Genomic DNA, 115,343 nt, shown 5'->3' on the forward strand with positions numbered 1-115,343 from the left:
TGTGACCCACATCCTGTGGGCCTCAACTAACCATCAGTGGGGGATGAAGAAAACCCCCACTGATGGAGGTTTCACTTTATGTTATGATAAAAGTACGGCTGAATAAGAGTTAAAGCGGTCTACTGCTTTTTGTAACGGAGGGTTCATATGGTACATATAAATTGGTTTGATGAAGTCATAAAAAGGAAAGATGATCTTATTCAAGATACTCAATCAATACTGCGAATAAAAAGTGTATTGGATGAGGAAAATGCAACAAAAGATGCCCCGCTTGGCAGCGGTATAAAAGAAGCATTACAGTTCATGCTTGAAATGGGTGAAAAGGATGGATTCAAGGCAAAAAATGTTGGAAACTTGGCAGGATATATTGAATTTGGACAGGGTCAGGAAAGTGTAGGTATTCTTTGTCATGTAGATGTAGTCCCAGAGGGCGATGGCTGGTCAAGTGATCCATACGGAGCGGAAATTCGTGATGGGAAAATTTTTGCCAGGGGTGCAATTGACGATAAGGGACCGACAATTGCTGCTTATTATGCAATGAAGATTGTTAAAGAATTGAAATTACCACTCAGTAAACGGGTTCGAATGATTGTTGGAACAGATGAGGAAAGTGACTGGAGATGCGTGGATCATTACTTCGAGCACGAGGAAATGCCTACGGTCGGTTTTGCACCTGATGCAGACTTCCCAATTATTCATGCGGAAAAAGGAATTTGTGATTTTGACTTTGTGCAAATGATGTCTGGAGAAAAAGAACACAGCCAAGATGTGAAGTTGGAAGTAGTCAGCTTTGAATCTGGAAGAAGATATAATATGGTCCCAGATTTCGCGAAAGCGGTTCTGCATGTTCAAAAGGAAAAAACAGATGTCATTCAGAGATATAAGGACTTTTTACATTTGCAAGGGCTAAAGGGAAACTGTTATGTCGAAAACGGCAGTCTGATTCTGGAACTTGAAGGGGTTTCCGCACACGGTATGGAGCCGGAACTGGGGAAGAATGCTGGTCTTTTCTTAGCTCAATTTATTAAAGAAAATAAACCTGATCAACAGGCATCACCCTATTTCGAATTTGCTTCTCGGTACTTGTTTAGAGATTCGAGAGGAAAACAATTGGGAATATCATACTCGGATGAGATATCAGGAGAACTTACCATTAATGTTGGAAAAATGTCTTACACACGTTCAAAAGGAGGCATGTTCGGACTTAACCTGCGCTATCCGGTGACAACTGAAATAGAGAAAACAAAGGAACTGCTTGAATTAATAGGTGGTCAAAAAGGCTTTAAGATTGAGAATCTCTCTGATTCAAAGCCGCATCATGTAGATGAAAATCATGAATTGATTCAAATCTTAAAAAAAGTATATGAAGAACAAACCGGTGAGAAAGCAGAGCTGCTGGCAATTGGCGGGGGGACATATGCACGTTCTTTATCTTCTGGTGTGGCTTTTGGCCCTCTCTTCCCTGGTAGAGACGACATTGCCCATCAAAAAGATGAGTATATGTATATTGATGATTTAGTAAAGGCAGCCGCTATTTATGCACAAGCTATTTATGAACTGGCAAAGTAATGATTCTCTTAAATGAAACGGAAAGAAAAGCACCCGACATCATACCGGGTGCTTCTATCGGCTTTACCGCTTATTTTATATTGTGTGAAAGTGAGGCAGTTAAATAATGAGTACACATTACTTTTGGGCTCTTGCATTCCCAAAGGCAGTAAAACAGAGCATTCAAAGTCAGCTTAAGGAGGTAATAGAACATTTCCCTTTTAAACGGTGGGTACATGTTGATGATTACCATCTTACTTTTGCTTTCCTTGGCTCTGCTGAAGAACCGATGTTGCGCCGGTCAATAGAATTAGTAGGTGAAGCAATTCAAAATGAAAAAGCATTTCCTTTACATATTCAAGGGTTGGGTGTATTCGGAAACAGAAAATCACCTCGAATTTTTTGGGCCTCACTCAAACCGGACGATAGATTAATGTCCCTGCAATCACGTGTATTTAAGGCCTGTTTGGAATCTGGATTTAAACTGGAAAAACGCCCGTTTGCACCGCATATTACATTAGCAAGAAATTGGACTGGCACGGATTTTGACCATAACTGGCTTGAAACGAATAACCCATATCAACAAGATCCAATTTTTTTTATAGCCAATGAGGTTGTATTATACAAAACAAACATAGGAAAAGTTCCGAAATATGAACCCATTGCAACCTTTTCGTTGATAACTGAATAGACTATTAGAAGAAAAAGAGGAAGAAGACAATGGGACAGTTAATTAAACTACAAGATTATGCAACACGTTATGAACAAAATATATTTCATTACCCTGCACGTTTTGTTACATTAAAAAAACAGCAATGGGAGAAGCTGCGGTACAATTGGGAGAATCCTATTGATAGTGAAGTGCTTTCTTCAACCCAAACAGTTGAATGGAAGATAGAAGATAAACCTCATTTCCTAAACAAAATAAAAACGTTGTTTTCCCGGAAAAATGATGAGGAACCTATGCAAAAGGAAAAAAGTATATCTCCGTCTGAAGATACGGCAGAATTAGAGCAGTTCTCTGCCTTGGTCCATTATGCAGCAACTGTTGACGATTTAAAACAGCAGTTTCTTAATCAACTTTATGATTTTCAATTGAAATGGGCAACTTCAACATTAATAGAAAAGTCAACTATGAATAAGAGGTTCTTTTTTGATGAGCATTTGCGTTTCTTTCTGCAGCGTTTTCCGGATACGTATCTCGTTTTATACCGGCCAATTTTTTTATTAAAGAAGGCATCCGTTGAGGTGGAATCGATATTAATCAGTCCGACTGATGTTTGGTGCATTACTTTTCTCGAAGACTATGATTTATCTGTATTTGTTGGTTCCAATCAAAAGTTTTGGGAAGTAAGGAATAAACACACAAAGAAAAAAATAGTTAATCCGCTTATTGCTGCTAATCGAACAGAGAAAATAGTGAAAAATATATTTCAGCTCTACGATATAGAGTTACCCGTCCACAAAGTGATTTTGTCAAGGAATGGATTTATTGATTATCCGTTACCTCCATATGGTGTGACATTAATTGATAAAAGGAATTATGAAGACTGGTTTACTTCATTACGGGGGCTGCGTTCTCCTCTGAAATCAATCCAATTAAAGGCAGCCAAGGCATTATTGGATTATTGTCAAACTACATCTGTTAGACGCCATGAGTGGGAAGAGAGCGAGGAAAACGAAAGAAATCTTTATTAAATTTACAAGGCATTATAAAAGGAAGTGAAGGGAATGAAGTTAAATGATTGTTATTGAACGGGAATATCAGGCCTATCTTGATGAAATGCAAGTAATTACAATCATCATCCCTCTTACCCATCATCGCGATGATGAAGGAACCTTTACATTAGTAAATGATGGGACAGAAATTCCGCTTACCATTGTTGACCAAATACACCACACTGAATTTATTAAATACATCTGTCATTTACAAGAAGTATTGAATCTCGGCACCCAGTATTGGATTAAAGACAATTTACAAAGGAAAACAGATCTGCAGATTGGGGCTGTGACAAGAACCAATGCTTTCGATGATGCTTTTTATTATGAAGGTCAACTAGGAGTTTGTTATCAACCTGATCATTCGGATTTTAAGCTATGGGCGCCGACAGCAACAGGCGTAAAGTTAAAATTAATGACACCCGACCGAACCAATCAAGAAATTATTGATCTAACGAGGGGGGACAAAGGTGTTTGGGCGGCTTCTGTTCATCGTAATTTAGAGTACAGTCTTTATACGTATTTAGTTTGTGTGAACTTACAATGGAAAGAAGCTGTAGACCCGTATACTACAGCAGTTACAGCGAATGGAGAAGAAGGGGTTATTATTGATTTAACTAAAACAACCCGTTCGAAAATAATGCTGCCCCCGTTAGAACATGCAGTAGACTGTGTGATTTATGAAACTCATATCAGGGACTTAACCATACATCCAAACAGTGGAGTTTCTCATAAAGGAGCATATATGGGTGCAGCAGAACTGGAAACAAAGAGCAGTAATGGCAGTTTAACAGCCCTCAGTTATATAAAAGAGCTGGGAGTGACCCACATAGAATTTCTTCCCTTGCATGATTTTGCAGGAGTGGATGAGCTTGGGAAGAAAAAGGAATATAACTGGGGATATAATCCGCTTCATTACAATGTTCCTGACGGCAGCTACAGTACGGATCCTCACAACCCTTATTGCAGAATAAATGAATTAAAGTCACTAATTGATACTATCCATCAAAACGGTCTCCGAGTAATCTTAGATGTGGTGTATAATCATGTATATGAAAGAGAAACCTCGAGTTTTGAAAATATAGTTCCAGGATACTACTTTCGACATGATGAACATGGAATGCCTTCAAATGGTACAGGTGTCGGAAATGATATCGCTTCAGAACGGAAAATGGTGAGAAAGTTCATTTTAGACTCGGTTTTATTTTGGCTGAGTGAGTACCATGTTGATGGGTTTCGCTTTGATTTAATGGGCATTCTTGATATAGATACAATGAAGGAAATTAGATCAGCGGTTGATTGGATTGATCCATCTGTGCTTTTAATTGGTGAAGGCTGGGATTTAAATACACCTCTTACGATGGATAAGAAAGCGAATATTCATAATCAAAGCCGACTTGAGCGAATAGGTCAATTTAACGATTGGTTTCGAGATTCGATAAAAGGCAGTACGTTTAATACCTATGATTTAGGTTACGCATTAGGTAATGAGCATTACTATAATATGGCCATTCAAGTTCTGGCAGGCAGTATTGGATTTGGAAATAAAGAGGAAGGGTTATTTACTGAGCCAGGCCAAAGTGTCAATTATGTTGAATCACATGATAACCATACATTATGGGATAAGCTGGTTGTTTGCTTACCATGTGAGGAGCAGTCCACAATCGAAAAATATCATCGCTTGGCAACTGTGATGGTGCTGCTTGCGCAAGGAATTCCTTTTCTTCATAGCGGTCAGGAATTTTTTCGTACAAAAAAAGGAGAAGGAAACAGCTACAAATCAAGTGATGAAATTAATCAGCTAGACTGGGATCGTAAGGATGAGTTCTTTCATCATGTTAATTATATAAAAGGAATGATTGAAATTCGAAAATCTCATCGTGCTTTTCGTCTGCCTTCTGCTGATCTTATTCGAAAACATCTGTGTTTTTTATCTTTAAAAAAGCCGCTCATTGGCTGGAACCTTCAAGATGTCGGGGCTTACGGGCCAAGTCAGTCCATCATCGTTCTTCTTAATCCTACAAAGGCAGATGAAATTGTATCTTTGCCAGAAGGAAACTGGAATATAATGGCCGATGATGACAAAAGCGGCATCATTCCAATCAATTGTGTGAAAGAAAAGCTGCTGTTAAAACCAATCAGTTCTTATGTCTTATTTAAAGTTTAACTTCATTCAGCAGAAGTCCTACACTTCTAAAGTTTAAGGGATGAATGCAAAAAGCTCTCTGATTTAGTGAGGATTCAAATCCTAGCTGAATGAAGTTAAGCCTTCGGCGGATGCCACGGATTTTTTAGAGGTAGTTTATCGAGCAAGCTCGACGACGGACAGGATGTCCTAGTCAGGCGAAACCACAGGATGTGGTGTATTGAAGCGTGATAAAAATCCGGGCGCAAATTCGATGGGACGAATTTGATATTTTAAATTGACTGACGAAAACAAAAGGATAGTCTTGACGGCTTTTGGATGTGAGGATAAAATTTAAAAGATGGCTATTGTAAAATATTATCGTTCAATAGCTATCTTTTTTGATATAAAAAATGTTGAAATTAAATATCGCGTAAGCTTGGCTTCTTCTCTCTAATGGGAAAGAAGACGCTTAAAGCTTTTTAAGCAGTGATTAGGAATTGCAGGTGAACAGCATTGGAACACTTTTTTGGACAAGATTGGGAGATTGTTCCCGCAGGCGGAGCGACAGGGGAAGCCTTTTATGCACAACATGAAGAAAATCAATATTTTCTAAAACGAAATACTTCTCCATTTTTGGCTAGCCTTTCAGCGGAGGGCATTGTTCCTAAGCTTGTATGGACCAAAAGATTGGAAACCGGCGATGTTTTTACTGCGCAGCAATGGCTAAATGGACGAGAACTGCAGCCCTCGGAAATGAACCGGGAGAATGTAGCGAAACTTCTGCGGAAAATCCATTTGTCAAAGCCTCTTCTAAGTATGTTAAAGCGTCTCGGGAAAACTCCTGTGCAGCCTATAAAGAACCTGCAAGCGGTAAAACAGGATTTAGATGATGAAATTCTTAATCTTGACTCTGTAAAAGCTTCACTAAAATTTCTTGAGAATCATGTGAATGGCATTCATTATGAGAATACTGTGGTATGTCATTGTGATGTGAATCATAACAACTGGCTGCTTGATGAAAACAACCAGTTGTATTTAATTGATTGGGATGGGGCTGTAGTAGGAGACCCAGCCATTGATATCGGGACATTGCTTTATTGGTACATACCGCGAAACGAATGGGAGAAATGGCTGAATCTGTATGGGTTGTCATTAGATAATCACTTACTGTTACGTATGAAATGGTATGTTATAGCTCAGACGTTAACTTCAATTCAATGGCATAAAGATAAGGCGCGCCTTGATGAAATGAATAAAGAGATTGACAGACTGCATCAATACCTGTCATTATGATAACTGGTCTATATTTCCAACCCATTCGGATAGCTGCTGCTGATGTGACTCGATATGGGCATCAAGATTTGAAGAGTTAATACCGCTTTGACTGTAGTCATAAATTTGACCTAGAACTTGCTTGTTGTTTTGATCGATATTTGAATTAACCATTAAGGATTTAATTAGCCGTTCTAATTGTTCACATTCAGAAACAGATCCGCAGCAATCTGTTTGATGGTTAGATAAAATATCCTTGAGTAAATTTACTTGATCCTGATATTGAAGTGGCATGTTAAAACATCCTTTCTGTCAGTCTCCTGCGTCATAATGTAAAGGAGAATTCACAATTTATTTTGTGAGTTCTTTTTTAATTTATTCGTATCAGGTGGAATTATTTTAAGCTGTAGATATATGCTAACAAGTAAGATAATGTACGAAAAATTAAATTTAGGGGTGTCACGATGCGTTTAAGAAACAAACCTTGGGCAAAAGAAAAAATAGAGCAGTACCCACAATATGTTGTAACTGCTCCTGAAGAATTAAAAGGAAAGTGGAATACGGTATACGAGGCGAACCAGCCTCTTCATATTGAGATTGGAACCGGGAAAGGGCGGTTTATCACGGAAATGGCCAAAGCCAACCCATCCATTAACTATTTGGGAGTCGAACTGCAGGAAAGTGTTATCGTGTCTGCACTTGACCGTTTAATTGAAGCAGAGGTGCCAAATGTAAAGCTTCTCAATGCAAATGCAGTTAATTTACCACAATACTTTGCAAAGGGAGAAGTTTCAAGAGTTTATTTAAATTTTTCAGATCCTTGGCCTAAAACCCGCCATGAGAAACGTCGACTAACGTATAAAAGCTTTTTAAAGATTTACGAAGATATTCTTCCTGAACATGGGGAAATTCACTTTAAAACAGATAATCAAGGTTTGTTTGAATACTCCCTTACAAGTTTTTCCGCTTATGGTATGCTGTTGAAGTATGTCAGTCTTGATTTGCATAACAGCCTTTTTGAGGGCAATATCATGACTGAGTACGAAGAGAAATTCTCTGAGAAAGGGAATCGGATTTATCGCTGTGAGGCGCAATTTCAAAAAAAAGGTTGAACATTGTTCAGCCTTTTTTTGCTTTACTAGAAGGATTGAAAAAATGATTAGGGCCTTATGTTTGTAATTTTTAAAAAATAATAATATATTTCTACTGTAAACAGTTGTATAGACTGAAATCACACGAATGTAAAGGAGGACTTTGATGGAAACATTACAGTTAACGAATAGTAAGCTGACATGGTTAAATGGAGGGGTCAATAATCTTGACGGCGGAGCTATGTTTGGCGTGGTTCCAAAGCCTCTTTGGATGAAGAAATATCCTTGTAACGAAAAAAATCAGATTGAATTACGGACAGATCCTATTCTTATTCAAATGAATGGAATCAATCTATTAGTAGACTCGGGTATAGGAAATGGAAAATTAACGGAAAAACAAAGGCGGAACTTTGGTGCTGATGAGGAATCAAGGCTTGAAGAATCGCTTGAAAAGCTAGGTTTAACACTAAACGACATTGACTATGTTTTAATGACTCACTTGCATTTCGATCATGCCTGCGGGTTAACAAGACCAAATGGCAGTGAATATGCTCCGGTTTTTCCGAATGCAAAAATTATTGTCAATCGGATTGAATGGGATGAAATGAGACAACCTAATATCCGTTCGAAAAGCACCTATTGGAAAGAGAACTGGGAAGCGATTGATGAGCAGGTCGAAGTGTTTGAAAATGAATGGTCCAAAGGAAACCTTAAACTCATACATACCGGCGGACACAGTGATGGGCATTCAATCGTCCTTATTGAGGACGAGGCGGACACAGTCATTCATATGGCAGATATTATGCCTACACATGCTCATCAAAATGTATTATGGGTCATGGCCTATGATGATTATCCAATGACTTCAATTGCGGCAAAACAGACTTGGCTGCAATATGGACTTGATTGCAATGCATGGTTTACGTTTTATCATGATACGTATTATCGAGCTGTCAAATGGAATCAGGAAGGACAGTTGACAGAGACTGTTCCTAGAGAAAAATAATCGGATAAAAAGAATCCCCTGTTATGGGGATTTTTTAACTTAGGAGGTATGCGTCAAGGATCGCTCCTGTTACTGTATCAACAATAAATTCATATTGTTCCGTTTGACCGTCGACCATTCTTGAAATACCGCCGATATAAACCTCATAATCCAGGAGAGATTTTGAATACGGTTGTTTTTCCATTTGAATCCATGAACCTGAAATAGGGCCATGCTTTTTAAAGGCAGATTTTGCAATGGTTAAGGCTTTTTCTGCTGATATGGTGCTATTTTGATCTATTGCTTTAGTTAGTACAATTCCGACAGCAATACCGGAGCCTACACCTGTGAGAAAGGTTTTCCAATTCACGATTGAGAACCTCCTTAACGTTAATAACTTCAATGACTCTGTTACCTATCTTATCAAAAATAAGGACAATAGATAACTGTTTTCATGTATTTAATCCATTGTGATGAAAAATAGTTGAATGATTCATAGGGCATGCTATGTCATGAAAATGGTGGAATAACAGAAATTTAGGTAAAATAAATTAGAGGAAGTTAAATACATATTAGGAAAATGCCGAATGAGGAGTGTGATTTGTGTTGAACGAAAAAACGTTACAATTGTTTAAGAGCTTAACAGAGCTGCCAGGTATAGCAGGAAATGAACATGCTGTTCGGAACTTTATGCGTGAACAGTTAAGCAAGTATACTGATGAAATTGTCCAGGATAAGCTGGGGGGGATTTTTGGCGTTAAAAGAGGTGATGAGAACGGTCCAACCGTAATGGTTGCCGGACATATGGATGAAGTCGGATTCATGGTAACCTCGATTACAGATAACGGCATGATACGATTTCAAACAATTGGCGGCTGGTGGAATCAGGTTATGCTCGCCATGACGGTTGAAATCATGACAAAAAATGGCCCCGTTCCCGGTGTAATTGGTTCGATTCCACCGCATCTTCTAAGTGAGGAACAGCAGAAAAAGCCTATGGAATTGAAGAATATGCTGATTGATATCGGTGCGGATGATAGAGAAGACGCGATTAGGATTGGCATTAAACCAGGGCAGATGATTGTCCCTGTTTGTCCTTTTACACCAATGGCAAATGGCAAAAAAGTAATGGCAAAGGCTTGGGATAATCGTTATGGCTGCGGTTTAGCCATTGAGCTTCTTGAAGAATTGCAGAATGAAACGCTGCCAAATATTCTTTATTCAGGTGCAACCGTACAGGAGGAAGTAGGACTAAGGGGGGCACAAACAGCTGCAAATATGATCAAGCCTGATCTTTTCTATGCTCTTGATGCCAGTCCGGCTAATGATATGTCGGGTAAAAAGGATGAATTTGGCCAATTGGGAAAAGGGGCCTTATTGCGTATTTTGGACCGGACGATGGTGACTCATAAAGGAATGAGGGAATTTGTTCTTGATACGGCTGAATCAAACAAAATTCCTTACCAATACTTTGTTTCTCAAGGCGGAACAGATGCTGGTCGTGTTCATGTTTCTAATGAAGGAGTACCAAGTGCTGTTATCGGAATCTGTTCACGTTATATTCACACACCAGCAAGTATCATCCATGTCGATGATTATGCAGCTGCAAAAGAATTGGTGACTAGATTAGTCAAGGCATCAGATCGAACAACTTTAAACAGCATTTTACAAAACGGTTAATGTAATCAATTTTTAATAGCAGATGAATGGTCATCTTCATATGAGTTTGTTATGATTAGTATTAATAGAAAAAGGGATTAATCATATGGAAAAATGGAGGAAATAACATTGAAACACCTTGAATCAGTTGAACAATATACAGAATTTCGTAATAGTGGTAAGCATATTTTTTTATTCTCTGCAGACTGGTGTAAGGATTGTCGTTTTATCGAACCTTTTATGCCTGAAGTAGAGGCAAAATATAGTGGATATACATTTGTTCATGTTGATCGTGATCAATTTATTGATTTATGCATAGAACAGGATGTATTTGGTATTCCTAGTTTTATTGCCTATGAAGATGGACGTGAACTAGGCCGGTTTGTCAGTAAAGATCAAAAAACACAAGAAGAAATTGAACACTTTATTGAAAATCTAAAATAAAAAAGTTATAGATTACCCACTAAAGCCCCTTATTTTTGAGATAAGGGGTTTTATCCTGTAGAATAAAAAGAACGTCTTATAAGGAGATGGTCCAATGAAAATGGATAGTATTAAAATGAAAAATGAGCTTCAAAAACGGCTTGCCCATCCTGAGCGGAAATTTGAATATGATCGTAAGAAAGATCAATTACGGATTGAATATATAGAAACTGGAAAAGGGATTACTATTTCTTTACCGGGGATCATAGCAAAATGGCAAGAACAAAGGGAAAAGGCGATTGATGAAATTGTTTATTATGTAGAAGAAGGTCTTCGGGCAATGGAGACGGATGCTGAAATCTCTGGGAAAGAAAAAAATATTTTTCCTGTCATAAGGTCCACTTCTTTTCCCATCAAGTCAAATGAGGGGCAGTCATTTATTTATGACGACCATACAGCAGAAACAAGAATTTATTATGCGCTTGATTTGGGAAATACATACAGGCTGATTGATCAAGCTCTTATTGAAAAAGAAAAATGGGATGAAAAGCACATAAAGGAAACGGCCTTGTTTAATGTGCGTTCATTATCAACCGAATTAAAGACAGATGTTGTAGCAGGAAACACCTTTTTCTTTTTAAATAAGAATGACGGATATGATGCGAGCAGGATTTTAAATGATTCGTTTTTAAAAGAAATGCAGAAGAAAATAAAAGGAACAATGGCGGTTGCGGTACCCCATCAGGATGTGCTGATTATCGCCGATATTGAAAATGATACAGGCTTTGATATTCTTGCACAGATGACCATGAGTTTTTTTGCGGCTGGCAGAGTCCCGATTACAGCCTTATCTTTTATATATGAGGACGGAGAGCTTGAACCGATTTTTATTTTAGGAAAAAATAAACCAAAAGATAGAAATAAATGAAAAGGACCATTAAGGTTCTTTTTTTTGTTATGTCTAATACATAGGTAATGTTGGATTTATAGGCTTTGATATAACAATAGTTCTGCTTTTCATAATTTACCATTTCGTCTGACCATAGTAACATTCTTTTATTTTATCTCGTATTTTTAAGAATTACTGATAAAATAAGAATGGTAGCCTAAGAGAATAAGAAAGAGTGATTTAGTTTGAATTGGATGAAATGGTTATTACGCCTATTTAAAGAAGACGTGGAACATAAACATATAGATGAAGACAGTGGTCATATCCGAGGCAGTACAAAAAAGACTTATGAATTGAAACAAAACCGAGAGATGGGAAAAGAAGTAGACGCTAAAATTGTCTACCAATATCCAAAGGGAGAATTTCGATTTCCGTTATTGCCGGACGACGATAAAGACGACGATAAAAAAATAAGAAATCGATCACCCCATCCTGTTGAGAAAAAGAAACAGGAACAAACTCAAGAACGTATTCAAAAGAGGACAAAGCGGCAAAGTCTACCGGATATACAAGAGCCTGTTATAAGAAAAAGAATGACAGAACAGGAAAATAAAAATACAAGACCTTTTAAGCCAACCGATATACCTTCACCTATCTTTGGTTATAAGAAGCGGCCGGAAATACAAAAAGGTCAGCTGACCCATGAGATGGAGATAAAAGATATTGAGAAAAAAGATCCTATCAATCGAGAGTTGTATCATCGTTATTCGCAGACATGGGGTGGTGCTCCTGTAATTGTGAAACCCAGTGAGAAAAGGTTTAATCCATTAGAGTTAAACCAGTCAAAAGCACAAGTTAATAATGTGAAGCCGCACTCTCAAGTTGTGAATCTTGAGAATCGAAATGTGGAAATTCCTGTTGAAGAAAAAATTCAAAAGGTAAAAAAAGCAGAAGAGCCGCAAAAGGAAACCTATGCGGCAGAACGGATTAATCAGGAAGAAATAAAAGCAGACTTCATTACGGAGGAACTTGTAGAAACTGTAGAAGAAAATGTTGCAGTTCCTCAAATGGATGTAAATAAAGTTTTTGAAAATCGTGAGGCAGAGAATGACGAGAAACCTGTTCTTGAGGAGCTGGAGTCAGAGTTAGAAGCGGCAGTGCTGGAAATAGCGGCAACTATTGAAACGGTTCCTGCATCACCAGCTATTAAAGATGAAACGGTGATTGACGAACCTGCTTTATTAGATAAAATCATTAAAGGGGATAAGGCTGAACAAGAAGTAGTGGTTCAACCTAAACCGAATGAAACGATTAAAAATCAAGAAGCTCCGGTCCGTTCAACGATTCCTTTCAATGTTATTATGCTTAATCAAGATAAACTAAGGTTGATGGAACAGGAGCTAGGAAAATCAGTTAGTAAGATTGACAGCGAAATGCCGCTGCAGTCAGTGGAAACAAAGAATCAGATGGAAAAAGCTGAACAAGCTAATCCAACTGTGGTGCCTGTAGAAAATGATAATGATAAAACAGTCATAATAGCAGATCAATCCTTTCAAGTGATTGCAAATAACAGTGATAAACCAACCGAACAAACGACTAAAACAGTTGAAGACTCAGTTCAAAATAATAGAATTTATGAGGACAATGAACGGGAGCAGGGAAAGGAACAACCTGATGATTTTTATGATTATTCATTCCCATCGATTAATCTCTTAACACCTCCTGTTGTAGTCGAAGAAAATAATCAATGGATTGATGATCAAAAAGAACTGTTGAATACAACCTTAAAGAATTTTAATGTAGGCGCATCTGTTGTTAATGTTACACAAGGTCCGTCAGTTACACGCTTTGAAGTACAACCTGAACCGGGTGTGAAAGTAAATAAGATTACCAATTTAGCAGATGATATCAAACTTAGTCTGGCAGCAAGGGATATTCGAATAGAAGCTCCGATTCCCGGTAAACATACAATTGGCATTGAAGTACCAAATATGAAAAGCAGGCCAGTATATTTAAGTGAAATTGTTAGCAATCCTGAATTTGTTCATCAGGAATCACCGCTTGCAGCGGCATTAGGCTTAGATATTTCCGGGAAACCAATCGTGTCAGACTTAAGGAAAATGCCGCATGGTTTAATTGCCGGTGCAACAGGGTCAGGGAAAAGTGTTTGTATTAATACGATTCTTATAAGTTTCCTTTATAAAGCGAGGCCGGAAGATTTAAAGCTGTTACTAATCGACCCTAAGATGGTTGAATTGGCACCATACAATCATATTCCTCATCTTGTCAGCCCGGTGATTACTGATGTTAAGGCTGCAACAGCAGCATTAAAATGGGCTGTTGAGGAAATGGAAAGACGTTATGAATTATTTGCCCACTCTGGTGTGAGGGATATCGGACGCTTTAATGAACTAGCTGAGAAGCATAAGCAATATGCTGATAAATTACCATATATCGTCATAATAATAGATGAATTAGCTGATCTAATGATGATGTCGCCTGCAGATGTTGAGGAAGCAATCTGTCGAATTGCTCAAAAGGCTCGTGCCTGTGGAATTCATCTTATCATTGCAACGCAAAGACCATCTGTTGACGTGATTACAGGATTAATTAAGGCTAATATTCCAACTAGAATTGCTTTTTCAGTATCTTCACAGGTGGATTCACGGACTATTATCGACGTAAGCGGTGCCGAAAAACTGCTTGGAAGAGGAGATATGTTGTTTTTAGAAAATGGTTCATCGAAGCCAATTCGCTTGCAGGGAACGTTTGTTTCAGACGAAGAAATTGACGATGTTGTTGCCCATGCTAGAGAACAAGGAGTACCAAACTATTTATTTGAACAAGAGGAATTATTAAAGAAGGCGGAAATTAATGAAGCAGAAGATGAACTTTTCTATGAAGCGTGTGAGTTTGTTATTGAAAACGGCGGGGCTTCTTCTTCCATGCTGCAAAGGAGATTCAAAATAGGCTATAATCGAGCTGCTAGATTAATTGACATGATGGAGAGCCACGGATATATTTCTGAATCTCGCGGAAGCAAGCCGAGAGATGTATTCATAACAGACGCAGAATTAGAATCATTACAGATGGCAAACAAAGGTCTATGAGTCTATGGATAGATAATTGAGAGGGAATTTAATCCTAAACAGCTAGTTTCCTTCTCTCTTACATAGACGATATAACTATTAATATTCTTCAGTATAATAAATAATGAAGTTTTCTTTAGAAGTTTATGGTGTTATAATGTTTGAATATGATTAGACAAAGTACAAGGATATCTGTTTTGTGAAGATATCTTCATAATCAAGCATAATGAGCAAAAATAAATAAATAATCATATACTGTTTTTACAGTTAGACGATGGTTGGAGGTTCTTTATATGACTAATTACCATTTCGTAGGTATTAAGGGGTCTGGAATGAGTGCATTAGCACAAATTCTTCATGATATGAACTTTCAGGTTCAAGGCTCCGATGTAGATAAACGTTTTTTTACTCAAGTTGCTCTTGAGCAAGCGGGAATAAAGATCCTTCCTTTTCGAAAAGAAAATATACAGCCTGGGATGACGATTGTTGCCGGAAATGCATTTCCTGATACACATGAAGAAATTCAAGAAGCGATGAAACTTGGACTTCCCGTTATACGTTATCATCGATTTTTAGGTGATTTTATGAAACGGTTCTCAAGTATTGCAGTGACAGGAGCCCACGGTAAAACATCTACAACAGGTTTGCTTGCTCATGTCATTTCGGGAGATAAACCGACTTCATATCTAATCGGTGACGGTACAGGTAAAGGGGCAGAGAATGCGGAATACTTCGTTTTTGAAGCATGTGAATATCGCAGACACTTTTTGTCCTACTTTCCTGATTATGCCATTATGACGAATATTGATTTTGACCACCCTGATTATTTTGCGAATATAGATGATGTCTGTGCTGCTTTTCAGGAAATGGCCTTGCAGGTAAATAAAGGGATTATTGCTTGTGGTGATGATGAACATTTACAAAAGATACAGGCAAAGGTTCCTGTTTTGTTTTATGGCTTTGGGGAAGAGAATGATTTCCAAGCACGTAATGTTGTAAAAACGACAGAAGGAACAACCTTTGATGTTTTTATCCGCAATACGTTTTTTGATACATTCACCATTCGAAGTTTCGGCGATCATAATATTTTAAATTCATTGGCCGTTATTGCCCTTTGCCATTATGAAGGAATTGATACAGAAGTTGTTCGAAAACAATTCTTGAATTTTGAAGGAGTTAAAAGACGCTTTTCAGAAAAAAGAACTGGATTACAAATTTTAATTGATGATTATGCACACCATCCAACAGAGATCAAAGCAACGATTGATGCAGCGAGACAGAAATACCCAGCAAAAGAGATTGTTGCTGTTTTCCAGCCACACACATTCTCAAGAACGCATGCTTTTCTTGGTGAATTTGCTGAGAGCTTGAATCTGGCGGATAAGACGTATTTGTGTGAGATATTTGGTTCTGCACGTGAGAATCATGGGAAATTATCTATTGAGGATTTACAGGAAAAAATACCTGAATCAGAAATTATTACTGAAGAAGATATGTCTTCTTTAAAGAGTCACGATAACAGCGTGATTATTTTTATGGGAGCCGGAGATATCCAGAAGTTTCAGGCTGCATATGAAAAAATCTTATAGAAGTCTTAATGGAAAAACGGAAGTATGTAATAGACAATATGTCTAGAGTACTTTCGTTTTTTTTTTTTGAGAAGGACTTTGAAAAATCTGCTCTCCAATTAGTAGTTAAGAATTGAAAGTATTTGGTAGTATGGTAAGATTTTATATAGGAAGCTCTAGGCAAGTCTAGAGAGCTTTGTTCCATGTTTATATCCTGTGATTACAGGATATAGTTTAAATAAGACAGGGAGGTGTCAGCTGTTTTGATTATTATTTTATATATAAGTACAGCAGTAATTGCAATCGCATTTTTTATTTTAGTTATTTACCTTTCAAGGACATTAAAGTCGTTACAGGGAACTCTCGACAATGTCTCAAAAACATTATCTGGGTTAGAGCAACAGTTAGAGGGTGTAACGAAGGAAACGACTATCCTATTACATAAAACAAACGAACTTGCGAGCGATGTGCAGAAGAAAGCAGAGGATCTGAACAGTGTTGTGCATGCAGTGAAGGATGTCGGAGAGTCAGTAAGGAAGTTTAGCGGCTCTATTCAGTCCATTACAAATTCAATGAACAAACAGGTTGAAGATAATAAGGATAAAATAGCACAGGTCGTTCAGTGGAGTAATGTTATTTTGGAATTAAAGGACAAATGGCAGGGAAGAAAGCAAAGGAAAAACACCGAACGCTCACTTGAAGAAGGCTATGATTTTAAAAAGGAAAGGGCAAGGTACTAATATATGGGCTTTGTTTATAACATTGTTGATTTTTGATTCATCCGTGAGAAATAGACATTTCTCACGGATGAATCAAAAATTTAGCTTATCAAAATTGTTCGCTAACAAAGCTTAATATAGAAAAAGGAGGCATACTAATGGCTGGTAATGAAAGAATGAACTACGAAATAAAAAAGGACAAAGCAGAATCCAGTATGAGTACAAAGAATTTTCTTATCGGCACTTTGATTGGTGCGGCTGTCGGCTCACTAACAGCGTTATTGCTAGCTCCAAAATCAGGTAAAGAACTACGGGTTGATTTAAACAATCAAGCCTATCAGTTAAGAGATAAAACTGACCATATCCGTGAATCCGTATCGATTAAAGGAAATGAATTAACCTCAACAGTAAAAGACAAAACAACTGCCATTTCAAAAAAAGTTTCAGAGCAATCAGTTGGTCTTGTGAAAAAGGTAAAGGGGTTAACATCTGAAATCGAAATGGATTCTACAGCAAATCCAGTCGATGAACTATTTGAGCAAAATAAACATACTAAGTCGGATATTCAAAAGAAACTAGAGGAAACGAAAAGAGCATTTGACGAAACTGAAAGTAAATTTAATACTAAATAATATAACGCTTATATAGTGTAGAAAAGAAGTGAGGGGAAGTAATGATTAAACTTAACTCAATTGAAGAGTTCAATGAGGTATTAGAAAAAGAACATGCACTTTTTATTTTAAAGCATAGTACCACTTGTCCAATCAGTTTGGCTGCATTTGATGAGTATGAAAGTTTTTCAAAAGAACGACAGGAATTCCCTGCATACTTTTTAACTGTACAAGAGTCACGTTCATTATCTAATTATATTGCTGAAAAGTCTGGTATTAAGCATGAATCCCCACAAGCGATTCTATTTGCTAATAATGAAGCAGTATGGAATGCTTCACATTGGAAAATTAATACAAAGTCATTAAATGATTCATTAGAACAAGTGAATTAAAAAAGGGTGTCCTTTAGGGACGCCCTTTTTCTGATATTCAGGTTTTGCTAACAGGCCAAACAATTTTTAAATCATCTCCAGGTTCAATTTTTCCGTTAAACGTTGTTTGTTTGTTATTTCTTAATAATGTAAATTTGCCTGTTGCTTTTTGCGGCATACGAAATTGAACATGATTAAATAAATCTTGAAAAATGAACGGTTCCATTTTTCGTTGTTCATATACAATATGGTCACCATCTAAAATGAAATCTTCTTCTGAAAGTATTTCTTGGTTTCTTTTGAATTCCGTTAAACGTTTCGTCATGGTTAGAGGTTTTCCATTATAAGATATTGGGATGCTTTGCGTAAGCAAGATTTGTTTTACCTCTGCAAGCTCTTTTACTGTAGGCTGTTTTCTGCTTTCAATGGTAAGGACATCTAAATGTTCATAGCTGCTTCCTAATTTGACCTCAAGCCCGTTACGGTACAATTTTCCAGAGAAAGGCGGTATAAAGGTTTCTTTGCCATTTAGATTAATATGAAAGGGGCGCAGCTTATCTAGTTCTTTCTGCAGGTGTAGACTAGTAAGTAATTGTTCTATTGTTTCCGGAAATTTGCATTGGATCTGGTCTCGATCAGAAACTAATTTTTCGGGATTAGCTGGGAGACCATTGCAGGAAATTTGCGCATTTACACTATAAGGTTTTCCATTAATCGTAATCGTTTTTTGAGGTAAGCCATCTAGTAAGTCTTTAATATATACGATGGGTTTTTTTCCATCATTACCTGGAATGATTTTGAGCTGGTCTCCGTCTTCAATTGGATCATCAAGACTGCAGAGAACGCCGTTTTTATATAATAATGGCGGTTCTCCGTGCTCACCTGGAATGGTAATACTATGTCCATTAAGAGAAATAATAATGGCCATCCCAGGCTTGCCGTATAGTTTATTCATTTTAATACCGCTTGCAAGCAGGCAATCGCCAGTTGTTAATTTTTTAACTTCAAAAAGGCGGACAGGCTGTTCATTAACATATACAGTTCGATAATGAACAGGTGATTTTTGTGCTGTTATCGCAATTCCAATCGGAGTCACTAATTCTGGGCCTTTGTCAAGCTGGTCTGCAAAAGAGACTGACGGGATGGCATTTACATCTCTAATCGCTACTCGATTTTCAGGGAGCTTCATGTTTTGAGCAAGCATTTTCGTTATATTTGGAGTCAAACTTCCACCGCCAATAAGCATGATAGCCTTTGGGGGCTTTTGGTTATTTAAGCTCAAAATTTCTTCGCTAATTGATTTAGCGAGGTATTCAATAGCAGGTGTAATGTTTGTAATCATTTCTTCTCTAGATACCTCGATATCAAATCCTAAAATATCCGTAATGGTAATAGAAGGCTCGGTCAGCAGTGCTTTTTTTGCTTGTTCCGCTAATGGGAAATCAAGTAAGTATTGATCGCTGATGGTTTCAGTGACTTCATCACCGGCAACCGGCACCATCCCATAAGCAATGATTGTCCCCGAATCTGTAATAGCAATATCTGATGTACCGGCTCCAATATCCACAAGGGCAACGTTTAATCTTCTCATGGACGGAGGAATCAGCACATTAATAGCGGCAATCGGCTCAAGAGTCAGTGCTTCCATTTCTAAATCAGCTCTGTGAAGTGTAGCAATCAGCGATTCAACAACTACTCTTGGCAAAAATGTAGCAATAATTTCTACAGTAGCCTCATTCCCTTGCTGGTCAATTAAATTACCAATCTCTTCACTATCAAGTTTATAATTTAGAACAGAATAACCGACGCAATAATAATTTTGACGATTTTCACCGTGTTGCCCTTTCTCTGCGACAATAGATTGTGCTTGTTGAACGGCGCTTAATTCAAAATGAAGGACATCTTCCTTTTGAATCATTGGTTTTCCAGCGATATTTACTGTTACAGCTGCCTTTTCTGTTTTTAATGCTCTCCCGGCAGCAGCCACATTTACCTTTTTCAGCGGTCCATGTGTTTGTTCAAGTTCTGCTTTTATATCAGAAATAATCTGTGCCACAGCTACTACGTCATGGATTTGTCCATCCAGCATAGCGCGCTTAGAATGCTCCTTTGATAGAATATCAATGACATGAAAGTTCTCCGAATTTCTTTCTTCTAATATGATGCCGACAACAGAGCGTGTACCAATATCTAAAGCAAAAAGCTTTCTTTGTTTTTCCAAGAGGATGCACCTTCTTTAGTGATTAATACGAAATACTTTAACGCTTAAAAGCGTTTAAGTGAAAAAGAAAAAATGCGTGACATTGACTAATAATTCATATATAATAACCGTAATTATAAAAAATGTATCACATTTTAATGGGTCGATAAAGAAGAAGTAGCAGTGTTAGTTGTTATCGGCTATAAAGGGGCGGATATACATGAGTAATAATCAATTAGAACAATTGAGAAAAAAAGTGGAAGAACAAAACCTGCAAATATTACAATTAATAAATGAGCGGGCAAAAACCGTGCAGGAAATCGGACGTGTGAAAGAAACACAAGGGGTTAACCGATATGATCCTGTACGAGAACGTCAGATGCTTAATCAAATCATTGAAAATAATAATGGTCCTTTTGAGGATTCAACCATTTTACATTTGTTTAAACAAATCTTTAAAGCAGGACTTGAGCTGCAGCAGGATGATCACCGTAAAGCACTCCTTGTGTCGCGCAAGAAAAAATCAGAAGATACTGTAATTGATTTAAGAGGTGAATTGGTTGGTGCGGGAAGTCCTTCCTTAGTATTTGGCCCATGTTCAGTCGAGTCGTACGAACAAGTTGCAGCTGTTGCCGCTTCCGTGAAGGCAAAAGGGCTAAAACTTCTACGCGGAGGAGCTTATAAACCTAGAACATCTCCTTATGACTTCCAGGGTCTTGGAGTAGAAGGATTAAAAATATTAAAGCAAGTGGCAGATGAATATGATTTGGCGGTAATTAGTGAGATTGTTACACCAACTGATATCGAAACAGCTCTAGATTATATTGATGTAATTCAGATTGGTGCCCGCAATATGCAGAACTTTGAATTATTAAAAGCAGCTGGGGCAGTAAATAAACCAGTATTATTGAAGCGCGGTCTTTCAGCTACAATTGAGGAGTTTATTAATGCTGCTGAATACATTATGTCACAGGGTAACGGACAAATTATACTTTGTGAACGCGGTATCCGGACGTATGAAAAGGCAACAAGAAATACGTTAGACATTTCTGCTGTACCGATTCTTAAGCAGGAAACACATTTACCTGTAATGGTCGATGTGACACATTCAACCGGCAGAAGAGATCTATTGCTTCCTTGTGCGAAAGCGGCTCTTGCTATTGGAGCAGACGGGGTAATGGCAGAAGTGCATCCAGACCCTGCTGTTGCACTATCTGATTCAGCACAACAAATGGATTTGAAACAATTTGATGAATTTTACAACGAAATTCAAAAATCTGTTTTTATAAAAGCATAAATGAATAATTGAGAAGGCTTTCCACATTTAAAGTGGGAAGTTTTTTCTTTGTAAATTTTGAGAGAAAAAAGTCAAAAATCGACAAAAATATGTTAAAATAGCCTTTGATTATGAAAAATATGTTAAACAAATCAGTTAACATTGCTACTTGTTGTTGTCTATCGTATGATTAAGGGCATAAATATATATTAATTAATTAATAATGCACGATGACTTGAATAAAATATCCTACTATTCATTTACTCGTGAAAATTAGAACAAAGTAAATTATTAGCATAAACAGATATATAATGATAATTAATAAGAATATAAAGGAGTGTAATACATGAATATTACAATATATGATGTTGCTAGAGAAGCAAATGTTTCCATGGCAACGGTTTCACGTGTAGTAAATGGAAATCCGAATGTAAAACCTACAACAAGGAAAAAAGTGATGGAGGTCATTGACCGATTAGGTTATCGCCCGAATGCGGTCGCAAGAGGGTTAGCAAGTAAGAAAACAACAACTGTCGGAGTTATTATTCCTGATATTTCCAATGTCTTCTTTGCTGAGTTGGCAAGAGGAATTGAAGATATTGCGACAATGTATAAATATAATATTATTTTAAGTAACTCTGACCAAAATAAAGACAAGGAATTGCATTTGTTAAATACTATGCTTGGCAAGCAGGTTGATGGGCTTGTGTTTATGAGTGGGAACATTACGAAAGAGCATGTTGATGAATTTGAAAAGTCTCCAGTTCCAATCGTTCTTGCTGGATCTATAGAAGAAACCGAAAAGATTCCTTCAGTTAATATTAATCATGAACAGGCTGTCTTCGACGCTGTATCTACTTTTATTGAAAAAGGTCATAAGCATATTGGGTTTGTCATTGGTCCGTTTCATGATCCGATTAATAGTAATAAAAAGCTTGCTGGATATAAAAGAGCTTTAAGTGAAGCAGGAATTGAATACAGTGAGGATCTGATAGCTGAAGGTGATTATACATACGATTCAGGGATAGAAGCTTTTGAAAAACTTCTTGAAGCCCAGAATCGTCCTACAGCTATTATGGTGGGTTCAGACGAAATGGCGCTTGGTGTTGTACACGGTGCAGAGGATAAAGGTTTTGTCATTCCAGAAGACTTTGAAGTAATCACTTCTGATAACACAAGACTATCGCTGATGGTACGTCCGCAGTTAACTACAATTGTACAGCCTTTGTATGATATTGGAGCTGTTGCCATGCGTTTATTGACGAAATTAATGAATAAAGAAGAAGTGGATGATTTAATTGTCGTCCTTCCTCACCGGATTGAAATAAGAAATTCAACAAAATAGACTAGCTTTTTAATGGGAACGGGGAGCTCAGTTAATGGGATCGCCGTCTTTTTTTATCCCACTCTTAACGGGCAGTAAGACTCCCACCTCCAGATTCTGACGATGTAATGAAGATAGGTGGGATATCCAACTGCCCGTAAAGGTCCGATTGGTGAGATAAGGATTTCTTTGGGCTTCAGCCCTTAGAAAATCCAATCAGGCTCTGCGTGACTAACCATCAGTGCGGGTGAAGAAAAATCCCCACTGATGGAATTTTCACTTTATCTTTTTGCTTTCTTTTCTTTCCGTATCGAATATAAAGCTTTTTCAAGAGTTTGTATATTTTTTTCAGTGATTTCTTCTTTTCTTGGAATCGGCTCATAGATTTGCTTGTCATCTTCCCAGGTTAATGGGAGAGTACAATCAGCTTGTTTCTGCCACTTCTCAATCCAGCTCTCTGGAAGAATCCCTGTATTTGTTCGGTTTTCAGTCATTTCAAACCAGATTGACGCCCACGCTCTCGGAACGACTCTCCATATATCATAGCCTCCGCCTCCTACGGCAATCCATCTTCCATCACAATATTGATGAGCCAATCGATGGGCGAGTTTGGGGATTTCTTTAAATATTTTCATTGTAGAATATAGATGGGTTAAAGGATCCCAATAGTGGGCATCAGCACCGTTTTGGGTAATAATCACATCTGGCTTGAAGAATTCTGCTACTTCTGAAAATGCAGCTTGATAACATTCTAGAAAGGACTCGTCTTCAGTGAAGGCATCAACTGGAATATTAAATGAATATCCATATCCTTCCCCTTGACCTCTTTCACTTATATTACCAGTTCCAGGAAATAAATAACGCCCTGTTTCATGAATGGATAGAGTACATACACTGGGGTCATCATAAAAGGCCCATTGAACACCGTCACCATGGTGGGCATCTGTATCAATATAAAGAATGCGGGCTTGATATTTGTCCTGTATATATTTAATTGCTACAGAAATGTCATTATATACACAAAATCCAGAAGCTTTTCCTCTAAAGCCATGGTGAAGTCCACCGCTTAGATGTAATGCATGCTTTACTTTTCCACTCATAACATAATCTGCCGCTGTTAAGGCACCGCCGACAATTAAAGAGGTAACTTCATGCATATTAGGAAACATAGGTGTATCCTCGGTGCCGAAGCCATAGCTTTCAGCAAGCTCTGCAGAAAGCTTCCCCTCACCGGCTAATTGTACGGCATCTACAAATTGTGGATCATGAATAAGGATTAATTCTTCTCTTGATGCAGGCCGTGGAGGAATAATATTTTTCTTGTTGATGGCATTGCTCTTTTCTAATAAATCAAGCGTCAATTGTAAACGAAGCGGACTAAAAGGATGGTGTGCATTAAATCGATAGTTTAATAGAGCTGGTGAATAAATAAAGATTGAATCATCCTTCATCTTTCAATACCTGGTAAATTCGGCCAAAGAACCTGATATCCAGCCTTTTTGATTTCTTCTATTAAATGAATAGGGTTGATCGTCTGTGCTCTAATTACAACGATTTTAAAGCTATCATCCTTTTTATCTGGGTAAATGAGTACACTTAATATATTAACTTTATGATCACGAAAAACGGTTGTAATTTCATTTAGAACACCGGCCCTGTTGGGAGCTTTCACTTCAATTTGCGATGCTGGCTGATGCGCTCCGGTAAGTTCTATTAATGTATGTAATAAATCTGTTTCCGTAATGATCCCAACAAGCTTCTTATCCTTTACAATGGGCAGGCAGCTAATATGATGTTCATAAAAAATAGCGCCAATTTCTTCAACAAAATCGAGAGGGTGACCTGTAATCAGTTTGGTTGTCATAATAGACTTAATAGGTTGTTTCAGAATATCCTTTTGTTCTTCAAGATTCGTTAATATAGATGGTGTAGCATCGCGTATATCCCGGTCAGACACAATCCCTATCAACTGATTGTCTTCTGTAATAATTGGAAGATGCCTGACTTTATGTTGAAGCATGAGATTCGCAGCCACTAGGATAGACTGATCTTGAGTAAGCGTAATAATTTTCGTTTTCATAATTTCCTCAACAATCATCTCTTTTTCCCCCTTTTCTATATATTTTAATACATAAATCGATTCATAAACCGTAATTCGTCAAATTTTTGCATAGATTCTGAATTTATTCTTTTTCCGAAACGAACGAGAAGGCAGTTTGCTGGATGGGCGCAAATTTCCGGGTCATCTGTTGCGTACCATTCTAGATTTCCACTGCTCATCATCTTCCCCAAAATATTTCGGTATCCCCAAACATCCAAGCCTGTCCCTTTTAAATCCCAATGCCAATAATATTCAGTTGTAAAAATGATATAGTCTTCCATTGCATCATCCATCATAGAAACCGTCAACAGGGCTTTGCCGGCACCGAGTCCGCGATATTGGGAACTTACTTCTATGGCACCTAGTTCAATTAAATTTTCCATCTTTCCTTGTGACCAACGTTCGAGTGGATCAGGATAAAGGAAAGTCACATAGCCAACAATTTTATTTTCCAATCTAGCGATGATAATTCTGCCTTCTGGTAAACCAGCAATCTCAATAACTGCCTGATGCTGTTTTTTTGCCGGTCTAAACGCAATTAAACCGTCATCAAATTCGTATTGTGCTAATTGCTCAGATGACAGAGGTCCTTCAACGACTAAAGTGCCAACAGGGGTTGTAAATTCTTTTGAATAATAGGTTTTCTTATGTTCCATAAATTTTTATTCACCGCCACATATATTCTCTACCCCTTAATACGCTTAAAAAATCGATGGATGGACTTTTATTGGTTGGGATTAAAAGGAATTAAGGATGTAATAACACCATTATACACAATTTTTATTCGATAAATGATACTATAGCCTGTTTACATGATTAATAATTTTTGAACATAATTGATTGATATATTCAAAAATTTTCTTAATAAATAATATTTTAAAAATTGAGAAAACTTAAATCTTGTTATATAATAGATTTGAAATTACATAAAGGAGGAAAAGATAGATGAAATTGGAAGCTTTGCCATCTTTTAAAGGAGACTATAATTTAACTAGTTATGAAGAAATGTATAATAGTTTTGATTGGAAAGAAACAGAGAAAATGTTTTCCTGGTATGAAACTGGAAAAGTAAATATAGCCTATGAGGCAATCGACAGACACGCGGAAAGTGTCAGAAAAAATAAGATTGCGCTGTATTATCATGAAGGACTAAGAAAAGAAAAATATACATTTAAAGAAATGAAAGAGTTGTCTAATAAAGCTGGTAATGTGTTTAAAAATTATGCCCAAGTTGAAAAGGGAGATCGTGTTTTTATTTTCATGCCTAGATCACCGGAATTGTATTTCGCTGTACTAGGAGCTATTAAACTTGGTGCGATTGTTGGTCCATTATTTGAAGCGTTCATGGAAGGAGCTGTACGTGACCGCTTGGAAGATAGTGAAGCGACGGTAATTGTTACAACAAAAGAACTTTTACATCGTGTCCCTGTTGAGGCGCTTCCATCATTAAAACATATTTTTGTAGTAGGCGACGATGTAGCAGAAAATGGGCAAGTGATTGATTTTAAGAAAAAACTGAGTGAAGCAAGCTCAAAGCTTGATATTCAGTGGGTTGAGCGCACAGATGGAATGCTGCTCCATTATACTTCAGGCTCAACTGGTAAACCAAAAGGTGTTTTACATATTCATAATGCAATGATTCAACAATATCAAACAGCTAAATGGGTTCTTGATTTAAAAGAGGATGATGTATATTGGTGCACAGCTGACCCTGGCTGGGTAACAGGTACAGCCTATGGAATATTTGGACCTTGGCTGACAGGTGCTTCAAATTTAATTGTTGGCGGCAGGTTTAATCCCGAAACCTGGTATAAAATGCTTGAAGATTACGGTGTAACAGTATGGTACAGTGCTCCAACAGCCTTCCGTATGCTGATGGGTGCTGGTGATGAAGTGGTAAAGAAATTTGATTTAGCAAATTTACGTCATATCTTAAGTGTTGGTGAACCGTTGAATCCAGAGGTTGTCCGTTGGGGAATGAAGGTATTTGGGTTACGTATTCATGATACATGGTGGATGACTGAGACCGGTGCACAAGTGATTTGTAATTATCCTTGCATGGAAGTGAAGCCTGGTTCAATGGGGAAACCAATTCCTGGTGTAGAAGCTGCTATTGTTGATGATCAAGGAAACGTACTGCCTCCTAATCGTATGGGTAACCTTGCTATTAAAAAGGGATGGCCATCCATGATGCATACAATATGGAACAATCAGGAAAAATATGATTCATATTTTATGCCGGGAGATTGGTACGTATCCGGAGATTCTGCTTATATGGATGAGGATGGATATTTTTGGTTCCAAGGCCGTGTTGATGATGTAATCATGACAGCTGGAGAGCGCGTTGGTCCGTTTGAGGTTGAAAGTAAGCTTATTGAGCATCCGGCCATTGCAGAGGCTGGTGTAATAGGAAAGCCAGATCCTGTCCGTGGGGAAATTATTAAGGCATTTGTTGCCCTAATGGATGGTTATGAGCCTTCAGAAGAGCTAATTGAAGATATTCGTCAATTTGTTAAAACAGGACTTGCTGCGCATGCTGCGCCAAGAGAAATCGAGTTCCGTGATAAATTGCCGAAGACAAGAAGCGGTAAGATTATGCGTCGTGTGTTAAAGGCTTGGGAGCTTAATTTACCAACTGGTGATCTTTCTACAATGGAAGATTAATAAAATGAAAAAGCGGGTGTCTCATTAACATAATGGGGTACCCGCTTTTTTATTTTACTTTATTTTATGGAGCTGGCTGTGTTGAAGGATTTTGATTTTGTGTGCTTTGGCCTTGCTCCCCCGTTTCAGTGTTAGGTGGGGGAGATGCATTTGGCTGCTGCGTCACTGGATCTGTTTCTTCTGTTGTTGTTCCGGAATCAACCGGTGTAGCAGGTGGTTGACCAACTGTAACGTAATTAGATGGTGCAGATTCATTTCCGGCAATATCGACTGAGGTGACATAATATGTGCCTGTTCCTGCCTGGAATGAATGGGAACCGTCTACATGAATGGTTCCGACCCTTTGACCGCCGTTATAGACTCTGTAGCCAACGATATCATATTCTGAGCTGCTTCCCCATGTTATGGTATTGCCTGATAGAGAAATACCTGGGGCGGAAGGGGTGCTTCCATTGTCCTGCAGACTGGCGTTTGGTACAATGGCATTCGCTAAACCGCTGCTATAGGAGGATAATTGATTAGCAGATATCCCTAGCATTTTTTTGATCGCATTAGAGTCTAAGACTATTCCTGATTTCACAAATTCACTAGGTGTTGAATCTAGTGCTAAATATTTTTTACCGCCAATTGTGACAAAACGTCCGCTTGCAAAACCATTATCTGATTTTGTTGGTACGAACTTAGCGTTAAAAAGGTCGGTACGGACTAACCCGGCATTTGCGCAGGCTTCTGTTGCCAAGCCTCCGGAAACAGCACAGAAGGTACGGGTAACGATTCCCTCCGGCATTGGCAGTGTTTCACTTGGGTCTACCAACTCAGGTGCAATATCATAAGCAGCATTCATTAAATCTGCCCATAGATAGATATTTCTTACACCATAGGATAATCCTTTATAGCTAAGTTCTAATGGTTTAGGTTCATCGTAGCCGTTCCAAACACCAAAAGATACATTCGGGTTTGTCGCTACAAACCATGAATCTTTATAGTCCTGGCCAGTACCTGTTTTTCCAGCCCAGTCAGAGCTGAATTTTAAGCGTCCATTTAATGAAGTGGCTGTACCGCCGCTTATAACATCTCTTAACATATCAAAGGTTAAATAGGCTGTCTGCGGGCTGAATACTGGTACTGGTGTTACTTCATGCTGATAAACAATATTTCCTTCTTTGTCAGTAATTTTCTCAATCATATATGCATCAATAAATTGACCACCATTTGTAAAAGTGCCGAATGCATTCGTATTTTCCTCGACAGTAACGCCTTTTGTCAAACCGCCTAGTGCAGCAGAACGGTTTACATAGTCACTTTCAGTTAAAGAGGTAAAGCCCATTTTTTCAAGGTATTGTGCCGGATTTGTATCAATAATATCAACGTATGCCTTCACAGCAGGAATATTATAGGATCTAGCCAGTGCTTCCCTGGCTGTCACTAGCCCATGTGTACTGCCTCCATAGTTGGATGGCCAAGGTTTACTTGATCCTGGATCTAATCTTAATGGAACATCAGGAAGGATGCTTCCTGGAGAAATTGAACCCACTTCAAAAGCAGGAGCATAAACAAGCAATGGCTTCATCGTTGATCCATTTGAACGTTTGGCACTTGTTGCATGGTTAAGCTGTTCACGATGGTAATCACGGCCGCCTACAAAACTAATAATTTTCCCTGTTTTGTTTTCAATTAAAATAGCGCCTGCTTCAACCGGATCGCTGACTGTTTTTATTTCGCCGGTTTCTGGATCTGTATATGTTTTTGTTTTATCGCTTCCGTAATAGTTGAAGTTCTGAACAACCTCTGCGAAACGATCATAAATGTCTTTGTTAATTGTACTGTGAATTCTATATCCATTTTGCCGGATATCTCGGTCAGAAAGAGCCATGTATTTTTCTTTTAATACATCGTCTTCGTCCAGCTTTTCTTTCGAAATACCATCTTTTTCTGCCAGCACATAAGCCATTACTTCGGCAGCACGTTTTTCAATCTCAAATGTAACCCAAGGATATTGTTCAACAGGATTTTCATGGACGGTGATAAAATCCTTTGCAATGTCATAGGCCAGTGCTTCTTCATATTGCTGTTTTGTAATCTTATCATCCGTATACATTCTATTAAGAACGGTTTTCATTCTTGTCAAACCTGGTTCAAGGTTTTGTTTAATCTCGCCCCCGTTTGTATACGGTGTATATCCGAATGGACTTTGCGGAAGTCCGGCTATAAAGGCTGCCTGTGGTAAATTTAAATCTCTTACATCTTTGCCGAAAATTCCTTTTGCTGCTGACTGCACGCCAGCAATGTTTCTTCCTGAAGAATTACGTCCAAAAGTCGAGACATTTAAATAGGCTTCAAGGATTTCCTCTTTTGAAAAGAACTTTTCAAGTCGGAGGGCCAGTAATATCTCTTTTGCTTTTCGCTCGAATGAAACTTCATTTGTTAAAATTTGATTTTTTATTAACTGCTGTGTGAGTGTACTTCCGCCAGATTGGACAGAGGCGTTTGTAACCTCTTGAAAGATTGCGCGTAAAATAGCTTTTGGCACTACTCCGCCATGTTCGTAAAAATATTCATCCTCTGTGGCGACAACAGCGTTAATTAAATCCTGTGATACATCTTCAAGCTTTACTTCCTCCCGTTCTAAATCTGTGTAAAGCTTACCGAGATAGACGTTATTAGCAAAATATAATTCGGAGGTTTCTTCATAATTGTAAATATTTTTTTTCATGCTGTCATAGGAGCGTATTGGCTCGTTTTTGACCAATGATGCAAAATATCCAGCCCCAAGACCGCCGGCAAAGAATATTCCAAGTACGAAAATGATTATAAAGATAAGAGCAAGATTCCAAAGTACCTGGTAGGTTATGCGGGCTTTCTTAACTGTTTGTTTATCTTTTAACAGCAAGATAAACGATTTTATTCTACCGCTATATTTTGATTTTTCACTATTCATTCATTAATCCCCTCCAAAATCACCCTTCATTATAGCATAAACAAGCGATTGAAACCGAAAAGAATGTTGTTATTTGCAGCATTTTCATGTTAACATTTGACATTATTTGCAGTCTGTGATAAAAATGCAATATTACTAATAACTTCATTCAGCAGAAGTCGTCCCCTTCTATAAGTAGGTATGGATGCGAAAAAAGCACTCTAATTTAGTGGATTTAAATCCCAACTGAATGAAGTTAAGCCTCCGGGCGCAAATTCGGCGAGCGAATTTGATTATATTAAAAGCTGAGACGGGAATCCAGTAGTGCTTCTATCCCTGCTAAAGAGAGCCAGCGGCTGCTGTAAGCTGGTGCAAATAGAAGTGATGAATTACCTCCCTGAGCTTTCACTGAGAACAAGTAGCTGAAATGCGCCTGCTATTCTATTTTTTCGGGGCGTTCTTCGCTTTTTTAGTAACAGTGACCGGTTAATCCGTTATCTTTTTTTGAGTGGGAGAAGGAATTCTTCAATTTGGGTGGTACCGCGCATATTTTGCGTCCCTGCATATTTGCAGGGGCGTTTTTATTTTTTAAACTAGGAGGAAATAACAAAATGACATTAATTGAGGATCTACAATGGAGAGGGATTATTTACCAACAGACAGATGAAGATGGTATTAAAGAAACATTGGATAAAGAAAAGATTTCACTATACTGTGGTGTTGATCCGACTGCAGACAGTATGCACATCGGCCATTTATTACCTTTTCTAACATTAAGACGGTTCCAGCAGCATGGACATCGTCCGATTGTACTTGTCGGTGGGGCAACAGGGATGATTGGTGATCCAAGCGGAAAAAGTGAGGAGCGTAAACTGCAAACCACTGATGCGATCCAATATAATGTTGAATGTATTCAAAAACAATTAAGTCATATTTTTGATTTTGAAGGCGAACAAGGCGCTATTATGGTGAATAACTATGACTGGGCCGGCTCCATGGACATTGTTACATTCCTTCGTGATTATGGAAAACATGTTGGTGTGAACTATATGCTGGCAAAAGATACGATTGCAAACCGGCTCGAAACAGGGATTTCATTCACTGAATTTACATATACGATTTTACAGGCAATGGATTTCTTACATCTTTATGAGAAACATGATTGTAAAATGCAGGTTGGTGGAAGTGACCAATGGGGTAATATAACAACAGGTCTTGAGTTAATCCGAAAAATGGCATCAGAAGGCTCAAAAGCATTTGGACTGACAATTCCGCTTGTTACAAAGGCAGATGGAACTAAATTCGGTAAAACGGAAAGCGGTGCTGTTTGGCTTGATCCTGAAAAAACCTCTCCATATGAGTTCTATCAATTCTGGATTAATACGGCTGATGCGGATGTTATCAAGTATTTGAAGTTTTTCACTTTCTTATCAAAAGAAGAAATTGAAGCGTTAGATGCTTCTGTTCAAACAGAGCCGCATCTGCGTAAAGCGCAAAAAGCATTAGCAGAAGAAATGACAAGGTTAATTCATGGCCAGGAATCTCTGGATCAGGCGATGAAAATTACAGAAGCGCTGTTTAACGGTGATATTCAAAATTTAACAGCAGACGAAATCAAACAAGGCTTTAAAGATGTTCCATCCTATGAGCATACAACAGGAGAAGATATCAACATTGTTGATTTATTAATCGCTGCAAAAATTGCCCCTTCCAAAAGACAGGCACGTGAAGATGTAACAAATGGGGCAGTATCGATTAACGGAGAACGAGTAACAGAAACCGATTATCTAGTTTCAGCAAAAGACCGGATTGAAGGCCAGTTCACAGTCATTCGCCGCGGTAAAAAGAAATATTACTTGATTAAATATTAATTAACTGCATGATGTCAGGCACCGGAAAAAGACACATTAGTGAGTAGTGTTCATAAACGGTGCCTGATAACATAATAAAAAACCTTGCCAAGTTGGCAAGGTTTTTTATACGTATCATTAACGAGAGTAGAACTCAACGATGAATGCTTCGTTAATTTCAGCTGGTAATTCAGAACGTTCTGGTAAACGAGTGAAAGTACCTTCTAATTTGTCAGCATCAAAAGTTAAGAAATCAGGAACAAAGTTGTTCACTTCAATTGCTTCTTTGATGATGTCAAGGTTACGTGATTTTTCACGTACGCCGATTGTTTGACCAGGAGTTACGCGGTATGAAGGAATATCAACGCGCTTTCCATCAACTAGAATATGACCGTGGTTAACAAGCTGACGAGCTTGGCGGCGAGTACGCGCTAAACCTAAACGGTAAACAACGTTATCTAAGCGAGATTCTAAAAGAATCATAAAGTTTTCACCATGGATACCAGCAAGTTTTCCGGCTTTATCAAAAAGATTGCGGAATTGACGCTCGTTCACACCATACATATGGCGAAGCTTTTGCTTTTCTTGTAATTGTAAACCATATTCAGATAGTTTTTTACGTTGGTTTGGACCATGTTGTCCAGGAGCGTAAGGACGCTTTTCTAATTCTTTACCAGTGCCGCTTAAAGATATACCTAAACGACGAGACAGTTTCCAACTTGGACCTGTATAACGAGCCATGAATGACTCCTCCTCTGTGTTTTTATTTTTGGTAAAATAAAAACAGATGCGAGACCTTTCTCAGACATTTTGTTTTCATGTACCTTCGCCCTGCAGCAAGGGTTACTCAATACACCGTCTTAGTGCAAACTGAGGAACAAAATGATGCTAAAAAAGTATTCACATAAGCTGCATATTTTACACAAAGGCTATTATATAATTAAGTTCAAGTGAATGTCAAGGCTGTTTTCTGATAGAGTGCTGTATAATTCACAGAATATCCAAAGACATTATGTTCTATCGTTTGTTATATACAGTTAAATACATGTATAATAAATACAAGAAATACGTGCGGAATAAAAATATTTTCAGCATTAAAAACTAGGTGAGAGGTTTAACATGGAATTACTCGAGGAACGTATTATTCTGAATTTAAAAAGTCGCTTTTTCGACATGATCTCTACAGATGATCATCAATTGAAATATGAATCTATACTAGAAGAAATGATTATGATGATTAAACAGCTGATGCAAGCTGAAGAAGTAACACTCTATCATTTTGATGAAAGAATTCAGCAGCTGGTTGTAGAGGCTTCTACGAATTCAGACGTGAAACAAAACCTAGTTGCGGTAAACTTTTCTAATCAAGATCACCGAGAATTAGGAACATGTCAAAAGGTTTACCGAAAACCCTTCTATTGTCAAGCCTTTGAACAATATGATTTATTAATCCCTGTGAGAAATAATGGCAGTATTCAAAGCTATCTTGCATTAAAAGAGGAAGGACAATTTTTCTCAAAATTAACGGAGAAGGTTCTTGAAAAATTAAGTGTTGAAGGTGGACTTTTCCTGCAAAAGGCTCAAAAATTAGCTAAACTGCTTGTGGAAGAAAAACGGTATAAACAGCTTTTTCGTGTGACTGAAAAGGTTCATTCGACTATGAATATGAAATCAGTACTAGGAGAAATAATTGATACACTGCAGGAAGTCTATCCAACATTTACATATATTCTGTTTCTTTCACAGGATTATAATGACTATGAAGGCTTACCAATAAAGGAATTCAATTATACTAGTGAAAATCAGACCATTATGCAATCATATGTGACCGGTACCATTCAAGTGGAAGTGTCTGCTACTGAGTGTAAAGCAAATTTGTATGCCCCGTTGAAAGGAAAACAAGGCGTCTATGGCGTATTGCAAGTTACTTCTTCTAATGCTCTTGTTTTTCCAAAAAATGAAGTGGAATTTATTACTGTTCTTGCGAATATAGCCGGCGGTGCAATTGAAAATGCCCAGCTGTATGAACAGTCTAAACGGCTGATAGCAGATTTACAGCTTATCAATGAAACGAGCCATCATTTAAATTCTAATCTTAGGCTTAGTGAAACAATGATATATATGTCAGAGCAAATTGTAAAATCACTTGCTGCCAAAGAGGTAGGTTTTATCCAGTTTGCTTCAGATACATCACAAAATTATGTTCAACAGGGAAGTACCGATTTCTTTTTTACAGATGAGGCTAAGACATATATAGATTTTTTCAAAGAGAGAATACTTAAAGAGAATGATTCATTATTTATCGGTGATTTAAAATTGCCTGAAGATACGAATGCAGATTCCTCTTTCAAATCTGCGATGGCAGTGCCTATGAGTCAATCAAATGTACTAAGTGGATTTGTTCTTGTTTTGCATCACGAACCATATGCCTTTTCATTTGATACGTTTAAGCTGTTTCTCTCTTTAATTCATCATTCTACATTAGCCTTTACAAATACACTTTTAAGAGAAAAACTTGAAAAGTTAGTGGTAACAGATCATTTAACAAAGCTGTACTCTCGAAAGTATCTCGATGAACAAATCCAGCAGTCTATGCAGTTTGATGAAGGGGCAACTTTCATTTTAATAGACATAGATAATTTTAAACTTGTGAACGACACGTATGGACACCAAATAGGTGATGAAGTAATTATTCAAGTGGCTAATGTTATTAAGGAAAATATTCGCGGAACGGATATCGGTGCCCGATGGGGAGGAGAAGAGCTTGCTATTTACTTACCAAGAGTACCGATTGATACAGGTGTGATAATTGCGGAAAGATTAGTTCAAAAGGTTAGAGAATCAACCAATCCTACTGTTACCATCTCCTGCGGTGTTACTTGCTGGAAAACAGAGGACAATGACACTTACCAGAATTTATTCAAACGGGCAGATAATGCGCTGTATCAGGCAAAGAAAACCGGCAAAAACAAAGTTGTCACTCAACTTTGTTAATAAGATGAAAGGAAACAATTCCTAGGAACTTTAGGAGTTGTTTCTTTTTTATTTAGCTTTATTAGCGAATAATGTTGTTAAGCCTGACTTTTGACTCATCTGTGAGAACTGTCCATTTCTCATGCCTTTTATATTATGTCTATTAGGAGCATGCGATGCAGTAAAAGGAAAATAAAACTCATAACAATAGCGAAACCGCGAGAATGGAAATGGTTTTTGTCGAGATTTTTTTAAAGGATTGCGGAGCTGTACAGCGAAATTTGTATAGATAGAATCTTTTCGCTTTTTCCCAACACTTAACGGGTAGTAAGTCCCTATCTCAAGATTCTAAGGGTGAAAGGTATGATGATAAGTGAGGATTAACTGCCTGTAAAGGTCCGACAAGATTTTTTCTTAGAGCTTTAGCTCTTAGAAAAGTCAGTCAGGCTCTGCGTGACTAACCATCAGTGGAAAACATTACTGATGGAAGTGTTCTTTATTTTGATAAAATCATTAATAGTGAGGGATTAATTATGAAAAAAAACTCGAGAGAGGAAATAATCCAAGCTGCTATTTTCTTGTTTAATACGAAAGGCTTTCAAGGTACAACGGTAAGAGATATTGCCAGTAAAGCAAACGTAAATGTCGCAAATATTTCTTATTATTTTCAAAATAAAAATGGTCTTTTAGAATATTGTTTTACGCATTACTATGAAAACTATATAAATGAGGTAGAAAAGGGAATGGCCGTACTTGAAGCGGATGCCTATGCATGCATGCAAAACGTTGTGAAGAGTATAGTCCTTTTTCAAAGTGAGAATTTTCATTTAACGAGATTTATTCTGCGGGAGTTATCGCTTGATACGCAAGTAGTTCGTGAGATGATGTCTACTTATCTGACAAAAGAACGCTATCTGATTACAAAAATTCTGGAAAAAGGAATGTCACGCCAGGAGTTCAAGAAGGTTAATATTAATTTCTTCATCATACAGTTAAAAGGATTATTGTCAATGCCTTTTTTAAATAGCCAATATATATCAGAAGTGCTTCATATTTTTCCGCACGAAAAGTATTTTATTGAAAAGTATTATCTTGAAATTACAAATTGGCTTGAGAATATATTAATGACTCCTGCACATATAAAAAGTCAATACAACGTCGCAGCACCGCCTTTTGCTATGAATAGTGTTCCGGTTAGAAGAGCGAAACAAATACCAGCAGGCGGAGCGAGCGGCGTCAGTCTTCGTTATGCGGCAGACTAATTCAGAAGCAGTCGGTCATAACCTTGCCCTAATTCTTTTGCTTGATGAGCATCAGATCCATAAACAAGCGGTATTTCCAGTTTTCTTGCTTCCTGTATTACCCAGTCAGGGGGGTATGGTTCACGACATAATGGTTTGGCTGTTCCAGCACCATTATAATCGAGTTCATAGTCCTCTTTTTTTATCGTCTTAAGCAAGTGAGAAAGGGCTGTTTTCTCATCGCCATGAAAAGGAAAACGGTTTTGAAATTTATGAACAAGTGTAATATGACCTATTCGCTTTGGTTTAAAGGTGCCTAAATCAGCTTCGACAGACATTTGTACGGTTTCATAGTACTTTTTGTAAATTTTCTCGACAGAGCCATAGACTTTAATCATTTCCTCGAATCCCTGCGGACTATAATCGATACAATCGTATCTTTCTCCAAGTTTCAAAAAATGAACTGATAAAATGGCATCATCAAGTTTTGTTCCAACTTTATTAAGCATTTGTGTCGTTTCTTTTTCAAAGCCTTCGATAAAATCAATCTCTAAACCACAATTAATTTGTATTTTATCTTTATACAACTTTTTTACACGGCCAATTTCTTCAACATAATGGTCCCATTTAGACCAAGACATAGCACTGTCTTTTGTAGGAGTCGTATCAGTAAACCCATCCGGAAGCGGTGCGTGTTCGGTAAAAGTTATTTCTGTAAAACCTAATGAAAGTGCCTTTTCAATATACTTTTCAAAGCTGTCATTTGATCCATGCGGGCAAAATAGAGTGTGTATATGTCCGTCTTTTTTTACCACGTGAAATCCCTCCTGAAATATTATCTATCTAAAAAAAGTCTAATTATTTAAAAAATTTGTATTTTTGTGCTAATATAATGTTCTGATAAATAAATAAAAAATCTATAAAAGAAATTTTTATTTTGGTTGAAAATACCATGTAAATAATTCTACAAAAAATTAAATTTTAATAGTCAAAAATCATCGTTTACATGGTATCATAAAAACATTGAAAAGAACATGCACAGAGCCTCACATAGAATGTATAATACCTCGGCTCTTTATACTTCAACCAAAATCCACTTCAAAGCTAGTTTTCATATGAGTGTAATTAATGCTAAAGTAGAATCTTATAAATTGCACAAGAAATATAAAAATAGAATCATTGCTCGTTATAGAACAGGGGGCTTACAATGGAATACTTGATCGGAGGAATTGCAATATTTATTTGCATATTCCTGGCGGGATTTTTTATGAAGAAAAAATATTATAAGGAAACGGACCGGCTAGAAGCGTGGAAAATAGATATTACCACCCGCCCTGTACTAGATGAGTTACAAAAGGTTAAACAATTAAATATGAACGGTGAAACGGAAGAGCGTTTTGAACGCTGGCGCAGCATTTGGGATGAAATCATTACGGTTCAGCTTCCAGACCTTGAAGAACTGCTGTTTGATGCGGAAGAGAATATTGATAAATATCGTTTTAAAAAGGCAAAAGCAGTCCAAACGGAAATTAGTACCGTATTAGCAAATGTTGAAGAAAGAATGAAAAAATTGCTAGAGGAATTACAAGAGCTGATTGGCAGTGAGGAAAACAATCGCATTGAGATAGAAGATTTGAAGGAAATTTATCGAGAAAGTAAAAAAACGCTGCTCGCTCACCGTTATTCCTTCGGTCAAATGGAAAAAAGTCTTGAAATGAGACTGGAGGAAGTATCAAAAAAGTTTGTAGAGTTTGATGAAGAGACAATTAATGGAAACTATTTACAGGCGCGGGATATTGTACTTTCAATCCATGAAATCCTAGAAAAAACAAAAAGGGATATGCAACTTATTCCAAATCTTTTAATGGAATGTCAATCAAGCCTACCTTCTCAATTGAATGAACTCCTGGATGGATATAAAGGAATGCTTGCAGAAGGATATGTACTTGACCATATCCTAGTTGAAGAGGAAGTTGTAACAGTCTCACAGGAACTAGCAGAAACGCTCGATAAAATGGAAGAATCGGATATGGAAGAAGTTCAGGAAAAAGTAGTGAAATGGAAAGAAAGCATCGATACTGTCTATGATCTGCTTGAAAAGGAAGTATTGGCAAAGCATGAAATTAATCAGCGAGACCGTGAAATATTACAAATGCTTCAGTCGGCTAAAAAGGTAAATAGTGAATTAAATCACGAAATTGCACATGTTCAAGCAAGTTATCATCTTAAAGACACTGATTTGGAGGTTGTGAAAACTTTAGCAAAGCAGCTTGATCAGTTATTTAAACGTTATGAACTGCTGGAATATAAGATGGAAGAGAATCATACTGCATTTTCACATCTAAGTAAAGAAATGACAGCGGTTAAAGAAGTATTGGATATGCTAGTTGCAGAACAAGCAGCCTTTAGCCATAAGCTGCAGGCATTACGCAAAGACGAGTTAGCTGCTAGAGATAAAGTACAACAGCTCAAGAAAAAGGTAGCTGAAACCATTCGCATAATATCAAACAGTAATATTCCGGGTGTACCTGAGGAATATAAATATTTACTGGAAGATGCGCATGAAAGTATTAAAGATGTAATAAAAAAGTTACAAGAAAAGCCGCTTGATGTTCCAGTTGTTCAGGAATTCTTAGAGCTGGCAGTGCTAACGGTTGATAAAGTAACGAAAAGTACAGAAGAACTTTTTGAAATGGTTAAGCTTGCTGAGTATGCAATCCAATATGGAAATCGTTACAGAAGTAGATATGCTTCTGTAGACAAAGGTTTAAGAGAAGCAGAGGATCTGTTCAGATCCTTTGAATATAAAGAAGCTTTTGAATTGGCTTCTGCGACGATTGAAAAAGTAGATCCTGGTGCATTAAAAAGATTGGAAGATCTTTTAGAAGTATAATTAATAGAAAAGGACTTGCTGAAAAAGCAGTCCTTTTTTGTTATGTGAGCTATGTATGTGCTAGATTTTGACTCATTCGTGTGAAATGTATATTTCACACGTTTTTCAGTGTAGCTGAAAGATTTCATGAATATCTAGCTAAGATGAGTCAAAAACCAACAATGTTAACATCTTTATTTGTTTTTCAAAGTTCTATAATTGTGATAACATTTCTAGTTAGGTGATTTGCAACGAAAGGAAGAAAGAAAATAATGATTTATTTTGATAATAGTGCGACAACAAAGCCGTTTCCAGAGGTGATAGATTCCTTCGTAAAGGTTTCTGCTGAGTATTTTGGCAACCCCTCTTCACTGCATAATTTTGGAGGACTGGCTGAAAAACTGCTCAGTCAGGCAAGGTCACAAGCTGCAAAGCTTCTGTCAGTCCAGCAGAACGAGATTTATTTCACTTCGGGCGGTACGGAAGGAAATAACTTAGCTATCAAAGGGGCTGCATTTGCCAATAATAAATCAGGCCGTCATCTTATCACAACAACTATCGAACATCCATCTGTCCGGGAAGCAATCAAGCAGCTAGAGAGCTTTGGTTTTGATGTGACAGAGGTTCCTGTTGATATAAATGGAAGGGTCAATGTAAAAACGATTGAGAATGAGATTCGGGAAGATACCATACTTGTGTCAGTTATGCATGTAAATAATGAAGTTGGAACCATTCAGCCAATAAGAGAGATTGGACAATTGCTAAAGCAGTATCCGAAAATAAAGTTTCATGTTGATTATGTCCAAGGAGTCGGAAAAGTGCCGCTTAACATAAATGATTGCCATATTGATTTCTGCACGATATCTGCTCATAAGTTTCATGGAATGAAGGGGACAGGTTTGCTGTTTGTTCGAGATGGGGTTAAAATAAATCCGTTATTGAACGGAGGAGGTCAGGAAAAAAATATCAGAAGCGGTACTGAAAATGTTGCAGGGGCTGTTAGTTTAGCAAAGGCATTACGTTTAATCATGGAAAAACAACAAAAGGAATTCACGCATTTAAATTTGATTTCGAAACAATTACGAGAAGGTTTATTTAAAATAGAGGGTGTTGCAGTCAACACCCCAGAAACACATGCAGCTCCGCATATTATTAATTTTTCTATACCTCATTTGAAATCAGAAGTATTTGTTCATGCTCTTGAGGAAAAAGATATTTATGTTTCGACGACTTCCGCGTGCTCTTCTAAACAGAAAACAATCAGCGGTACGCTCTCTGCCATGGGAATGCCGGAAGAAAGAGCTGGAAGTGCAATTCGGTTAAGTTTGTCCTATACTAATACAGTGGATGAAGTAAATACAGTACTAACTGCAATAAAGCAAACGATTGAAGAGTTAAGAAAGGTAATGAAATAATATGAATTATGATCGTATTTTAATTCGCTATGGAGAGCTTTCAACAAAAGGAAGAAACCGCAGTAAATTTATTGAGAAATTAGCAAATAGTATAAGAGGAACTTTACATGAATTCCCTAAGGTAGCTATTAAAAGTACAAGAGACCGTACCTATGTCATATTAAATGGTGAAGATGGACGGCAAATCGTTGAACGTTTGAAGGCTGTATTTGGCATTCAATCGTTTAGCCCTGTTATTAAAACAAGTAAAGAAATTGAAGAAATGAAAGCTGCTGTACTTCAGCTTTTTACAAAGGTATATACAGAAGGAAAAACCTTTAAAATTACGACAAAACGCGCGGACAAAACGTATTTTTTGGAGACGAACGAATTAAACCATGTCTTCGGTTCCCATATCCTGCAAAATGTCCCGAATTTAACCGTTAATGTGAAAAAACCAGATATTAATATGCAAATTGAAATTAGACCTGAGGCTGCCTATATCTCCTGTGAAACGATACAAGGAGCAGGCGGACTCCCGGCAGGGTCAAGTGGAAAGGCCATGCTCATGCTTTCGGGAGGGATTGATAGTCCTGTTGCTGGGTATGAATCATTGAAAAGAGGGTTAGAAATAGAAGGGGTCCATTTTTTTAGTCCTCCTTTTACAAGTGAACGGGCCAAACAAAAGGTCATTGATTTAGCAGAGAAACTAGCCTCTTTTAGCGGACAATTTCGATTACATATTGTCCCATTTACAGAAATTCAACAATTAATTCATAAGCAGGTCCCTGAAAATTATACAATGACAACAACACGAAGATTAATGCTGCGGATTACGGATAGGATTCGTGAGCGACAAGAAGCGCTTGCTATAGTTACAGGAGAAAGTCTTGGTCAGGTGGCTAGTCAAACGATCGAAAGCATGTTTGCGATTAATGAAGTGACCAATACGCCCATTCTGAGACCGCTAATTATGATGGATAAGGCGGACATTGTCGATATCGCCCATTCCATCGATACACATGATATATCAATAAGACCTTTTGAGGATTGCTGTACAATATTTGTGCCTGCCTCACCCAAAACGAAGCCGAAACGGGATAAAGTTATTCATTATGAAAGCTATATTGACTTTGAGCCCTATATTCAAAAAGCGGTTGACAACATTGAAACCATTGAAATAAGGCCGCAGCAAAATAAGGTTGATGCATTCGATGAGCTTTTCTAATAAGAGTTTCTGTATTTTTTTTACAATTACCGTATAAATTACCAACCAAAAAACTGAATGAAGCCATGTGATACTACACATTCTATTATCACAAGGAGGTGATATCACATGGCAAACAACAATAACTCAAATCAATTACTAGTTCCTGGTGTACAACAAGCTCTTGATCAAATGAAATATGAAATTGCATCTGAGTTTGGCGTTAACCTTGGTGCTGATACAACTTCTCGTGCTAACGGATCTGTTGGTGGAGAAATTACTAAGCGTCTAGTACAAACAGCTCAACAACAAATGGCTGGATTTTCTCAACAATAATAAAAAATAAATAGAAGATGGCTACAAGGAGCGGGAGTAATCCCGCTCCTTTTTCAATTGTCTTAATAACAATGAAATGGCAATTATAATTAGTACTTAGTCATAGAAACTAGTAAAAATTTTCTTAGAAAAATTAATAAAATGTGGTATGATGAAAGGCAGATGATTTGGAGGCGAATAACATGAAACGTGAAGATTTGATAGCTCCTTTTCAGTACAATCTTGTATCCGAAATGGAACGTTTTGCTAAACAAAAAGGAAAAATTGCTGTTAAATGGGAAAGTCATAATGGTGATACGAAAGAAATCACTTATGAGGCATTAATGGCAGGTGCTAATAAAATTGGAAATGTTTTACTAGATAGCGGACTAAAAAAAGGTGATGTTATTTTAATTATTATCCCTCGTTTACTTGAGGCATATGGGGTATATCTAGCAGCACTTAAACTAGGTCTGGTTGTTATTCCAAGTTCAGAAATGCTTCGGACGAAGGATCTTCAATACCGGATTACTCACGGAGATGTAAAAGGAGTTATCAGTTATTATCCTTATACAGATGAATTTGAGCCAATTGCTCAAATGAACCAAGTGGTTAAATTTACGGTTGGCGGCGATAAAGACGGATGGGAACGTTTAGATGAGAAAATGAATACAGCATCCGATAAGCTTAAAATAGCTGATACAAGCCGTGATGATATGGCATTTTTATCTTATACATCAGGTACAACAGGCAATCCAAAAGCAGTTGTACATACCCATGGATGGGCGTATGCTCATCTAAGAACGGCTGCACCGCATTGGCTTTGTATCAATGAAGACGATATCGTTTGGGCTACTGCTGGACCTGGATGGATGAAATGGATTTGGAGTCCATTCTTAGCAGTACTTGGCTCAGGTGCAACTGGAATAGCTTATCATGGAAAGTTTGAACCAGAGAAATATCTACAGCTTCTTGAGAAATATAATGTGAATGTACTTTGCTGTACTCCTACAGAATACCGTCTAATGGCAAAAGTTGATCATCTCAGTGATTATAATCTGTCAAAAATACACAGTGCAGTTTCAGCTGGTGAACCGTTGAACCGAGAAGTGATTGAAACCTTCCAAAGACATTTTGATCTTAAAGTTCGAGATGGATATGGACAAACAGAAAATACGCTTTTAGTTGGAATTATGAAAGACATGGAGTTAAAGCCAGGTTCGATGGGGAAACCAACACCTGGTAACACTGTTGAAATTATTAATGATAATGGTGAGATTTGTCCTGTTGGGGAAGTAGGAGATATCGCTGTCCATAAGGATACACCAGCTTTGTTCAAAGAATACTATAAAGAACCTGAAAGAACAAAGGCACAATATCGTGGAGATTATTATGTAACGGGTGATCGGGCCAAAAAGGACAAAGAAGGCTATTTCTGGTTTGAGGGAAGAAGCGATGACATCATAATCAGTTCAGGATACACTATTGGACCTTTTGAAGTTGAAGACGCACTTGTCAAACATCCATATGTAAAAGAATGTGCAGTAGTTGCTAGTCCTGATAAAGACCGGGGGAATGTGGTGAAAGCCTTCATCGTCTTAAAGGAAGGAATGAAGGAAGACGAGACTGAACTTATAAAGCCTCTTCAGGACCATGTGAAAGCAATGACAGCACCCTATAAATATCCGCGAAGAATTGAATTTGTTAAAAGTTTACCGAAAACATCTTCAGGAAAAATCCGTCGAGTAGAACTGAGAAATAATGAATTGGAAAAGTATATGTAACTTGTTAATAAAGAAGCAGGCGCAAGGGGCGTCTGCTTTTCTAGTTGTTGTCATTCCAGCTTGCCCGTTTGTATACTGCTTGTCACAATTTATCCTCTCCTTTATAATAAATATTATTTTAAAATAGAAAGAATAGAGGGAATAGGAATGGAATATAAGGGAGAGAAAAAAGGGGTATTATATGCCGCTTTTTCTTATTTATTATGGGGATTGCTGCCGATATACTGGAAGTTGTTAGAAGGTATTGGAGCAGATGAAATATTAGCAAGCCGGATTGTGTGGTCTTTTTTATTTATGCTTGCTATCCTGTTTATAACAAAAAAGTGGAAAAGCTTTCTTGATACATTAAATAGTTTGTTAAAAAATAAAAAGCAAATGATGTTTCTAACTGCAGCGTCTTTACTTGTCAGTTGTAACTGGTTTATCTATATTTGGGCTGTTAATCATAACCGAATAATTGAAGCGAGTATGGGATATTATATCAATCCCCTAGTGAGTGTGATTCTTGGCATGGTTGTTTTAAAAGAAAAACTATCAACAGTGCAATATGTATCATTCTCTTTTGCTTTTATTGGAGTCGTTATTTTAACGTTTTCGTATGGAATGCTCCCATGGATTTCTTTATCATTGGCTATCACTTTTGGTTTCTACGGTTTAGCTAAGAAAATGATAAAGGTAGATTCATCAATTGGTTTAACGTTAGAAACAATGGTAGTTACACCTATTGCATTCATTTATATCCTGTATTTATTCTCGCAGGGCACGAACACATTTTTGACAGTTTCAATAAAAACGGATGTATTACTTATCCTTTCGGGTGCTGCAACAGCAGTACCGCTCCTTTACTTTGCTAAAGGCGCTCAGAGAATTCCGCTGTCAATGCTTGGATATATTCAATACCTTGCTCCTACAATAAGTCTGTTATTGGGTATTTTTGTGTACGGTGAGCATTTTTCAAAAGCACATTTTGTAGCATTCTTATTTATTTGGTTCGCTCTTGTCATGTACTCTCTATCAAATGCCAAATTTATGAAGCGGGACAACAGGAAAAAGGAAAGAATGGGTGCATAACTATATTTATAAAAAAACGAAGACTGTTATTGACAGTCTTCGTTATAAAAAGTTCTTTTTTACTTTTTCCCAAAATGAATTATTTTTAAGCTTGATTGTTTTTATTTTTTTATCCGTTTGTTTAACTTGAATTTTTTCAACATGTTGGATACCGAGTGCTTCGTTATCCACAGCCATCGTTGGATGTTCATTCCCTTCCTTTGCTATCTTTAATGTTAAAATCTTTTCACTGCTCAAAATAAAAGGAGAACCCAGTGTCCGGAATTGATTATTATTCAATGAGCCCAGCTCCGTTATCTGCATACAGGAAAGCAGCGGATCGATGACCGCACCATTCACTGATTTATTATAAGCTGTACTGCCTGTTGGAGTAGAGACAATGATACCGTCTCCTCTAAATGTTTCAAAATGAATGTCATTTATGTAAATGTCCATGATAAAGGTTTTTACAATATTAGATTGAATGCTAAACTCGTTTAAGCAATAAAAAGATGCTTGGTTATCCACTGTTACTTCAATCGTTGGATAGTGACGTACCTCAAGTACCTGAGATTTCATCGCTTCAATCAATTCTTGTGCTTTATCTATATGAAAATCACAATAAAGACTTAACTGATCGGATGTTGAAATCCCTAAATATAAACAATCCTCTCGAAAACTGGTTCTACGTACCCCTTGTAAAAACGTTCCATCTCCACCGAAGCAGGCAATTACATCGGCTTGCTTATAATCCTTTACTATCGTGTATCCCATTTGTATAGCATCTTTTCTTATATCCTCTATTTTTTCTCGTATCATTGGTTCTTCTTTGTGGAAAAAATAAAGATTACGGCGCTCTGACATGGCAGATCCCTCCCTTTTTCTAATCGTACTAAAATTTAAAAAATTTCGCTATTCATATCAATCTTCTTCATTATTTTTGAAACATTTTGTCGTATTATTCGTATTACAAAGAAATGAACTTTAAAGGAGGACGAGTTAGTGAATGGAAAACGTTGGGCAGCTTTAGGAATTGCAGCTGCACTATTTATTTTCTCGATTGTCATTAATACGTTTACAACGATTTTTAGCAAGGATTTTCAAACGACAATGGATGAATTTATGAATCCGACAGCAGGGCTTATGTCGGAAGAAGTGATTGAAGAAGGAAATATGATGAAAAAAATTGCTGTGCTTGATGTGAATGGCACGATTCAGGATACAGGGGATACCGCGTCCATTTTTGCTTCTGCCGGTTATAATCATCAGGCTTTCCTCAAAAACCTCGACTATGCTAAGGAGGATGATACGGTTAAGGGAATTATTATACGCGTAAACACTCCAGGTGGCGGGGTTGTTGAGAGTGCGCAAATCCATGATAAAATAGTTCAAATTCAAAAGGAGGCAAAAAAGCCAGTTTATATTTCTATGGGATCAATGGCTGCTTCCGGTGGTTATTACATATCTGCTCCTGCAAATAAAATATTTGCCAGCCCAGAAACATTAACCGGTTCACTAGGGGTCATTATGCAGGGAATTAATTATGCGGGACTAGCAGAGAAATATGGTGTTAAGTTTGAAACAATTAAGAGCGGTGAATTTAAAGATATTATGAGTCCTTCCAGGGAAATGACAGAGGAAGAGCGAGTGATTTTACAGGAGATGATTAATAGCTCCTACAATGGTTTTGTCAAGGTCATATCAGAAGGCCGCGATATTTCCGAAGATGAAGTAAGAAGAATTGCTGATGGCAGAATTTATGATGGGCGTCAAGCAAAAGAATTAAATTTAATTGATGGCTTCGGTTATTTCGAGGATGTTGTTGATGTAATGAAAAAGGATTACAAATTAAAGGATGCACAGGTCATTCAATATACGGAAGACCTTGGCTTTGCATCACTATTCTCTATGGGAGCCCGCCAGTTAATGGGACAGGAGGATGTTGAACTTGCCGGGGTAATGAATTTATTATCACAACGAAATTCACCACGGTTAATGTATTTGTATGCTGAATAGGAGGTGTAGAATTGGATTCAAATCAGCAGGATTTTGAAAAAAAGATGAATGGTATGGAAGATGATATAAGGTCCAGGGAAGAGGGCTTAAGGGTAGAGGACAAACACAATCAGTTAGAACCTGCAGGTCAAGGTGCAGTTTTAGAGCACCATGATCCAAAAGACGTAAAAGCTGAATATAGATATGCAGGATTTTGGATGAGATTTTGGGCATATTTATTGGATTTACTGATTATAGCAAGTTTGAATGGAATTCTTGTATATCCTATTCTAAGAGCTTTGGACATAAAAACCTCTGATCCTAGTATGTTTGCTCCTGTTTCCATATTAACAGCTGTCATTTTCTACGGTTATTTTGTTTTTATGACAAAATTCTTTGGACAGACACTAGGAAAAATGGTATTTGGATTAAAAGTCATTTCACTGGGTGATCAAAAATTAAGCTGGTCTACAATTATGTTTCGCGAATGGATCGGCCGTTTTATATCAGGAAGTATTTTTATTTTGTATATAGTTGTAGCTTTTCTGCCTAGAAGACAAGGAATCCATGATATATTTGCAGATACAACCGTTGTTCATGAACGTTCATAAGAAAAATGAAGCCTGTCATCATATGATGACAGGTTTATTTATGCCTTTTATTGCCAATAATAAGTGGCTGAAAGGTTGTGAACAATATTGAAATGGATCTTGGTCGTTTGTTTAGTTATCCTGCTTCTGTTCGTGTTCATCATCATGACAAAGATAAAAGTGATGATCAACTATTTTCATGCCCAAGATGATGATTCATTAAAAATAGAATTCAAGGCTTTATTCGGACTAATTAAATATAAAATGGATATTCCAGTTATTAAAATTGACGATGACTCAGCTGCTATTGTGACAAAAGAAAAATTGAAATCAGGACAAGAAGAAAAAACAGTGAAAGAGGGTCGTAGGAAAATGACACCTGATGACCTGATAAAAAGCTTTAAGGATTTCAACATACTGTTAGAACATGTGGTTTCTTTACATAAAATCATTCGTCGTTTTTTAAAGAAAGTTAAAATTAAGGAATTAGAATGGAATACGCTTCTTGGGGCAGGTGATGCCGCATTGACAGGAATGCTGACTGGTGCAGCCTGGACTGTAAAAAGCAGTGTGATTGCGGTAATAAGCAGCTATTTTAGACTTCAGGTAATGCCCCAGATGACGGTCCAGCCTCATTTTCAACTGGCTGTTGCACAAACATCTTTTAAATGTATGCTTCAATTTAGAATCGGGCATGCTATGGTAGCAGGAATCAAATTGCTTAAATTTTGGAAAGGCGGACGACCTAAGTTTAAGACAAAACCTTTATCCGCCTTATCAAATGATAAAACAAAACCAGTCTAGAAGAGGAGGAAGTAAACAATGTCCGATCATCCAATTCAAGGATTAATGACGACCGCGATGGAGAATTTAAAAGAAATGATTGATGTTAACACCATTATTGGGGATCCGGTTGAAACCCCTGATGGCAGCGTAATCTTAACGGTATCAAAGGTTGGTTTCGGTTTTGCTGCCGGCGGAAGCGAGTTTACTGTGGATAGCGGTGGCGGCCAAGGCGGAGACAAACAAAAGATGCCGTTTGGCGGCGGTAGCGGAGGCGGTGTTTCAATTACTCCGATTGCCTTTTTAATTGTGAATTCCCATGGTGTAAAAATGGTTCATCTGGATGAAAGCACTCATTTATATGAACGAATTCTAGACCTAGCACCGCAGGCCGTAGATAAAATTCAGCAAATGATGTCCAATAAAGATAACAACAATCAATCAGATAACCAGCAACAATCCGGTAACCAGCAGTCAAATGAGTATAATGGTCAGAAACAAGAATTAGAATTCTAAAAGAAGATAAGGTTAATTCTCATATTTGAGAGTTAACCTTTTATCTTGAAGAATATCATTATCAGAATTTTTTATTTGTTTTTGAATTTCGATACTAAATTGTTGCAAAAGTTGTTTTGACAAGCTATAGTTTACAATGTACATATAATATTATAGGAGGAAATGATTATGGCATCTGTTACATTCGCAGGAAATCCAGTTACTTTAATTGGAAATGAGGTAAAGGTTGGAGACAAAGCTCCTAACTTTACAGTACTAGCAAACGACTTATCAGCAGTAACTTTAGAAGATTCAAAGGGAAGCGTACGTTTAATCAGTGTTGTTCCATCACTTGATACTGGTGTATGTGATGCCCAAACACGTCGTTTTAATGAAGAAGCTTCTAAATTAGACAATGTTAAAATTCTTACTGTAAGTGTTGATCTTCCTTTTGCACAAAAACGCTGGTGCGGTGCTGCAGGTATTGAAAATGTTCAAACACTATCTGATCACCGTGACCTTTCTTTCGGGGAAGCATTCGGTGTAGCAATTCAAGAACTACGCTTATTAGCTCGTTCTGTATTTGTTGTAGATTCAAATGATACAGTAGTTTACGCTGAATATGTAAGCGAAGTTACAGATCACCCTAACTATGAAGCAGCTTTAGAAGCAGCTAAACAAGCGAAATAATTTGAATATAACATCTAATGAAAGCCAGTCCCTAGTGAGCTGGCTTTCATTTTTTTAGCAATGTAATGCAAACATTACTCTGTGCACTGATTTTGACACATTCGTTTGAAATGTCCCATTTCAAACGCCTTTCAGCATAGCTGAAAGGTAGCCATAAGAGTGAAACAGGGTGCAAGAAAGCTCGCTTTCTTGCACCCTGTTTCACTCTTATGGCTAAAATGAGTCAAAATCAACCATGTCTAAACCCAATCTAACGGCCTTCTAAACTTGTACATCTTCACAGACCCCGCTAAAATAGGAAAAGAGATTAAAAACAGGAGGAAATTATTGTGAAAATCGCTCCAGTTGAGGAATTATTTACAACCATTAATGATACAGCCATTCTTTTACAAGAAGAATTAAACGTAAGTTACTTAGAAGCATTAGCGGAAACAGGAGAAAATTTGTTTCATCAGTCCGTATTACAGGACGAGCTAAGTGAGTTAACGTTAAAGAGGCTTAAAAAAATCTATGAAGGCAGCCAAATAACGAAATTTACGAAAGAAGAAATCCGTAAATCGTTCCAATTAGCGATTTTAAAAGGAATGAAAGAAAGTGCTCAGCCTAATCATCAAATGACCCCTGATTCGGTAGGAATGTTCGTTGGCTACTTACTACATAAGTTTGTCAAAAAGGAAGCTTATCGGTTAATGGATCCAGCCGTTGGTACGGGTAATTTATTAACTGCGGCCATGAATCAGGAAATGAATAAGACAATACAAGGGATTGGAATCGAAATAGATGATTTACTCATTAAACTAGCTTATATAAATGCTAACCTTCAAGAACATCCAATCGAATTCTTTAATCAGGACAGCTTGGAGCCGCTTTTCGTTGAACCAGTTGATGCGGTGATAAGTGATTTGCCTGTTGGCTACTACCCAAATGATATTAGAGCAGCAGATTACGAATTGAAAGCAGATGAAGGACATTCATATGCTCATCATTTGTTTATGGAGCAAAGCATTCGTCATGTAAAACCTGGAGGCTATTTATTTTTTATCATACCAAACGGTCTTTTTGAATCAGAGCAGGCTAAAAAGCTGCATGAGTATTTCCAAGAGTCTGTCTTTATTCAAGGAATTATTCAATTGCCTGAAACGATGTTTAAAACTAAACAATCGGCAAAAGGTATTTTAATCCTGCAGAAAAAAGAGGACTCGCTAAAGCCGCCAAAGCAAGTATTATTAGCCAATATGCCTTCGTTTTCAAACGGGAGTGAGGTAGAAAACATTCTTACAAAAATTGATCGATGGATAGCTGAAAATAAAAAGTAATTAATTCATAGAAAAAACATAAAATCGATTTTTGTGGAAATTTGTCGAAATATCAGAAAATAATTACTTTTAGCTTTAAGCCATTTTTGTAAAAGTATTCCTTGAATTACTTGTCATACAGTGATTAAATGGGAAATTGGAGATATTAATTTTTTAAATTGGATAAACTATCGTTGTATGACAATAACAATTGATTTTCCAATTAACATAGTATTAATGATTTGTTTTATAAAGGAGCGTTTATAAAAATATGGCTAAAATTATTGCGATTAACGCTGGCAGCTCATCCTTGAAATTTCAACTATTTGAAATGCCGAGTGAAGAAGTAATTACAAAAGGATTAATTGAACGTATAGGCTTAGATGAGGCTGTGTTCAATATTACTGTTAACGGCGAAAAAATCAAAGAAACAACTGATATTCCTAATCATAACGTTGCTGTTGAACTTCTATTAAATAAGTTAACTGATTTAGGAGTTATTCAATCTTTAAATGAGATTGAAGGTGTAGGACATCGTGTCGTACATGGTGGAGAAGCATTTTCTGATTCTGTCTTAATTACGCCTGAAGTGCTGCAAAAGATTGATGAGTTATCTGAACTTGCACCGCTGCATAATCCTGCAAACCTAACAGGAATTAAGTCATTCCAAAAGGTTCTGCCAAATGTTCCTGCAATCGCAGTATTTGATACAGCTTTCCATCAAACAATGCCGGAGGATTCTTTCTTATACAGTGTTCCTTACGAATACTATAAAAACTTTGGCATTCGTAAATATGGATTCCATGGAACATCTCATAAATATGTATCAGAGCGTGCAGCAGAAATGCTTGGAAGACCGCTTGACCAGCTTCGTTTGATTTCCTGTCATTTAGGAAATGGTGCAAGTATTACAGCAATCCAGGGCGGACACTCTATTGATACTTCCATGGGATTCACTCCGCTTGCTGGTGTAACAATGGGAACTCGTTCCGGTGATATTGACCCTGCGCTTATTCCATATATTATGGAAAAAACGAATCAAACAGCAGATGAAGTATTGGATGTATTGAATAAGAAGAGCGGTATGCTGGCTCTTTCTGGTTTCTCAAGCGATCTTCGCGATATCGAATTACAGGCTTCTGAAGGAAATGAGAGAGCAGAGCTTGCCTTGAATGTATTCGCTTCTCGTATCCATGCTTATGTTGGTGCGTATGCTGCACGTATGTCTGGTGTAGATGCAATTATCTTTACAGCCGGAATCGGTGAAAACAGTGATACTATTCGTGCTCGCGTGCTAAACGGTCTTGAATTTATGGGCGTATATTGGGATCCTGCATTGAATAGCTTGCGCGGCGATGAACGTTTTATTAATTATCCTCACTCACCAGTTAAGGTAATGGTTATTCCTACGGATGAAGAAGTGATGATTGCAAGAGACGTTGTACGTTTAAGTAATTAATATAAATAGGAAGCAATCTATTTTCTACAGTTTATCTGCTGAAAATAGATTGCTCTTTTTTTTGAGAAATTTTCGGCTGTCATGTTTGCTCATGAATATCAGTCCTAAGATTTTCCTTATTAGTTATGGTATACTGATACAAAATAAACGGTTCTTTTGTTTGGTGAAATAGAGCATTTTGTATTATTCAAGATGGCCGGCGTCCTGCGCTTGTTCAATCAAAAGCTCCATACACATTGAATTATGAGGAGGTCTTTGCATGGCATTTACAGATCGGGAAAAACAAGTTTATCAAGAAATCCGTGAATGGGAAAATCGGATGTACAGCTATGAACCAAATGATTTTCAATTGATGTACGATAAGTATATTGAGCAGTCATTTCAGCTTTTGCCGGAAAAAACGAGAGAGCAGTTTTCCTCATCTCTTGATAATTGGTTATTTCATTTGCATGCTTTTATTCAAGGATCTGAACTGCAGCTAGATGCCAAGAGAAGAATTGTTGAGAGTGGAAGGATTTTTAAAGATGATATTCAGACAATTGAAGATTTAGATAAACTGACAATTAATCAACTGCAATACATAGCTAGTCAGCATATTGCCCGACATCGCTTATATTCGTTTGCACAAGGAGGCTTGTCCGGGACTGGAGGAGCGATTCTGCTCGGGGCGGATATTCCGGGAATGGCCGTAATTAATTTGAGAATTATTCAATTAATTGCGATGACGTATGGAATTGAAGTAAATACACCTTATGAAATGATGACTGCGTTAAAGGTCTTTAACGTATCAATCCTTCCAATACGAATGCAAAGTCAGGGCTGGGAAGAATTAATGAATGATATTAAGCATGATAGTTATTTTTATGAAGGGTCAGAAGAGTTATCCAATGTTGCTTGGGTAGAGCAGCTGTTAAAGCAGGGGTTAAAGGGAATAGCCATTATGATCTTTAGAAAAAAATTAATTCAAGGAATTCCTTTTATCAGTATGGCTATTGGTGCAGGAGTCAATTACCAATTAACAAGAAAAGTCACCGACTTTGCTCATAAATATTATCAAATGAGGTATTTGTTAAAGAGGAAGGAGAGCGTAAATGAGTATTGAAGAACATAAAAAACAAGCACAGACGAGCGTTATTTGTAAAGTAATAACGGTTAGCGATACAAGAAATAAAGAAACAGATAAAAGTGGAAAATTAATGATTGATTTACTTGAGAGTGCCGGGCACCGGATAGGTGAGTATGTTATTGTTAAGGATGAGAAAGGCCCAATCAGGGAAGAAGTTCTGAAGGGTTGTCTAAATCCTGAAATAGATGTGATATTAACAAATGGGGGAACAGGAATTGCTTTAAGAGATGTTACTATTGAAACTGTTCAATCCTTATTTGATAAAGAAATAAGCGGGTTTGGAGAATTATTCAGGATGCTCAGTTATCAAGAGGATATCGGCTCAGCAGCAATTCTTTCTCGTGCTGCAGCCGGAGTAATAGGAAATAAAGCAGTATTTTCAACGCCTGGTTCATCAGGCGCAGTTAAATTGGCAATGAATAAACTAATACTGCCTGAGCTTGGTCACGTGGTTCGTGAATTAAAGAAAGATTTATTATAAGGTTAAGATATCAGGCACCACAAAAAGACAAATAGGTTACTTTTGTCTTTTTGTGGTGCCTGATAGCGGTTAATTATTGGTGCATTTTTTCGGAGATGTTTTGATTAAGTCTAAACCAAAGCCACAAATCATTGATTACAGAAGCGAGATCGGCAATTTCACTATTCAGTTGGCAGGATTGTTGGAAGTCACTTTCATCATTCAACTGTGCCTGCTTTTTATTGATTGTTTTTTCAAGACTAATGATCTGATCAGGTATCGCACCTCGTATATTCTCCCAGTATAGCAATATGGACTCCTGTGTCTCGTCTGATAAATCATCCCATTCAACATCAATTGAAGGCAGCTTAATCCCCAATCTTTCATTATAACTAAAAAATTCCTCCATTTGTTATATCCCCCTATATAAAGTCATTAGACTACTAAACTTTCCAACTTATTGAAAGATTCATATAAATTTTATCATAATTTTAGTATTCTCTATCATTATTCTATAACTATTGTGAAAATAATTATTTTTATACAATTTGTCAAATAACTATTGAATTTTTTAAGAAAAGTTGTTAAAGTGTTATTCATAAAGATTGAATAAAAATATATATAAATGAATATTTATTCGTGATACATCGAGGAGGAAATTTTTCATGGCAAATCCAAAATTAGTACTAGCTTATTCTGGCGGTTTAGATACATCTGTTGCAATTACATGGTTAAAAGATCAAGGGTATGATGTTGTTGCATGTTGTTTAGATGTTGGTGAAGGAAAGGATTTAGAGTTTATTAAAGAAAAAGCAATAACGGTTGGAGCTGTAGAGTCCTATGTAATTGATGCAAAAGAAGAATTTGCAAAGGATTATGCGCTGTTATCCCTGCAGGCACATACATTATATGAAGGAAAATATCCTCTTGTATCTGCGCTTTCAAGACCGCTTATTTCTAAAAAGCTAGTAGAGGTAGCTGAAGAAGTAGGTGCTGTTGCGATTGCACACGGTTGTACAGGTAAAGGGAACGACCAAGTACGTTTTGAGGTTTCCATCCAGGCATTAAACCCAGAATTACAAGTAGTAGCACCAGTTCGTGAGTGGGCTTGGTCAAGGGAAGAAGAAATTGAATATGCAAAACAAAAGAATATTCCAATTCCAATTAATTTAGACAGCCCGTTCTCAATCGACCAAAACCTATGGGGAAGAGCTAATGAATGTGGAATTTTAGAAGATCCTTGGGCAACTCCTCCGAAAGATGCTTATGAACTTACAGTAGAAATTGAGGATACACCTGATACTCCAGATATCATAGAGATTGGCTTTGAGCAAGGTGTTCCTGTAAGTTTAGACGGAAAAAAATATGATTCTTTAGCACAGCTTATTTTAGATTTAAATACTCTAGCTGGTAAGCATGGGGTTGGAAGAATTGACCATGTAGAAAACCGCCTTGTTGGTATTAAATCTCGTGAGGTTTATGAGTGCCCGGCTGCAATGACACTAATTAAAGCGCATAAAGAATTAGAGGATTTAACATTGGTGAAGGAAGTTGCACACTTTAAACCAATTGTAGAATTGAAATTAACGGAAATTATTTATGAAGGCCTATGGTTCTCACCATTAAAAGATGCTTTGGCAGCATTTATTGCAGAAACACAAAAATTTGTAACAGGTACTGTAAGAGTTAAGCTGTTTAAAGGGCATGCTATTGTTGAAGGAAGAAAATCCGAGTACTCATTATATGATGAAAAACTAGCGACATACACTGCTGATGATGCATTTGATCATTCAGCTGCTGTAGGATTTATCGAATTATGGGGACTTCCTACAAAAGTTCAAAGTATCGTGCAAAAAAACAAGAAGGTGGAAGCGTGAAAAAACTTTGGGGTGGCAGATTTACAAAAACAGCTGAAGAATGGGTCGATGAATTTGGTGCCTCTATCCCTTTCGACCAAGAATTAGTGATGGAAGATATTACTGGCAGCATCGCCCATGTGACGATGCTTGCCAAAACAGGTATCTTAACTGATGACGAAGCACAGCAGATTAAAAAAGGTCTTGAAGCTCTTAAAGAAAAAGCGGCAAATGATGAATTGGAATTCTCAGTAGCATTGGAGGATATCCATTTAAATTTGGAAAGTAAACTGACTGATTTAGTTGGTCCTGTTGGAGGAAAGCTTCATACAGGCCGCAGTCGTAATGACCAAGTAGCTACGGATATGCATTTGTATTTAAGTAAGCAGGTATCTGACATTATTGAATTAACAGCCGAATTGCAGCAGGCTTTGCTTGAACAGGCAGAAAAGCATGTTGAAACAATTATGCCGGGGTATACTCATCTGCAAAGAGCACAGCCTATTTCGTTTGCTCATCATTTAATGGCTTATTTTTGGATGTTTGAACGCGATAAACAGCGTTTAACAGAAAGTTTAAAAAGGATTAATATTTCTCCGCTTGGTGCAGGTGCATTGGCAGGAACAACCTTTCCAATCGACCGTTATTACAGTGCGGAACTTCTAGGTTTTGATGGAATCTATGAAAACAGCATGGATGCTGTAAGTGATCGTGATTTTATCCTTGAGTTTCTTTCAAACAGCTCTATCTTAATGATGCATCTTTCACGTTTTAGTGAAGAAATTATTCTGTGGTCCAGCCAAGAGTTTCGATTTATTGATCTGGATGACAGCTTCTCAACAGGAAGCAGTATCATGCCGCAGAAGAAAAATCCGGATATGGCTGAGCTAATTCGTGGAAAAACAGGCCGAGTATATGGAAATCTATTTGGATTACTAACTGTACTAAAAGGACTGCCGCTTGCTTATAACAAGGATATGCAAGAGGATAAAGAGGGGATGTTTGACACGGTTAAAACTGTGACAGGATCTCTAAAGATTTTTGCGGGAATGATTCGTACCATGAAGGTCAATACAGACAATATGGTTCAAGCAACTAAACAGGACTTTTCCAATGCAACAGAGCTGGCTGATTATTTGTCAAGTAAAGGAATGCCGTTTAGGGAAGCTCATGAAGTAGTAGGGAAGCTTGTCCTTCATTGTGTTGAAAAAGGCTGCTATTTAAGTGATCTTTCAATGGAAGAGTTTAAAAACTCTAGTCCGCTTTTTGAAAATGATATTTATGAAGTACTGGCACCTGAAACAGCTGTTGCCCGCAGAAACAGCGCTGGTGGTACGGGATTTGAGCAAATCAAGATTGCTTTGGAAAAAGCTAAGCAATGCTTAGCAGATAAGTAAAAATAGAAAACCACGCTGTTCATTGAACAGCGTGGTTTTCTATTTTTACACTTCAATGCTTTCACTGCGAACAACTAATACGTCACAGCGAGCATTACGTGTAATATGTTCGGAAACGCTTCCAATTAAGAAACGCTCAACAGCATTTAAACCTGTAGCTCCGCACATGATTAAATCAATTTCATGATTTTTCGCAATATCTTTAGGTATTTTTACTTTTGGAGAGCCGTAATCTATTACATACTCTACTTCTTTTACACCTGCTTCAATTGCTTCTTTCTTATAGTTTTCCATAAGTTCTTTTGCAAATAGTTCTGCTCTTTCTGCAATTGTGCGGTCGTATGCTTCAACCGTTGCAAATGTACGTGTGTCAATAATGTGGGCGATGACAATTTTTGATTCATTTCTTTTTGCTACGGCAACCGCCTTTTTAAATGCCCATTCTGCTTCCTTTGATCCGTCTACTGCTACAAGAATTTTTTTATAAACTAGTGTCATGTTTCATCCCTCCTATACATTAATTATACACTATAAACAATGTATATTTGTGAAAAAATTAGAAAAATATGTGAATAAATACATTCTTAATAAATGGAAAGAGTAAGAAGATAGAAGTAGCGAAATTAGATAAATTGTGACAAAAGAAGGGTAATTTATATTTTCAATTGAATGAATAATAATAGATTGAATAGGAGGTTCAATGGATATGCGTATCGGTATTCCGAAAGAAATAAAAAACAATGAAAACCGGGTTGCAATGACACCAGCAGGGGTTGTGAATTTAATTAAAGAAGGTCATGAAGTTTATATTGAAAAAGGTGCAGGACTTGGTTCTGCCTTTAGTGATGAAGAATACGTAAATGCCGGGGCAAGAATAGTTTCATCTGCCGGAGAAGCTTGGTCAATGGAGATGGTGATGAAGGTGAAGGAACCGCTGCCAAGTGAATATGAGTATTTTAGAGAAGGGTTAATACTATTTACATATTTACATCTTGCCCCAGAACCGGAGCTGACAAGAGCTCTGCTGGATAAAAAAGTTGTTGGAATTGCATATGAAACAGTACAACTGCCTAATAGAAGTCTTCCCCTATTAACACCGATGAGTGAGGTGGCAGGGAGAATGGCATCACAGATTGGTGCTCAGTTCTTAGAAAAGGTAAATGGTGGAAAAGGGATTTTGCTATCTAGTGTTCCTGGTGTAAAAAGAGGTAAAGTGACGATAATTGGGGGAGGTGTGGCTGGCACCAATGCAGCAAAAATAGCGGTTGGACTTGGGGCCGAGGTAACAATTATTGATGTGAATCCGGATCGCTTGCGGCAGCTGGATGATATCTTTGGTGCTCAGGTTTCTACTCTCATTTCTAATCCATTCAATATAGCTGAAGCTGTGAGTGAATCAGACCTTGTGATTGGTGCAGTTCTGATTCCAGGAGCAAAAGCACCTATTCTAGTCTCGGAAGAAATGATTAAATCTATGAGTCCCGGGTCTGTTGTGATTGATATAGCGATTGATCAAGGCGGTATTTTTGAAACAACCGACCGTATCACAACACATGATCATCCAACTTATATGAAACACGGGGTTGTGCATTATGCTGTGGCTAATATGCCAGGAGCTGTTCCTCGAACTTCAACGATGGCATTAACCAATGTGACGGTACCTTACGCTGTTCAAATAGCAAACAAAGGTTATAAACAAGCCTGCCTTGAGAATGAAGCACTATTAAAGGGGATTAATACGCTGAATGGGTTTGTTACCTATGAAGAAGTAGCGAAAAGCTTAAAGCTCGATTATCACGATGTAAAAAGAGTTCTTAGCGCTATGTAATCGAATAACATAAGGTGTCAGGCACCATATATGGACAAAAATAAACCATTTGTCTTTTTATGATGCTTGACACCTTTACTCAGTTTATTTAATCATTTGAAGTTCTTTTGGGAATTTTGTCAATACTTCTACTCCATCAGCTGTGACAAGTATATCATCTTCAATACGGACACCTGCTATGTTTGGTACATAAATTCCAGGTTCAATCGTATAAACCATACCTTTTTCCAGCAATAAAGAATTCGTTTCAGTCAATGAAGGATATTCATGCACACCAATCCCTAATCCATGCCCAAGGCGATGAGGGAAATAGTCTCCATATCCGGCATCACGAATAATATTTCTTGCCGTAAGGTCGACATTTGAACAAGCTGCTCCTGGTTTACTTGCGTCAATCGCTGCGAGCTGGGCTTTTAAGACAGTATCATAAATCTCTTGTTGTTGATTAGAGATATCACCATAAGCAACTGTGCGTGTAATATCCGAGCAATAGCCGTCAACAACGACGCCCAAATCAAACAGAACAAAATCTCCTTTTTTTATTTTCGTTAATCCTGGAGTACCGTGTGGAGAGGCCCCATTCGTCCCTGTCAGTACCATTGTAGCAAAAGACATTTGTGTGATGCCTTTTTTCTTTAACTCATATTCTATGACTGCTAGTATATCTAATTCTGTTTTTCCCTCTTGTATTTCTGAACAGCCCACTTCAACAGCATAGTCTGCTAATGCACAGGCTTCACGTATTTTGGAGATTTCTTTTTCATCCTTAATCATACGAAGTTTACGAAGTCTTTCTTCAGCCGAAACAAAAGCTGCTTCTGGGAAAAGTGAAGTGAGAGCCTCATAACGCTCTACATTCATATGCTCTTTTTCAATAGCAAGTTTAGTAACCTTATTTACTCGCTTATCAATTGCTTTACGAATCATTTCCCAAGGGTTTTCAACATCGCTATAGCCAATAATCTCATAGGTCCATCCTGAAGCTTTTGCATCTTCTGTTTCCATGGCCGGGCAAATAAGAATAGGCTCTTCCTGCTGAAATAGAGCTAAAGCAAGTAATCTTTCATGCGGGTCACTATAAAAACCGCTTAAATAAAAGACATTTTCTGTAGAAGTAATGATTGAAATGTCAATTTGATTCTCATTCATCCATTCCGACATGTTTTTTAATCTTTGATTCATACGGATGCCTCCAATGCTATGTACTTTCTGTTTAATTCTGAATAAACTTGAATTTTCATTCTGATTTTTCTTATGTTACGATTATTATTGTATCCCTTTCTGCCTGACAAGAAAAGAGACGGTAAGGGGAATGGATGTTGTCTATTTTATTCAGGGAGTGTTAAAAATGTTATTCATCGATAATAAAGGGATTACGGATCCGAGAATTAATCTTGCTATTGAGGAATATGCCTTAAAAAATCTAGATATTAATGAAACCTATCTATTATTTTACATAAATAAACCTTCCATTATTATAGGGAAAAATCAAAATACAATTGAAGAAATCAATACCGATTTCGTAGAAAAAAATGGAATTACTGTTGTAAGAAGGCTGTCTGGCGGGGGCGCAGTGTATCATGATTTAGGAAACTTGAATTTTAGCTTTATTACGAAGGATGACGGTGAAAGCTTCCATAATTTCAGGAAGTTTACCCAACCTGTTGTTCGTGCTTTGAACAAGCTTGGTGTGAATGCTGAACTTAGCGGGCGGAACGATTTAGTAGTCGATAGCCGTAAAATTTCAGGTAATGCCCAGTTTTCTACAAGAGGAAGAATGTTTAGTCATGGTACATTAATGCTTGATTCTGAAATTGATCATGTTGTTTCAGCGTTGAAGGTAAAGAAGGATAAAATTGAATCAAAGGGAATTAAATCGATTCGCAGCCGTGTTGCCAATATTTCTGAGTTTTTATCAGAAAAGATTACGATGGAGAAATTTCGCGGGTTATTGTTATCTAATATTTTTGACAGTGAAGCAGAGATTCCACAATATATACTGACAAAAGAGGACTGGGAAAAGATTCATCAGTTGTCAAAGGAACGGTATCAAACATGGGAATGGAACTATGGGAAATCCCCTAAATTTAATCTCCAGCATTCACATCGATTTCCTGTTGGCAGTATTGATGTAAGGTTAGAGGTGAATAAAGGAGTCATTGAACAATGTAAGATTTATGGAGATTTCTTCGGTGTCGGTGACGTGCGCGATATTGAAGTTCTTTTAACAAATGTTAAATATGAAAAAGCAGCATTGGAAGAGGCTTTAGCTAGAATTGATATGAAACATTACTTTGGCAACATCACGAAGGAAGATTTTTTACAATTAATTTATTAGAAGGTGAAAAGAAGTGGATAAAGAGTCTACTTCTTTTTTCTTACTTTTTTAAATAGAAAGAATAATGCAATATATCGGATTTGCGTGTAATATAGTACTAGATAGCTATGAAATAAACTTAGGAGGAGGTTATGCGGTGGGGAATGTGAGCTTTGCTCAAAAGGGTCACATTGCAGTATTGACATTAAATCGGCCGGAAGTATTCAATGCATTTAATTATGCTTTATTAAATGAACTGCATGGGTATGTTGAAAAAATCCGAACAAGCTCTGACATTAGGATTGTGATTATTACCGGAGCAGGTGAAAAGGCCTTTAGTGCTGGTGCTGATTTAAAAGAAAGAAAAACATTAACGGAAGAAGAAGTACGAAGAAATATTTTTAAAATTGGCGAGGTATTTAATGCAATTGATTCTCTGCCGCAGCCGACAATCGCTGCAATAAACGGCGCTGCCTTTGGCGGAGGACTTGAACTTGCATTATCATGTGATTTTCGTATTGCTCAAACCGAGTCCATCATGGGTTTAACAGAGACAAGCCTGGCTATTATCCCGGGTGCAGGCGGTACACAGCGTCTTCCAAGGTTAATTGGAGAGGCAAAGGCTTTGGAGCTTATATTAACAGCAAAGCGGGTAACAGCAGAAGAAGCGCTGACTATTGGTCTGGTAAATGATGTATCTAGAAAGGAGGACTTAATAGAGACAAGCATGAATTGGGCAGAAAGAATGCTTGTAAACGGACCGCTTGCCCTTAAACAGGCAAAATTTGCTATTAAGCAAGGGATGAATGCAGATTTGCAAACAGGACTGCGAATAGAGCAAAAAGCTTATGAATTGCTTATTCCAACAGAAGATCGGTTGGAAGCTCTGGCTGCATTTGCGGAGAAAAGGAAGCCTAACTTTAAAGGGAAATAGCATATGTACTTTTAGGTGAAATTGACAGAATCCATTTTATTTTAAAAAAAGAGTTGCAAATAGATTGAAATATTATTATTTTAATATTATAATTTACTACACAAAAGCATAAAAGCATAAAAGCGTTTAGGTAATAAAGTTGCTATTTTTGAGGGGGATAAAAATGTTAATGAAAAAGAAAACGTCAATGAGTTTGGCTGCACTTGGATTAATGGGCGCTTTATTTTTAAGCGGTTGCGGTGCTAGCGAAAGTAACGATGGAAATGAAGGAAGTGACAGTAAAGACACATTTAAGGTCGGAATCACACAGTATGTCACACATCCATCATTAGATGCGGCAACAGAAGGATTTAAGAAAGCATTGAAGGATGAAGGTCTAACTGTTGAATATGATGAGCAAAATGCGAATGCTGATCAAAGTAACGTTCAAAACATTGCGACTAACCTTGCAGGAGATGGTGTTGATTTAATATTTGCAAACGCGACACCAAGTGCTCAAGCAGCTTTAAATGCTACAAAGGATATTCCAATCGTGTTCACATCTGTGACGGATGCAGTTGGTGCACAACTTGTTAAGTCAATGGAAGAACCTGGCGGGAATGTAACTGGAACAATTGATAACCATCCAGATGCGATTCCAAATACCGTGAAGTTTATTAGTGAAAACTTTCCTGATAAAACAATTGGAACGGTTTATAATGCCGGTGAGCAAAACTCTGTTGCACAAGTAGATACGATTAAAGAGTCAATAAAAGAATTAGGTTTAAATGAGCTTGAAACAGCGACTGTTTCAACATCAGCTGAAGTAAAGCAGGCAGCTGAATCATTAATTGGAAAAGCAGACGTTATCTACATTATTACAGATAATACGGTTGTTTCAGCATTAGAATCAGTTATTCAGGTTGCCGGGGACAATGAATTACCTTTATTTGTAGGTGAATTGGATTCAGTAGAACGCGGTGGCTTTGCGGCTTATGGCTTTAATTATGAAGATATCGGTTACGAGGCTGGCTTATTAGCAGCACAGATTTTAAAGGGAGAAAAGAAACCATCTGAGCTGCCTGTTCAATATCCGCAAAATTTAAAACTAGTTATCAATAAGAACGCTGCAAAAGAAATGAATGTTGAGTTGAAGGATGAATGGAACGAGCAAGCAGAATTTATTGAGTAGTTATTAGAATAGGGGGGCTTCTTTAAGGCCCTCCTTTCGTTCCTAATTTAGAATAGCATCTGTGTTTGAGTTTTTTGCAGAAAGGAGAAATATCATGTTTAACGCCGTTTTTGGATCCTTTGAGGCGGGTGCCATTTATGCGCTAATGGCTTTAGGAGTTTATTTATCTTTTAGAATATTAGACTTCCCTGATATGACTGTTGATGGATCATTTGTCACGGGGGCATCTGTTGCTGCTGTTTTGATTGTTGGCGGTATGAACCCGTTTTTGGCTACCGCTGTAGCGATTATTGTTGGTTTTATTGCAGGATGTATGACAGGTCTTCTTCATACAAAAGGAAAAATTAACCCTTTATTATCAGGAATCTTAATGATGATTGCACTTTATTCAATTAATTTACGTATCATGGGGAAATCCAATGTTCCACTCCTGCAAGAGGAAACGATTTTTACAAATCTTATCAGTTTTTGGCAAGGTTTAAGAATTGACGATAGTATTAATGGACTATTTCAAATGCTTGGCCTTGGAGATGTGGTCCCAAAGACTTGGGGAATTCTCATTGTGATGCTGTTAGTAGCTTATATTGTCAAAAAGGGACTGGATTTCTTTCTTAAAACGGATATTGGCTTGGCAATAAGAGCTACTGGTGATAATGAAACGATGATTCGAAGCTTTTCCGCAGATACTGACATGCTGAAAATATTGGGTCTTGGTCTTTCTAATGCAATGGTTGCTTTTTCTGGTGCGTTAGTTGCTCAATACAGTGGCTTTAGTGATGTTGGAATGGGTATAGGTATGATTGTTATTGGTCTGGCATCTGTTATTATTGGTGAGGCAGTGTTTGGTGCAAAGAAAATTGTCAGAGCAACGTTAGCAGTTATTGGAGGATCCATTTTATACCGATTGATTGTTACAATGGCGCTTCGTGTTGATTTCTTAGAAACGGGTGATATGAAATTAATCACGGCTATTATTGTTATTTTTGCTCTTATATTACCGAAAATTAATAGCGGCCGAAAAGAAAAACAACGGAAAAAGAAGCGAATGATGCAGTCGTTAGAACAAAATCAGGCCTTTAAAGCTTAATTCAAATTGGAGGTGAATCATTTGCTGCACTTAAACCAAATCTTTAAAGTTTTCAATGAAGGAACTCCTGATGAGAAAATTGCTCTTCATGAATTAACGCTCCAGTTAAATCCAGGTGATTTTGTAACCGTTATTGGAAGTAATGGAGCAGGTAAATCAACGCTAATGAATATTATTTCAGGGAAAATAATTACAGATCTTGGAACTGTATACATTGATGGGAAAAATGTAACAAATCTGCAGGAACATAATCGAGCAAGACTAGTAGGAAGAGTCTTCCAGGATCCAATGGCAGGGACGGCTCCGACCATGACAATTGAGGAAAACTTAGCGATTGCTTATTCGCGGATCCAAACACGAGGACTTCAAATCGGGGTGACAAAAAAACGACGAGACTTTTTTAAAGCGAAGCTGGAAACACTTCATTTAGGTCTGGAAAATCGTTTGGAGGCAAAGGTTGGTCTGCTTTCTGGAGGAGAAAGACAGGCGCTTTCGCTGTTGATGGCGACTTTTACAGATCCGAAAATACTCTTGCTCGATGAACACACAGCTGCACTAGACCCTTCACGGGCAGAATTGATTACAAACCTCACAGGGGAAATTGTCCAAAAGAATAACTTGACTACTTTAATGGTGACACATAATATGCAGCAGGCTCTAGATTTAGGGAATAAGCTCATTATGATGGATAAAGGTCAAGTAATATTTAAAGCCAATGAAACAGAGAAAAAACAACTAACAGTTGAGAAATTGTTAGAAGAGTTCCAGCGTATTCGCGGCGAAAAAATGAATAGTGATAGAGCGGTATTAATTTAGGAGACTGACCATTGTAGTCAGCCTCTTTTTTATTTACACCAATAAACTTGTTCTAAATTACAGTCTTCTTACTACACTAATACTAAGGAGTTTGTACATAATATTGCAGAAAGGGGGAAGAGAATGGCCAGAAAGATTGGGCTATATGGGGTTTTAGCCTACCTTTTGTTTGGGTTATTTTTTTATTGGTATTTGTTTTATTTTGCCGACTCGACTTTACCGTTTGAATATCAAGGCTCTCAAGCAGATCCAGCAGTGTTTTTAAATGAGCGGGAACTTTTTTTGAGTGAAGAATACTCACGGATTCGCTATTTATTGTATTTTTTAGCTACGCCATTTGAATGGATCTTTTATTTGATTATATTATTGTTTGGTTTGTCAAAAGCATTTAAAGAATGGTCTGAAGTGACAGCTAAAAAGAAATGGCTGCAAACAGCCATTTATTTAATATGGCTGTCATTCTTCTCATTTGCTGCCATGCTTCCGTTTAGTTATATCAGTTATTATTTATCAAAAAGTTATCATATCTCTACTCAGACTTTCGCATCCTGGCTAAAAGAAGAGCTCATTGACTTTTGGCTAAACTATGGAATGACATTCATCCTTGTTTCAGTACTGTATTGGCTAATGAAGAAAAGTACAAAAAGATGGTGGCTGTATGCATGGCTGCTTTCGGTTCCGTTTACATTGTTTTTGACTTTTCTGCAGCCTGTTGTCATTGACCCTCTTTATAATGATTTTTATCCCTTAAAGAATAAAGAGTTAGAAGCAGAGATATTGGATATGGCACAAAAAGCAGATATTCCTGCTAATCATGTTTTTGAAGTGAATATGTCAGAGAAAACCAATGCACTAAATGCCTATGTCACAGGAATTGGTTCAAATGCTCGGATTGTTCTTTGGGACACGACATTGAATAAATTATCTAATGAGCAAATTCTGTTTATTATGGCACATGAAATGGCTCATTATGTAGAAAAACATATTTATATCAATATCGCAACTAGTTTAACGTTTTCATTAGTGGGGATGTATTTAACCTATAAATTAATGAATTGGGCGGTAGTCCGCTATGGAAAGGCTTTTAATATTTCAGCCGTCTCTGATTTGCAATCCTTGCCGCTTTTCTTGATGATTATTTCAATGCTGTTGTTTATGTCAGGTCCGCTGTCAAATATGATTTCCAGGTATCAGGAAACGAGGGCTGACCGGTATGCGATTGAAATGACACAGAATACTGAAGCGGGGATAACTACTTTTCAAGAATTATCTCGTGCCGGATTAAGTCAAGTTAATCCTCCATTCCTAGTGAAGTTTTTTATCTATGGACATCCAACCATGCTTGAGAGAATATCAACACTTGAAGAGTATAAGCCTAAGGTTAAGGAAAGTGAAGATGAAGGAAATTGAACGATGTAGTGATATTGAAAAACATCCTCCTAAGAGATAAAGGAGGATGTTTTTGTTGGAAAAGGGAACTGTTCAATTAGTTGTTTACTTGGACAGGCAATAGGAGAGTTTTGGAGGGGTGATTAATTAAGAATGACTCCAACTAATTCTACGTACCAAAGCGTTTGCTAAGTTCTCTGAATTGTTCAGACAGGAGATCAAAGTTTTCTTTATTTCGCTCATCAATTGCTTTGTCAATGCGCGCCAATAAACTTTCTTTCTCTGCTTTTAATAGGATTTCAGTTAGAAACATTTCAATGTACAAATCTAGAATGTAGTTTTCTTTTAATTTCTTTTTGTTCATGGCACTGGATTTCATCAATTCTGTGTAAGAATTCTCTTTCATGGAAATCACCTCGGGTGCTTTTTTATATTATATGGAATAATGCTTCATTAATCAACTGAATTTTGAAAATTTTTAGAAAATATTTTTACGCAGGATAAAATATGTATAATTTGAGAAAAAAGTATTGTATTATAGTAAAAAATGGAATATATATGTTAAAATAGTAATTGTATTTATCCAAAAGAGGAGATGAAAGTTTACATGGTAAAAACTGAAATCATTGAGGAATATCAGATTAGTCGTTCAACACTTGCCATTCTTCCAATGGAATATGGAAGTAAGCTGTATTCACAGATTTATGATCTTGATAATGATCAATTCTCTCCATCAAAGCCGCTTGAATTAATTAAAAAGGGCTGCCGAGCTTTTTGTTCTAGCTACGAAGGCCGCAGGGATGGGAGTAGGCAATTACTTGGTTTCACACATAAAATTCCCATTACCATTGATTCTACCAATATGATGTATTTTTTTCCGACTGCTTCTCCTTTAAGCAAGCGTTGTGCCTGGATTTCACATGCGCATGTGTTACATTATGAAAAAGTTGATTCAGCAAATACACTTGTCTATTTTAGAAATAAAAAAACAATCATTATACCAGTTTCCATCTATACATTTGAGAATCAGATGCTAAGAACGGCATTATTACGTACAAATTTGATGCAACGAAAAATCGGCAATAACAATCGAAACTCTATTACAAGATATCGTCATATTTCTAGGGCCTCCGAGAATAGTCCTGAGTATGGAATGAATAATGAAGAATAATATAAAATAAATAATAAATGATTTGGTACAGAGAAGTATGTGAATAATATCACATACTTTTATTTTTTTCTTGTTAAGACTTATTCGATTGTTATTGAAATGGTATTTTATTTCAATAATCCGGTCAAATAAATCTAGTAACGTATAGGTCACAAAGATTATTTAAGGTAAAATAAAAATAGTAGTTTATTAACCTGTATAAAGCATAAAATGGATGATGATTACAATAATTGGTTGTTACTATTATTAGGAAGGGTTAATCTTTTATGAGATATGAGAAAAAACAGCATGAAAAAAAAGTAAAGAGGAAGCGAAAAAAGAGTTTGTTGAAAAAGACTGTCTTATTATTACTGTTATTAATGGCAGTTACGTTTGGGTATGCGTACTTTCAATACAAACAGGGGATAAACCATGCAAGAGAGAAAACAACGATTGAACAGGAAGTCTTTACATTCAATGGTGAAAAGGATAAGTATGGCGGTACGAATATTTTATTAATTGGAAGTGATTCAAGAGGTGAGGAAAGTGCCAGGTCAGATACAATCATGATTGCTCAATATCATCCGAAAAAGCATTCTTATAAATTAATTTCAATTATGCGGGATTCCTATGTTGAGATTCCGAATTATGGTAAAAATAAGATTAATGCTGCCTTTGCACTTGGAGGACCGGAATTATTGAGGCAGACCATTAAGAAGAATTTTAATGTCGACGTGAAGTATTATGCAATCGTTGATTTTGATGGATTTATTCATTTAATTGATGAAGCTTTTCCAAATGGAGTTGAAATTGAAGTGGAAAAAGAAATGTCAGCTTTTCTGGATGTCCCGCTTAAACCAGGGTTGCAGCGGCTTGACGGCGCGCATCTCCTTTCATACGTACGCTTTCGTTATGATGCAATGGGAGATTTCGATCGTGTGAAACGCCAGCAGAAAGCTATGAAGGAAGTAGCCAATCAATTTGCATCTTTCCAAACTTTATCAAAGTTTCCTAAATTAGTTGGTGTGATGAAACCGTATGTGAATACAAACATGGATACATCAGATATTATATATATAGGTAAGGATTATTTATCAAAGGATAATCGTAATATTAATACGTTTCGTATTCCTGTTGACGGGATGTTTGAAACGGATAGAATCAGCGGTATAGGAGAAGTCCTGATACTCGATAGGGAAGCCAACGCAGATGCACTAGGAGAATTTTTAGCAAAATGAGTGTTATTCTTTTTCATTTATATAGTTCGGGTGTAAAATGAGGTATAGATTATGTGTGTAGAAATTCAATAAAAATAGGTGGGAACGTCAAATTGAAGATTCTGTTTTGTTTTGATCCAGGAGTAATTATTAATGGATTTTGATGTGTTAAAAGAATGGTTCACATTTGAAAATATTATGGAATTAATTCATGAATATCGCTCTTTTGGACCGCTTCCAGGTATCTTGCTTCCCATGCTTGAAGCATTTCTTCCCTTTTTACCGCTGTTTCTGTTTGTCATGGCAAATGCGAATGCATTTGGTCTTTGGTTTGGATTTTTATTTTCATGGATTGGAGCTTGCACAGGAGCGCTACTTGTTTTTTTGCTGATTAGAAAGTTTGGTCAAAAAAGAATACTCCAATTTCTAAAGAAGCATCCTCAGGTTCAAAAGCTGATGCTTTGGGTGGAACGGCATGGCTTTGGTCCATTATTTATCTTATTATGTTTTCCATTTACTCCTTCGGCAATTGTTAATATTGTAGCAGGGCTTTCTAAGATTAGTACATATCAGTACATGTTAGCTGTTATGACGGGGAAATTGGTGATGATTTTTACTATCAGTTTTGTTGGGTATGATATTAAATCGCTTATGACACAGCCAGTAAGGACGGCTGTCGTGGGGCTTGTTATTTTTATTCTTTGGTATGTTGGGAAAATAATAGAAGTAAAAATAAATAAAAGTACGGAGAAGGAAAATCGGAGACAAGAAGGATAATTACCCAAATGTACTATAGAAATTGGAGGAATCGGTGCGTATGAGGGAGGAAATCAAAAAGGAAGGCGTTGAATGGCTTAAAGCATTTGCAATTGGCATTATCATTTTTGTTTTTATCCGCATGTTTTTTTTCTCGAATTATGTAGTAGAAGGCGAGTCGATGATGCCAACTCTTCAGGATGGGAATAAACTTGTCGTAAATAAAATTGGTTATCAGATAGGTGAACTGCATCGGTTTGATGTCATTGTGTTTCACGCAAATGAACAGGAAGACTATGTAAAACGCTTGATTGGATTACCAGGCGACGAAATAGAGTATCGTGACGATCAGCTTTTGATTAATGGAAAAAGGTATGAAGAACCCTATTTGGAAAAGTATCGCAAACAGACATTTGGCGGGCGCTTAACCGGTAATTTTACTCTTTATGAACTGACTGGAAAAAAAACAGTCCCTGAGAACATGATTTTTGTATTGGGAGATAATCGTCTTGGCAGCAGAGACAGCCGGGAATTTGGATTTGTTTCCGTTGATCAGGTAGTTGGGAAGGTAAATTTAAGATACTGGCCAATGGATGAAGTGGCTGTATCTTTTTAAGTAATACCTGCTATCCGTTTTGGGATTTAAAAATGGTAAAAGGATTCGTGAACATTTAGCGAATCTTTTTTTATTGAATTAGTATGATAAGATGTTTAATAGACAAAACCTTGAGAGGGTGAGAAAAGGATGTCAGTACGTTTATTAATTGGACGGTCGGGCAGCGGGAAAACCGCAGCATGTCTCAATGAAATTCGAGCAAAATTAGCAGAAAATCCCGAGGGTGATCCGCTTATCTATTTAGTACCCGAACAAATGACTTTTTTATCTGAATATCAATTAATTAGTACACCTGGCTTAGGCGGTATGATACGCGCACAGGTTTTTTCTTTTACAAGGCTTGCCTGGAGGATTCTGCAGGAGACCGGAGGAATGAGCCGCTATCATTTGAACAGTACAGGAATTAATATGCTGATTCAAAAAATTATTGAAGACAAAAAAGAAGAACTGCATTTATTTGGACGGGCAGCAGATAAGACAGGATTTATCAGTCAAATGGAGCAAATGTTAGTGGAGTTTAAGCGTTACTGTGTGCAGCCTGCTGAATTGGCAGAGAAAAAGAGCCAGCTGCCGGAGCATACATTAAAGGATAAGCTCCATGATCTGCAGCTTATTTATGAAGGTTTTGAAGCAGGATTATCCAATAAGTATATTGATACGGAAGATTACTTTCGGCTGCTTTCTGAAAAAATTGCACATTCCACCTATTTACAAAAGGCTGAAATCTATATAGATGGTTTTTATAGTTTTACACCTCAGGAATATATGATAATTGAGCAATTAATGAAGCATTGTAAGCAGGTTACGATTACTTTAACACTTGACCGTTCTTTCGAAAGTCAGGCACCAGATGAATTACATTTATTTCGTCTTTCAGGGGAGAATTGTCGGACATTGTATGAGATGGCTTCTGTAAACGGAGTATCTGTGGAAGAAGTGATACTAGACGAGCCAAAAAGGTGGAAGGATAAAGCCTTACAGCATCTTGAAGCCCATTTTGATTCTCGTCCGGCTCTCCCCTTTAATAAGTCAAATTCGATTTGTATTGCACAGGCGGTCAATCGAAGGTCTGAGATTGAAGGAATTGCTAGAAATATTAAGCGTCTAGTTTCGGAAAAGAATTACCGTTATCGGGATATAGCTCTTCTCATGCGAAATGGACAAGATTATCATGAAATGATTGAAACCATATTCCGTGATTATGAGATTCCCTATTTTATCGATCAAAAAAGGACCATGCTTCATCATCCATTAGTGGAGCTAATTCGATCGGTTCTCGAAATTATCAATGGAAATTGGCGGTATGAACCGGTATTTCGAGCTATTAAAACAGAACTGCTATTTCCACTCGGACAAAATAGCGATAAACTCCGTGAGCAAATGGATAATCTTGAAAATTATGTATTAGCATATGGCATTAAAGGAGACAAATGGACGAAGCGTGAGCGATGGACTTACCGGCGCATTCGGGGATTAGAGTTTGAAAATGTTGCTCAAACCGATAGTGAAAAGCGAAAAGAGCAGGAATTGAATGAGCTCAGGCTTATAGTAACTGCACCGATCTTACGATTGTCAAGGAGGTTGAAAAGAGCTGGAACAGGTAGAAATCTTGGTGAAGCTTTATATTTATTCCTTGAAGAATTAGATATACCGGCAAAATTGGAAAAATGGAAATTTGATGAAGAGGAAAAAGGAAATCTTGTAAAGGCTCGTGAGCATGATCAGGCCTGGAATGCGATTATTGATATATTTGATCAATTTGTGGAAATCCTTGGGGACGATGAGATACCTCTTCAGTCTTTTTCAAAAATACTTGATGCAGGTTTAGAAGCTCTTCGCTTCTCTCTTGTTCCGCCGGCAATTGATCAAGTGCTCGCAGGAGATTTGGAAAAATCACGCCTTTCCGATGTAAAGGTGGCTTTTATTATTGGCTTAAATGAAGGGGTTCTTCCGGCGAAATTTACAGAGGATGGGATACTTGCTGACGAAGACCGAGAGCAATTATTGATGAATGGTTTGAAAATAGCTCAATCCAGCAAAACAAGATTATTGGACGAAGAATTTCTTGCCTACAAAGCATTTGTGACACCATCTGAAAGTTTATATATCAGTTATCCGTTAGCAAATGAAGAGGGAAAAGCATTAATACCATCTCTTTATATAAAAAGAATGCAAGATTTATTCCCAGAGCATACGGAACTGTTTTATATGGCGGACCCATCAGAGCTTGCTGATGAAGAACAGCTTGAATATATTTCACACAGGAATAGAAGCTTGTCCTATTTAACCTCACAGCTTCAGCTGAAAAAACGGAACTATCCTTTAGCCGATTTCTGGTGGGATGTTTATAACTGGTATGTGACAGGCAGGGACAAAGAAAGTGCTGTTCTTGTTCTTTCCAGCCTGGATTATAAAAATCCTGTCAAGCCACTTTCACAGCAGGTAACACAAGAGTTATACGGTGATGTGATTCAAGCAAGTGTATCGAGGATGGAGCTGTTTCAGAGCTGTCCATTTTCGCATTTTGTTCAGCATGGCTTGCGCCTAAGAGACAGGCAAGTTTTTCGACTGGAAGCACCTGATATTGGAGACCTTTTCCATTCAGCATTAAAATATATTGCTGAAACGGTGATGACAAATAATTTAACCTGGGCAGAGCTTACAAAGGAACAATCGAAAAAATTAGCTAAAGCTGCAGTTGAAGCATTAGCTCCAAGGTTGCAAAATGAAATTCTTTTAAGTTCCAATCGGCATGCCTATATTAAAAGGAAGCTAGAGCAGATTATTACTCGTGCTTCGGTTATCTTAAGCGAACATGCTAAAGTAAGCGGCTTTGCACCGGTAGGATTAGAACTTGGTTTTGGTCCAAAGAGTGAACTTCCGCCTCTTTCCTTTCAGCTTCGCAACGGTACGAAGATGCAGCTGGTGGGCAGAATTGACCGTGTAGATAAAGCAGTGGATGAGAATGGTGTGTATTTACGGGTTCTCGATTATAAATCCAGCTCAAAGGAATTAAATTTAGGTGAAGTATACTATGGCATGGCCCTGCAGATGCTGACATATTTAGATATCATTTTGAGTCATGCTAAGTCATTGGTCGGGTCTGAAGCGACTCCAGCGGGTGTCCTTTATTTTCATGTGCATAATCCAATGATTAATGCTAAACAAATCTTAACACTTGAAGATATTGAGGAACAAATCTTTAAAAAGTTTAAAATGAATGGACTTGTACTCGGTGATGAAAGTGCGATTAGGTTAATGGATTTAAGTCTGGATTCAGGTGCATCAGATGTAGTACCAGCTGAAATTAAAAAGGATGGGACCTTATCTAAGCGTTCAAAAGCAGCAAGTAGACAGGACTTTGAGGATATGCGCGCTTACGTCCGTAACATGTATGTGAAAACAGGAAATGCCATTACGGAAGGGGATGTTCAAATCTCCCCTTTTAAAATGAAGGATAAAACTCCTTGCACGTTTTGTTCTTATAAATCAGTTTGTCAATTTGATGAATCAATGGAAGAAAATCAATACCGCATGCTTGTTCCTCGTTCAAAAGAAGAGGCACTTGAGCTTATGCGAAAGGAGGTAGCTAAACATGGGGATAAACAAGATACCGCCGAAGCCTGAAGATGCGACATGGACGGATGATCAATGGAAGGCGATTATGGCAAGTGGACAGGATATCTTGGTTGCAGCTGCTGCCGGGTCTGGGAAAACGGCTGTCCTAGTTGAAAGGATGATTAAGAAAGTACTCTCAAAAGATACTCCAATCAATGTGGATGAGCTCCTTGTCGTTACTTTTACTAATGCTTCTGCAGCGGAAATGCGCCACCGGATCAGTGAGGCGTTGGAAAAGGCAATCAATGAAGACCCCACATCCCATCATTTGCGAAAACAGCTAAGTTTATTAAACAGAGCGTCCATTTCTACCATTCATTCTTTTTGTCTCGAAGTCATTCGCAAATATTATTACATGATTGACGTCGATCCCGGGTTTAGGATTGCCGATGAAACAGAAGGACAGTTATTACGTGATGAAGTGCTTGATGAGCTGTTTGAAGAAGAATACGGTAAAGCAGGTAATGAAGATTTCTTCCGGCTTGTTGACAGTTTTACAAATGACCGCAGTGATACAGCATTGATGGATATCATAAGGGATCTTTATGATTTTGCCCGTGCGAACCCAGATCCTGATAGATATTTACAAAAAATTGTTCAAATGTATGATGTTGATACGAACTCATCTATAGATGAACTGCCTTTTATGGAAACCTGTATGTTTGATGTGGAACTTCAGCTTGAAGGGGTAAAAGGGATACTTGAAAAAGGGCTGGCTTTAACGAAAGTACCCGGCGGTCCTGCTCCAAGGGAAGAGAACTTTTTAGATGATTTAAAAATTGTGGAAGTCATGCAGGCTGCATGCAAAGATTCATGGAACACTTTATATCAGGCCATGCAAAACTGGTCATTCTCACGCGCAAAAACTTGCCGCGGGGATGAGTTTAATAAAGAACTAATTGACCGTGCGCAAAAATTACGTGAAGCTGCTAAGAAAAAGCTTCAAGATTTGCAGAAGGAATTCTTTTCCCGAAAACCAGAAAGCTTTCTGCAGGATATGAAAGAAATGAAACCGATTATTCACACATTAACGCAGCTTGTACAGCGCTTCTCTGAACGTTTCAGTGCTGTAAAACGGGAGAAGGGGCTTGTGGATTTTGCTGACTTAGAGCATTATTGCCTTGAGATTTTGCTAGATTCTTCTGCGAAAAATGATGGTGTCCTCATTCCATCTGCTGCAGCACTTCACTATCGTGATACCTTCAAAGAAGTACTTGTGGATGAATATCAGGATGTTAATTTAGTTCAGGAATCCATTATCCAGCTCGTAACAAAGGAAGAAGAGAATACAGGAAATCTTTTTATGGTAGGCGACGTGAAGCAGTCCATTTATCGCTTCCGGCTTGCAGAGCCCAATCTTTTTCTCGGGAAATATAATCGTTTCACAGATGACGGAAATAACAGCGGATTAAAAATTGACTTAGCAAGAAACTTTCGCAGTCGTCACGAAGTTCTGTCCGGAACTAATTATTTATTCAAGCAAATAATGGGGGTCAATGTTGGCGAAATTGAATATAACGAAGCAGCAGAACTTGTAAAGGGTGCTTCATACCCTGAAGACGTTTCTTATCCTGTAGAGGTAATGCTCATTGATCTTGAAAAAGAGGAAAGTGATTCCGAAGGAGATAGCAGTGAAGAAACGGAGGCAGTTTTGGATGAGGCAGAGCTTGCGCAATCACAGCTTGAAGCAAGAGTCATGGCAAAGAAAATCAAAGAGATGATAGCAGAAAAAGCCTCCGTTTATAATCCGAAAACAAGCTCAAGCCGCTCTGTCATGTATAAGGATATCGTCATTTTGCTTCGTTCCATGACCTGGGCTCCACAGATTATCGAGGAGTGTAAGCAGCAGGGGATTCCAATTTATGCAAATTTATCAACCGGCTATTTTCAGGCAGTGGAAATTACGATTATGATGTCGTTATTAAAGGTCATCGATAACCCATTTCAAGATATCCCATTGGCTGCTGTGCTTCGTTCACCGATTGTCGGTTTGCATGAGGAGGAATTGGCTAAAGTCCGTATCCACGAAAAAAATGGAACCTTTTATGATGCGTTATCATCCTTTTGCCGGTATAAACAATCAGGTGACAATGAAAGGATATATGATAAAGTAAAGCCATTTCTCTTGATGTTAGATGGCTGGAGGTCAATGGCTAGGCAGGGTTCCTTGTCTTCGTTAATATGGCAGCTATACAGGGACACTCATTTCTATGATTTTGCCGGAGGGCTGCCAGGCGGTAAGCAAAGACAGGCCAATTTACGGGCATTATATGATCGTGCTCGTCAATATGAAGCCACTTCCTTTAGAGGTTTGTTCCGCTTCCTTCGTTTTATTGAAAGAATGCAAGAAAGAGGAGATGACCTTGGTGCAGCACGTGCTCTTGGCGAACAGGAGGATGTTGTACGCATTATGACGATTCATAGCAGTAAAGGTCTTGAGTTTCCGATTGTATTTGTTGCCGGCTTAGGGCGGCAATTTAACATGATGGATCTAAAAAAGCCTTATTTACTGGACAAAGAATTTGGGTTTGCCTCTAAATATGTGAATGTAGACAAACGGATTACGTATCCATCACTGCCTCAGTTAGCCTTTAAAAGAAAGAAAAAGCTCGAAACGCTGGCTGAAGAAATGCGTGTTCTTTATGTGGCATTAACCAGGGCAAAAGAACGACTCTTTTTAATATCCTCAGTGAAAAGCTTACAAAAGAAGCTTTCAAAATGGGAGCAGACACTTAACCATCCTGACTGGCTTTTACAGGATTATGAGCGTGCTTCTGCTGACAGCTACCTGGATTGGGTCGGTCCATCACTTATTAGGCATCGCGACTGTCATCTGCCGTTGGAGGAAGAATCCAAAGTATCGGGGTTGATTCCACAGGAGTTGATTGAACATCCGTCTCGCTGGCAGATTTCAGTGATCAATGCAGAGGATGCTCAAGTAATAGATGAGGAAGAACAATCTGAGAGTGATTCTTGGCTTAAGACAATCCTGCAAGGTGAAACCATTCAGGTTGAATCTCCATATAAAAATGAGATTGAAGAAAGACTTTCATGGCAATATCCATATAGAAGCGCGTCAACTCATCGTTCTAAGCAATCTGTCTCAGAGATAAAACGCCAGAAGGATTCATCCGATGAAACAAGCGGTACGGAGTTGTTACGTAAATTTAAAAAGCCATTAATGAACAGGCCGCGATTTATGCAGGAAAAAGCTTTATCACCTGCTGAAATAGGGACAGCCATGCATATGGTGATGCAGCATATTGACTTTTCCAAGTCTGTCAACTCTGAAGCGATTATGGAGCTTGGCGATGATATGGTAAGAAAAGAGCTTTTAACAGAAGAACAAAAGTCCGTCATTGATCCAGATTTAATCAGTACGTTTTTTGAATCTTCATTAGGAAAAAGGATGACTTCAGCTCCAACCATAAAGCGTGAGGTACCATTCAGCTTGGCTCTTCCGGCTGAGGAAGCATATGAGGACTGGAATGGAAAGAATGAACCAGTGCTTGTACAAGGAATCATTGACTGTTTGTTTGAAGATCAGGATGGATTGGTACTTGTTGATTATAAAACAGATGGAATAACAGACAGGTATAAAGGCGGTTTTGAAGAGGCAAGACCGATTCTTGAAAAGCGCTATCGTATACAAATAGACCTTTATACAAAGGCTGTAGAACATATTTATAAGCGTCCGATTAAGGAAAGGTATTTATTTTTCTTTGATGGAGCGCACATTCTAAAATTAGAATAGTAAAAAGCCGGCAGTAATCCCTGCCGGTTTTCTTTCTTATATCTAATGTTTCTTTAATTATTGCCCACGTTTGGCTGGTCAATTAGATTTGTATCAAAATGGTTTGTTGCACTAATTCCATTATTGGTCATAATAAATCCTCCTGTATTTCCTCCGCCAGAACCGGAAGTCGATTTAGAATTGCTCTTTGGCGAAATATTTAATGCATCGCCAAATTGAACATTTCCTCCTCCTACGTTTAAAATTTGAACCGGTCCAACAATTGCTGGCATTTTTTCCACCCCCTATGCTTGCTCAACTTTTTTTTCATTGTTCTCGTCAACGTGTTCTAATTGTCTAATGTGCAGGGTTCTTGATTCACCTTGAAAGTGGCGAGAGTTTCCGATATGCAAAACAGCAGCGGAACTCATCCCGATTATGTCAATGGAACCTACTTTAATGAGTGGATGTAACGAAGTTGAACCAATAGTTATGGGTTCAACTATTGGTTCAATGGGAAGTTGAAAAGAGAAAATTGGAAATGAATTAAAATTACCCTCATTTGAATAAAACAATTCATTCTGTCTTTGCACTGCAATTGCACGGGAAAAAGCTGTGATACAAGTAGAATCTCCTATTTGAATCACGGAAGACAAAGCTGATGAGTCCACTTTAAGTGAATCTACTTTTGATGTTCGGTACATGGGAAATTATCCTCCTGGAGTTAAAGGTACAAACGGTCCAATAATCAGTGATTCAGGCGGTGTATCGAATAAGGAAGTAAGCTGTATGGAGTTTGTATCGCCTACCATTAATAATGAGGAACTGGAAATACCTGTTACGTGAATGGTACCAACACAAAGTTCGCGATTTACCACTTCAAAAATCATTCTTTATTCGTTCCTTTCATATTTTCAGGTAAATGCTGCAGAAAAGTGAGCACACCATTATGGATTTCTTTTTTCATTTGTTCAAGAATCCATTCTTTATGCTGTTCAGGAGTGTTTCCATTACGAATTGGCTGATTTAAATAATACTCGATTCGATTTGGGAGCTGTTTTTTTATATCCTGCAGAATAAATTCACGGTAAGTATTATCTACACGCATTTGTAACTGTTTTCCTGTATTGGCCATGACTGTCTGTAGATTCTCATCGAGATATTCATTAATCGAGCTTTCAAGTTCAGTAAATAGAGACATTCTTTCTTTGGGATTTGCCTGACTTTTTTGATTTGGAACGGATAGATCGTCAATAGCCTGCAGGTCTGATGGATTTAATCCAATATTTAATGTTCCTTCTAATGTTTCTACTTTTAATTGATCAAATTTATATTCCATTTTTTCAACACGAACAGGAGGACGATCTTGTAATTCTGTGATTTTCTTTTCTAATAAGTCAATCTTCTTTTGTAATTTACGTATTGTTTTGTCCTGTGCATATACATATGCTTGAATAGATTGAATAACCCGATACATATTTTGACTCATTTTTCACACCTCACAATACTGCTAAATCTACAAATTAAGAAGGCATAGGAATTTAATAAATATTAAGCTGTTGGCGATGTTAACGGTACGGCAGGTGCTTCTAAAAGTTCTCCAGGTCTAGGAGCTTGAGGCGCTGGTCCTGTAAACCCGCCTGTATTAAAAAGATTTGAAACTGGCTTTATAATGCCGGCACTGCCGATTTGAAGTACTGAGGAGTTTGTAATTCCCTCAATTTTCAAAAGGTTAATTGATATCGACTGTTGAACATAGAAATTCATGGAATTCACCACTTATATACTGAATTAGGTTATTATGTTTAAATTCAAGCTAGAAAGGCTATTTTCCTTAGTTATACATTAAAGAAGTTACCTTGGTCTGTACCGTCTGTATCAATTGTATTTGTAGAACTTTGATGGTTTTGTACATAGAGACCGTCACCTGTATTAAATGATCCTGCACCAGCAAAGGTCTTTGCATTGGAAAGGGTTGATATTTTATAAACGTCACCAATATGGAAAACGGCTCCTGACCCGACAGCTATTACTTGAACAACGCCTACGATAGCTGGCATATGGCTAACACCCTTTATTCATAATTATTTGGACAAAAGACATGTATCTTCCTTGCCCAGTTTTTTATTATTGTATGTGATAAATGAAGGAAGGTGCGTTCATTGCCCATGTTTTTTTGGATGATAGGACGTAAATAAAGCACTGGCAGATCAATAGCCATATTAGTAGGTTTTTCCTTTTCTGTATGGTATGATAGGTTCGAGTTTTGATAGAGGAGGATTGTTAGTATGACACATGCACATATTACAACATGGTTACTAGCATTGATTTTATTTTTCATAGCGATTGGACTGCAAAAAGCAGGAAGACAGCGAGGTTTAAAGATTGTTCAAATGATTTTACGTTTGTTCTATCTATTGATTATTGCTACAGGTGTCATGATGCTTTTAGATATGACAGCGATTAGTGCCATGCACTGGATTAAGGCGATTCTTGGAATTGTTGTGATTGCTTTCTTTGAAATGGTTCTTGTTTTTACGGTGAAAGGAAAATCAACTGGAGCAGCCTGGATATTATTCGTCATTGCATTTGTAGTTGTTGTTTACTTAGGATTAACCTTGCCTTTAGGATTTTATATTTAAGCAAACAAAAAACTGCCACGAAGGGCAGTTTTTTTGTTTTAAAAATAGGCTTTGTTGATTAACAAGGTTGCTTTTTCGCTACATCATCATACAGCAGCCATTCAGCTATGCTGGAAGGCGTGAGAAATGTCCATTTCTCACGGATGAGTCAAAAATCAGGCTTAACAATATTGTTCGCTAACAAAGCTTACAGACAATCGTTGCTGTTTTCAGCCTATTTTCTCAATAACCATCCTTTTGCCCGTGCTTAGGGTAAATTCAAAACGGTCACTTGTTGATTCAAAGTAGGTGAAATGATGATGAACACTGCAAATAGAATCACCGTTATCAAAAACGATAAAATTTACACCGCTTTTTTGTTTACTTTCATTGAGAAACGTTAATTGATTATAGCAATAAATACAATCGTAAATAGAAAATCCCATCGTATTTAAGCTGGTAATAAATTGATAAAAAGCATCATCATTGACTTCTTCTAGCAGCCTTTCTAATGAAAATACTAAATTCTTCCTTATTCTAACGGTATCCTGATCTTTTAAATGAATGGTTTCATTGCCTTTTTGAACTCTTCCGTCCTTGCATAAAATTCCTTTACGCCACCTATTTAAACGGAATATTTCAATTTCCTCGTGAATCCAGACATCTAATAGCGTCGCTTCCTCCGTTTCTTCATCGAAAAAGACCCACTGGTCGTTTATACATTCAATTGTTCCTTCTGTAAAGGCTCGTTGTTGGTACTCGATAAGTTTTGTACGCTGTTGTTTACTCATGATTTATAGACCTCCGTATAAAAACCTCCGTATATATATCCCTTGATGAAGGGATCATTTCATTTTCTTTCTCTATTAGTAGACATATTCTCCCTGTTTTAAACCCCAATTTTGTTTATTGGGACAAATAACCAAATTTATACTTTTACATAAAGTAAATAAAGAGAACAATGCTTTAACTTTATGAATGAAGTTAAGCCTCCGGCGAGTCTTACGATTTTTTAAGGGTCATTTATCGAGGAAGCTCGACGACGGACAGGACGTCCTAGTCAAGCTAGACATGCGAATATGGTATTTGGACGCGTGATAAATCCGGACGCAAATTCGACGAGTGAATTTGATGGTTTCCGAAAAGAAAGGGTGAGCATGATGTGTGGAATAACGGGATGGGTGGATTATCAAAAGAATTTACAAAACCATAGTGCAGCCATTAGTAAGATGACGGAAACTTTGGCGAAGAGAGGACCGGATGATACAAATATATGGACTCTTCTGCATGTTGGATTTGGACATAAACGGTTAGTCGTTGTAGACCCTGAGCGCGGTAAGCAACCGATGGTGAAAACAAAACATGGTCATCAATACACCATTTGTTATAACGGTGAGCTTTACAACACAGAGGATATCCGAAAAGAACTGCTACTAAAAGGATATTCTTTCAACGGTCATTCTGATACAGAAGTTCTGTTAACTGCCTATATAGAATGGAAAGAAAAATGTGTAGATTATTTAAATGGGATATTTGCCTTTGCTGTTTGGGATGAGGAGAGGGATTTATTATTTATTGGCCGGGATCGGTTAGGTGTCAAACCATTGTTTTATTATGAAACAGCAACAGGGATTATTTTTGGTTCAGAATTAAAAGCGCTATTAGCACACCCTGATGTACAGCCGGTGCTTGACCGAGAAGGATTGTCAGAAGTGTTTGGACTTGGCCCTTCCCGTTCACCTGGATCTGGTGTTTTTAAAGACGTGAAGGAGTTAAGACCCGCTCATGCATTAACATTTTCGCGAAACGGGTTGAAGATTTGGCGGTATTGGAATGTGAAAAGTGAAGAGCATAAGGATTCCTTTGCTGAGACAGTTGAAAAAATCCGCTTTTTATTTACAGACGCTGTCACGAGGCAATTAGTTTCAGATGTACCTCTTTGTACGTTCCTTTCTGGCGGACTTGATTCAAGTGCTATTACAGCCATAGCAGCGAATGTATTTCAAAAAGAAGGCAAAGGACAGCTCCATACGTATTCTATTGACTATGAGGGTAATGACGAGTTTTTCAAAGCAAATGAGTTCCAGCCTAATTCAGACGGCGCATTTATAAAAAAAATAAATGATACCTTTAACACTGTACATCATCACTGTGTGATTTCACAAAAGGAACTTGCCGAATACCTGTATGAAGCTGTACATGTGCGTGATTTGCCGGGGATGGCAGATATTGATTCATCATTACTTTGGTTTTGTCGTGAAATCAAGAAGGATTTTGTTGTTAGTCTCTCTGGGGAATGTGCGGATGAGATTTTTGGAGGATATCCGTGGTTTCATCGATTAGATGATCTGAGCAGAAAAGGATTTCCATGGATGCGGTCAATTGATGAAAGACAGGGCCTGCTAAAGAATGAATGGCAAAAGAAGTTAACACTTCAGGAATATTCAATTGAAAAGTATAAGGAAATGGTTGCTGAGACACCGTTGCTTGAAGGTGAAAGTAAGGAAGAGGCTAGAAGAAGAGAATTGTTTTATATCAATATGCTCTCTTTTATGACTACATTACTTGATCGAAAAGACAGAATGAGTATGGGGGCAAGTCTGGAAGTTCGCGTTCCATTTGCTGATCACCGGTTAGTGGACTATATGTGGAATGTACCTTGGGATATGAAAATGACGGGAAACCGTGAGAAGGGGATATTACGTAAAGCATTGGAAGGTCTGCTTCCTGATGAGGTATTGTACCGGAAGAAAAGCCCTTATCCGAAAACACATCATCCTCTTTACCGAAAAATAGTAAAAGGAATGCTGGAAAGTATTTTACAAAACAGGAGTACAGTTTTATATGAGTTTTTTGATGAAACGAAGCTTAAGCAGATTGTTGAGTCAGAAGGAGCTTCCTTTAAGGAACCATGGTTTGGTCAATTGATGACAGGACCGCAGCTGCTAGCGCATCTTGTTCAAATTCATCATTGGTTCAATGATTATAAGATTAAGATTATAGACTGAGTAGAAAAATTTTTTTACGCGGTGTCTGGTATACAAAATACAAATTTAACCAGACACCATTTATTCTATGGTGAACCTTCTTGGAATTGTAAAATGGATGCATCATATGGTTTTATTACTGCAATTAATTCCTCAGACTCCATCATATATTCTTGATTTAGTAACAAATCTATTATTTTTCGTCCTTTTAATGAAAAAGGCAGCGTGACTTTTAATTCCTCTGAAGATGGATTAAGAATAATTAAGCACTTGCAGTCTTTATTCTCTTTTACATAAGCAATTCCGTTCTCAATAGGAAGAAAAAATAATTTACCGTTATTCGCTAATAAAGGCTCTGTTTTTCTAAGTTGGATCAGCCGTTTTATGTGAGCCAATAATTCATGATTTTGCTGTTTTTCATCCCATATCATACAGCGTCTACAGCCGGGATCCATCCCTCCTGATAAGCCAATTTCGTCTCCATAGTAAAGGCATGGTGTACCAATAAATGTAAATAAAAACGTATATATTAGCTTTGCTTTTTCTACATTCCCATCACATTCAGTTAATAATCTGGGTGTATCATGGCTGCCGACAAGATTGAATAACGTTTCGTTAACTGTATCAGGATATTGCATCATAACGGTTGTCATTTGCTCTCTAAATTCACTTGCAGAAAGCATCCCTTTAGCAAAAAAGTGAATGGCCTTTGTTAAAAACGGGTAATTCATGACCGAATCAAACTGATCGCCTCTAAGCCAAGCTATACTGTCATGCCAAATTTCACCCAGGATAAAAAGCTCAGGCTTAATGGATTTAACCTCTTTACGAAATTCTCGCCAAAAGGCATGGTCAATTTCGTTGGCAACATCAAGTCTCCATCCGTCAATATCAAACTCTTTAACCCAGTAGCGTCCTACATCGAGCAAATAGTTTTTTACTTCTTTATTTTGAGTATTTAGCTTTGGCATTGTTTCGACAAAGGAAAAAGTGGCATAGTTCGGCCTTTCACCGCCATTTAACGGGAACTGATTCGTATAAAACCAATCTTTATAACGAGACTTTTCTCCGTTTTTCCATACATCTTGAAAAGGCGGGAAATAAAAACCGCTATGATTGAATACAGCATCAAGCATGATACGAATTCCTTTAGCATGGCATGCATCTACAAGTTGTTTAAAGCTTTGTTTATCACCGAATTGCGGGTCAATTTCAAAATAATCAATTGTATCATATTTATGATTGGAGCGTGCTTTAAAAATCGGTGTCAAATAGATTCCATTTATCCCTAATTCTTTTAAATAATCGAGCTTTTGGATAATTCCCAAAAAGTCACCGCCAAAAAAGTTTGCAGCTGTTGGTTCCTCGCTCCCCCATGGTTTTGTTTCAGAAGGATTCAGGCTAGGATTTCCATTTGCAAAACGTTCAGGAAATATTTGATACCAAACTGTGTCCCGAACCCAATCTGGTGCACGGAATACTTCATTCGTATGTAAATAGGGAAAGCAAAAATACTGATTGGGGTCCTCGGGTGGTTCCGTGAAATAACCTTTTTCAGTAAAAATAAACCTATCGCTGTCTCCTTGTATGTGGAATCCGTAGCGTAACCGTCGATAGGGAGGTGAAACCTCAGCCTGCCAGTAATCAAATAAAGCATCTGTTCCAATACGGGTTAGAGGGGTAGTTCTTGTCATCCATTTATTTTTGTTCCACTCATACTGATCGCCATAAATCAGTTCAATTAATGATACATTGCCCTTTTTTGTTTGAATTCTTATATGCAGCGTATCTCTTTGAAAAGGATAGGCATATTGATCGGTTGGACGGTGAAAAATGGAAGCTCGCTCAATCATCGAAATACCTTCCCTTCTTTAGAATATTGTTTATAGGGTATCCCGTTATGAATTAAAATTTACGCCTCCCATAAGTTTATTATGATACATGGTTAAAATGAATATTTGAAATTTTTCAAAATAACATTGTTTTTCGTTGACGGTCATACAGCCAAAAGGATAATCTTAATAGAGCAAGGAAAAAGCTTTTTTATGATAATTAAGGGGGAGAATGGAAGATGAAAAAATGGGTTCTTATGCTCATAATCATCTCATTATTTTTTGTAAGTGTCCTGCCGGCAACAGCCGCTCCAAAAGAGAACCGTAAATGGCAGGATGAAAGCGTTTATTTAATCATGGTTGACCGCTTTAATAATGGGGATCAGAGCAATGATGAAGATGTTGAAATAAATAATCCCGAAGGTTACCACGGAGGTGATTTTCAAGGTGTAATTAATCAATTAGATTACATAAAGGATATGGGATTTACTGCTGTATCACTTACACCTGTTTTTGATAATACAGCCGGAGGATACCATGGGTATTGGGTGAACGACTTTTACAAAACGGACGAGCATTTTGGATCGCTTGACTTATTCAAGAAGCTGGTAAAAGAAGCACATAAGAGGGATATGAAAGTGATTCTTGAATTCGAAGTCAATCATGTAGGGGCCGATCATGATTGGTTAAAGGATGAGGAGAAAAAGAATTGGTTCCGAACAGATCCAGTTCAAGAAAAAGGTCTTCCATTATTAAATCAAGATAATAAAGAGGTAAAGAAATATTTAATTAATGCAGCAAAATGGTGGATTGAAGAAACAAATATTGATGGTTATCAGATTCAATTATTGGAGGATACATCTGCTGCCTTTCTAAGCGAATTTGTAAAAGAAGTGAAAGCAGTAAAAGAGGATTTCTATCTAGGTGGAGAAGCAAAAAATGCCGATGTAGAACAAATGACCGCATTCTTGGAGAATGGAGGGGACAGCATCACCGATTACACAATGGCGGCTGAGTTAAGAGAGTTATTTTCTGAACCAAATCAGTCGTTTTCACCTCTTTTTGCTAGGCTAGCACAGAATGAAACCATGTATCCAGAAATAGATTTAATAGGGACTTTTATAGATAATCAACATACTGTTCGTTTTACAAGTAATATGGTAGAGAAAAATGAGCATCCTGGACCGCGCTGGAAGCAGGCGCTTACGTTTCTCTTTACAACGCCTGGGATTCCATTCGTATACTATGGAAGTGAAATCGCGTTGAATGGCGGTGAGGAGCCAGATAACCGTAAGCAAATGAATTTCCGCACTGATCAAGAAATCGTCGATTATATAAAACAGATAGGAAGTCTGCGTTCAGATTTGCCTTCATTAACCAGAGGAAAAATGGATGTATTGTACGAGAAGGATGGGATGGCTGTATACAAACGTGTTTATAATGAAGAAACGACTCTCATTGCTATTAACAATACCACCGAAACAAAAAACGTTACCCTCTCAGCTAAAGAACTGGCTGCTGACAAGGAATTAAGGGGTATGCTAAACAATGATTTAGTCCGAAGTGATGAAGATCAATATCATATCACAATTGACCGTGATGAGTCTGAAATATACCTGCTAAGAGATAAAACAGGCATCAACTATTCTTATTTTATTGCACTGGGAGCAGTGTTGGCTGCCTTTTTCGTTTTTCTCCGTCTTGTCATAAAAAGATCACGTAAATAGCCAATAAAAAAAGCGAGGTCCATGACTTCGCTTTTTTTAATATCCAGTTAACATTTCTTATCCGTTAACGATTGTGCCACCGTTGATATGTATTATCTGCCCGCTTACATAGGCGGAATCATCACTGGCAAGGTAAACATAACCTGGAGCGAGTTCAAATGGCTGGCCTGCCCGGCCTAGCGGCGTGTCGCTTCCAAACACAGCTACTTGATCGTCTGGGAAGGTGGAGGGGATTAATGGTGTCCAAATAGGTCCTGGAGCGACTCCGTTAACGCGTATTCCCTGAGCAGCAAGTGATTGTGCTAAAGATCTTGTAAAAGTGACGACCGCTCCCTTCGCTGCAGAATAATCGAGCAGCTGTTCATTCCCTTTATAGGCTGTAATTGACGCAGTATTTATGACAGAACTTCCTTTTTGTAGATGTGGAAGAGCTGCTTTAGTTAGATAAAAGAAAGAGAAAATATTGGTTTTAAATGTCCTTTCTAATTGCTGCGAGGTAATATCCAACAGACTTTTTTGCGGATGCTGTTCAGCGGCATTATTGACAAGGATATCAATTTTTCCAAATTGGTCAACCGTTTTCTTTATAACTTGCTGACAGAAAGACTCTTCACCCACATCTCCGGCTATCAGTAGGCATGTCTTATTTTCATCTTCAATAAGTCTCTTCGTTTCTTCTGCATCCTGGTGTTCATCTAAATAAACGATGACAACATCTGCACCTTCTTTAGCAAAGTAAATTGCAACTGATTTCCCAATTCCACTGTCGCCCCCAGTAATAACTGCAACTTTATTGGCTAATTTACCAGAGCCCTGATATTTGGGGTCAACTGAGATTGGCTTAGGATCCATTTCAGTTTCTATCCCTGGCTGTCTATCCTGATGCTGTGGAGGAAATACCTTCTTTTTTTGACTCATGAATGACCTCCTAAAGATATCTAATCATTTGATATTTTAGTATGATAGAAAACAGTGGAGATTATTTATTGAATCATATAAAAAAGAGGACGGAAAAATCCATCCTCTTACTTTAACGATAGTTAACAAATTGAACATCAATAGTTAAATCCGCTTCTTTGACAGCCTGAATAATCTTTTGCAGATCATCACGGCTTTTTGCTGTAACACGAATTTGATCATCTTGAATCTGGCTTTTGACCTTAAGACCACTGTTTTTAATGATGGTATTAATCTTCTTTGCATTCTCTTTATCAATACCTTGAATCAGCTTTGCCCTCTGTCTGACTGTCCCGCCACTTGCTTTCTCGATTTTTCCATAATCAAGATTTTTGACGGGTACACCTCGTTTAAATAATTTACTAAATAGAACATCCTTAACCTGATCTAATTTGTATTCATCATCTGAAATAAGTACCAGTTCTTCTTTGTCGAGTGAAATATCACTTTTGCTTCCTTTAAAATCGTAGCGGGTTTGGATTTCCTTTAATGCGATTTGAATGGCATTCTGCACTTCTGAAAAATCAACGTCCGACACGATATCAAATGAACTATCTTTAGCCATACAATACCTCCATCAAAACAGTTTTCGTTCACATCTATTATGGGAAGAAGTTTCCCTTTACAGTTCAATTATAGTAAAATATAGCAGTTGATACAACTATAGGTAGACGGACATATTTTTTATCCCACTCTTAACGGGCAGTAAGACTCCCACCGCAAGATTCTGAGGATACAAAGAAGATAGGTGGGAGATCCAACTGCCCGTAAAGGTCCGTTAGCGGAATCACAGACTAAGAACGCCACATTTGTGGCAACGTCTGTGTGACCCACATCCTGTGGGCCTCAACTAACCATCCGTGGGGGATGAAGAAAACCCCCACGGATGGAAGTTTCACTTTATGTCATTGAGTTTTTATAAAGGAGGAAATATCCCTTGTCAATATACGATAGCATTGGTCATGTTTTACAATTAGATGTAGCCAGAAAAGCGGACTTCGGTTACTTTTTAACAGATGGAACAGAGGATGTTCTTTTACATCGAAATGAAGCACAGCAGGATTTGGAACTGGATGATAAAGTAGAAGTCTTTTTATATACAGATTCTCAAGGAAGGATAGCGGCCACGACAACTATTCCGAAAATTACGGTTGGTGAATATGAATGGGCAGAAGTGAGTGATGTAAAACCCGGTCTTGGTGTTTTCTTAGATATCGGGATACAGAAGGATATGCTGCTTGGAGAAGAGGATCTGCCAGTTCATAGAAGTGTCTGGCCACAGACTGGTGATTTACTGTACATAACCTTAAGAGTAAATCGAAACAATCGTATTTATGTAAAGCTGGCAACTGATCCGATTATTGAAGAAAATTCAGTAAAAGCAACAAGAGCTGATTTTAATAAAAGTATTCATGGTTATATATACAGAACAGCTAAAGTAGGGAGCTGGATTTTTACAGCAGAAGGCTATAAAGGTTTTATTCATGAATCACAGCGTAAAGTAGAGCCGCGTCTTGGCGAAAAAGTGGAAGGACGAATCATTGATGTAAAAGAAGACGGTACCATTAATGTATCGCTGCTGCCAAGAAAGGAAGAGGCTCTTGATGTTGATGCTGAAAAAATCCTTTCTGTACTGGCTGAACGAAATGGTGCAATGCCTTATTGGGATAAAAGCATGCCGGAAGAGATCCAAAACAAATTCCAATTAAGTAAAGCGGCATTTAAGCGGGCATTGGGACGATTGATGAAGGAAGGAAAAGTTTATCAAGAGGAAGGATGGACATATACAAAGAGAGACGAATAGGGCGGAGTATAGCCGCCCTTTATTTGATTCTATCTAGCTCCAGGCGCCATCGGCTCGAGGTCATAAGCCAATCCGTCAAGAAGGTTAAAAAACAACCTTCATGCCGGCTCGTCTTATGCTTGTCGCCGATGAACGGGCGCCTTCCGCTTTTCTAAAGATGATCTGTTTTCTTTGAGTATTGATTTTTACCAGCTTTGCGATTTTTCTCACGCATCATATTTTTTTCATGGCGAAGGGCATTGTTGTCCTTTGCTTTTTTGTCATTATCTGAAGTATGCGGCATCAAAAAAACTCCTTTCCATTGATAGCTTCAAACTTAGTTTTGGCTAGGATGAAAAGGAGTATGAAAGAGAGTTTTTTCCAAACTCTCTGTTAAACGGGCAGTTCGTTTAAGAAAAAGATGGCGATTGTTCCAAACCCGGTATGCGAACCAATAACAGCACCGATATCTGTGATGATGACCTCTTTTGCCAGTAATTCATCTTCAATTAATCTTTTCATTTCCTGTGCGGTATCCATTGCATCAGCTTGGCTGATTCCGATGGTTTGGTGTTCAAAGTTAACTCCGCGTTCTTTCATCACTTCAATAATTCGACGCAGCAGTTTCTTTTGCCCGCGGATTTTCTCTAACGGAACAAGCTTGCCGTCTTCAACATTTAATAATGGTTTAATATTTAGCAGTCCGCCCAAAAAGGCTGATGCCTTTGAGACTCGGCCTCCCTTTGCTAAATAATCTAAATCATCAACCGTAAATAAATGCTCCATATGTGCGGCCAGGAACTCTGCTCTTTCAACGATTTCATTAAATGAAGCGTTCGTGTTGGCAAGTCTTGCAGCCTCCATAACAACCAATCCCTGTCCGAGAGAAGCACATTTAGTATCGATAATTGTTAAGTTAAAGTCAGGATATGTTTCTTTCACTTGATCACGAATCATGACAGCTGTTTGGTACGTACCAGATAACAGTGAAGAAAAGGCAATATAAATCCCTTCCTCTTTATTTTGGGCCATCTTTGTAAAGGTTTGTTCAAATAGAAGTGGTGAAACCTGGGATGTTTTCGGAACTTGGCCTTTGCGGATAGCGTTGTAAATCGTTTTCGGTTCAATTGTCAGTAAGTCTTCATACTCTTGATCATTTAAATGTACTTTTAACGGAAATAATGTAACCTGATTATCTTTATAAAAATGTAAGGGTAAGTCACTCCCGCTGTCAGTTAAAATATTTACCGGCATTGGAATCACCTGCTTTCCATTAAATTGCTGATATGTTTTCTTGTAATATCCACTTAACCAGTATTTCGTTAATTAGTGTATCATTTAATGAATTCCTATAAAAGTTATTAGATAGGAGAACTTAAATATTATCTGCATAAATGGATTCATTTGGGCACAATAGTAAATAATACTGTTTTTATGTAAAAAAATTAATAACTACTATCGGAGGGTAAAAATGATTAAGATTATCCTTTTTCTTACATTTATGTTGCTGCTTCAAACAGGGAATATAGCCGAGGGAACGAAGGAGCTTTCTCTTCATGCTGTTGCTGCTGAGGAGAAAGAAGAAAAACAGAATTTTAAGGATATTCATGTAATAAAGAAAAATGGACAATATGTAATAACAGGGAATTCTAAGGTGAGAAAAGGGGTCTTTTATTATAGTGTAGAAGATGGACATCGAGTATTGATACCGGAGACAAAGATAAGGGTAAATAACTTGTATTGGACATCATTTAAACTGTCTATTACTATTCCAACTAATTTTGTACCGGATAATGGAGTCTTAACCTTGAATTTATATGAAAAAAATCGATCTAAAGAGGTCACAGATCCTTTCCCTATTGTTCTCGAAAGTTTTAAAGAATAAACAAAGCTGACAAATATGTCAGCTTTGTTTATTCGAAGCGTACATTATTCCTAATGCAGCGCATCTAACTCTTTTTGCAATTCTTGGAGTTGCTCTTTCTCAGCCATGTTCGTATTGGCGTAAGCAGATGAAAGGGCATTCTTTGCTTTTTCAATAGCCTCAGGCTGTTCTGCTTGACTTGAATTTTTCGCTAAATCAACAAATTTACGCGCATCTTGGAACAGTCTGTTAGCCATCTTCTAAAGTCCTCCTCCAAGTGAAGATTCTTTCACATTAGCCATTTTGTATGCCTCAGCCTCAGCATATGTCATGTGATACGGGATACGTTCAGCATGTTTAGATACAGAGTCTACACCTTGCTGTACAAAACGTTTTGATTTGTTACGTTTACCCATGCGAATCCCCTCCAAAAAAGAGTGTTGAGACTCATGAAAGCCTCACTCATAGTATGTTCATTACCTGAGAGGATTATAAGGAAAACCTTCTGAAGTTATTCCTGACTTCATCTATATTGCTTTTAAATTCAATAAATCATTTAAATAATAGCCAACCCCGTCTTCCTCGTTTGTTAGTGTGACTTCTTTTGCGACTGTTTTCAGCTCAGCAATGGCATTACCCATGGCAACCCCATATCCTGCGTAATCAATCATTTCTAAATCATTATCCTCATCACCAAAAGCAATAATTCTTTCCGGCGGAATGTTGTAGTATTCAGACACTCGTTTCAGACCAACGGCTTTATTCAGCCCGTTTTTAATAATTTCAACGACCGGAAACGGTGCTCCCCAGCTGCGATGCTCAATGACCTCAGCGTGGACTTTAGTTAGCTGCTGACGTATTAATTTAACTTGTTCCTCTGTTGAATGAATTAACATACTAGTCGGTGATTTTGTTAAAAAAGTTCGTAGGTCACCAGTAGTTATATTGGGGTTGCCAAAGCTGAATAATTCGAAAAGCTTCTCATCATGATAATGAAAATAGACATCATCAATGACTTCAGCAATAATGTTGTAAAAATCATAGGAAATGCAAGTCTCTACGATATCCTTTGCAACAGACATATCAAGTGGGGAATGGTAAATACCCCAATGATGGTCCTTCGGGTGGTGAATAAAAGCTCCATTAAAATTAACAATTGGCGAATCCAATTCAAGTTCTTTATAGTACATTTCGGAAGAACGAAATGGTCTACCCGTTGCGATCATGACAACATGTCCTGCTTCACGTGCTTTCTTTATTACCTGCTTTGTTGTATAAGATATCGTTTTATCATCTTTTAATAATGTACCGTCTAAATCAAGCGCTATTAAATGTGTGTCCGCCATTTTATTTCTCCTTCCAATGTTCGTTTATATTGATATTTTGTATGTAACCATCCTTTTAGATAGTTTAATCCTTTTGGAAAAAAAAAGTCCACATGTTACACTTGATTCGTTATAAGCTTTTTGTCTTTATTATTTTTTATTACCCTTTAGTTAACAGACAAATTTCTAATTGCTAGTTAATTATTGATTTCTATGATTATGTTTTCTTGATTGGAGAGTGTTGTTGTGATTTTAATTGAAAATAAGATTGTTAGTGATATCCCTGTATTACATTTGGCAAAGAAGGCCCTTTTTGATACCAGACTGCCATTTGTGATGTTTATGCATGGGTTTACGAGTGCAAAAGAGAACAACCTGCATTACGCTTATTTATTAGCGGAAAAAGGCTTTCGTGTTGTCATCCCGGAAGCCATGTATCACGGAGAACGACAAGGGAATATGAGTAAAGAAAAGCTTGCTCTTCATTTTTGGGATATCGTTCTGCAGTCAATTGATGAAATAGACCTTCTGCGTCAGTCATTTTTAAAAAAAGAATTGATTGATCCCAATCGAATTGGACTCGTGGGTACTTCAATGGGAGGAATTGTAACACTTGGGTCGTTAACTCGTTACAAGTGGATTAAGGCTGCAGTCAGCTTAATGGGCATGCCATATTATGAAAAATATGCTCTCCTACAGATAAATGAAATAAAAAAACGCGGCATGAAGCTTCCATTGAAGGAGGAAGAAATAACAGAGCTGTTAAATAAATTGAAACAACTCGACTTAAGCAGGCAGCCGGAAAAACTCGATAGGCGGCCGCTGCTATTCTGGCATGGGAAACAGGATCCGATTGTGCCCTTTTCTTATACTTATGACTTTTACGAAAGAATTAAACCTCTTTATGCAGAGAAACCTGAAAAATTACATTTTATCATTGATGAAAAGTCGGGTCATAAAGTAAGCAGAGAAGGGGTTCTAAAAACGGTGGAATGGTTTAGTACATATCTTGCTTGATTTACGGGATTAGTATAAGCGGGAAGTTTAAGCTTTTTCTTCTTTTCTGTTACGATAAGGTAGATAGTAAATACAAACGAGGAGTGAACAGATATGGATCAAGATTTAAGAGATAGTATTATGGGTGCTTTAGAGCTGGTAGAAGACCCTGAACTCGGAATGGATATCGTTAACTTAGGATTGGTATATGATTTGAAAATGGATAAAGACGGTATTGTTACTGTGGATATGACGTTAACATCAATGGGATGTCCGCTTGCCGGTGTCATTGTTGACCAAGTACAAGCGGCCCTTAAAGATATTCCTGAAGTAAATGCTACAAATGTCAATATTGTCTGGAATCCGCCATGGACTAAAGATAAGATGTCCAGATATGCTAAGATTGCACTAGGTATTAGATAAGAATTTTACAGCCGGCAGAAATTGCCGGTTATTTTTTACTTATAAAAGGAGAAAGCATCATTTATATGTGAGTAACCTCACTATTATAAACCTCGAATTGCTTTATAATTTTATCTATTACATGACTGTATAAATGTGCTAGATACTATGTGAGGGGTTTTCTTATGTTTAATAGAGACTTTAATAAAGATCCATTTATTGTGATATGGGAACTAACAAGAGCCTGCCAGCTCCATTGTTTACATTGCCGTGCAGAAGCGCAGTTGAAAAGGGATCCGCGTGAATTGACCTTTGAGGAAGGTAAGAACCTTATTAATCAAATTTATGAAATGAATAATCCTATGCTCGTATTTACAGGCGGAGACCCGTTGATGAGAGAGGACGTTTTTGAAATAGCTTCCTATGCAGTCCAAAAAGGTGTGCGGGTTTCCATGACACCAAGTGCCACTCCAAATGTAACGAAAGAAGCTATTCAACAAGCAAAGGAAGTAGGATTATCCAGATGGGCATTCAGTTTGGATGGACATAATGCAGAGACACATGATCATTTCCGGGGGACAGCTGGTTCATTTGATTTAACCATGGAAAGAATAAAGTATTTACATGAACTGAAAATTCCAATTCAAATTAATACCACGATTTCCCGTTATAACTTGGATTACTTGGAAGAAATGGCTGAACTAGTTGATAGATTAGGATGCGTCCTTTGGAGTGTATTTTTCCTTGTCCCGACAGGAAGAGGCTTAGAAAAGGATATGATTTCACCTGCGGAGCATGAAAAGGTATTCACTTGGCTTTACCAATTAAGTAAACGGGTGTCATTTGATATTAAAACAACAGCGGGACAGCATTATCGCAGGGTTGTTATTCAACAGAAAAGAAGAGAAATGAAAGAGCAGAAGGATCAAATTCAATATCTAGATGCATTGACAGAGAAAGGGTTGACCGGCTCTATCGATGGTTTAGGAAGAGCTCCAAAAGGAGTAAATGATGGCAATGGATTTATTTTTATTTCGCATATAGGTGATGTATATCCAAGCGGATTACTGCCAATTAAAGTAGGAAATGTACGTGAACAGTCACTTAGTGATATCTACCGTAACTCTCCTATTTTGCAGGATTTGCGCAATCCGGATAAATATAAAGGAAAATGCGGTCAATGTGAATTTAGAAATGTTTGCGGCGGATCTAGATCACGTGCTTATGCCATGACGGGTGATTATTTGGAGAGTGAACCATACTGTGTATATATTCCTAAGAAGTTAAGAAAGCAAAAGTCATAATAACTTTTTCTGCTAATGGTGACAATATTAGGTACTAATTGAATATATCTTAACAATAATATAATTTTATGTTCAAATAAGAAGCGTATGTTCGAAATACTTAATTAATAAAAAAGTCGGTCAAAGTATGAGATAATAAATCTATTCTTTGGTTTGCACTATTATTAATGGTTAAGAACTCTTAAAAGGAGTTGATTATCAATGACAAAACAAATGGTTAAGGATACATTACATCGGCCATTAAGAGATCTTCGTATATCTGTTATTGACCGATGTAATTTCCGTTGCCAATATTGCATGCCTGCTGAACTATTTGGCCCTGACTTTGCCTTTTTGCCCAAAAGCGAGTTACTCACATACGAAGAGATTGAACGGCTTGCACGCATCTTTGTAAATCTTGGAGTTGAAAAAATTCGTTTAACAGGCGGGGAGCCTTTATTACGAAAAGAACTCCCTCTTCTTGTAAAGAAACTATCTTCTATAGATGAATTAAAAGATATCGCTTTAACAACGAATGGGGTACTATTGCCAAAATATGCTCAGGAATTAAAGGATGCGGGCTTGAAACGGGTGAATATTAGCTTAGACTCGTTAAATGATGAGCTGTTCGGACAAATTAATGGACGTAAAGTAGGAACTCAGCCTGTTCTTGATGGCATAAAGGCGGCAAAAGAAGCAGGTCTTGGAATAAAAATAAATATGGTTGTCAAAAAAGGACTAAACGATACAGAAATTATTCCAATGGCAGAGTTCTGTAAGGATAATGGATACCAATTACGTTATATTGAATATATGGATGTAGGCAGTACGAATGGCTGGAAAATGGATGAAGTCGTTACAAAGAAAGAGATTTTCCAGCTTTTAAATGAACATTTTTCATTAGAACCTGTTGACCCTGATTATTTTGGCGAGGTAGCAAAACGGTACAGATATGTGGACAATGGAGTGGAAGTAGGTTTTATTACATCTGTATCAGAATCATTTTGCTCCAGCTGTACTCGCTCGAGGCTATCGGCCAATGGTCAGATTTTTACTTGTCTGTTTAATGGGAATGGTCATGATATCCGTGACTTCATGCGTGCTGGTGTAAGTGATGAAGAGATTTCAAATCGGATTATCAACATTTGGCAGGGCCGAACAGATCGATATTCTGATGAAAGAACAGCTGAAACGGCTGCTAACCGTAAAAAAATTGAAATGTCATATATCGGTGGATAAGGTGAAACTTCCATCAATGGGATAAAAAACTCCTTCAAAGAGGGAGTTTTTTATTTTTTTACTAAAGAAACAACGCTATACATCACGCAAATGAAAAAACCAGCAGTGAAATTTGCTGGTTTTTCTGCTTATTAAATATAACGAGGGAATAAAATGTTATTTTCTAAATGAACATGCATGAATGTGTGACTCTCTAGCATTTCTAGACGATTGTATACTAAGCGGTATGTTCCGCAGGCATCCAAAGGCAGTGTAAAATCATTTGTCACTTCGCGAATCTCTCTTAAAAGATTACCCGCATGATCATGCTCGCTTTCAAGTTTGCGGATTACTTCAATGGCTTCTTCTCTGTTTTCAACTTCATTCTTTTCTAATGATAACAGAAGCGGGAAGCTTGTCGCTTCTTCCTCAAGAGTATGTTCAATTAGTTCCTTTTTTAATTCATAAAATAGTTCGTACACTTTCAATAGCTCTGGATGGCTGTCGCCGTGAACTTTTGCTACCTTTGTCACATAAGGGCTAAGAGCTGCAAGTTCTTCGCGAAGAGGATTGTGATAGTAATCAATGATATGTTGAATGATTTCTTCAGAAGAGCTGTTAGTCCAGACCTCCATGTTGTCACTTTGATCTGACTTAGCATAAACATTCGCAAGTTCTTCCATTAATTCATCAAGATTAACATTTAGTTCAGCGGCTGCTGTGCTGATGGGTGTATTACCTCCGCAGCAAAAATCAATTCGATATTTTTTAAAAACATCACTTGTTTTTGGAACCTCATTTACGATATCTCTTACTAAACTTGTATTTGAAAATGGAATAGTTGTCATTTTGTTATTCCTCCTTGGGTTTCATGTAGATAACTAACTTAACTTAAGCATATATGAATTTTCCGTGTAATAAGGTGACGTGAATCACAATGGAGAAATTTTTTTATTCTTATCAGCTTTTCACTGAAAAAGTGATGATGTTCATGACATAAATGAATGGATTAAGCTATATTGAATAAGATAGAATGACTTAGTGCTCTAATATTTTGGAATACTTGTTAATAAAACAGGAGTTGGTAAAATGCTGGAAAAAAGAACACCCATTGGGATTGGTGAAGCCGTAAGTAAAGTGATGAAATACAAGCAGACTGGTATTGTTGAACATGTATCTATAAATGAAAGTTATGGGCGTTATCTCGCTGAGGAACTAGTGGCTACAAATCATGTGCCTCCTTTTGATAAAGCACCGTATGACGGGTTTGCTATTAGATCAATTGATACGAAGGAAGCTTCCTTGTCTAATCCGGTTGAATTTGAAGTCATTGACCATATCGGGGCAGGATTAGTCAGCCTCAAAAAGCTTGGACCGTTTCAGGTGATAAGAATTATGACCGGTGCGCAAATGCCTGAGGGCAGTGATGCGGTTGTCATGTTGGAATTAGCGCAAACAAGTGAACGGGACGGAAAACAATATATGTCCATAAAACGTTCATACAATAGCGGGGATAATGTATCTTTTTGCGGAGAAGATGCGAGGGAAGGGGATGTGCTTGTTCCAAAAGGTACGTTTATTAATCCTGGCATACAGGCAATGCTAGCAACGTTTGGTTATGCACAGGTACCTGTCGCGAGAAAACCGGTTGTCGGACTTTTCGCGACAGGCACCGAGCTCTTAGAAGTAGGAGACCCGCTTGAGCCTGGGAAAATCCGTAATAGTAATTCGCATATGATTATGGCACAAATTGAGCGGGCAGGCGCTGAAGTCCAATTTTTGGGTAAGCTGCCTGATGAATTAGAAACTTGCTATGAAGCCATATCGAAATGTATTCCTCATGTCGATATGCTTCTTACAACGGGCGGTGTATCTGTAGGGGATTTTGATTTATTGCCGGACATCTACAAAAAATTAGATGCTGAAGTTTTATTTAATAAAGTGGCTATGCGTCCGGGAAGTGTCACAACTGTTGCTCAGGTAAACGGCAAGCTCTTATTTGGTCTGTCAGGAAATCCATCTGCTTGTTATGTTGGTTTTGAATTATTTACTAGGCCGATTATAAGAACCATGCTTTTTTCAGATAAACCTCATCTGCGAAAAGAAAAGGCTATTTTGCAGACGAATTTTCCAAAAGCAAACCCTTTTGCCCGATTTGTCAGAAGTGCTTTGTCTGTTGAGAATGGCCGTCTTGTTGTGGAACCAAGCGGGATGGATAAATCTAATATTGTCATGAGCTTGGCTGGTGCTAATGCATTTATTATTTTACCCGGTGGAACGAGAGGATTTCATTCAGGAGAAGAAGTAGATGTATTGTTGCTAGAAGATACACTCGGGAGCGTGTGGCCTTGGTAAAACCTTTTGTACTGCAAATAACAGGATTTCACAACAGCGGGAAAACAACTTTTTTGCAGAAACTTCTGTTAGAGTTAAAGGAAAAAGGTTTTCATACTGTTACGATTAAACATCACGGGCATGGTGGGAAACCAGATATTGTGGAGGATACAGATTCAGCCCGACATGTTTCTTCTGGTGCTAGAGCTTCCCTTGTAGAGGGGGGAGGCAGAATGATTCTGCAGGCAGAACCTTTTGAATGGTCTTTAAGCGAAAAGCTTGAATTTATGTCATGGTTTCATCCTGATTTTATTATTATTGAAGGGCATAAGCATGAAGATTATCCAAAGGTTGTATTTATTCGTAATCAGGAGGATGTGCCATTACTTCGACAATTAACGAATATTCAACTAGTACTGTATGAAGATGAACCACTAGAAGACTGTCAGCACCAGTCATTTCATCGTAATGAATGTAAGGCTATGGAGTGGCTAGTTAAATACTTAACAGCAAAGCAGGATACATAAGAATTATTTTCTAAGAAAAATGTGTCGAAAAAAGTAAAAATAGCGACTTTTATCACAGCACCAGTCATCCGTTTACCTTATCATGATAGTAAGAGGTTGTTTTCGTGACTGAGGGGACAGGGGTGTTAAAGATGGAAATATTTAATATGATTTTATGGGTTATTTATCCGTATACAGTATTAATTATTGTGATGATGGGGCGTTTGTGGAAATGTGATTTCTCGCAACTTTATAAAGGAAACAAGATATTTGAAAGTATCGGCACGGTATTGTTCATAGTTGTTAAAGCGTTATTGTGGTTAAGTTTATTATCCGGCGCTGCTTCTCTGTTTGTAAGCGGAGTGGGGAATGATTTACTTGATATGCTTTATTGGGGAATCAGTTTTATATCGTTTCGGCCAAATACTGATTTGATTGAGAAGATGTCATTACTAACACAGCTGCATATGATGGTTTTATTCACTTTCTTTTTAGTACTGTCCTTTACGATGTTTTTTAGTAAATCAGATAAAAATAAAAAGACCTTGAAAATAGTCTTTAAAGAAAATAAAAGCCAAAAACTGATTTGAGTTACTTCAAGCAGTTTTTGGCTTTTTTTATTACTATTGTTGATTTTTGACTCATCTAAAGCTGTATCGTTAGGAAGCGACCTTTCAGCATAGCTGAAAGGCGTGAGAAATGGACATTTCTCACGGATGAGTCAAAATCTGGCTTGTCAACATTGTTTGCTAACAAAGCTTTTTATAAAAGTACATTATTCCTAATGAATATTACATATATCGATTGGACAATTTTCGCAATTAATTTCCGTTTTCAAATAATTAAGATCATGAATAGTAATGATTCCTTTATCAACGGAAATCACTTGATTTTTTCTTAATTCACTTAACATGCGGTTCACAACCTCGCGGGAAGTACCGCAAAAATTAGCAAGCTCTTGATTTGTGATAGATAAATCAATCATAATTCCAGAACTTGTTATTTTTCCATAACTATTAGTTAGTCGTATGAGTGTAGAATACAGGGCACCTTTCTTTCCATTTAAGATTAAATCACGAAACTTTGTAATCGTTTTTCGATTTTGATGGCTCAGCCATTTCATAAATTCAATGGCCAACCCATTATCCAGCTCGAGCCGTTTTTCCAGTTCATTTATATAGATAACAGCTACTTCACCGCTTTCAACTACTTTTGCACTGAGCATATATTTCGATGAAGAATAAAACATCGTTAATTCACCAATCATTTCACCGGCAGAACACATGCGTAATGTAAGCTCCTGGCCTTCCGAAGTCATTTTACTTATTTGAACTTTACCGCTTTGGATAATGTAAAGCTCCTCTGCATCTTGTCCTTCCTGATATAAAAAGGTCCCCTTGCTGATTTTGCGAATATGATGAACAGATTGTAGTAGTTGTGTAAGTTCTTCTGATAAATGTAATTGTGCTAATGGCTGCATCGTTGTACCACCTTTGTTCGTATAATCAATAGATTGCGTAAAAAAGTCATTCTTTATTAGCACTCCATTGAGAACGATTTTCAATAGAAAAAATGAGATAAGAATCTATTCTTTATGCATAGCTTAAATATGAATAAAGAGATTATTAATAAATTATACTATTAACATAGTAGAAAGTCATGGGAAATAGTATTTTAGAAAAAAATGTTTGCAATTTTTAAAGTATGTTTTTATAATGATAGAAACGTATGTTATAAATATTAAATAAAATGATTAAATATTCATTTTTAATATATCCGGAGGTGGAAGGAAATGAAGGTTGCGGTTATTGGAACAACAGGATATGGAGGCATTGAGCTGTTGCGAATTTTGCATTCACATCCAGTTTTTCAGATACAATCCATCCACTCGACAAAAGGCGAAGTACCAATTTGGAAGGAATATCCTCATCTTTTCAACATTAATGATCAAGTTCTTGAAGTAATAAATCCGGAAGAAATAGCTGAAAAATCAGATTTAGTTTTTTTAGCTACGCCATCTGGTGTGTCAGGACAGCTCGCCGCTCAATTTGCCGAGTTTAACATCAAATTAGTCGATTTATCTGGGGATTTACGATTAAAGAATACGGATGAATATACTCAGTGGTATAAACATGAAGCAGCACCAAAAGAAATAATCGATAAGGCTGTCTACGGTTTAACAGAATGGAGACGTGAACAGGTAGCAGGAGCTCAATGGATTTCAAACCCTGGCTGTTATTCTACAGCTTCACTGCTTGGTTTGGGACCAATTGTGAAAGAGAAACTTATTGACCCGTCATCGATTATTATTGATGCTAAATCCGGCACGTCAGGCGCGGGAAGAAAGCCGACGAGAACCACTATGCATGCTGAGATGAGTGAAAACTTTAAAATCTATAAAGTAAATGAACATCAGCATATTCCAGAAATTGAGCAGCAACTTTTAGAGTGGAATGAAGAAATAAAACCAATTACTTTTTCAACACATTTACTGCCTATTTCACGTGGAATAATGGCAACTATTTATGTACAGGTACAAAAAGGCGTAACATTGTCTGAAATATATAAAATTTATGAAGAACATTATCAGAATGATTCTTTTGTTCGTGTTCGACCTGAAGGACATTATCCGGCTGTTAAAGAGGTTTGCGGCTCTAATTTCTGTGATATTGGCTTGCATCTGGATGAAAGAACAGGCAGATTAACGATTGTATCTGTTATTGATAATTTAATGAAAGGAGCTGCCGGACAGGCGGTTCAAAATGCAAATATTATGACAGGCCTTGATGAAACAACAGGTCTTACATTTATCCCGATGTATCCATAAAGGAGGAGTCACTTGTGCAGGCTGTATCAACTATTCATGTTAAGGAAGTTAAAGGCGGCAACTTTTTAACGCCAAAAGGTTTTTTAGCAGCTGGTGTTGAAGCGGGTGTGAAAAATGATAAAAAAGATGTTGGAATCATCATAAGTGAGGTTCCTGCCAACTGTGCAGCAGTATACACAACAAATCAGTTTCAAGCTGCGCCGATTAAAGTAAGTAAAGAGAGCATTGCAAAAGAAGGTCTTATTCAAGCGGTCATCGTGAACAGCGGCTGTGCTAATGCATGTACGGGAGAGCAGGGTCTTCAGGATGCATACGAAACGAGAAGCCTGGTTGCCCAAAAGTTTAATATAAAAGAACATCTCATTGCTGTAGCTTCTACAGGTGTTATTGGTGTGAATCTGCCAATGGAAAAGATTGCAGATGGAATTAAGCAATTAAATCCTGGAAACGAGCAGGAAAATGCAGTCGCTTTCCAAACGGCGATTTTAACGACAGATACAATGATGAAAACATCATGTTTTACTGCAGAAATAAATGGTCACACTGTTACAATGGGCGGAACAGCAAAGGGGTCTGGAATGATTCATCCAAATATGGCAACGATGCTCGCTTTTATTACAACAGATGCTAACGTTGATCAATCCGGGCTCCAAGCAGCATTAAGCGAAATCACTGAAACGTCATTCAACCAGATTACAGTTGACGGAGATACTTCAACAAATGATACGGTTTTTGTATTAGCAAACGGGAAGGCTGATCATGAATCTTTAACACCTGAGCATGATGATTGGCCTGTGTTCGTAGAGTTGTTAGCGATGACATGTGAAAGTCTTGCCAAACAAATTGCAAGAGATGGAGAAGGCGCGACAAAACTAATTGAAGTGGAAGTAAAAGGGGCTGTAAACGATTTAGATGCGAGAATGATTGCCAAGCAAATTGTTGGTTCGAGTCTCGTTAAAACGGCTGTTTACGGTGCCGATGCCAACTGGGGAAGAATTATTAGTGCCCTTGGACAGACTAAAACTGCGGTGAACACAGAAAATGTTGATATTAGCATTGGGTCAATTGAGATGCTAAAAGGCAGTGTGCCACTGACGTTCTCAGAAGAGGCGGCGTTAGAATATTTACAAAAGGATTTTATTCAAATCTTTGTTGATTTGCACAATGGAGATTCAAGCGGAAAAGCATGGGGTTGCGATTTATCCTATGACTATATCAAAATTAATGCCAGTTATCGATCATAGGAGAGATGGAAATGAAGAAGATAGTCATAAAATGCGGCGGAAGTATTCTTGATGAATTGACTCCATCGTTTTTTGCATCGTTAAAGGAACTCCAAAACGATGGATATCAATTAGTTTTTGTCCATGGCGGAGGACCGGATATTAATAAAATGCTCTCCATGTACCAGGTAGAGCCGGAGTTTCATAATGGTTTAAGAAAAACTACCGAAGAAACGCTTGAAGTTGTAGAATTAGTCCTTTCAGGTCAAACTAATCGAAAGCTTGTGCAAAAGCTAACCGAAAATGGTTTTCAGGCAATAGGGTTAAATGGCAGTGATGGCGGTCTTCTTCAGGCTGATTTTATTGATAAAGACTCTTTAGGATTTGTCGGGGAAATTATAAAGGTGAATGATGAGCTGGTTTCCATTTTGATACAAGAGTCAATGATTCCTGTCATTACACCAATCGCTGTTCATAAAGCAACAGGACATAAATTAAATATTAATGCAGATTATGCAGCGGCTGCAGTTGCAAGTGCTATTGGTGCTGAGCAATGTATTTTTGTTACGGATGTTAAAGGGATCCTGGTAGAAGAGAAGCTCGTCCATTCTGTAGAAAAAGAACAGGTTGAAAAATATATTGAAGATGGAACCATTTATGGTGGAATGATTCCTAAAGTAACTTCAGCTATGTCTGCTCTTGATAAAGGACTTTCAAGTGTTATGATTGTGTCAGGAAAAGCAGCCTTTTTTAACGGAAAGGAATGGAAGGGTACAAAAATTATTGGAAAAGAGTGGAGTTACAATGAGTAGTCTGTTTCCAACATACAGCAGATGGGAAATTGAGCCTGATTGGGCAGAAGGCAGTATCATGTATGGTAAAGACGGAAAAAAGTATTTGGATTATACATCCGGTATTGGTGTATGTAATCTCGGTCATCGTCCAAAAGTGGTAGAGGAAGCTATCCAGGAGCAACTCAAAAAGTTTTGGCATGTTTCCAATCTATTCCCTGTTGAAATACAGGAGACTGCGGCAGCAAAGTTAGCACAAGCAGCAGAAATGGACTTAGTCTTTTTTTCAAACAGCGGTGCTGAAGCAAATGAAGCAGCCATTAAGCTATCTAGAAAAGCCACAGGACGTTCAAAAATAATTACATTTAATCAATCCTTTCATGGTCGGACCTATGCAACGATGTCTGCTACAGGACAGGATAAGATAAAGCACGGTTTTGGTCCAATGCTTGAAACCTTTATATACGTACCATTTAATGATCTTGCAGCGCTGAAAGAAGTCATGAGCGATGAAGTAGCAGCAGTCATGCTTGAGGTCATTCAAGGAGAAGGTGGCATTCATCCTGCTTCTAAGGAATTTCTAGATGGAGTTGAAGCTCTTTGCAAGGAGTATGGCTCACTCTTGGTGATAGATGAAATCCAAACAGGTATAGGTCGAACTGGAAAACCGTTTGCGTTTCAGCATTATGGTTTAAAGCCTGATATTGTTTCAGTTGCGAAAGGACTTGGTAGCGGCTTACCAATCGGGGGCATTATTGCTAAGGGCAATTTAAAAGACGTATTTGGCCCTGGAAGTCATGGAACGACATTTGGCGGCAATCCACTGTCTGTTTCTTCGGCTCTTGCTACAATGGACGCTATATTCCAAGACAGTTTTCTAGCTGAAGTGAATGAAAAAGCTGATTTCTTCAGGGCAGCCTTGGAAGAAAATCTATTGCCTTTACCAAATGTTAATGAAATTAGAGGAATTGGTATGATGATTGGAATCGAAATCAATCAAAATGTACCAGACTTACTAAAGAACCTGCGCTCAAATGGTTTTATTGCCTTACCTGCAGGGGAAAACGTTATAAGATTATTACCACCATTAACAACAACAAAATCAGAATTAGAAGAGGCAATCGATATTCTAACAAAGGTTCTAACGCAAAATCTAGGTGCAGCCGTCTAGGCTGTATAATTTTTCAGTTGACTGTATAATTATTAGTGCGTTACAATAAATATACAAAAATATCATGGGGTGTGCGAGATGACAGGATATTTACAGTTAAACAGCGGGGAATGCTTTCAGGGACAATGGTTAACAAGTGCACCCGCTGATGGGATAAAAGGGGAAATTGTATTTTTTACCGGAATGACAGGATATCAGGAAGTATTGACTGATCCATCTTATAAAGATCAAATTATTGTTTTTACTTATCCGTTAATTGGCAACTATGGAATTAATGAAGCAAATTTCGAAAGTAAAAAGCCTCATGTAGCAGGTGTAATCGTATATGAGGCAAAGCAGACAGCCTTTCATTACGAAGCACAATATTCACTAATTGAGTATTTAGAAAAATGGGGAATCCCAATGCTCGGATCCATTGATACGAGAGCAGTAGTTAAAAAGATTCGCAGTTTGGGTACGATGCCGGCGGTTCTATCGAGCTCAGAAAACAAGATAGAACAAGATATGACGCTACCAGAGAATCATAAGGTTAGTAAAGTAACAGTCTTTACGCCTGAACAACATGGAAGCGGAGACCAGCATATTGTACTAATGGATTTTGGTACAAAAAAATCCATTGTAAAATCATTAGTCAAACGCGGATGTGCTGTTACTGTCGTCCCGTATAATACTTCTTTTGAGGAAGTAAAAAAGTTAAAACCAGATGGAGTATTGCTTTCAAATGGACCGGGGGACCCAAAAGACCTGCAGTCTGTTTTACCAACAGTTAAGAAGCTGATTACACATTACCCTACATTAGGAATTTGCCTAGGGCATCAATTAGCAGCTTTAGCACTTGGTGCAAACACTAATAAATTAGCTTTTGGTCATCGTGGAGCTAACCACCCTGTTGTAGATTCGGTAACAGGAAAAGTATTTATGTCATCGCAAAATCATAGTTATGTAGTTGATACACATTCAATCAAAGATACGGGACTTACATTACGGTTTACAAACCTGCACGATCAGTCAGTTGAGGGCTTGCAACATGAAAAGTACCCTTTACAAACCGTTCAATTCCATCCGGAAGCGAACCCTGGTCCTGCAGAAAGTGAATATATTTTTGATGAATTTATTGAAACAGTAAAAGCGAACAATGGGAGAGTATTTGCATATGCCTAAAGACACAACGATCCATTCCATACTTGTAATAGGCTCAGGACCAATTGTTATTGGTCAGGCAGCCGAGTTTGACTATGCTGGAACGCAAGCCTGTATGGCGTTAAAGGAAGACGGCTATGAGGTTATTTTAGTAAATGATAATCCAGCTACAATCATGACTGACCATAGTTTTGCTGACCGAATTTATTTTGAACCCCTGTCAGTCGATGTAGTGGAGAAAATTATTGCTAAAGAGAAGCCGGATGGACTCCTTGCTACACTTGGCGGTCAAACAGGCTTAAATTTGGCTTTTCAGCTGCACGAAACTGGAGTATTAGAAAAATACGGAGTGAAGCTGCTCGGCAGTTCAATTGAATCCATTAAAAAGGGAGAAGACCGTGAAGCATTTAGAAAGCTGATGCATGAATTAAATGAACCTGTACCAGAAAGTACAATCGTACATGAATTACAGGAAGCGGTTGCCTTTGCGGAACAAATTGGATTTCCGATCATCGTTCGCCCTGCCTATACTTTGGGTGGAACTGGCGGTGGCATAGCTGATTCAATGGATGAACTGACAAAATTGGTATCAGGCGGATTGAAGGAAAGTGCTATCCATCAATGTTTAATTGAGAAGAGCATTGCCGGTTTTAAGGAAATCGAATATGAAGTCATGAGAGATGCAAACAATACTTGTATTACGATTTGTAATATGGAAAATATTGACCCTGTTGGGATTCATACAGGGGACTCTATTGTTGTGGCTCCGTCACAAACCCTTACTGATGAAGAATATCAAATGCTTCGTGCAGCATCGATTAAGATTATTTCCGCTTTGGAAATCATTGGGGGCTGTAATATTCAATTTGCCCTTGATCCAAAAAGTAAGAACTATTATTTAATTGAAGTAAATCCACGGGTAAGCCGCTCTTCAGCATTGGCATCTAAAGCAACGGGCTATCCAATTGCCCGCATGGCGGCCAAATTGTCAACTGGGTATTTACTAAATGAAATTATAAATCCTGTAACAGGCGATACATTTGCCAGCTTTGAACCAGCACTAGATTATGTAGTAGCAAAAATTCCAAAATGGCCTTTTGATAAGTTTCCTTCACTAGAAAGAAAATTAGGTACGCAGATGAAAGCAACCGGAGAAGTGATGGGGATTGATCGTAACTTAGAAAGAGCTTTATTAAAAGCGATTCATTCATTGGAAATCAATGTAAACGATCTAAAGCTTCCTTCATTAGAGCAATTAGAATTAGCTGAACTGCAAAGTGCCCTGCTTGAGCAAACGGATCAGCGCTTTTTCATTTTACTGGAGCTATTAAGAAGAGGAACTTCAATTACTGAGCTGCATGAAAAGACGGGAATTGATTTATTCTTCCTTACAGGCTTTGAAAAGATGATTGAGATGGAGAAAGAAATTGCCGGTTCTTCGCTTCAAACAGTAACAAAAGAAGCTCTTCAAGTGTGGAAGGAAAGAGGCTTTAGTGATCATTATATCGCTAGTGTTTGGGGTGCAGCCGAACAAGAAGTTCGAGAAAAAAGAAAGCAGTTAGGCATTCTTCCTGTTTATAAAATGGTTGATACTTGCGCTGCTGAGTTTGAAGCAAAGTCAAACTATTTCTATTCTAGTTATTTCGGTGAAAATGAGCAGGTTCCAAGCAGCAAGAGAAAGGTAGCTATTATCGGAAGCGGTCCGATTAGAATTGGGCAGGGAATTGAATTTGATTATTGCTCTGTCCATGGTGTACTAGCTTTAAAGCAGGAGAATGTTGAAACGATATTAATTAACAATAATCCAGAAACAGTAAGTACAGATTTTGCAACTGCTGACCGTCTGTATTTTGAACCATTAATTTTAGAGACAGTATTAAATGTCATTGAAAGTGAAGGCATCTCTGAAGTCATTGTTCAGTTAGGAGGCCAAACAGCCTTAAACCTAGCCAAACAATTAGAGGACAATGGTGTTACCATCCTTGGTACTAATTCAAATACGATTGATGTTCTTGAGGACCGTGATTTATTCTATAAGTTATTGGATGAGTTGGATATTCCACATATCCAGGGCGATATCGCCTATAATTCTGAACAGATTACAAGCCTTGTAGAAAAAATCGGTTATCCTGTACTAATTAGACCATCATATGTCATTGGCGGAAAAGGCATGGAGCGTATCAATAATGGGCAGGAGCTTGATTCCTATCTTGCCAAGGGAGATATTCCATATCCAGTTCTTGTTGATCAATTTATGCAGGCATATGAAGCAGAGCTTGATCTTGTAGCAGACGGAAAAAACATTTGTGTTCCAGCTATGATGGAGCATATTGAAAAAACGGGTGTTCATTCCGGGGATAGTCTTTCTATTTTACCAGCTCAAACATTGACCAAAACGGCCAAAACAAAAATGAGAGACTATGCCGAAAAAATCGTACAAAAGCTTGGCTATAAGGGTTTAATGAATATTCAATATATCGTTGACGGAGATCAAGTATATCTTCTTGAAGTAAATCCGCGCGCCAGCCGTACCGTTCCAATTGTAAGTAAAGTTACAGGTGTACCACTCGTGCAATTGGCAACAAAAGTATTGCTTGGGACATACACACTATCGGCTAAAGATACAAAAGAGTTCACAGATGTTCCGTATGTTTGCGTAAAGTACCCAGTATACTCTTTTTATGCATTAAATGGACTCGATTCAAAAGTAAGTCCTGAAATGCGCTCAACAGGTGAAGGGATTTCAATTGGTTCAAGTCTTTCAGAAGCATTGCGTAAGGCCTTTCATGTTTCATTGCAGAAAAAGTCTGGAAATGTGATAGTTGTAAGTACTCTTTCGGAATTAGATAATATTACCAGTCTTGCAGAGCAATCGGATGTTACCATTGTCTTAGAAAAAGATGCTGAAACTGTGTTAAAGGATGCAAAAACAGTTGCGTACTATAACCCAAGCGGTCTAGATGAAGACAAACTGCTCCGTTCCATTGCAACAAGAAACCGTGTGATTACGTTTACGGAAAAAGAAAGTCTCGAGGCTTTCTTGTTAGGCTTAACCATCAAAGATTTTACGGTTCATTCAATTGAGGAATGGCACAATATGACTACAGAGGACGTGAGCGCAGTATGAAATCAGATCTATCAGTTTTAGAACAAGACTTAAATTTAAAAGGAAAAGACTTCTTAGCATTAGCTGATTTTTCTCCTAGCGAAATCCTAGGTCTTTTAGAAAAAGCGAAGAAAATAAAAGAGTTACACTTATCTGGAGAAAGCTATACTCCTTTAAAGGGAAAAACGTTAGGTATGATTTTTGAAAAATCATCAACAAGAACCCGTGTTTCTTTTGAAGCAGGAATGTACCAGTTAGGCGGCAATGCTTTATTTTTAAGCAGCAATGATTTGCAAATAGGAAGAGGCGAGCCTATTTCTGATACAGCTCAAGTATTATCGCAGTATTTAGATGGTATTATGATTCGTACATTTGAGCATGAAAAAGTAGAAGAGTTAGCTAAATATGCTTCCATTCCAGTTATTAATGGTCTAACGGATTTATTCCATCCATGCCAGGTACTAGCTGACTTATTGACGATTATGGAAATAAAAGGTGAGCTAAAAGGGTTAAAAATGGCCTATATTGGTGACGGAAATAATATGGTTCACTCCTTAATGATTGGGGCTGCAAAAGTAGGTATGGACTTCTCAGTTGCTTGTCCTGATGGTTATAAACCAGAAGAAAAAGTGGTTAACATGGCTCTTGAATTCGCTAAGGAATCAGGCGCAAAGATTGTCGTTACTGCAGATCCTATTGAAGCGGTCAAAGATGCTGATGTTGTTTATACAGATGTATGGACCAGCATGGGTCAAGAAGCTGAAAATGAAATCCGTTTAAAAGCCTTTGCACCAACTTACCAAGTAAACGAAGAACTTGTTAAGCATGCGAAAGATGATTACATCTTCCTTCACTGCTTACCTGCACATCGCGGGGAAGAAGTAACGGCTGGTGTAATTGATGGCAGTCAATCTGCGGTTTTCCAAGAAGCGGGCAACAGACTCCATGCTCAAAAAGCATTGTTAGTAGAACTGCTTAAGTAAGGTCTGCTAACGAACATCTCTCTTTGTTACAATGCCCTTTTCTTTCCATATATGATTCCTTTTTAAAACAGCCATAATAAGAAGGATTCAAGGATAAGGAGGGATTGTAATGGGCCAAAATCGTCAGTTTCGTGCTGGACAAAAGGCGCCGAACAACGGTATTTATATAGAAATTGGTGAAACAGGAAGCACAGTAGTTAATCCAAAGAGGTTGAAACTGAAGGCTGGAGACGCTTTTCCAGAAAACTCAAATCATAACCGTGTCTGGACATATGCACGAAAACCATAAACACATGAAAAGACCATCCAAAAAGGATGGTCTTTTCATGTGTTTATGAATCGCGATGTACTTTTATTTTTAAAAAAAGAGGGGTATAATAAAATAAAGGTCAAAAAAGGTCAAATGGAGGCGAAGAAAAATGGACATGAATCAAATGACTGAAAAGTTACAAAAAGCAATGATGGGCGCCCAAACCATTGCTGTCAGAGAAGAGCATCAGGAAGTAGATGAGGTTCATTTATTCCTTGCATTGCTTGAAGATGATACCAACCTTATTCATTCAATATTTGAGAAAACAAATGTGAAGACCGAGACAGTAAAAAGAGATTTGCAGAAATTCCTATTAAAAAAGCCGCGTGTTTCTGGCAGTGGTGTTGAGCAGGGCAAACTATATATTACAAATCAGCTGCAGCGGGTACTGGCGGAAGCTGAAAGATATATGAAGCAATTCCATGATGACTTTCTATCTGTTGAGCATATTATTGTTGCGGCTGTTTCACTGCCGTCTGAAATCGGAAAATATTATAAAGATAAAGGAATCGATTTAAAATCTTTGTTACTTATCATTAAGGAGATTAGGGGGAATCAAAGGGTGACATCGCAAAATCCAGAAGGAACATACGAGGCGTTAAAAAAATATGGACGAGATTTAGTAGAGGCAGTAAGGTCAGGGAAAGTTGATCCAGTTATTGGCAGAGACAGTGAAATCCGGCATGTGATTCGAATTTTATCTAGAAAAACAAAAAATAATCCTGTTTTAATTGGGGAACCGGGGGTTGGTAAAACGGCAATTGTTGAAGGGCTTGCACAGCGAATTGTCCGTAAAGATGTACCAGAAGGATTAAAGGATAAGACAATCTTTTCATTGGATATGAGCTCACTCATTGCAGGTGCTAAATTTCGCGGTGAATTTGAGGAACGGTTAAAGGCCGTATTAAATGAAGTGAAAAAAAGTGATGGTCAAATTCTGTTATTTATTGATGAAATTCACACGATTGTTGGTGCAGGGAAATCTGAGGGTGCAATGGATGCAGGGAATATGCTAAAGCCGATGTTAGCAAGAGGTGAACTTCATTGTATAGGTGCAACAACCCTTGATGAATACCGAAAATACATCGAAAAAGATCCTGCATTGGAGCGCAGATTCCAACAGGTGCTTGTCGAAGAGCCGGATATTGAGGATACCATTTCTATATTACGGGGATTAAAAGAAAGATTTGAGGTTCATCATGGCGTTAATATTCATGATCGGGCCATCGTTGCAGCTGCCACTCTTTCAGACCGTTATATTTCCGATCGATTTTTACCAGATAAAGCAATCGACTTAATTGATGAAGCTTGTGCGATGATACGGACCGAAATTGATTCAATGCCTTCTGAACTAGATGAAGTGACAAGAAGAGTCATGCAGCTTGAAATTGAAGAGGCAGCTCTAGCAAAGGAAAGTGATGAGGCAAGTAAGGAAAGACTATTTTCTCTACAAAAAGAATTAGCTAATTTTCGTGAGCAAGCTGATGCCATGAGAGCCAAATGGCAACTTGAAAAGGAAAGTATTCAAAAGGTGCAGGAAAAAAGGGAGTTATTGGAGAAATTAAGACGTGAACTAGAAAATGCGGAGAATGAGTACGATTTAAATAAGGCAGCTGAGCTTAGACACGGAAAAATTCCTGCACTGGAAAAAGAACTAAAGCAAATAGAAGCCGAAGTGGATACTAAGCAAGGAGACAGGCTGTTAAGAGAAGAAGTGACAGAAGACGAGATTGCCGGTATTGTCGCTCGGTGGACAGGGATCCCGATTACCAAACTGGTAGAAGGGGAGAGGGAAAAACTTCTAAGGCTGCAAAGTATTCTTCATGAAAGGGTCATTGGCCAAAATGAGGCTGTTGAGCTTGTATCCGATGCTGTTTTAAGGGCAAGAGCTGGAATTAAGGATCCAAAGCGTCCAATTGGTTCATTTATTTTCCTTGGACCAACAGGAGTAGGGAAAACGGAGCTTGCCAAGGCATTAGCCCAAAACCTGTTTGACAGCGAAGAACAGATTATTCGTATTGATATGTCTGAGTATATGGAAAAGCATTCGGTTTCACGACTTATTGGGGCACCGCCGGGCTATGTAGGGTATGAGGAAGGTGGTCAACTGACTGAAGCCGTTAGAAGAAGACCCTATTCGGTTATCCTTTTAGATGAAATTGAAAAAGCCCACCCGGAAGTTTTCAATATTCTATTGCAAATGCTTGATGATGGCAGAATTACAGATTCACAAGGAAGGACAATCGATTGTAAGAATACGGTAATCATTATGACATCAAATATTGGTTCCCATTTTCTGCTTGATCAGCATAAAGGGGAGGAAGATATTCGAGAAGAAACACGCAACCTTGTGATGGGACAGCTTAGAAGTCATTTCCGGCCTGAATTTTTGAATCGGGTGGATGAAATTATTCTATTTAAACCACTGACGCTGCAAAATATTAAAGAAATTGTTGGAAAGCTTATTAAAGAACTGCAACTGAGACTATCTGAGCAGCAAATAAGATTACGTATAAACAATGACGCAAAAGAATATATTGCAGAAAATGGCTTTGATCCAGTGTATGGAGCTCGGCCATTAAAACGGTTCATTCAAAGAAATGTTGAGACAAAGTTAGCACGTGCTATAATAGCTGGCGAGATTCGAGAAAATAAAGAGGTCACAATTATTGTAGCAAATAATGATATCGGTTTTGATATTGCGTAGGAAATAACCCATTATTCAAAAACAACAAGAAAAAAGGCTGACTTCTTTAAGTCAGCCTCTATTTTCCTAAAAGTCTTTTTCTGAAAGTGATTAATGAGCTCCGTCATGTCCAGATGGTGTATCTGGAAGAATTGCCGGAATAATGAATAGTAAAATAGTTGCAACAACTCCTAAAATAGCACCTGTTTCAACTTTAAACTCAGAGCCCAGCATAGAACTTACTACGTATGTAATCATTTCCATAAGAAGAACAGTCCAGAATAATGTCCAAAAATAACGCACAGAATTCACCTCTAACCCTTTAATATCTTTATCTATCTTAGCATATTGTTGTCAAATAATAAAGAATTCTTTATTTCTGAAGTTGCAGTTATAGCTTTCTCCAGATTCAAATCAAATAGTACAAACTAGGCGGATTCCCATTCATTTTTTGTTTATTTACATAAAGTAATAATAAGAGCATAAAAATAAAAAAAGTTTTGGAAAAGTATGGCGGAAATACGTGTTCAGATATTTATGTAAATTTACGTGAAGGGGAGAAATGAAATGGAGATCCGGAACTTTCAATTGGATACCGAATGGAATATTATTCACTATCCTGAAAGACCACAAGGTTTCGGTATCCTTATCATAGGGGATGAAAGGCATTTTGTTGATGAACATACGAGCTATTGGTTACAAAATGAAGGAAAGTACAATCTGTTAAAGTCTCTGCAGAATGCAGGATACACATTATTCTATAGTAATTTATATGGAAGGAATTGGGGTAGCGGTAAAGCAGTAAAATTGGCAAAGCGACTATATGAACATATGATGCGTTCGGAAATATTAAATTCAAAAATCCATATTATTGCAGAAGGAATGGGGGCGCTTGTTGCTTTAAAATTACTAAATGAACTAGAGGAATCCGTACGTTCCGTTGTTCTAATTAATCCCATTTTGTCATTACAGCAGCACCTAGAATTAGAAAAGGATCGTAAGTTCTTTTATAAAAAATTAGTTCATGAACTCTCCGTTTCCTACGAATATGATACTGAAAGAATTGTTGAAGAGCTTGCGCAGGTTGACGCACCTTCACCATCTTTAAGTACTAAATCTCCAATGAAAATTGTTCATATTTTAGCAGATAGCCGAGCATATAAACAATCCTATATCCTCAATCAATTATCGGTGAAATGGGAGGAAGAAAAAGTCCCTGTTTCTTTATGCTTTATGCTTCCGGAAAAAAGACA

105 protein-coding genes and 1 other annotated feature (1 of these 106 running past the window's edge) are annotated in these 115,343 nt (G+C 37.7%); of the genes, 73 read left to right on the forward strand and 32 right to left on the reverse strand.

The features are described 5' to 3' along the window. Positions 1–147 precede the first annotated feature (147 nt). The 5 genes from pepV to F4V44_RS05485 all read left to right on the forward strand — a co-directional run bounded on the left by pepV (position 148) and on the right by F4V44_RS05485 (position 6,688). Complete coding sequence (gene pepV / locus F4V44_RS05465; protein WP_150438992.1) at positions 148–1,569, forward strand: dipeptidase PepV; 1,422 nt, start codon at positions 148–150, stop codon at positions 1,567–1,569. Positions 1,570–1,675: 106 nt separating this feature from the next. Next, the gene (thpR, locus tag F4V44_RS05470; protein ID WP_150438993.1) at positions 1,676–2,239 is read left to right on the forward strand and encodes an RNA 2',3'-cyclic phosphodiesterase; all 564 of its coding nucleotides are present in this window, start codon (positions 1,676–1,678) and stop codon (positions 2,237–2,239) included. Between the two features lie 29 nt (positions 2,240–2,268). Beyond that, positions 2,269–3,246, forward strand: coding sequence for a nuclease-related domain-containing protein (locus F4V44_RS05475; protein ID WP_150438994.1), 978 nt, complete (start codon positions 2,269–2,271; stop codon positions 3,244–3,246). A gap of 43 nt (positions 3,247–3,289) precedes the next feature. After that, entirely contained in the window at positions 3,290–5,434 is a 2,145-nt protein-coding gene (pulA, locus tag F4V44_RS05480) for a type I pullulanase (RefSeq protein ID WP_150438995.1), read from the forward strand. Positions 5,435–5,908: 474 nt separating this feature from the next. Further along, a complete protein-coding gene (locus F4V44_RS05485; protein WP_150438996.1) occupies positions 5,909–6,688 on the forward strand; it encodes a phosphotransferase family protein in 780 nt (259 codons plus the stop codon). Here F4V44_RS05485 and F4V44_RS05490 read toward each other — a convergent pair. Further along, complete coding sequence (locus tag F4V44_RS05490) at positions 6,683–6,961, reverse strand: YtzH-like family protein (protein ID WP_150438997.1); 279 nt, start codon at positions 6,959–6,961, stop codon at positions 6,683–6,685. The genes F4V44_RS05485 and F4V44_RS05490 overlap by 6 nt on opposite strands. 170 nt (positions 6,962–7,131) lie before the next feature. On the opposite strand from F4V44_RS05490, the gene trmB reads away from it, so the two are divergent. Then, entirely contained in the window at positions 7,132–7,779 is a 648-nt protein-coding gene (gene trmB / locus F4V44_RS05495) for a tRNA (guanosine(46)-N7)-methyltransferase TrmB (RefSeq protein WP_150438998.1), read from the forward strand. 145 nt (positions 7,780–7,924) lie between these two features. Next, positions 7,925–8,764: a YtnP family quorum-quenching lactonase gene (locus F4V44_RS05500; RefSeq protein ID WP_150438999.1), complete on the forward strand. Its 840-nt coding sequence runs from the start codon at positions 7,925–7,927 to the stop codon at positions 8,762–8,764. Between the two features lie 34 nt (positions 8,765–8,798). Here the strand turns inward: F4V44_RS05500 and F4V44_RS05505 are convergent, their stop codons facing one another. Then, positions 8,799–9,113 carry a PepSY domain-containing protein gene (locus tag F4V44_RS05505; protein WP_150439000.1) on the reverse strand — a complete coding sequence of 105 codons (315 nt, stop codon included), beginning with the start codon at positions 9,111–9,113 and terminating at the stop codon, positions 8,799–8,801. 236 nt (positions 9,114–9,349) lie between these two features. Here F4V44_RS05505 and F4V44_RS05510 point away from each other — a divergent pair, with 236 nt between their 5' ends. The 8 genes from F4V44_RS05510 to ytxJ all read left to right on the forward strand — a co-directional run bounded on the left by F4V44_RS05510 (position 9,350) and on the right by ytxJ (position 18,093). After that, positions 9,350–10,423, forward strand: a complete 1,074-nt coding sequence (locus F4V44_RS05510) for a M42 family metallopeptidase (protein WP_150439159.1) — start codon at positions 9,350–9,352, stop codon at positions 10,421–10,423. A 108-nt stretch (positions 10,424–10,531) separates the two neighbouring features. Continuing rightward, on the forward strand, positions 10,532–10,846 hold the full coding sequence (locus tag F4V44_RS05515) for a thioredoxin family protein (RefSeq protein WP_150439001.1): 315 nt from the start codon (positions 10,532–10,534) through the stop codon (positions 10,844–10,846). Between the two features lie 100 nt (positions 10,847–10,946). Beyond that, positions 10,947–11,753 (forward strand): DUF1444 domain-containing protein, encoded by an 807-nt coding sequence (locus tag F4V44_RS05520; RefSeq protein ID WP_150439160.1) that lies wholly within the window; start codon positions 10,947–10,949, stop codon positions 11,751–11,753. A gap of 215 nt (positions 11,754–11,968) precedes the next feature. Continuing rightward, the gene (locus F4V44_RS27795; protein WP_223881818.1) at positions 11,969–14,824 is read left to right on the forward strand and encodes a DNA translocase FtsK; all 2,856 of its coding nucleotides are present in this window, start codon (positions 11,969–11,971) and stop codon (positions 14,822–14,824) included. A 272-nt stretch (positions 14,825–15,096) separates the two neighbouring features. Then, a complete protein-coding gene (gene murC / locus F4V44_RS05530) occupies positions 15,097–16,392 on the forward strand; it encodes a UDP-N-acetylmuramate--L-alanine ligase (protein WP_150439002.1) in 1,296 nt (431 codons plus the stop codon). Positions 16,393–16,634: 242 nt separating this feature from the next. Then, positions 16,635–17,111 carry a DUF948 domain-containing protein gene (locus F4V44_RS05535; RefSeq protein WP_150439003.1) on the forward strand — a complete coding sequence of 159 codons (477 nt, stop codon included), beginning with the start codon at positions 16,635–16,637 and terminating at the stop codon, positions 17,109–17,111. Between the two features lie 137 nt (positions 17,112–17,248). Then, positions 17,249–17,722 carry a YtxH domain-containing protein gene (locus F4V44_RS05540; RefSeq protein WP_223881816.1) on the forward strand — a complete coding sequence of 158 codons (474 nt, stop codon included), beginning with the start codon at positions 17,249–17,251 and terminating at the stop codon, positions 17,720–17,722. Positions 17,723–17,763: 41 nt separating this feature from the next. Then, on the forward strand, positions 17,764–18,093 hold the full coding sequence (ytxJ, locus tag F4V44_RS05545; RefSeq protein WP_150439004.1) for a bacillithiol system redox-active protein YtxJ: 330 nt from the start codon (positions 17,764–17,766) through the stop codon (positions 18,091–18,093). Positions 18,094–18,130: 37 nt separating this feature from the next. On the opposite strand, the gene F4V44_RS05550 is transcribed toward ytxJ, so the two are convergent. Beyond that, entirely contained in the window at positions 18,131–20,293 is a 2,163-nt protein-coding gene (locus F4V44_RS05550; RefSeq protein WP_150439005.1) for a cell division protein FtsA, read from the reverse strand. Between the two features lie 199 nt (positions 20,294–20,492). On the opposite strand from F4V44_RS05550, the gene F4V44_RS05555 reads away from it, so the two are divergent. Then, positions 20,493–21,569, forward strand: coding sequence for a bifunctional 3-deoxy-7-phosphoheptulonate synthase/chorismate mutase (locus tag F4V44_RS05555; RefSeq protein WP_150439006.1), 1,077 nt, complete (start codon positions 20,493–20,495; stop codon positions 21,567–21,569). Positions 21,570–21,894: 325 nt separating this feature from the next. Then, positions 21,895–22,893 carry a catabolite control protein A gene (gene ccpA / locus F4V44_RS05560; RefSeq protein ID WP_150439007.1) on the forward strand — a complete coding sequence of 333 codons (999 nt, stop codon included), beginning with the start codon at positions 21,895–21,897 and terminating at the stop codon, positions 22,891–22,893. A gap of 260 nt (positions 22,894–23,153) precedes the next feature. Here ccpA and F4V44_RS05565 read toward each other — a convergent pair whose 3' ends face one another. Genes F4V44_RS05565 through F4V44_RS05575 form a run of 3 tightly spaced genes read right to left on the reverse strand, consistent with a single transcriptional unit; the run spans position 23,154 to position 25,629 of the window. After that, positions 23,154–24,323 carry an acetoin utilization protein AcuC gene (locus F4V44_RS05565; protein WP_150439008.1) on the reverse strand — a complete coding sequence of 390 codons (1,170 nt, stop codon included), beginning with the start codon at positions 24,321–24,323 and terminating at the stop codon, positions 23,154–23,156. After that, a complete protein-coding gene (locus F4V44_RS05570; protein WP_150439009.1) occupies positions 24,320–24,970 on the reverse strand; it encodes an acetoin utilization AcuB family protein in 651 nt (216 codons plus the stop codon). Before F4V44_RS05570 ends, F4V44_RS05565 begins: the two co-directional genes overlap by 4 nt. A 26-nt stretch (positions 24,971–24,996) precedes the next feature. Further along, positions 24,997–25,629, reverse strand: a complete 633-nt coding sequence (locus tag F4V44_RS05575; protein ID WP_150439010.1) for a GNAT family N-acetyltransferase — start codon at positions 25,627–25,629, stop codon at positions 24,997–24,999. 289 nt (positions 25,630–25,918) lie between these two features. Here F4V44_RS05575 and acsA point away from each other — a divergent pair, with 289 nt between their 5' ends. Beyond that, a complete protein-coding gene (acsA, locus tag F4V44_RS05580) occupies positions 25,919–27,637 on the forward strand; it encodes an acetate--CoA ligase (RefSeq protein ID WP_150439011.1) in 1,719 nt (572 codons plus the stop codon). 64 nt (positions 27,638–27,701) lie between these two features. Here the strand turns inward: acsA and F4V44_RS05585 are convergent, their stop codons facing one another. Continuing rightward, the gene (locus F4V44_RS05585; RefSeq protein WP_150439012.1) at positions 27,702–30,575 is read right to left on the reverse strand and encodes a transglycosylase domain-containing protein; all 2,874 of its coding nucleotides are present in this window, start codon (positions 30,573–30,575) and stop codon (positions 27,702–27,704) included. A 277-nt stretch (positions 30,576–30,852) separates the two neighbouring features. Next, positions 30,853–31,118, forward strand: a binding site (T-box leader). Positions 31,119–31,165: 47 nt separating this feature from the next. Here F4V44_RS05585 and tyrS point away from each other — a divergent pair. Beyond that, positions 31,166–32,425: a tyrosine--tRNA ligase gene (gene tyrS, locus F4V44_RS05590; protein WP_150439013.1), complete on the forward strand. Its 1,260-nt coding sequence runs from the start codon at positions 31,166–31,168 to the stop codon at positions 32,423–32,425. Between the two features lie 117 nt (positions 32,426–32,542). On the opposite strand, the gene rpsD is transcribed toward tyrS, so the two are convergent. Then, on the reverse strand, positions 32,543–33,145 hold the full coding sequence (gene rpsD / locus F4V44_RS05595; protein ID WP_150439014.1) for a 30S ribosomal protein S4: 603 nt from the start codon (positions 33,143–33,145) through the stop codon (positions 32,543–32,545). Positions 33,146–33,523: 378 nt separating this feature from the next. Here rpsD and F4V44_RS05600 point away from each other — a divergent pair, with 378 nt between their 5' ends. Both F4V44_RS05600 and refZ read left to right on the forward strand, forming a co-directional pair. Beyond that, complete coding sequence (locus tag F4V44_RS05600; protein WP_150439015.1) at positions 33,524–35,398, forward strand: sensor domain-containing diguanylate cyclase; 1,875 nt, start codon at positions 33,524–33,526, stop codon at positions 35,396–35,398. 512 nt (positions 35,399–35,910) lie between these two features. Beyond that, complete coding sequence (refZ, locus tag F4V44_RS05605) at positions 35,911–36,639, forward strand: forespore capture DNA-binding protein RefZ (protein WP_150439016.1); 729 nt, start codon at positions 35,911–35,913, stop codon at positions 36,637–36,639. Here the strand turns inward: refZ and hisJ are convergent. Then, positions 36,636–37,433, reverse strand: a complete 798-nt coding sequence (hisJ, locus tag F4V44_RS05610) for a histidinol-phosphatase HisJ (RefSeq protein ID WP_150439017.1) — start codon at positions 37,431–37,433, stop codon at positions 36,636–36,638. The two genes, refZ and hisJ, sit on opposite strands and share 4 nt — an antisense overlap. Before the next feature lie 392 nt (positions 37,434–37,825). Between hisJ and ezrA the strand changes: the two genes are divergently transcribed. The 6 genes from ezrA to rarD all read left to right on the forward strand — a co-directional run bounded on the left by ezrA (position 37,826) and on the right by rarD (position 45,261). After that, positions 37,826–39,511 carry a septation ring formation regulator EzrA gene (gene ezrA, locus F4V44_RS05615; RefSeq protein WP_150439018.1) on the forward strand — a complete coding sequence of 562 codons (1,686 nt, stop codon included), beginning with the start codon at positions 37,826–37,828 and terminating at the stop codon, positions 39,509–39,511. A gap of 251 nt (positions 39,512–39,762) precedes the next feature. Next, complete coding sequence (locus F4V44_RS05620) at positions 39,763–40,905, forward strand: cysteine desulfurase family protein (RefSeq protein ID WP_150439019.1); 1,143 nt, start codon at positions 39,763–39,765, stop codon at positions 40,903–40,905. Between the two features lies 1 nt (position 40,906). Beyond that, the gene (gene thiI, locus F4V44_RS05625; protein ID WP_150439020.1) at positions 40,907–42,112 is read left to right on the forward strand and encodes a tRNA uracil 4-sulfurtransferase ThiI; all 1,206 of its coding nucleotides are present in this window, start codon (positions 40,907–40,909) and stop codon (positions 42,110–42,112) included. Between the two features lie 108 nt (positions 42,113–42,220). Continuing rightward, positions 42,221–42,427, forward strand: a complete 207-nt coding sequence (locus tag F4V44_RS05630) for an alpha/beta-type small acid-soluble spore protein (protein ID WP_150439021.1) — start codon at positions 42,221–42,223, stop codon at positions 42,425–42,427. A gap of 182 nt (positions 42,428–42,609) precedes the next feature. Beyond that, a complete protein-coding gene (gene mbcS, locus F4V44_RS05635) occupies positions 42,610–44,190 on the forward strand; it encodes an acyl-CoA synthetase MbcS (RefSeq protein ID WP_150439022.1) in 1,581 nt (526 codons plus the stop codon). 147 nt (positions 44,191–44,337) lie between these two features. Then, positions 44,338–45,261 carry an EamA family transporter RarD gene (gene rarD / locus F4V44_RS05640; RefSeq protein WP_150439023.1) on the forward strand — a complete coding sequence of 308 codons (924 nt, stop codon included), beginning with the start codon at positions 44,338–44,340 and terminating at the stop codon, positions 45,259–45,261. A gap of 42 nt (positions 45,262–45,303) precedes the next feature. Here rarD and F4V44_RS05645 read toward each other — a convergent pair whose 3' ends face one another. Continuing rightward, entirely contained in the window at positions 45,304–46,104 is an 801-nt protein-coding gene (locus tag F4V44_RS05645; protein WP_150439024.1) for an NAD kinase, read from the reverse strand. 138 nt (positions 46,105–46,242) lie between these two features. On the opposite strand from F4V44_RS05645, the gene sppA reads away from it, so the two are divergent. From sppA to F4V44_RS05690, 9 genes are all read left to right on the forward strand, one after another. Then, complete coding sequence (gene sppA / locus F4V44_RS05650; RefSeq protein WP_150439025.1) at positions 46,243–47,256, forward strand: signal peptide peptidase SppA; 1,014 nt, start codon at positions 46,243–46,245, stop codon at positions 47,254–47,256. An 11-nt stretch (positions 47,257–47,267) separates the two neighbouring features. Next, positions 47,268–47,846, forward strand: coding sequence for an RDD family protein (locus F4V44_RS05655; protein WP_223881817.1), 579 nt, complete (start codon positions 47,268–47,270; stop codon positions 47,844–47,846). An 87-nt stretch (positions 47,847–47,933) separates the two neighbouring features. Then, complete coding sequence (locus F4V44_RS05660; RefSeq protein ID WP_150439026.1) at positions 47,934–48,629, forward strand: DUF2953 domain-containing protein; 696 nt, start codon at positions 47,934–47,936, stop codon at positions 48,627–48,629. Between the two features lie 18 nt (positions 48,630–48,647). Then, a complete protein-coding gene (gene ytfJ, locus F4V44_RS05665) occupies positions 48,648–49,124 on the forward strand; it encodes a GerW family sporulation protein (RefSeq protein WP_150439027.1) in 477 nt (158 codons plus the stop codon). 168 nt (positions 49,125–49,292) lie between these two features. Beyond that, positions 49,293–49,793, forward strand: coding sequence for a thiol peroxidase (tpx, locus tag F4V44_RS05670; protein WP_150439028.1), 501 nt, complete (start codon positions 49,293–49,295; stop codon positions 49,791–49,793). A gap of 329 nt (positions 49,794–50,122) precedes the next feature. Further along, positions 50,123–51,109 (forward strand): class I SAM-dependent methyltransferase, encoded by a 987-nt coding sequence (locus tag F4V44_RS05675; RefSeq protein WP_150439029.1) that lies wholly within the window; start codon positions 50,123–50,125, stop codon positions 51,107–51,109. A gap of 250 nt (positions 51,110–51,359) precedes the next feature. Beyond that, positions 51,360–52,547: an acetate kinase gene (locus F4V44_RS05680; RefSeq protein WP_150439030.1), complete on the forward strand. Its 1,188-nt coding sequence runs from the start codon at positions 51,360–51,362 to the stop codon at positions 52,545–52,547. Between the two features lie 259 nt (positions 52,548–52,806). After that, positions 52,807–53,649 (forward strand): EcsC family protein, encoded by an 843-nt coding sequence (locus F4V44_RS05685; protein WP_150439031.1) that lies wholly within the window; start codon positions 52,807–52,809, stop codon positions 53,647–53,649. Then, complete coding sequence (locus F4V44_RS05690) at positions 53,639–54,154, forward strand: MogA/MoaB family molybdenum cofactor biosynthesis protein (protein ID WP_150439032.1); 516 nt, start codon at positions 53,639–53,641, stop codon at positions 54,152–54,154. Before F4V44_RS05685 ends, F4V44_RS05690 begins: the two co-directional genes overlap by 11 nt. 73 nt (positions 54,155–54,227) lie before the next feature. On the opposite strand, the gene F4V44_RS05695 is transcribed toward F4V44_RS05690, so the two are convergent. Continuing rightward, positions 54,228–54,542, reverse strand: coding sequence for a hypothetical protein (locus tag F4V44_RS05695; protein ID WP_150439033.1), 315 nt, complete (start codon positions 54,540–54,542; stop codon positions 54,228–54,230). Positions 54,543–54,798: 256 nt separating this feature from the next. Here F4V44_RS05695 and F4V44_RS05700 point away from each other — a divergent pair, with 256 nt between their 5' ends. Next, positions 54,799–56,010, forward strand: coding sequence for an argininosuccinate synthase (locus F4V44_RS05700; RefSeq protein ID WP_150439034.1), 1,212 nt, complete (start codon positions 54,799–54,801; stop codon positions 56,008–56,010). After that, on the forward strand, positions 56,007–57,386 hold the full coding sequence (gene argH / locus F4V44_RS05705) for an argininosuccinate lyase (protein WP_150439035.1): 1,380 nt from the start codon (positions 56,007–56,009) through the stop codon (positions 57,384–57,386). Before F4V44_RS05700 ends, argH begins: the two co-directional genes overlap by 4 nt. A gap of 45 nt (positions 57,387–57,431) precedes the next feature. Here argH and F4V44_RS05710 read toward each other — a convergent pair whose 3' ends face one another. Continuing rightward, entirely contained in the window at positions 57,432–57,884 is a 453-nt protein-coding gene (locus F4V44_RS05710; RefSeq protein WP_150439036.1) for a universal stress protein, read from the reverse strand. A 208-nt stretch (positions 57,885–58,092) separates the two neighbouring features. Here F4V44_RS05710 and ald point away from each other — a divergent pair, with 208 nt between their 5' ends. Then, positions 58,093–59,214, forward strand: a complete 1,122-nt coding sequence (gene ald / locus F4V44_RS05715) for an alanine dehydrogenase (protein WP_150439037.1) — start codon at positions 58,093–58,095, stop codon at positions 59,212–59,214. Between the two features lie 84 nt (positions 59,215–59,298). Here the strand turns inward: ald and F4V44_RS05720 are convergent, their stop codons facing one another. Next, on the reverse strand, positions 59,299–60,396 hold the full coding sequence (locus tag F4V44_RS05720; protein WP_150439038.1) for a M24 family metallopeptidase: 1,098 nt from the start codon (positions 60,394–60,396) through the stop codon (positions 59,299–59,301). A 166-nt stretch (positions 60,397–60,562) separates the two neighbouring features. Here F4V44_RS05720 and F4V44_RS05725 point away from each other — a divergent pair, with 166 nt between their 5' ends. The 6 genes from F4V44_RS05725 (at position 60,563) to F4V44_RS05750 (ending at position 66,949) form a co-directional block, all read left to right on the forward strand. Continuing rightward, complete coding sequence (locus F4V44_RS05725) at positions 60,563–61,552, forward strand: lipoate--protein ligase (protein WP_150439039.1); 990 nt, start codon at positions 60,563–60,565, stop codon at positions 61,550–61,552. A 136-nt stretch (positions 61,553–61,688) separates the two neighbouring features. Then, positions 61,689–62,465, forward strand: coding sequence for an enoyl-CoA hydratase-related protein (locus F4V44_RS05730; protein WP_150439040.1), 777 nt, complete (start codon positions 61,689–61,691; stop codon positions 62,463–62,465). Positions 62,466–62,634: 169 nt separating this feature from the next. Continuing rightward, the gene (locus F4V44_RS05735; protein ID WP_396897481.1) at positions 62,635–63,636 is read left to right on the forward strand and encodes an ABC transporter substrate-binding protein; all 1,002 of its coding nucleotides are present in this window, start codon (positions 62,635–62,637) and stop codon (positions 63,634–63,636) included. A gap of 94 nt (positions 63,637–63,730) precedes the next feature. Continuing rightward, positions 63,731–64,723 carry an ABC transporter permease gene (locus tag F4V44_RS05740; RefSeq protein ID WP_150439042.1) on the forward strand — a complete coding sequence of 331 codons (993 nt, stop codon included), beginning with the start codon at positions 63,731–63,733 and terminating at the stop codon, positions 64,721–64,723. A gap of 21 nt (positions 64,724–64,744) precedes the next feature. Then, a complete protein-coding gene (locus F4V44_RS05745) occupies positions 64,745–65,539 on the forward strand; it encodes an ABC transporter ATP-binding protein (protein ID WP_150439043.1) in 795 nt (264 codons plus the stop codon). Positions 65,540–65,662: 123 nt separating this feature from the next. After that, a complete protein-coding gene (locus F4V44_RS05750) occupies positions 65,663–66,949 on the forward strand; it encodes a M48 family metallopeptidase (protein ID WP_150439044.1) in 1,287 nt (428 codons plus the stop codon). Between the two features lie 148 nt (positions 66,950–67,097). Here the strand turns inward: F4V44_RS05750 and F4V44_RS05755 are convergent, their stop codons facing one another. After that, complete coding sequence (locus F4V44_RS05755; RefSeq protein WP_150439045.1) at positions 67,098–67,334, reverse strand: IDEAL domain-containing protein; 237 nt, start codon at positions 67,332–67,334, stop codon at positions 67,098–67,100. A gap of 201 nt (positions 67,335–67,535) precedes the next feature. On the opposite strand from F4V44_RS05755, the gene F4V44_RS05760 reads away from it, so the two are divergent. The 6 genes from F4V44_RS05760 to addA all read left to right on the forward strand — a co-directional run bounded on the left by F4V44_RS05760 (position 67,536) and on the right by addA (position 78,039). Continuing rightward, entirely contained in the window at positions 67,536–68,099 is a 564-nt protein-coding gene (locus F4V44_RS05760; RefSeq protein ID WP_150439046.1) for a competence protein ComK, read from the forward strand. Between the two features lie 266 nt (positions 68,100–68,365). Next, on the forward strand, positions 68,366–69,316 hold the full coding sequence (locus F4V44_RS05765; protein ID WP_150439047.1) for an LCP family protein: 951 nt from the start codon (positions 68,366–68,368) through the stop codon (positions 69,314–69,316). Positions 69,317–69,448: 132 nt separating this feature from the next. After that, positions 69,449–70,072 carry a TVP38/TMEM64 family protein gene (locus F4V44_RS05770; protein ID WP_150439048.1) on the forward strand — a complete coding sequence of 208 codons (624 nt, stop codon included), beginning with the start codon at positions 69,449–69,451 and terminating at the stop codon, positions 70,070–70,072. Between the two features lie 40 nt (positions 70,073–70,112). After that, entirely contained in the window at positions 70,113–70,667 is a 555-nt protein-coding gene (gene lepB, locus F4V44_RS05775) for a signal peptidase I (protein ID WP_150439164.1), read from the forward strand. 129 nt (positions 70,668–70,796) lie between these two features. Further along, a complete protein-coding gene (gene addB / locus F4V44_RS05780; RefSeq protein ID WP_150439049.1) occupies positions 70,797–74,294 on the forward strand; it encodes a helicase-exonuclease AddAB subunit AddB in 3,498 nt (1,165 codons plus the stop codon). Next, complete coding sequence (gene addA / locus F4V44_RS05785) at positions 74,263–78,039, forward strand: helicase-exonuclease AddAB subunit AddA (protein WP_150439050.1); 3,777 nt, start codon at positions 74,263–74,265, stop codon at positions 78,037–78,039. The genes addB and addA overlap by 32 nt, the downstream gene beginning before the upstream one ends. A gap of 53 nt (positions 78,040–78,092) precedes the next feature. Here the strand turns inward: addA and F4V44_RS05790 are convergent, their stop codons facing one another. The 6 genes from F4V44_RS05790 to F4V44_RS05815 form a co-directional block, all read right to left on the reverse strand. Continuing rightward, entirely contained in the window at positions 78,093–78,311 is a 219-nt protein-coding gene (locus F4V44_RS05790; RefSeq protein WP_150439051.1) for a spore germination protein, read from the reverse strand. 12 nt (positions 78,312–78,323) lie between these two features. After that, the gene (locus F4V44_RS05795; protein ID WP_150439052.1) at positions 78,324–78,722 is read right to left on the reverse strand and encodes a spore germination protein GerPE; all 399 of its coding nucleotides are present in this window, start codon (positions 78,720–78,722) and stop codon (positions 78,324–78,326) included. A gap of 6 nt (positions 78,723–78,728) precedes the next feature. Next, complete coding sequence (locus F4V44_RS05800) at positions 78,729–78,908, reverse strand: spore gernimation protein GerPD (protein ID WP_150439053.1); 180 nt, start codon at positions 78,906–78,908, stop codon at positions 78,729–78,731. Beyond that, positions 78,905–79,507, reverse strand: coding sequence for a spore germination protein GerPC (gene gerPC / locus F4V44_RS05805; RefSeq protein WP_150439054.1), 603 nt, complete (start codon positions 79,505–79,507; stop codon positions 78,905–78,907). Before gerPC ends, F4V44_RS05800 begins: the two co-directional genes overlap by 4 nt. Positions 79,508–79,569: 62 nt before the next feature. After that, the gene (locus F4V44_RS05810) at positions 79,570–79,785 is read right to left on the reverse strand and encodes a spore germination protein GerPB (RefSeq protein WP_150439055.1); all 216 of its coding nucleotides are present in this window, start codon (positions 79,783–79,785) and stop codon (positions 79,570–79,572) included. A gap of 71 nt (positions 79,786–79,856) precedes the next feature. Beyond that, positions 79,857–80,078, reverse strand: coding sequence for a spore germination protein (locus F4V44_RS05815; RefSeq protein ID WP_150439056.1), 222 nt, complete (start codon positions 80,076–80,078; stop codon positions 79,857–79,859). Between the two features lie 228 nt (positions 80,079–80,306). Between F4V44_RS05815 and F4V44_RS05820 the strand changes: the two genes are divergently transcribed. Next, positions 80,307–80,660 carry a YisL family protein gene (locus F4V44_RS05820; protein WP_150439057.1) on the forward strand — a complete coding sequence of 118 codons (354 nt, stop codon included), beginning with the start codon at positions 80,307–80,309 and terminating at the stop codon, positions 80,658–80,660. 209 nt (positions 80,661–80,869) lie between these two features. On the opposite strand, the gene F4V44_RS05825 is transcribed toward F4V44_RS05820, so the two are convergent. Then, positions 80,870–81,430, reverse strand: coding sequence for a DUF2777 domain-containing protein (locus F4V44_RS05825; RefSeq protein ID WP_150439058.1), 561 nt, complete (start codon positions 81,428–81,430; stop codon positions 80,870–80,872). Between the two features lie 369 nt (positions 81,431–81,799). On the opposite strand from F4V44_RS05825, the gene asnB reads away from it, so the two are divergent. Beyond that, a complete protein-coding gene (gene asnB, locus F4V44_RS05830) occupies positions 81,800–83,647 on the forward strand; it encodes an asparagine synthase (glutamine-hydrolyzing) (RefSeq protein WP_150439165.1) in 1,848 nt (615 codons plus the stop codon). Positions 83,648–83,712: 65 nt separating this feature from the next. Here asnB and F4V44_RS05835 read toward each other — a convergent pair whose 3' ends face one another. Continuing rightward, positions 83,713–85,479, reverse strand: a complete 1,767-nt coding sequence (locus F4V44_RS05835) for a glycoside hydrolase family 13 protein (protein WP_191090582.1) — start codon at positions 85,477–85,479, stop codon at positions 83,713–83,715. Between the two features lie 218 nt (positions 85,480–85,697). Here F4V44_RS05835 and F4V44_RS05840 point away from each other — a divergent pair, with 218 nt between their 5' ends. Next, positions 85,698–87,185: an alpha-amylase family glycosyl hydrolase gene (locus tag F4V44_RS05840; RefSeq protein ID WP_150439059.1), complete on the forward strand. Its 1,488-nt coding sequence runs from the start codon at positions 85,698–85,700 to the stop codon at positions 87,183–87,185. Between the two features lie 57 nt (positions 87,186–87,242). Here F4V44_RS05840 and F4V44_RS05845 read toward each other — a convergent pair whose 3' ends face one another. Together F4V44_RS05845 and F4V44_RS05850 are read right to left on the reverse strand one after the other, a co-directional pair. Then, positions 87,243–88,103: an SDR family oxidoreductase gene (locus tag F4V44_RS05845; protein ID WP_150439060.1), complete on the reverse strand. Its 861-nt coding sequence runs from the start codon at positions 88,101–88,103 to the stop codon at positions 87,243–87,245. Between the two features lie 112 nt (positions 88,104–88,215). Then, complete coding sequence (locus F4V44_RS05850) at positions 88,216–88,707, reverse strand: YajQ family cyclic di-GMP-binding protein (RefSeq protein WP_150439061.1); 492 nt, start codon at positions 88,705–88,707, stop codon at positions 88,216–88,218. 372 nt (positions 88,708–89,079) lie between these two features. On the opposite strand from F4V44_RS05850, the gene F4V44_RS05855 reads away from it, so the two are divergent. Then, complete coding sequence (locus F4V44_RS05855) at positions 89,080–89,946, forward strand: CvfB family protein (protein ID WP_150439062.1); 867 nt, start codon at positions 89,080–89,082, stop codon at positions 89,944–89,946. A gap of 151 nt (positions 89,947–90,097) precedes the next feature. Here F4V44_RS05855 and F4V44_RS05860 read toward each other — a convergent pair whose 3' ends face one another. Further along, positions 90,098–90,229 (reverse strand): DUF3941 domain-containing protein, encoded by a 132-nt coding sequence (locus F4V44_RS05860; RefSeq protein WP_071976845.1) that lies wholly within the window; start codon positions 90,227–90,229, stop codon positions 90,098–90,100. An 89-nt stretch (positions 90,230–90,318) separates the two neighbouring features. Beyond that, on the reverse strand, positions 90,319–91,179 hold the full coding sequence (locus tag F4V44_RS05865; RefSeq protein WP_150439063.1) for a DegV family protein: 861 nt from the start codon (positions 91,177–91,179) through the stop codon (positions 90,319–90,321). A 217-nt stretch (positions 91,180–91,396) separates the two neighbouring features. Between F4V44_RS05865 and F4V44_RS05870 the strand changes: the two genes are divergently transcribed. Then, positions 91,397–91,810, forward strand: a complete 414-nt coding sequence (locus F4V44_RS05870) for a hypothetical protein (RefSeq protein WP_150439064.1) — start codon at positions 91,397–91,399, stop codon at positions 91,808–91,810. A gap of 50 nt (positions 91,811–91,860) precedes the next feature. On the opposite strand, the gene F4V44_RS05875 is transcribed toward F4V44_RS05870, so the two are convergent. The 3 genes from F4V44_RS05875 to F4V44_RS05880 all read right to left on the reverse strand — a co-directional run bounded on the left by F4V44_RS05875 (position 91,861) and on the right by F4V44_RS05880 (position 93,135). Continuing rightward, positions 91,861–92,046: a DUF3813 domain-containing protein gene (locus F4V44_RS05875; protein ID WP_150439065.1), complete on the reverse strand. Its 186-nt coding sequence runs from the start codon at positions 92,044–92,046 to the stop codon at positions 91,861–91,863. A gap of 3 nt (positions 92,047–92,049) precedes the next feature. Next, the gene (locus F4V44_RS27250) at positions 92,050–92,205 is read right to left on the reverse strand and encodes a hypothetical protein (RefSeq protein ID WP_191090583.1); all 156 of its coding nucleotides are present in this window, start codon (positions 92,203–92,205) and stop codon (positions 92,050–92,052) included. 111 nt (positions 92,206–92,316) lie between these two features. After that, positions 92,317–93,135 carry a Cof-type HAD-IIB family hydrolase gene (locus F4V44_RS05880; RefSeq protein WP_150439066.1) on the reverse strand — a complete coding sequence of 273 codons (819 nt, stop codon included), beginning with the start codon at positions 93,133–93,135 and terminating at the stop codon, positions 92,317–92,319. Between the two features lie 225 nt (positions 93,136–93,360). Between F4V44_RS05880 and F4V44_RS05885 the strand changes: the two genes are divergently transcribed. From F4V44_RS05885 to moaA, 4 genes are all read left to right on the forward strand, one after another. Continuing rightward, positions 93,361–94,131: a prolyl oligopeptidase family serine peptidase gene (locus F4V44_RS05885; protein WP_150439067.1), complete on the forward strand. Its 771-nt coding sequence runs from the start codon at positions 93,361–93,363 to the stop codon at positions 94,129–94,131. Between the two features lie 93 nt (positions 94,132–94,224). Then, positions 94,225–94,533 carry a metal-sulfur cluster assembly factor gene (locus tag F4V44_RS05890; protein ID WP_150439068.1) on the forward strand — a complete coding sequence of 103 codons (309 nt, stop codon included), beginning with the start codon at positions 94,225–94,227 and terminating at the stop codon, positions 94,531–94,533. A gap of 164 nt (positions 94,534–94,697) precedes the next feature. Further along, the gene (locus tag F4V44_RS05895) at positions 94,698–95,816 is read left to right on the forward strand and encodes a TIGR04053 family radical SAM/SPASM domain-containing protein (protein WP_150439069.1); all 1,119 of its coding nucleotides are present in this window, start codon (positions 94,698–94,700) and stop codon (positions 95,814–95,816) included. A gap of 201 nt (positions 95,817–96,017) precedes the next feature. After that, complete coding sequence (moaA, locus tag F4V44_RS05900) at positions 96,018–97,034, forward strand: GTP 3',8-cyclase MoaA (protein WP_150439070.1); 1,017 nt, start codon at positions 96,018–96,020, stop codon at positions 97,032–97,034. Between the two features lie 131 nt (positions 97,035–97,165). Here the strand turns inward: moaA and ric are convergent, their stop codons facing one another. Then, positions 97,166–97,861 (reverse strand): iron-sulfur cluster repair di-iron protein, encoded by a 696-nt coding sequence (ric, locus tag F4V44_RS05905; protein ID WP_150439071.1) that lies wholly within the window; start codon positions 97,859–97,861, stop codon positions 97,166–97,168. Positions 97,862–98,102: 241 nt separating this feature from the next. Between ric and F4V44_RS05910 the strand changes: the two genes are divergently transcribed. The 3 genes from F4V44_RS05910 to F4V44_RS05920 all read left to right on the forward strand — a co-directional run bounded on the left by F4V44_RS05910 (position 98,103) and on the right by F4V44_RS05920 (position 100,443). Continuing rightward, complete coding sequence (locus F4V44_RS05910; RefSeq protein WP_150439072.1) at positions 98,103–99,368, forward strand: molybdopterin molybdotransferase MoeA; 1,266 nt, start codon at positions 98,103–98,105, stop codon at positions 99,366–99,368. Beyond that, entirely contained in the window at positions 99,362–99,874 is a 513-nt protein-coding gene (gene mobB, locus F4V44_RS05915; RefSeq protein ID WP_191090584.1) for a molybdopterin-guanine dinucleotide biosynthesis protein B, read from the forward strand. Before F4V44_RS05910 ends, mobB begins: the two co-directional genes overlap by 7 nt. Before the next feature lie 131 nt (positions 99,875–100,005). Then, positions 100,006–100,443 carry a respiratory nitrate reductase subunit gamma gene (locus tag F4V44_RS05920; RefSeq protein WP_150439074.1) on the forward strand — a complete coding sequence of 146 codons (438 nt, stop codon included), beginning with the start codon at positions 100,006–100,008 and terminating at the stop codon, positions 100,441–100,443. Between the two features lie 191 nt (positions 100,444–100,634). Here F4V44_RS05920 and F4V44_RS05925 read toward each other — a convergent pair whose 3' ends face one another. Continuing rightward, positions 100,635–101,333, reverse strand: coding sequence for a Crp/Fnr family transcriptional regulator (locus F4V44_RS05925; RefSeq protein ID WP_150439075.1), 699 nt, complete (start codon positions 101,331–101,333; stop codon positions 100,635–100,637). 312 nt (positions 101,334–101,645) lie between these two features. Between F4V44_RS05925 and argC the strand changes: the two genes are divergently transcribed. The 9 genes from argC (at position 101,646) to clpB (ending at position 114,111) form a co-directional block, all read left to right on the forward strand. Continuing rightward, positions 101,646–102,680 carry an N-acetyl-gamma-glutamyl-phosphate reductase gene (gene argC, locus F4V44_RS05930; protein WP_150439076.1) on the forward strand — a complete coding sequence of 345 codons (1,035 nt, stop codon included), beginning with the start codon at positions 101,646–101,648 and terminating at the stop codon, positions 102,678–102,680. 14 nt (positions 102,681–102,694) lie between these two features. Next, positions 102,695–103,924: a bifunctional ornithine acetyltransferase/N-acetylglutamate synthase gene (gene argJ, locus F4V44_RS05935; RefSeq protein ID WP_150439077.1), complete on the forward strand. Its 1,230-nt coding sequence runs from the start codon at positions 102,695–102,697 to the stop codon at positions 103,922–103,924. Between the two features lie 11 nt (positions 103,925–103,935). After that, positions 103,936–104,715: an acetylglutamate kinase gene (gene argB / locus F4V44_RS05940; protein ID WP_150439078.1), complete on the forward strand. Its 780-nt coding sequence runs from the start codon at positions 103,936–103,938 to the stop codon at positions 104,713–104,715. After that, positions 104,708–105,865 (forward strand): acetylornithine transaminase, encoded by a 1,158-nt coding sequence (locus F4V44_RS05945; protein ID WP_150439079.1) that lies wholly within the window; start codon positions 104,708–104,710, stop codon positions 105,863–105,865. Before argB ends, F4V44_RS05945 begins: the two co-directional genes overlap by 8 nt. A 78-nt stretch (positions 105,866–105,943) precedes the next feature. Then, positions 105,944–107,026: a carbamoyl phosphate synthase small subunit gene (locus F4V44_RS05950; protein WP_150439080.1), complete on the forward strand. Its 1,083-nt coding sequence runs from the start codon at positions 105,944–105,946 to the stop codon at positions 107,024–107,026. Then, entirely contained in the window at positions 107,019–110,132 is a 3,114-nt protein-coding gene (locus tag F4V44_RS05955) for a carbamoyl phosphate synthase large subunit (protein ID WP_150439081.1), read from the forward strand. The genes F4V44_RS05950 and F4V44_RS05955 overlap by 8 nt, the downstream gene beginning before the upstream one ends. Then, a complete protein-coding gene (gene argF, locus F4V44_RS05960; RefSeq protein WP_150439082.1) occupies positions 110,129–111,094 on the forward strand; it encodes an ornithine carbamoyltransferase in 966 nt (321 codons plus the stop codon). Before F4V44_RS05955 ends, argF begins: the two co-directional genes overlap by 4 nt. A 109-nt stretch (positions 111,095–111,203) precedes the next feature. Further along, the gene (locus F4V44_RS05965) at positions 111,204–111,383 is read left to right on the forward strand and encodes a YjzC family protein (protein WP_150439083.1); all 180 of its coding nucleotides are present in this window, start codon (positions 111,204–111,206) and stop codon (positions 111,381–111,383) included. Between the two features lie 130 nt (positions 111,384–111,513). Next, positions 111,514–114,111 carry an ATP-dependent chaperone ClpB gene (clpB, locus tag F4V44_RS05970; RefSeq protein ID WP_150439084.1) on the forward strand — a complete coding sequence of 866 codons (2,598 nt, stop codon included), beginning with the start codon at positions 111,514–111,516 and terminating at the stop codon, positions 114,109–114,111. Between the two features lie 90 nt (positions 114,112–114,201). Here clpB and F4V44_RS05975 read toward each other — a convergent pair whose 3' ends face one another. After that, a complete protein-coding gene (locus F4V44_RS05975) occupies positions 114,202–114,393 on the reverse strand; it encodes a YjzD family protein (RefSeq protein WP_150439085.1) in 192 nt (63 codons plus the stop codon). Between the two features lie 264 nt (positions 114,394–114,657). Between F4V44_RS05975 and F4V44_RS05980 the strand changes: the two genes are divergently transcribed. Further along, positions 114,658–115,343, forward strand: partial view of a lipase family protein gene (locus F4V44_RS05980; protein WP_150439086.1) — the 5' portion only. Its footprint extends 55 nt past the window's final position; only the first 686 of its 741 coding nucleotides appear in the window; its start codon is at positions 114,658–114,660; its stop codon lies off the right edge, out of view.

Origin of the sequence: Niallia endozanthoxylica, from assembly GCF_008710145.1 — a bacterium.
GTDB classification, from domain to species: Bacteria; Bacillota; Bacilli; order Bacillales; family Cytobacillaceae; genus Bacillus_BD; species Bacillus_BD endozanthoxylica.

What these genes read in the sequence shown, in the direction of transcription:
- pepV (WP_150438992.1), top strand. Translation starts at nt 148, where the DNA reads ATGGTACATATAAATTGGTTTGATGAAGTCATAAAAAGGAAAGATGAT.
- thpR (WP_150438993.1), top strand. Translation starts at nt 1,676, where the DNA reads ATGAGTACACATTACTTTTGGGCTCTTGCATTCCCAAAGGCAGTAAAA.
- F4V44_RS05475 (WP_150438994.1), top strand. Translation starts at nt 2,269, where the DNA reads ATGGGACAGTTAATTAAACTACAAGATTATGCAACACGTTATGAACAA.
- pulA (WP_150438995.1), top strand. Translation starts at nt 3,290, where the DNA reads ATGATTGTTATTGAACGGGAATATCAGGCCTATCTTGATGAAATGCAA.
- F4V44_RS05490 (WP_150438997.1), bottom strand. Translation starts at nt 6,961, where the DNA reads ATGCCACTTCAATATCAGGATCAAGTAAATTTACTCAAGGATATTTTA.
- trmB (WP_150438998.1), top strand. Translation starts at nt 7,132, where the DNA reads ATGCGTTTAAGAAACAAACCTTGGGCAAAAGAAAAAATAGAGCAGTAC.
- F4V44_RS05500 (WP_150438999.1), top strand. Translation starts at nt 7,925, where the DNA reads ATGGAAACATTACAGTTAACGAATAGTAAGCTGACATGGTTAAATGGA.
- F4V44_RS05520 (WP_150439160.1), top strand. Translation starts at nt 10,947, where the DNA reads ATGGATAGTATTAAAATGAAAAATGAGCTTCAAAAACGGCTTGCCCAT.
- F4V44_RS27795 (WP_223881818.1), top strand. Translation starts at nt 11,969, where the DNA reads ATGAAATGGTTATTACGCCTATTTAAAGAAGACGTGGAACATAAACAT.
- murC (WP_150439002.1), top strand. Translation starts at nt 15,097, where the DNA reads ATGACTAATTACCATTTCGTAGGTATTAAGGGGTCTGGAATGAGTGCA.
- F4V44_RS05540 (WP_223881816.1), top strand. Translation starts at nt 17,249, where the DNA reads ATGGCTGGTAATGAAAGAATGAACTACGAAATAAAAAAGGACAAAGCA.
- ytxJ (WP_150439004.1), top strand. Translation starts at nt 17,764, where the DNA reads ATGATTAAACTTAACTCAATTGAAGAGTTCAATGAGGTATTAGAAAAA.
- F4V44_RS05555 (WP_150439006.1), top strand. Translation starts at nt 20,493, where the DNA reads ATGAGTAATAATCAATTAGAACAATTGAGAAAAAAAGTGGAAGAACAA.
- ccpA (WP_150439007.1), top strand. Translation starts at nt 21,895, where the DNA reads ATGAATATTACAATATATGATGTTGCTAGAGAAGCAAATGTTTCCATG.
- F4V44_RS05565 (WP_150439008.1), bottom strand. Translation starts at nt 24,323, where the DNA reads ATGAAGGATGATTCAATCTTTATTTATTCACCAGCTCTATTAAACTAT.
- F4V44_RS05570 (WP_150439009.1), bottom strand. Translation starts at nt 24,970, where the DNA reads ATGATTGTTGAGGAAATTATGAAAACGAAAATTATTACGCTTACTCAA.
- F4V44_RS05575 (WP_150439010.1), bottom strand. Translation starts at nt 25,629, where the DNA reads ATGGAACATAAGAAAACCTATTATTCAAAAGAATTTACAACCCCTGTT.
- acsA (WP_150439011.1), top strand. Translation starts at nt 25,919, where the DNA reads ATGAAATTGGAAGCTTTGCCATCTTTTAAAGGAGACTATAATTTAACT.
- F4V44_RS05585 (WP_150439012.1), bottom strand. Translation starts at nt 30,575, where the DNA reads ATGAATAGTGAAAAATCAAAATATAGCGGTAGAATAAAATCGTTTATC.
- tyrS (WP_150439013.1), top strand. Translation starts at nt 31,166, where the DNA reads ATGACATTAATTGAGGATCTACAATGGAGAGGGATTATTTACCAACAG.
- rpsD (WP_150439014.1), bottom strand. Translation starts at nt 33,145, where the DNA reads ATGGCTCGTTATACAGGTCCAAGTTGGAAACTGTCTCGTCGTTTAGGT.
- F4V44_RS05600 (WP_150439015.1), top strand. Translation starts at nt 33,524, where the DNA reads ATGGAATTACTCGAGGAACGTATTATTCTGAATTTAAAAAGTCGCTTT.
- refZ (WP_150439016.1), top strand. Translation starts at nt 35,911, where the DNA reads ATGAAAAAAAACTCGAGAGAGGAAATAATCCAAGCTGCTATTTTCTTG.
- ezrA (WP_150439018.1), top strand. Translation starts at nt 37,826, where the DNA reads ATGGAATACTTGATCGGAGGAATTGCAATATTTATTTGCATATTCCTG.
- F4V44_RS05620 (WP_150439019.1), top strand. Translation starts at nt 39,763, where the DNA reads ATGATTTATTTTGATAATAGTGCGACAACAAAGCCGTTTCCAGAGGTG.
- thiI (WP_150439020.1), top strand. Translation starts at nt 40,907, where the DNA reads ATGAATTATGATCGTATTTTAATTCGCTATGGAGAGCTTTCAACAAAA.
- F4V44_RS05630 (WP_150439021.1), top strand. Translation starts at nt 42,221, where the DNA reads ATGGCAAACAACAATAACTCAAATCAATTACTAGTTCCTGGTGTACAA.
- mbcS (WP_150439022.1), top strand. Translation starts at nt 42,610, where the DNA reads ATGAAACGTGAAGATTTGATAGCTCCTTTTCAGTACAATCTTGTATCC.
- rarD (WP_150439023.1), top strand. Translation starts at nt 44,338, where the DNA reads ATGGAATATAAGGGAGAGAAAAAAGGGGTATTATATGCCGCTTTTTCT.
- F4V44_RS05645 (WP_150439024.1), bottom strand. Translation starts at nt 46,104, where the DNA reads ATGTCAGAGCGCCGTAATCTTTATTTTTTCCACAAAGAAGAACCAATG.
- ytfJ (WP_150439027.1), top strand. Translation starts at nt 48,648, where the DNA reads ATGTCCGATCATCCAATTCAAGGATTAATGACGACCGCGATGGAGAAT.
- tpx (WP_150439028.1), top strand. Translation starts at nt 49,293, where the DNA reads ATGGCATCTGTTACATTCGCAGGAAATCCAGTTACTTTAATTGGAAAT.
- F4V44_RS05680 (WP_150439030.1), top strand. Translation starts at nt 51,360, where the DNA reads ATGGCTAAAATTATTGCGATTAACGCTGGCAGCTCATCCTTGAAATTT.
- F4V44_RS05685 (WP_150439031.1), top strand. Translation starts at nt 52,807, where the DNA reads ATGGCATTTACAGATCGGGAAAAACAAGTTTATCAAGAAATCCGTGAA.
- F4V44_RS05690 (WP_150439032.1), top strand. Translation starts at nt 53,639, where the DNA reads ATGAGTATTGAAGAACATAAAAAACAAGCACAGACGAGCGTTATTTGT.
- F4V44_RS05695 (WP_150439033.1), bottom strand. Translation starts at nt 54,542, where the DNA reads ATGGAGGAATTTTTTAGTTATAATGAAAGATTGGGGATTAAGCTGCCT.
- F4V44_RS05700 (WP_150439034.1), top strand. Translation starts at nt 54,799, where the DNA reads ATGGCAAATCCAAAATTAGTACTAGCTTATTCTGGCGGTTTAGATACA.
- F4V44_RS05710 (WP_150439036.1), bottom strand. Translation starts at nt 57,884, where the DNA reads ATGACACTAGTTTATAAAAAAATTCTTGTAGCAGTAGACGGATCAAAG.
- ald (WP_150439037.1), top strand. Translation starts at nt 58,093, where the DNA reads ATGCGTATCGGTATTCCGAAAGAAATAAAAAACAATGAAAACCGGGTT.
- F4V44_RS05720 (WP_150439038.1), bottom strand. Translation starts at nt 60,396, where the DNA reads ATGAATCAAAGATTAAAAAACATGTCGGAATGGATGAATGAGAATCAA.
- F4V44_RS05725 (WP_150439039.1), top strand. Translation starts at nt 60,563, where the DNA reads ATGTTATTCATCGATAATAAAGGGATTACGGATCCGAGAATTAATCTT.
- F4V44_RS05735 (WP_396897481.1), top strand. Translation starts at nt 62,635, where the DNA reads ATGAAAAAGAAAACGTCAATGAGTTTGGCTGCACTTGGATTAATGGGC.
- F4V44_RS05740 (WP_150439042.1), top strand. Translation starts at nt 63,731, where the DNA reads ATGTTTAACGCCGTTTTTGGATCCTTTGAGGCGGGTGCCATTTATGCG.
- F4V44_RS05750 (WP_150439044.1), top strand. Translation starts at nt 65,663, where the DNA reads ATGGCCAGAAAGATTGGGCTATATGGGGTTTTAGCCTACCTTTTGTTT.
- F4V44_RS05755 (WP_150439045.1), bottom strand. Translation starts at nt 67,334, where the DNA reads ATGAAAGAGAATTCTTACACAGAATTGATGAAATCCAGTGCCATGAAC.
- F4V44_RS05760 (WP_150439046.1), top strand. Translation starts at nt 67,536, where the DNA reads ATGGTAAAAACTGAAATCATTGAGGAATATCAGATTAGTCGTTCAACA.
- F4V44_RS05765 (WP_150439047.1), top strand. Translation starts at nt 68,366, where the DNA reads ATGAGATATGAGAAAAAACAGCATGAAAAAAAAGTAAAGAGGAAGCGA.
- F4V44_RS05770 (WP_150439048.1), top strand. Translation starts at nt 69,449, where the DNA reads ATGGATTTTGATGTGTTAAAAGAATGGTTCACATTTGAAAATATTATG.
- lepB (WP_150439164.1), top strand. Translation starts at nt 70,113, where the DNA reads ATGAGGGAGGAAATCAAAAAGGAAGGCGTTGAATGGCTTAAAGCATTT.
- addB (WP_150439049.1), top strand. Translation starts at nt 70,797, where the DNA reads ATGTCAGTACGTTTATTAATTGGACGGTCGGGCAGCGGGAAAACCGCA.
- addA (WP_150439050.1), top strand. Translation starts at nt 74,263, where the DNA reads ATGGGGATAAACAAGATACCGCCGAAGCCTGAAGATGCGACATGGACG.
- F4V44_RS05790 (WP_150439051.1), bottom strand. Translation starts at nt 78,311, where the DNA reads ATGCCAGCAATTGTTGGACCGGTTCAAATTTTAAACGTAGGAGGAGGA.
- F4V44_RS05795 (WP_150439052.1), bottom strand. Translation starts at nt 78,722, where the DNA reads ATGTACCGAACATCAAAAGTAGATTCACTTAAAGTGGACTCATCAGCT.
- F4V44_RS05800 (WP_150439053.1), bottom strand. Translation starts at nt 78,908, where the DNA reads ATGATTTTTGAAGTGGTAAATCGCGAACTTTGTGTTGGTACCATTCAC.
- gerPC (WP_150439054.1), bottom strand. Translation starts at nt 79,507, where the DNA reads ATGAGTCAAAATATGTATCGGGTTATTCAATCTATTCAAGCATATGTA.
- F4V44_RS05810 (WP_150439055.1), bottom strand. Translation starts at nt 79,785, where the DNA reads ATGAATTTCTATGTTCAACAGTCGATATCAATTAACCTTTTGAAAATT.
- F4V44_RS05815 (WP_150439056.1), bottom strand. Translation starts at nt 80,078, where the DNA reads ATGCCAGCTATCGTAGGCGTTGTTCAAGTAATAGCTGTCGGGTCAGGA.
- F4V44_RS05820 (WP_150439057.1), top strand. Translation starts at nt 80,307, where the DNA reads ATGACACATGCACATATTACAACATGGTTACTAGCATTGATTTTATTT.
- F4V44_RS05825 (WP_150439058.1), bottom strand. Translation starts at nt 81,430, where the DNA reads ATGAGTAAACAACAGCGTACAAAACTTATCGAGTACCAACAACGAGCC.
- asnB (WP_150439165.1), top strand. Translation starts at nt 81,800, where the DNA reads ATGTGTGGAATAACGGGATGGGTGGATTATCAAAAGAATTTACAAAAC.
- F4V44_RS05835 (WP_191090582.1), bottom strand. Translation starts at nt 85,479, where the DNA reads ATGATTGAGCGAGCTTCCATTTTTCACCGTCCAACCGATCAATATGCC.
- F4V44_RS05840 (WP_150439059.1), top strand. Translation starts at nt 85,698, where the DNA reads ATGAAAAAATGGGTTCTTATGCTCATAATCATCTCATTATTTTTTGTA.
- F4V44_RS05845 (WP_150439060.1), bottom strand. Translation starts at nt 88,103, where the DNA reads ATGAGTCAAAAAAAGAAGGTATTTCCTCCACAGCATCAGGATAGACAG.
- F4V44_RS05850 (WP_150439061.1), bottom strand. Translation starts at nt 88,707, where the DNA reads ATGGCTAAAGATAGTTCATTTGATATCGTGTCGGACGTTGATTTTTCA.
- F4V44_RS05860 (WP_071976845.1), bottom strand. Translation starts at nt 90,229, where the DNA reads ATGCCGCATACTTCAGATAATGACAAAAAAGCAAAGGACAACAATGCC.
- F4V44_RS05865 (WP_150439063.1), bottom strand. Translation starts at nt 91,179, where the DNA reads ATGCCGGTAAATATTTTAACTGACAGCGGGAGTGACTTACCCTTACAT.
- F4V44_RS05870 (WP_150439064.1), top strand. Translation starts at nt 91,397, where the DNA reads ATGATTAAGATTATCCTTTTTCTTACATTTATGTTGCTGCTTCAAACA.
- F4V44_RS05875 (WP_150439065.1), bottom strand. Translation starts at nt 92,046, where the DNA reads ATGGCTAACAGACTGTTCCAAGATGCGCGTAAATTTGTTGATTTAGCG.
- F4V44_RS27250 (WP_191090583.1), bottom strand. Translation starts at nt 92,205, where the DNA reads ATGGGTAAACGTAACAAATCAAAACGTTTTGTACAGCAAGGTGTAGAC.
- F4V44_RS05880 (WP_150439066.1), bottom strand. Translation starts at nt 93,135, where the DNA reads ATGGCGGACACACATTTAATAGCGCTTGATTTAGACGGTACATTATTA.
- F4V44_RS05890 (WP_150439068.1), top strand. Translation starts at nt 94,225, where the DNA reads ATGGATCAAGATTTAAGAGATAGTATTATGGGTGCTTTAGAGCTGGTA.
- F4V44_RS05895 (WP_150439069.1), top strand. Translation starts at nt 94,698, where the DNA reads ATGTTTAATAGAGACTTTAATAAAGATCCATTTATTGTGATATGGGAA.
- moaA (WP_150439070.1), top strand. Translation starts at nt 96,018, where the DNA reads ATGACAAAACAAATGGTTAAGGATACATTACATCGGCCATTAAGAGAT.
- ric (WP_150439071.1), bottom strand. Translation starts at nt 97,861, where the DNA reads ATGACAACTATTCCATTTTCAAATACAAGTTTAGTAAGAGATATCGTA.
- F4V44_RS05910 (WP_150439072.1), top strand. Translation starts at nt 98,103, where the DNA reads ATGCTGGAAAAAAGAACACCCATTGGGATTGGTGAAGCCGTAAGTAAA.
- F4V44_RS05920 (WP_150439074.1), top strand. Translation starts at nt 100,006, where the DNA reads ATGGAAATATTTAATATGATTTTATGGGTTATTTATCCGTATACAGTA.
- F4V44_RS05925 (WP_150439075.1), bottom strand. Translation starts at nt 101,333, where the DNA reads ATGCAGCCATTAGCACAATTACATTTATCAGAAGAACTTACACAACTA.
- argC (WP_150439076.1), top strand. Translation starts at nt 101,646, where the DNA reads ATGAAGGTTGCGGTTATTGGAACAACAGGATATGGAGGCATTGAGCTG.
- argB (WP_150439078.1), top strand. Translation starts at nt 103,936, where the DNA reads ATGAAGAAGATAGTCATAAAATGCGGCGGAAGTATTCTTGATGAATTG.
- F4V44_RS05945 (WP_150439079.1), top strand. Translation starts at nt 104,708, where the DNA reads ATGAGTAGTCTGTTTCCAACATACAGCAGATGGGAAATTGAGCCTGAT.
- F4V44_RS05950 (WP_150439080.1), top strand. Translation starts at nt 105,944, where the DNA reads ATGACAGGATATTTACAGTTAAACAGCGGGGAATGCTTTCAGGGACAA.
- F4V44_RS05955 (WP_150439081.1), top strand. Translation starts at nt 107,019, where the DNA reads ATGCCTAAAGACACAACGATCCATTCCATACTTGTAATAGGCTCAGGA.
- argF (WP_150439082.1), top strand. Translation starts at nt 110,129, where the DNA reads ATGAAATCAGATCTATCAGTTTTAGAACAAGACTTAAATTTAAAAGGA.
- F4V44_RS05965 (WP_150439083.1), top strand. Translation starts at nt 111,204, where the DNA reads ATGGGCCAAAATCGTCAGTTTCGTGCTGGACAAAAGGCGCCGAACAAC.
- clpB (WP_150439084.1), top strand. Translation starts at nt 111,514, where the DNA reads ATGGACATGAATCAAATGACTGAAAAGTTACAAAAAGCAATGATGGGC.